Origin of the sequence: Gilvimarinus algae (genome assembly GCF_030518215.1) — a bacterium.
Taxonomy (GTDB): domain Bacteria; phylum Pseudomonadota; class Gammaproteobacteria; order Pseudomonadales; family Cellvibrionaceae; genus Gilvimarinus; species Gilvimarinus algae.
On record NZ_JAULRT010000062.1, the window covers coordinates 685,698 to 799,225 of the forward strand.

Annotated in this window: 105 protein-coding genes, 5 tRNA genes and 1 pseudogene (2 of these 111 cut by a window edge); 73 read left to right on the forward strand and 38 right to left on the reverse strand. The window is 57.3% G+C overall.

Annotated elements, in window-relative coordinates:
• Positions 1–47, reverse strand: the 5' portion of a protein-coding gene (locus QWI16_RS17820) for a hypothetical protein (protein ID WP_302715270.1). The gene continues 439 nt to the left of window position 1, outside the view; the window shows 47 of its 486 coding nt (coding positions 1–47); it begins with the start codon at positions 45–47; its stop codon lies beyond the left edge, outside the window.
• 506 nt (positions 48–553) lie between these two features.
• Between QWI16_RS17820 and QWI16_RS17825 the strand changes: the two genes are divergently transcribed.
• The gene (locus QWI16_RS17825) at positions 554–1,627 is read left to right on the forward strand and encodes a glycoside hydrolase family 18 protein (protein WP_302715272.1); all 1,074 of its coding nucleotides are present in this window, start codon (positions 554–556) and stop codon (positions 1,625–1,627) included.
• Between the two features lie 33 nt (positions 1,628–1,660).
• On the opposite strand, the gene map is transcribed toward QWI16_RS17825, so the two are convergent.
• From map to QWI16_RS17840, 3 genes are read right to left on the reverse strand one after another with little or no spacing between them, the layout of a single operon-like run.
• On the reverse strand, positions 1,661–2,473 hold the full coding sequence (gene map / locus QWI16_RS17830; RefSeq protein WP_302715273.1) for a type I methionyl aminopeptidase: 813 nt from the start codon (positions 2,471–2,473) through the stop codon (positions 1,661–1,663).
• Positions 2,466–2,654: a ParD-like family protein gene (locus QWI16_RS17835; RefSeq protein ID WP_302715275.1), complete on the reverse strand. Its 189-nt coding sequence runs from the start codon at positions 2,652–2,654 to the stop codon at positions 2,466–2,468. The genes map and QWI16_RS17835 overlap by 8 nt, the downstream gene beginning before the upstream one ends.
• A gap of 51 nt (positions 2,655–2,705) precedes the next feature.
• On the reverse strand, positions 2,706–3,212 hold the full coding sequence (locus tag QWI16_RS17840; protein WP_302715277.1) for a phosphate-starvation-inducible PsiE family protein: 507 nt from the start codon (positions 3,210–3,212) through the stop codon (positions 2,706–2,708).
• Between the two features lie 208 nt (positions 3,213–3,420).
• Here QWI16_RS17840 and QWI16_RS17845 point away from each other — a divergent pair, with 208 nt between their 5' ends.
• From QWI16_RS17845 to QWI16_RS17870, 6 genes are all read left to right on the forward strand, one after another.
• Positions 3,421–4,860 carry a Wadjet anti-phage system protein JetA family protein gene (locus tag QWI16_RS17845; protein ID WP_302715279.1) on the forward strand — a complete coding sequence of 480 codons (1,440 nt, stop codon included), beginning with the start codon at positions 3,421–3,423 and terminating at the stop codon, positions 4,858–4,860.
• On the forward strand, positions 4,857–5,528 hold the full coding sequence (locus QWI16_RS17850; RefSeq protein ID WP_302715281.1) for a DUF4194 domain-containing protein: 672 nt from the start codon (positions 4,857–4,859) through the stop codon (positions 5,526–5,528). Before QWI16_RS17845 ends, QWI16_RS17850 begins: the two co-directional genes overlap by 4 nt.
• A complete protein-coding gene (locus QWI16_RS17855) occupies positions 5,528–9,178 on the forward strand; it encodes an ATP-binding protein (protein WP_302715283.1) in 3,651 nt (1,216 codons plus the stop codon). The genes QWI16_RS17850 and QWI16_RS17855 overlap by 1 nt, the downstream gene beginning before the upstream one ends.
• Positions 9,178–10,314, forward strand: coding sequence for a Wadjet anti-phage system protein JetD domain-containing protein (locus tag QWI16_RS17860; protein ID WP_302715285.1), 1,137 nt, complete (start codon positions 9,178–9,180; stop codon positions 10,312–10,314). Before QWI16_RS17855 ends, QWI16_RS17860 begins: the two co-directional genes overlap by 1 nt.
• Positions 10,315–10,697: 383 nt before the next feature.
• A complete protein-coding gene (locus tag QWI16_RS17865) occupies positions 10,698–13,622 on the forward strand; it encodes a TonB-dependent receptor (protein WP_302715287.1) in 2,925 nt (974 codons plus the stop codon).
• A 235-nt stretch (positions 13,623–13,857) separates the two neighbouring features.
• Positions 13,858–15,054 carry a multidrug effflux MFS transporter gene (locus tag QWI16_RS17870; protein ID WP_302715288.1) on the forward strand — a complete coding sequence of 399 codons (1,197 nt, stop codon included), beginning with the start codon at positions 13,858–13,860 and terminating at the stop codon, positions 15,052–15,054.
• On the opposite strand, the gene QWI16_RS17875 is transcribed toward QWI16_RS17870, so the two are convergent.
• A complete protein-coding gene (locus QWI16_RS17875) occupies positions 15,049–15,546 on the reverse strand; it encodes a hypothetical protein (RefSeq protein WP_302715290.1) in 498 nt (165 codons plus the stop codon). The genes QWI16_RS17870 and QWI16_RS17875 overlap by 6 nt on opposite strands.
• A 468-nt stretch (positions 15,547–16,014) precedes the next feature.
• Here QWI16_RS17875 and QWI16_RS17880 point away from each other — a divergent pair, with 468 nt between their 5' ends.
• Both QWI16_RS17880 and QWI16_RS17885 read left to right on the forward strand, forming a co-directional pair.
• Positions 16,015–18,099, forward strand: coding sequence for a glycoside hydrolase family 9 protein (locus QWI16_RS17880; protein ID WP_302715292.1), 2,085 nt, complete (start codon positions 16,015–16,017; stop codon positions 18,097–18,099).
• Positions 18,100–18,139: 40 nt separating this feature from the next.
• Positions 18,140–18,850, forward strand: coding sequence for a hypothetical protein (locus QWI16_RS17885; protein ID WP_302715293.1), 711 nt, complete (start codon positions 18,140–18,142; stop codon positions 18,848–18,850).
• 180 nt (positions 18,851–19,030) lie between these two features.
• On the opposite strand, the gene QWI16_RS17890 is transcribed toward QWI16_RS17885, so the two are convergent.
• Entirely contained in the window at positions 19,031–19,612 is a 582-nt protein-coding gene (locus QWI16_RS17890; RefSeq protein ID WP_302715295.1) for an outer membrane beta-barrel protein, read from the reverse strand.
• A 478-nt stretch (positions 19,613–20,090) separates the two neighbouring features.
• Here QWI16_RS17890 and QWI16_RS17895 point away from each other — a divergent pair, with 478 nt between their 5' ends.
• Positions 20,091–20,750: a hypothetical protein gene (locus QWI16_RS17895; RefSeq protein WP_302715297.1), complete on the forward strand. Its 660-nt coding sequence runs from the start codon at positions 20,091–20,093 to the stop codon at positions 20,748–20,750.
• A gap of 22 nt (positions 20,751–20,772) precedes the next feature.
• On the opposite strand, the gene QWI16_RS17900 is transcribed toward QWI16_RS17895, so the two are convergent.
• Entirely contained in the window at positions 20,773–21,237 is a 465-nt protein-coding gene (locus QWI16_RS17900; protein ID WP_302715299.1) for a hypothetical protein, read from the reverse strand.
• Between the two features lie 160 nt (positions 21,238–21,397).
• A complete protein-coding gene (gcvP, locus tag QWI16_RS17905) occupies positions 21,398–24,304 on the reverse strand; it encodes an aminomethyl-transferring glycine dehydrogenase (protein WP_302715301.1) in 2,907 nt (968 codons plus the stop codon).
• A 395-nt stretch (positions 24,305–24,699) separates the two neighbouring features.
• Here gcvP and QWI16_RS17910 point away from each other — a divergent pair, with 395 nt between their 5' ends.
• Both QWI16_RS17910 and QWI16_RS17915 read left to right on the forward strand, forming a co-directional pair.
• Positions 24,700–27,216 carry a protein kinase domain-containing protein gene (locus tag QWI16_RS17910; protein ID WP_302715303.1) on the forward strand — a complete coding sequence of 839 codons (2,517 nt, stop codon included), beginning with the start codon at positions 24,700–24,702 and terminating at the stop codon, positions 27,214–27,216.
• A gap of 87 nt (positions 27,217–27,303) precedes the next feature.
• Positions 27,304–28,071 (forward strand): hypothetical protein, encoded by a 768-nt coding sequence (locus tag QWI16_RS17915; protein WP_302715609.1) that lies wholly within the window; start codon positions 27,304–27,306, stop codon positions 28,069–28,071.
• A gap of 137 nt (positions 28,072–28,208) precedes the next feature.
• Here QWI16_RS17915 and bfr read toward each other — a convergent pair whose 3' ends face one another.
• Together bfr and QWI16_RS17925 are read right to left on the reverse strand one after the other, a co-directional pair.
• Positions 28,209–28,685, reverse strand: coding sequence for a bacterioferritin (bfr, locus tag QWI16_RS17920; RefSeq protein ID WP_302715305.1), 477 nt, complete (start codon positions 28,683–28,685; stop codon positions 28,209–28,211).
• Positions 28,686–28,847: 162 nt separating this feature from the next.
• A complete protein-coding gene (locus QWI16_RS17925) occupies positions 28,848–29,057 on the reverse strand; it encodes a bacterioferritin-associated ferredoxin (protein ID WP_302715308.1) in 210 nt (69 codons plus the stop codon).
• Positions 29,058–29,426: 369 nt separating this feature from the next.
• Between QWI16_RS17925 and QWI16_RS17930 the strand changes: the two genes are divergently transcribed.
• From QWI16_RS17930 to ung, 3 genes are all read left to right on the forward strand, one after another.
• The gene (locus tag QWI16_RS17930; protein ID WP_302715310.1) at positions 29,427–30,029 is read left to right on the forward strand and encodes a peroxiredoxin; all 603 of its coding nucleotides are present in this window, start codon (positions 29,427–29,429) and stop codon (positions 30,027–30,029) included.
• Positions 30,030–30,319: 290 nt separating this feature from the next.
• A complete protein-coding gene (locus QWI16_RS17935; protein ID WP_302715313.1) occupies positions 30,320–31,510 on the forward strand; it encodes a type III PLP-dependent enzyme in 1,191 nt (396 codons plus the stop codon).
• Between the two features lie 38 nt (positions 31,511–31,548).
• Complete coding sequence (gene ung / locus QWI16_RS17940; RefSeq protein WP_302715315.1) at positions 31,549–32,232, forward strand: uracil-DNA glycosylase; 684 nt, start codon at positions 31,549–31,551, stop codon at positions 32,230–32,232.
• Positions 32,233–32,302: 70 nt separating this feature from the next.
• Here ung and QWI16_RS17945 read toward each other — a convergent pair whose 3' ends face one another.
• The 4 genes from QWI16_RS17945 to QWI16_RS17960 form a co-directional block, all read right to left on the reverse strand.
• Positions 32,303–33,139, reverse strand: coding sequence for an HDOD domain-containing protein (locus QWI16_RS17945; protein WP_302715317.1), 837 nt, complete (start codon positions 33,137–33,139; stop codon positions 32,303–32,305).
• Positions 33,140–33,162: 23 nt separating this feature from the next.
• On the reverse strand, positions 33,163–34,191 hold the full coding sequence (gene ygfZ, locus QWI16_RS17950; protein WP_302715319.1) for a CAF17-like 4Fe-4S cluster assembly/insertion protein YgfZ: 1,029 nt from the start codon (positions 34,189–34,191) through the stop codon (positions 33,163–33,165).
• Positions 34,192–34,264: 73 nt separating this feature from the next.
• On the reverse strand, positions 34,265–35,200 hold the full coding sequence (gene argF, locus QWI16_RS17955; protein WP_302715321.1) for an ornithine carbamoyltransferase: 936 nt from the start codon (positions 35,198–35,200) through the stop codon (positions 34,265–34,267).
• A gap of 16 nt (positions 35,201–35,216) precedes the next feature.
• Positions 35,217–36,395, reverse strand: coding sequence for an aspartate aminotransferase family protein (locus QWI16_RS17960; protein WP_302715323.1), 1,179 nt, complete (start codon positions 36,393–36,395; stop codon positions 35,217–35,219).
• 225 nt (positions 36,396–36,620) lie between these two features.
• On the opposite strand from QWI16_RS17960, the gene QWI16_RS17965 reads away from it, so the two are divergent.
• The 4 genes from QWI16_RS17965 (at position 36,621) to grxD (ending at position 43,424) form a co-directional block, all read left to right on the forward strand.
• Positions 36,621–38,189, forward strand: coding sequence for a hydantoinase B/oxoprolinase family protein (locus tag QWI16_RS17965; RefSeq protein WP_302715324.1), 1,569 nt, complete (start codon positions 36,621–36,623; stop codon positions 38,187–38,189).
• Positions 38,190–38,200: 11 nt separating this feature from the next.
• Complete coding sequence (hrpB, locus tag QWI16_RS17970) at positions 38,201–40,654, forward strand: ATP-dependent helicase HrpB (RefSeq protein WP_302715327.1); 2,454 nt, start codon at positions 38,201–38,203, stop codon at positions 40,652–40,654.
• A gap of 12 nt (positions 40,655–40,666) precedes the next feature.
• On the forward strand, positions 40,667–42,700 hold the full coding sequence (locus QWI16_RS17975) for a TonB-dependent receptor family protein (RefSeq protein WP_302715329.1): 2,034 nt from the start codon (positions 40,667–40,669) through the stop codon (positions 42,698–42,700).
• A gap of 394 nt (positions 42,701–43,094) precedes the next feature.
• A complete protein-coding gene (gene grxD / locus QWI16_RS17980; protein ID WP_302715331.1) occupies positions 43,095–43,424 on the forward strand; it encodes a Grx4 family monothiol glutaredoxin in 330 nt (109 codons plus the stop codon).
• 73 nt (positions 43,425–43,497) lie between these two features.
• Here the strand turns inward: grxD and QWI16_RS17985 are convergent, their stop codons facing one another.
• Complete coding sequence (locus QWI16_RS17985) at positions 43,498–43,836, reverse strand: hypothetical protein (protein WP_302715334.1); 339 nt, start codon at positions 43,834–43,836, stop codon at positions 43,498–43,500.
• 151 nt (positions 43,837–43,987) lie between these two features.
• On the opposite strand from QWI16_RS17985, the gene lpxL reads away from it, so the two are divergent.
• The 4 genes from lpxL to QWI16_RS18005 all read left to right on the forward strand — a co-directional run bounded on the left by lpxL (position 43,988) and on the right by QWI16_RS18005 (position 47,911).
• On the forward strand, positions 43,988–44,938 hold the full coding sequence (gene lpxL, locus QWI16_RS17990; protein WP_302715336.1) for an LpxL/LpxP family Kdo(2)-lipid IV(A) lauroyl/palmitoleoyl acyltransferase: 951 nt from the start codon (positions 43,988–43,990) through the stop codon (positions 44,936–44,938).
• A gap of 119 nt (positions 44,939–45,057) precedes the next feature.
• Complete coding sequence (corA, locus tag QWI16_RS17995; RefSeq protein WP_302715338.1) at positions 45,058–46,011, forward strand: magnesium/cobalt transporter CorA; 954 nt, start codon at positions 45,058–45,060, stop codon at positions 46,009–46,011.
• A 22-nt stretch (positions 46,012–46,033) separates the two neighbouring features.
• Positions 46,034–46,741 carry an SDR family NAD(P)-dependent oxidoreductase gene (locus QWI16_RS18000; RefSeq protein WP_302715340.1) on the forward strand — a complete coding sequence of 236 codons (708 nt, stop codon included), beginning with the start codon at positions 46,034–46,036 and terminating at the stop codon, positions 46,739–46,741.
• Positions 46,742–46,807: 66 nt separating this feature from the next.
• A complete protein-coding gene (locus tag QWI16_RS18005) occupies positions 46,808–47,911 on the forward strand; it encodes a phosphoribosylaminoimidazolesuccinocarboxamide synthase (RefSeq protein WP_302715342.1) in 1,104 nt (367 codons plus the stop codon).
• Positions 47,912–47,943: 32 nt separating this feature from the next.
• Here the strand turns inward: QWI16_RS18005 and QWI16_RS18010 are convergent, their stop codons facing one another.
• Positions 47,944–48,267, reverse strand: coding sequence for a hypothetical protein (locus QWI16_RS18010; protein ID WP_302715344.1), 324 nt, complete (start codon positions 48,265–48,267; stop codon positions 47,944–47,946).
• A gap of 85 nt (positions 48,268–48,352) precedes the next feature.
• Between QWI16_RS18010 and queE the strand changes: the two genes are divergently transcribed.
• The 8 genes from queE to QWI16_RS18050 all read left to right on the forward strand — a co-directional run bounded on the left by queE (position 48,353) and on the right by QWI16_RS18050 (position 54,731).
• Complete coding sequence (queE, locus tag QWI16_RS18015) at positions 48,353–49,003, forward strand: 7-carboxy-7-deazaguanine synthase QueE (RefSeq protein WP_302715346.1); 651 nt, start codon at positions 48,353–48,355, stop codon at positions 49,001–49,003.
• A 13-nt stretch (positions 49,004–49,016) separates the two neighbouring features.
• Entirely contained in the window at positions 49,017–49,691 is a 675-nt protein-coding gene (gene queC, locus QWI16_RS18020; protein ID WP_302715348.1) for a 7-cyano-7-deazaguanine synthase QueC, read from the forward strand.
• 356 nt (positions 49,692–50,047) lie between these two features.
• Positions 50,048–50,123 (forward strand) — tRNA-Lys (locus tag QWI16_RS18025).
• Between the two features lie 179 nt (positions 50,124–50,302).
• Positions 50,303–51,370, forward strand: coding sequence for a quinolinate synthase NadA (gene nadA / locus QWI16_RS18030; RefSeq protein WP_302715610.1), 1,068 nt, complete (start codon positions 50,303–50,305; stop codon positions 51,368–51,370).
• Positions 51,371–51,495: 125 nt separating this feature from the next.
• On the forward strand, positions 51,496–52,380 hold the full coding sequence (dapA, locus tag QWI16_RS18035; protein ID WP_302715351.1) for a 4-hydroxy-tetrahydrodipicolinate synthase: 885 nt from the start codon (positions 51,496–51,498) through the stop codon (positions 52,378–52,380).
• Between the two features lie 9 nt (positions 52,381–52,389).
• Positions 52,390–53,553, forward strand: a complete 1,164-nt coding sequence (locus tag QWI16_RS18040; protein ID WP_302715352.1) for an NlpB/DapX family lipoprotein — start codon at positions 52,390–52,392, stop codon at positions 53,551–53,553.
• Between the two features lie 53 nt (positions 53,554–53,606).
• On the forward strand, positions 53,607–54,392 hold the full coding sequence (locus QWI16_RS18045; protein WP_302715353.1) for an MBL fold metallo-hydrolase: 786 nt from the start codon (positions 53,607–53,609) through the stop codon (positions 54,390–54,392).
• Positions 54,393–54,467: 75 nt separating this feature from the next.
• Positions 54,468–54,731: a PilZ domain-containing protein gene (locus QWI16_RS18050; protein WP_302715354.1), complete on the forward strand. Its 264-nt coding sequence runs from the start codon at positions 54,468–54,470 to the stop codon at positions 54,729–54,731.
• 3 nt (positions 54,732–54,734) lie between these two features.
• On the opposite strand, the gene QWI16_RS18055 is transcribed toward QWI16_RS18050, so the two are convergent.
• The gene (locus QWI16_RS18055) at positions 54,735–55,238 is read right to left on the reverse strand and encodes a leucine-rich repeat domain-containing protein (protein ID WP_302715355.1); all 504 of its coding nucleotides are present in this window, start codon (positions 55,236–55,238) and stop codon (positions 54,735–54,737) included.
• 168 nt (positions 55,239–55,406) lie between these two features.
• Here QWI16_RS18055 and QWI16_RS18060 point away from each other — a divergent pair, with 168 nt between their 5' ends.
• Positions 55,407–56,054, forward strand: a complete 648-nt coding sequence (locus QWI16_RS18060; RefSeq protein ID WP_302715357.1) for a YiaD family glycine zipper/OmpA-like lipoprotein — start codon at positions 55,407–55,409, stop codon at positions 56,052–56,054.
• Between the two features lie 73 nt (positions 56,055–56,127).
• Positions 56,128–56,937, forward strand: coding sequence for a class I SAM-dependent methyltransferase (locus QWI16_RS18065; RefSeq protein WP_302715358.1), 810 nt, complete (start codon positions 56,128–56,130; stop codon positions 56,935–56,937).
• Positions 56,938–56,948: 11 nt separating this feature from the next.
• Here QWI16_RS18065 and QWI16_RS18070 read toward each other — a convergent pair whose 3' ends face one another.
• Positions 56,949–57,212 carry a hypothetical protein gene (locus QWI16_RS18070; protein WP_302715360.1) on the reverse strand — a complete coding sequence of 88 codons (264 nt, stop codon included), beginning with the start codon at positions 57,210–57,212 and terminating at the stop codon, positions 56,949–56,951.
• 125 nt (positions 57,213–57,337) lie between these two features.
• Between QWI16_RS18070 and QWI16_RS18075 the strand changes: the two genes are divergently transcribed.
• The 4 genes from QWI16_RS18075 (at position 57,338) to QWI16_RS18090 (ending at position 61,508) form a co-directional block, all read left to right on the forward strand.
• Positions 57,338–58,006, forward strand: a complete 669-nt coding sequence (locus tag QWI16_RS18075) for a 2OG-Fe(II) oxygenase (protein ID WP_302715361.1) — start codon at positions 57,338–57,340, stop codon at positions 58,004–58,006.
• Positions 58,007–58,093: 87 nt separating this feature from the next.
• Positions 58,094–59,542: a circularly permuted type 2 ATP-grasp protein gene (locus tag QWI16_RS18080; RefSeq protein WP_302715362.1), complete on the forward strand. Its 1,449-nt coding sequence runs from the start codon at positions 58,094–58,096 to the stop codon at positions 59,540–59,542.
• Positions 59,542–60,495 (forward strand): alpha-E domain-containing protein, encoded by a 954-nt coding sequence (locus tag QWI16_RS18085; RefSeq protein WP_302715364.1) that lies wholly within the window; start codon positions 59,542–59,544, stop codon positions 60,493–60,495. The genes QWI16_RS18080 and QWI16_RS18085 overlap by 1 nt, the downstream gene beginning before the upstream one ends.
• Entirely contained in the window at positions 60,492–61,508 is a 1,017-nt protein-coding gene (locus QWI16_RS18090) for a zinc-binding metallopeptidase family protein (protein WP_302715366.1), read from the forward strand. The genes QWI16_RS18085 and QWI16_RS18090 overlap by 4 nt, the downstream gene beginning before the upstream one ends.
• Here QWI16_RS18090 and QWI16_RS18095 read toward each other — a convergent pair.
• Positions 61,468–62,223: a proteasome-type protease gene (locus QWI16_RS18095; protein ID WP_302715368.1), complete on the reverse strand. Its 756-nt coding sequence runs from the start codon at positions 62,221–62,223 to the stop codon at positions 61,468–61,470. The two genes, QWI16_RS18090 and QWI16_RS18095, sit on opposite strands and share 41 nt — an antisense overlap.
• Before the next feature lie 443 nt (positions 62,224–62,666).
• Between QWI16_RS18095 and QWI16_RS18770 the strand changes: the two are divergent.
• Together QWI16_RS18770 and ybiA are read left to right on the forward strand one after the other, a co-directional pair.
• Positions 62,667–62,837: pseudogene (locus QWI16_RS18770) on the forward strand (protein adenylyltransferase SelO family protein); the annotation flags it as partial.
• A gap of 45 nt (positions 62,838–62,882) precedes the next feature.
• Entirely contained in the window at positions 62,883–63,359 is a 477-nt protein-coding gene (ybiA, locus tag QWI16_RS18100) for a riboflavin biosynthesis intermediates N-glycosidase (RefSeq protein ID WP_302715370.1), read from the forward strand.
• Positions 63,360–63,392: 33 nt separating this feature from the next.
• On the opposite strand, the gene QWI16_RS18105 is transcribed toward ybiA, so the two are convergent.
• The 3 genes from QWI16_RS18105 to QWI16_RS18115 are packed head-to-tail and all read right to left on the reverse strand — an operon-like array spanning position 63,393 to position 66,131.
• Positions 63,393–64,127 (reverse strand): dienelactone hydrolase family protein, encoded by a 735-nt coding sequence (locus QWI16_RS18105; protein ID WP_302715373.1) that lies wholly within the window; start codon positions 64,125–64,127, stop codon positions 63,393–63,395.
• Entirely contained in the window at positions 64,102–64,863 is a 762-nt protein-coding gene (locus tag QWI16_RS18110; RefSeq protein ID WP_302715375.1) for a lipoprotein intramolecular transacylase Lit, read from the reverse strand. The genes QWI16_RS18105 and QWI16_RS18110 overlap by 26 nt, the downstream gene beginning before the upstream one ends.
• 53 nt (positions 64,864–64,916) lie before the next feature.
• On the reverse strand, positions 64,917–66,131 hold the full coding sequence (locus QWI16_RS18115; protein WP_302715378.1) for an MFS transporter: 1,215 nt from the start codon (positions 66,129–66,131) through the stop codon (positions 64,917–64,919).
• A gap of 128 nt (positions 66,132–66,259) precedes the next feature.
• Here QWI16_RS18115 and QWI16_RS18120 point away from each other — a divergent pair, with 128 nt between their 5' ends.
• Positions 66,260–67,093 carry a substrate-binding periplasmic protein gene (locus tag QWI16_RS18120; protein WP_302715380.1) on the forward strand — a complete coding sequence of 278 codons (834 nt, stop codon included), beginning with the start codon at positions 66,260–66,262 and terminating at the stop codon, positions 67,091–67,093.
• A 2-nt stretch (positions 67,094–67,095) separates the two neighbouring features.
• Here QWI16_RS18120 and dapE read toward each other — a convergent pair whose 3' ends face one another.
• Positions 67,096–68,238, reverse strand: a complete 1,143-nt coding sequence (dapE, locus tag QWI16_RS18125) for a succinyl-diaminopimelate desuccinylase (protein WP_302715381.1) — start codon at positions 68,236–68,238, stop codon at positions 67,096–67,098.
• 206 nt (positions 68,239–68,444) lie between these two features.
• On the opposite strand from dapE, the gene lepA reads away from it, so the two are divergent.
• From lepA to recO, 6 genes are all read left to right on the forward strand, one after another.
• Positions 68,445–70,262 (forward strand): translation elongation factor 4, encoded by a 1,818-nt coding sequence (gene lepA, locus QWI16_RS18130; RefSeq protein WP_302715383.1) that lies wholly within the window; start codon positions 68,445–68,447, stop codon positions 70,260–70,262.
• 15 nt (positions 70,263–70,277) lie between these two features.
• On the forward strand, positions 70,278–71,138 hold the full coding sequence (gene lepB / locus QWI16_RS18135) for a signal peptidase I (protein ID WP_302715385.1): 861 nt from the start codon (positions 70,278–70,280) through the stop codon (positions 71,136–71,138).
• A 63-nt stretch (positions 71,139–71,201) separates the two neighbouring features.
• Positions 71,202–71,621, forward strand: coding sequence for a DUF4845 domain-containing protein (locus QWI16_RS18140; RefSeq protein WP_302715387.1), 420 nt, complete (start codon positions 71,202–71,204; stop codon positions 71,619–71,621).
• An 11-nt stretch (positions 71,622–71,632) separates the two neighbouring features.
• Positions 71,633–72,298, forward strand: coding sequence for a ribonuclease III (gene rnc / locus QWI16_RS18145; protein ID WP_302715611.1), 666 nt, complete (start codon positions 71,633–71,635; stop codon positions 72,296–72,298).
• A gap of 13 nt (positions 72,299–72,311) precedes the next feature.
• On the forward strand, positions 72,312–73,211 hold the full coding sequence (gene era, locus QWI16_RS18150) for a GTPase Era (RefSeq protein WP_302715389.1): 900 nt from the start codon (positions 72,312–72,314) through the stop codon (positions 73,209–73,211).
• Positions 73,212–73,228: 17 nt separating this feature from the next.
• Complete coding sequence (gene recO, locus QWI16_RS18155) at positions 73,229–73,933, forward strand: DNA repair protein RecO (protein WP_302715391.1); 705 nt, start codon at positions 73,229–73,231, stop codon at positions 73,931–73,933.
• On the opposite strand, the gene QWI16_RS18160 is transcribed toward recO, so the two are convergent.
• On the reverse strand, positions 73,930–76,737 hold the full coding sequence (locus tag QWI16_RS18160; protein WP_302715392.1) for a response regulator: 2,808 nt from the start codon (positions 76,735–76,737) through the stop codon (positions 73,930–73,932). The genes recO and QWI16_RS18160 overlap by 4 nt on opposite strands.
• A 368-nt stretch (positions 76,738–77,105) precedes the next feature.
• On the opposite strand from QWI16_RS18160, the gene cysM reads away from it, so the two are divergent.
• From cysM to QWI16_RS18180, 4 genes are read left to right on the forward strand one after another with little or no spacing between them, the layout of a single operon-like run.
• On the forward strand, positions 77,106–78,005 hold the full coding sequence (gene cysM / locus QWI16_RS18165; protein WP_302715393.1) for a cysteine synthase CysM: 900 nt from the start codon (positions 77,106–77,108) through the stop codon (positions 78,003–78,005).
• Positions 78,002–79,357 carry a 23S rRNA (uracil(1939)-C(5))-methyltransferase RlmD gene (gene rlmD, locus QWI16_RS18170; protein ID WP_302715394.1) on the forward strand — a complete coding sequence of 452 codons (1,356 nt, stop codon included), beginning with the start codon at positions 78,002–78,004 and terminating at the stop codon, positions 79,355–79,357. Before cysM ends, rlmD begins: the two co-directional genes overlap by 4 nt.
• A 44-nt stretch (positions 79,358–79,401) precedes the next feature.
• Positions 79,402–81,000 (forward strand): ExeA family protein, encoded by a 1,599-nt coding sequence (locus QWI16_RS18175; protein WP_302715396.1) that lies wholly within the window; start codon positions 79,402–79,404, stop codon positions 80,998–81,000.
• Positions 81,000–81,872: a general secretion pathway protein GspB gene (locus tag QWI16_RS18180; RefSeq protein WP_302715399.1), complete on the forward strand. Its 873-nt coding sequence runs from the start codon at positions 81,000–81,002 to the stop codon at positions 81,870–81,872. Before QWI16_RS18175 ends, QWI16_RS18180 begins: the two co-directional genes overlap by 1 nt.
• On the opposite strand, the gene QWI16_RS18185 is transcribed toward QWI16_RS18180, so the two are convergent.
• On the reverse strand, positions 81,873–82,469 hold the full coding sequence (locus tag QWI16_RS18185; protein ID WP_302715402.1) for an acyltransferase: 597 nt from the start codon (positions 82,467–82,469) through the stop codon (positions 81,873–81,875).
• Positions 82,470–82,983: 514 nt separating this feature from the next.
• Between QWI16_RS18185 and QWI16_RS18190 the strand changes: the two genes are divergently transcribed.
• Both QWI16_RS18190 and QWI16_RS18195 read left to right on the forward strand, forming a co-directional pair.
• Positions 82,984–83,655: a pseudouridine synthase gene (locus tag QWI16_RS18190; protein WP_302715404.1), complete on the forward strand. Its 672-nt coding sequence runs from the start codon at positions 82,984–82,986 to the stop codon at positions 83,653–83,655.
• Positions 83,652–85,148, forward strand: coding sequence for an alpha/beta hydrolase (locus QWI16_RS18195; RefSeq protein WP_302715406.1), 1,497 nt, complete (start codon positions 83,652–83,654; stop codon positions 85,146–85,148). The genes QWI16_RS18190 and QWI16_RS18195 overlap by 4 nt, the downstream gene beginning before the upstream one ends.
• Before the next feature lie 7 nt (positions 85,149–85,155).
• On the opposite strand, the gene ppnP is transcribed toward QWI16_RS18195, so the two are convergent.
• A complete protein-coding gene (ppnP, locus tag QWI16_RS18200) occupies positions 85,156–85,437 on the reverse strand; it encodes a pyrimidine/purine nucleoside phosphorylase (RefSeq protein WP_302715407.1) in 282 nt (93 codons plus the stop codon).
• Positions 85,438–85,545: 108 nt separating this feature from the next.
• Positions 85,546–85,621, reverse strand: a tRNA-Asn gene (locus QWI16_RS18205).
• 194 nt (positions 85,622–85,815) lie between these two features.
• Between QWI16_RS18205 and QWI16_RS18210 the strand changes: the two genes are divergently transcribed.
• Together QWI16_RS18210 and QWI16_RS18215 are read left to right on the forward strand one after the other, a co-directional pair.
• Positions 85,816–86,448, forward strand: a complete 633-nt coding sequence (locus tag QWI16_RS18210; protein WP_302715410.1) for a DNA-J related domain-containing protein — start codon at positions 85,816–85,818, stop codon at positions 86,446–86,448.
• On the forward strand, positions 86,448–87,179 hold the full coding sequence (locus QWI16_RS18215) for a spermidine synthase (protein WP_302715412.1): 732 nt from the start codon (positions 86,448–86,450) through the stop codon (positions 87,177–87,179). The genes QWI16_RS18210 and QWI16_RS18215 overlap by 1 nt, the downstream gene beginning before the upstream one ends.
• On the opposite strand, the gene QWI16_RS18220 is transcribed toward QWI16_RS18215, so the two are convergent.
• The 8 genes from QWI16_RS18220 to QWI16_RS18255 form a co-directional block, all read right to left on the reverse strand.
• Positions 87,156–88,205 carry a methyltransferase gene (locus QWI16_RS18220; protein WP_302715414.1) on the reverse strand — a complete coding sequence of 350 codons (1,050 nt, stop codon included), beginning with the start codon at positions 88,203–88,205 and terminating at the stop codon, positions 87,156–87,158. The genes QWI16_RS18215 and QWI16_RS18220 overlap by 24 nt on opposite strands.
• Positions 88,202–88,903 (reverse strand): 16S rRNA pseudouridine(516) synthase RsuA, encoded by a 702-nt coding sequence (rsuA, locus tag QWI16_RS18225; protein ID WP_302715415.1) that lies wholly within the window; start codon positions 88,901–88,903, stop codon positions 88,202–88,204. Before rsuA ends, QWI16_RS18220 begins: the two co-directional genes overlap by 4 nt.
• Positions 88,890–89,699 carry a pseudouridine synthase gene (locus QWI16_RS18230; RefSeq protein ID WP_302715416.1) on the reverse strand — a complete coding sequence of 270 codons (810 nt, stop codon included), beginning with the start codon at positions 89,697–89,699 and terminating at the stop codon, positions 88,890–88,892. Before QWI16_RS18230 ends, rsuA begins: the two co-directional genes overlap by 14 nt.
• Entirely contained in the window at positions 89,700–90,020 is a 321-nt protein-coding gene (locus tag QWI16_RS18235; protein WP_302715417.1) for a hypothetical protein, read from the reverse strand.
• Between the two features lie 26 nt (positions 90,021–90,046).
• Entirely contained in the window at positions 90,047–90,898 is an 852-nt protein-coding gene (folD, locus tag QWI16_RS18240) for a bifunctional methylenetetrahydrofolate dehydrogenase/methenyltetrahydrofolate cyclohydrolase FolD (RefSeq protein WP_302715418.1), read from the reverse strand.
• 168 nt (positions 90,899–91,066) lie between these two features.
• A tRNA-His gene (locus tag QWI16_RS18245) sits at positions 91,067–91,142 on the reverse strand.
• A gap of 106 nt (positions 91,143–91,248) precedes the next feature.
• Positions 91,249–91,325: transfer RNA gene (locus QWI16_RS18250), tRNA-Arg, on the reverse strand.
• A 35-nt stretch (positions 91,326–91,360) separates the two neighbouring features.
• A tRNA-Pro gene (locus QWI16_RS18255) sits at positions 91,361–91,437 on the reverse strand.
• 253 nt (positions 91,438–91,690) lie between these two features.
• Here QWI16_RS18255 and QWI16_RS18260 point away from each other — a divergent pair.
• From QWI16_RS18260 to QWI16_RS18285, 6 genes are all read left to right on the forward strand, one after another.
• Positions 91,691–92,191 (forward strand): flavin reductase family protein, encoded by a 501-nt coding sequence (locus QWI16_RS18260; protein ID WP_302715421.1) that lies wholly within the window; start codon positions 91,691–91,693, stop codon positions 92,189–92,191.
• A 579-nt stretch (positions 92,192–92,770) separates the two neighbouring features.
• On the forward strand, positions 92,771–93,799 hold the full coding sequence (locus tag QWI16_RS18265; RefSeq protein ID WP_302715422.1) for an NAD(P)H-dependent glycerol-3-phosphate dehydrogenase: 1,029 nt from the start codon (positions 92,771–92,773) through the stop codon (positions 93,797–93,799).
• A complete protein-coding gene (locus QWI16_RS18270) occupies positions 93,789–94,202 on the forward strand; it encodes a DUF4389 domain-containing protein (RefSeq protein ID WP_302715423.1) in 414 nt (137 codons plus the stop codon). The genes QWI16_RS18265 and QWI16_RS18270 overlap by 11 nt, the downstream gene beginning before the upstream one ends.
• Before the next feature lie 10 nt (positions 94,203–94,212).
• Positions 94,213–94,668, forward strand: a complete 456-nt coding sequence (locus tag QWI16_RS18275) for a SixA phosphatase family protein (RefSeq protein ID WP_302715426.1) — start codon at positions 94,213–94,215, stop codon at positions 94,666–94,668.
• A gap of 54 nt (positions 94,669–94,722) precedes the next feature.
• A complete protein-coding gene (locus QWI16_RS18280; protein ID WP_302715427.1) occupies positions 94,723–95,574 on the forward strand; it encodes an alpha/beta fold hydrolase in 852 nt (283 codons plus the stop codon).
• Positions 95,558–96,487, forward strand: a complete 930-nt coding sequence (locus QWI16_RS18285) for a DUF4892 domain-containing protein (protein WP_302715429.1) — start codon at positions 95,558–95,560, stop codon at positions 96,485–96,487. The genes QWI16_RS18280 and QWI16_RS18285 overlap by 17 nt, the downstream gene beginning before the upstream one ends.
• 56 nt (positions 96,488–96,543) lie before the next feature.
• Here QWI16_RS18285 and folE read toward each other — a convergent pair whose 3' ends face one another.
• The gene (gene folE / locus QWI16_RS18290; RefSeq protein WP_302715430.1) at positions 96,544–97,083 is read right to left on the reverse strand and encodes a GTP cyclohydrolase I FolE; all 540 of its coding nucleotides are present in this window, start codon (positions 97,081–97,083) and stop codon (positions 96,544–96,546) included.
• Positions 97,084–97,254: 171 nt separating this feature from the next.
• Between folE and prmB the strand changes: the two genes are divergently transcribed.
• The 8 genes from prmB to QWI16_RS18330 all read left to right on the forward strand — a co-directional run bounded on the left by prmB (position 97,255) and on the right by QWI16_RS18330 (position 104,565).
• Complete coding sequence (gene prmB / locus QWI16_RS18295; protein WP_302715432.1) at positions 97,255–98,160, forward strand: 50S ribosomal protein L3 N(5)-glutamine methyltransferase; 906 nt, start codon at positions 97,255–97,257, stop codon at positions 98,158–98,160.
• Positions 98,161–98,235: 75 nt separating this feature from the next.
• Complete coding sequence (gene aroC, locus QWI16_RS18300) at positions 98,236–99,333, forward strand: chorismate synthase (RefSeq protein WP_302715434.1); 1,098 nt, start codon at positions 98,236–98,238, stop codon at positions 99,331–99,333.
• Positions 99,334–99,348: 15 nt separating this feature from the next.
• The gene (locus tag QWI16_RS18305) at positions 99,349–100,143 is read left to right on the forward strand and encodes an amidohydrolase (RefSeq protein ID WP_302715435.1); all 795 of its coding nucleotides are present in this window, start codon (positions 99,349–99,351) and stop codon (positions 100,141–100,143) included.
• An 82-nt stretch (positions 100,144–100,225) separates the two neighbouring features.
• Positions 100,226–100,987, forward strand: a complete 762-nt coding sequence (locus QWI16_RS18310) for a rhamnogalacturonan acetylesterase (protein WP_302715436.1) — start codon at positions 100,226–100,228, stop codon at positions 100,985–100,987.
• Positions 100,988–101,088: 101 nt separating this feature from the next.
• On the forward strand, positions 101,089–102,096 hold the full coding sequence (locus QWI16_RS18315; RefSeq protein ID WP_302715437.1) for a MipA/OmpV family protein: 1,008 nt from the start codon (positions 101,089–101,091) through the stop codon (positions 102,094–102,096).
• 31 nt (positions 102,097–102,127) lie between these two features.
• Entirely contained in the window at positions 102,128–102,496 is a 369-nt protein-coding gene (locus QWI16_RS18320; protein ID WP_302715438.1) for a DUF3019 domain-containing protein, read from the forward strand.
• A complete protein-coding gene (locus QWI16_RS18325) occupies positions 102,496–103,182 on the forward strand; it encodes a winged helix-turn-helix domain-containing protein (RefSeq protein ID WP_302715439.1) in 687 nt (228 codons plus the stop codon). Before QWI16_RS18320 ends, QWI16_RS18325 begins: the two co-directional genes overlap by 1 nt.
• Positions 103,183–103,197: 15 nt before the next feature.
• Complete coding sequence (locus QWI16_RS18330) at positions 103,198–104,565, forward strand: ATP-binding protein (protein WP_302715441.1); 1,368 nt, start codon at positions 103,198–103,200, stop codon at positions 104,563–104,565.
• On the opposite strand, the gene QWI16_RS18335 is transcribed toward QWI16_RS18330, so the two are convergent.
• Together QWI16_RS18335 and QWI16_RS18340 are read right to left on the reverse strand one after the other, a co-directional pair.
• A complete protein-coding gene (locus QWI16_RS18335; RefSeq protein WP_302715442.1) occupies positions 104,530–105,225 on the reverse strand; it encodes a TIGR04219 family outer membrane beta-barrel protein in 696 nt (231 codons plus the stop codon). The two genes, QWI16_RS18330 and QWI16_RS18335, sit on opposite strands and share 36 nt — an antisense overlap.
• Positions 105,226–105,270: 45 nt before the next feature.
• The gene (locus QWI16_RS18340; protein WP_302715444.1) at positions 105,271–106,149 is read right to left on the reverse strand and encodes a LysR family transcriptional regulator; all 879 of its coding nucleotides are present in this window, start codon (positions 106,147–106,149) and stop codon (positions 105,271–105,273) included.
• A gap of 206 nt (positions 106,150–106,355) precedes the next feature.
• Here QWI16_RS18340 and leuC point away from each other — a divergent pair, with 206 nt between their 5' ends.
• The 5 genes from leuC to QWI16_RS18365 all read left to right on the forward strand — a co-directional run.
• Positions 106,356–107,780, forward strand: a complete 1,425-nt coding sequence (leuC, locus tag QWI16_RS18345) for a 3-isopropylmalate dehydratase large subunit (RefSeq protein WP_302715446.1) — start codon at positions 106,356–106,358, stop codon at positions 107,778–107,780.
• A 10-nt stretch (positions 107,781–107,790) separates the two neighbouring features.
• The gene (gene leuD / locus QWI16_RS18350; protein WP_302715448.1) at positions 107,791–108,441 is read left to right on the forward strand and encodes a 3-isopropylmalate dehydratase small subunit; all 651 of its coding nucleotides are present in this window, start codon (positions 107,791–107,793) and stop codon (positions 108,439–108,441) included.
• A 61-nt stretch (positions 108,442–108,502) separates the two neighbouring features.
• Positions 108,503–109,561, forward strand: a complete 1,059-nt coding sequence (gene leuB / locus QWI16_RS18355; RefSeq protein WP_370659944.1) for a 3-isopropylmalate dehydrogenase — start codon at positions 108,503–108,505, stop codon at positions 109,559–109,561.
• A gap of 133 nt (positions 109,562–109,694) precedes the next feature.
• Positions 109,695–110,804, forward strand: coding sequence for an aspartate-semialdehyde dehydrogenase (gene asd, locus QWI16_RS18360; protein ID WP_302715453.1), 1,110 nt, complete (start codon positions 109,695–109,697; stop codon positions 110,802–110,804).
• A gap of 316 nt (positions 110,805–111,120) precedes the next feature.
• A protein-coding gene (locus QWI16_RS18365) for a FimV/HubP family polar landmark protein (protein WP_302715455.1) crosses the window boundary here: on the forward strand, positions 111,121–113,528 show its 5' portion. It continues 700 nt past the right edge of the window; 2,408 of the gene's 3,108 nt are visible here — the first part of the coding sequence; it begins with the start codon at positions 111,121–111,123; its stop codon lies beyond the right edge, outside the window.

The window sequence follows — 113,528 nt, forward strand, 5'->3', positions numbered from 1 at the left end:
CCAGCGATTACCGTGGCCAGTTTCGAGCGAGAAGAAAGAGTAAACATAAGCCTATACCTCTAACAAAAAGTGCCAATTCAAGGGAGCCTTGTGGGCGGTCTTGCTTTCCCTTATCCAGTTCAACAAGCGGTTCGTGCTTGCTTGAAGCCTATTCTACGGATTTAGGTTACAGGTGTGTTACTTAAGGTTACGTATTTTAAGAATATTTTATTATTTTAGAATTAATTGTACTTCTTTTATTCTATAAGTGAATAAAAATGCAACTTTTCTGTGCCTTGCCAGAATTTTTTGGCTGTTCTGGTGCATTTTTTGTCACTATGGGTAACAGTAAAGTGGTGCAGGCTTAGTGTAGGTTGCACCATTACGGGGCTGGAGTGCATGCGCGTAAGTCTTTGATTTGTCAGCGTTCACCCTGCTGATGAAAATATTTACCTTTTTTGTGTTTTTATTGTGTTTGTCATTAACTAGCATTGAGCGCAAGCAGGCCGCCTGCAGCACCGCTTGAGTGCGACGCCGGCGCAGCAACACAGAAAAACATTGAGAGGGTAGAAAAATGATAAAAGCACTATGGATTACTTTGTTTGCTGCTGGCCTTGCCGCTTGCGGCAGCTCCGGTGGCTCGGGGACGTCGTCGGCCTCGTCGGTGGTATCGAGCTCGCCGAGCAGTGAGTCGCGCTCGAGCGCCTCGCAGTCTTCGGTGAGCTCCACGCCGGTAACCGACGAGTGTCCCCAAGGGCGGCATATAGTGGGCTACTTCCCGGACTGGCAGGGCGAGGTTGCCGACGTTCAATTTTCCTATCTAACACACATCAATTATTCCTTTTTACTGCCGAACGCCGACGGCGGGCTGCAACCGCTTGGGGTGGCCGGTGAAAACAGGTTGATGGCACTGGTGAGCATGGCGCGGCCCGCCGGGGTTAAGGTGGGGATTGCTCTGGGCGGCTGGAATGATGGTGACGACAGCGCCTTTGTGGCGCTGGCGCAAGAGGCACAAACACGCACCCGGTTTGTTCAGGCGGTAACGGATTTTGTCGTCGAGTACGAGCTTGATGGTGTCGATATGGACTGGGAATACCCAAGCAGCGACGAGGAAGCGGCGAATTACCTGTTGCTGATGCAACAAATGCGCGAGAGCCTGGACGCCTTACCCGGTGAACATTTTCTCACGGCAGCCGTGGTGGGGGCAGGGGACTGGGCCGGTCGCTACATTCTTCCCGAGGTTTTTGAGATAGTCGATTTTCTCAACCTGATGGCCTACGACAATACCAGTGAGCCTCACCACTCCAGCTTCAATTATGCCATTGCCGCACTCGACTATTGGTCAGCTCGCGGTTTGACCCGCGAGAAAACTGTTCTTGGCGTGCCCTTTTACGGGCGTCCAAGTTACACGGCATATCGGCAGTATGTCGCTAACAGTCTGGACAACGCCTGTGTGAGCGAAGTCGGTAACGATTTTTACAATGGCATCATCAGTGTTCGCGAGAAGGCGCAGCTGGTCCAAAGCCGCACCTGCGGGATAATGATGTGGGAACTGACTCAGGACACCACTGATGACACGTCCTTATTGCGTGCTATGTGGGAAGTGGTAGAGGGTGAGCCGGCGAGCTATTTCTGTCCTGAGTCCTGATCGGTTGCTATGGGGTTCGTCAGGCGGATATCGCTAACGATCGTGCGAGTCTGCCGGCTGGGGCAGGGCGTTCAGCTGCGCCGCCTCCTCCGCGCGTAGCGTGAGCACCTCGACCCCATGGGCGGTGACCAGTAGGGTGTGCTCCCACTGAGCCGACAGGGATTTGTCTTTGGTCACTACGGTCCACTGGTCTTTCAACGTTCGGGTTTTGGCGCTGCCCTGATTGATCATGGGTTCTATGGTAAAGGTCATGCCTTCGCGCAGCACCAGGCCATCGCCGGGACTGCCGTAGTGCAGGATATTCGGCGCCTCGTGCATCTGCTGGCCGATGCCGTGGCCGCAATAATCGCGCACCACACTGAATCCATGGCGCCGGGCGTGGCTGGCAATCGCATGGCCTATATCGCCCAGGGTGTTGCCGGGCCTGACGGCGCCAATACCCTGCCACAGCGCTTGATAGGTCTCATCCACCAACTGCCGTGCAAGGGGCGTCACCTCTCCTAAGGTGTACATTTTGCTGGAGTCGGCAATGTAACCGTCTTTCTCCAGCGTGATGTCAATATTAACAATGTCCCCGGCTTTCAGCGGCTTGTCGGTGGGAAAGCCGTGGCAAACGACATGGTTGGGAGAGGCGTTCAACACATAGGGGTAGCCGTATTGGCCGAGGCTTGCTGGGCGGGCCTTGAGCGTTTCGCGGATGTAGTTGTCCACCCACTGGTTGATCGCCATGGTGCTGATGCCGGGCTTGACCATGGCGTCCAGAGCCTGAAAAACCTGAGCCAGCAGGCGGCCGGCATGGCGCATTTTGTCGATGGCCTCCGGCGTTTTGATGACAACCTCAGTCAAGGTTGCGCGCCTCTTTTAAGGCGTGATGGATCAGCTCTTCAAAACACAAAGTCCGGTTAAGCTCAGCCATGCGGCCCACCTTCATCCAGAACTCTGCCTGGGCATTAATAGAGCGTTCCATAACCTGGCTCGCCAGGCGTAGCTCGTCGTGTAGTTCGTCGGAAATTTTTACGATACCCATAGAAGCCTGTCGTTGGATGCACGTGAAAAGTAGAGCCTTTGAGGCTTGCGATCACTCGGAGTGATCGTAGGTGGTGTCGCGGCGCAGCAGCCAGTAGGTAATGCCAAGTGCCAATGTGGTGGCCGCTATGCCCAGCAAATACATAGGGGTCAGTGCGTCAAAGTCCAGCACAATCACCTTGCGCGCTATCGCCATCAATGCCGTGGCTACCACCAGTTGTACCGGGAACACATTGGTGCCCAGATAAAGACGGATGTTGATAAAAATTTCGACCGCGATCAGCACGGCCATAAAAGCGCCAAAGGTGTAAAAAATATCGTTGATGTTCAGCAGCAGGACGGGGGCGGTAATCAGGCGCTCGTAAATGATGTACACCACGTCAACCACACCCCAGAGGATGACGAGCACCATTAAAAACGCCAGAACGCGAATCGCGAACCGTATCACGTGATGGAGCGTGCGAAAGTAAGTATCCGGGAAATCAACCGGCAGCTCCTGGTGTAACTCGTGGCGCTTCTCAGTGGTTTCGGAGCGGGGTTGCGGCTTGTCGGTCATCATGGGTGCCTGGGTTGAAAGGTGGTTGATGCGAAGTGCTGCGGCACTTCGTGCCCGGTTACTGGCTTTGATATATGATCTGTTACGAATCATATACTTTTGGCGTGGTTGCGGCAAGCGAGAGTTTTGATTGCATAGGCTCGATTCGGGTAGCACAATAGGCACCTGTCCGAGCCGGGCAGCTGGTCAATGATTAACCACAACGGTACCGATGTTCTTCACTCCCGAGCGTCAGGAATTCTTCAAGCCGCTAACGAGTAAATACCGGGAGCAGGTGGCCCAGTGCCTGAGCCTGCTGTACCGCAGGCTCTACGGCTCAAATGCCGATTACGGCCACTCCCTGTCGCGCGAGCAGCTACTGGAAATACTGGAAGAGGCACTGGCCCGCACGCCGCTCGCAGCTTTGGCAGCGGATGACGATGACGCGCCCCAGCGCTTTAAGTCCCACCGAGAGCAGGCGCTCTGGGTGCTGAAGCAGCTGCTCGAATGCGGCTGGCTGGAAAAGCAGGTGGACACCGCCACCTTGCAGTCGACCTATCCCTTTACGCGCCTCGGGCGGCTATTTACCCAGCCGTTGGTTGAGTCGGACAGTGCGCGCATCCGAACCCGCCATCGCAACACCCGCAATACCCTAAACGCGTTGGAGGCTTTTTATCATCGCGGTGAAATTCACGATCTGCTGGATGCCTACGAATACTCGGAGCGGATTGTCACCGACTTTACCGATGTCATCGCCGAGCTTGAGGAGCGCAAGCGCGAGCTGGTGCGGGAGGTGGAATCTCAGCAACTGGTGCAGCAGGCCACGGATCAGTTTTTTGAGTTTATGGAGAAGCGTTTTCAGCCGGATGTGGCGGTGCGTCTGTCGGCCGACAGCGTGGAAAAGCACCGCGATCAAATTGGTCGGGTAATCGCCAAGATTCGTCGCCGACCAAAAGACGATAAGGCCCAGATCGAAAAACAGCTGCGGCGGGTTATCCCCGAGCTGGCCCGACCCGACCAGTCCGTGCTCTGGAGCATTCTCGATACCATCGAGAGGCGAATGGGCAATGCCGCCGATATTATGCTGCCCGCTTTGCGCCGCGCGCTGCACAGTTTTACCAAGCGCGCCGACATTATTATTCGCCAGCTCAGCTATCTGAACAGCCAAAGCGAAAATGACTTGGTGGGCATTTGCCAATCGCTGAGCGAGCAGGACGATGCTGTTGTGGCTCAGCATCTGCAGCGAGCCGCCGAGCACATGGCCGGTATGCGCGTGCAGCTTATTGACCCGGCGCAGCTGCGCCTGCAAGAGCGTAAGCGCGCCTCGGTGGTCAGGACGGCTGTGACCGAGCAGCCACCGCTGGATGCCGAGGCCGAGCGCGAGTTGATGATTCAGCAAGTGCTCGACCAGGCCTTCGCTCTGGATAATAGCGGCCTGCGACAATACGTCGAAAAAGCCCTGCGCGATGGACGCCAGGTTTCTACAAGGCACTTGCCCGTGGATACCGCCCGTGACCTCCTGGCCATGGCCCATATTACCGAAGTAGCCTCTTACAACAATCTGTCCGGCGGCTGTCGATTTCTGGTCGAGCCGACCGGGCAAAGCCTGCGCCTTGATTATTTTCACTGCGCCGATGAATTTTTAATCTCGCTTCGCGAAGAAACCGAATGAGCCAATTTGACGACTTTTTAAACGATGCCTTGAGCTCGGCGAACGTGACACGCAATGAGTTTTCCGAGCTTGTGATTCGCCTGCTGGATTACGGGGTATTGAACCGGGATGAAAACCAGACCGAGGCCCAGCTCTACGATCGCTATTTGCAATGTGCTTCGCTGGTTGAGCAATACCTCGGGGTGCTCGGTGTGCGTATCCAGCACGACCGACAGTTCGCGTTTGTGCGTATTTATCCGCCGGGCGCCGAAGTCCCAGGTATTGCCGACGACGATAGCGGCCCGTTTAACACGGGCTTTCGTGTGCGTCCGAGTCAGCAGGAGGTTGCGGTGATTCTGGTGCTGCGCGCCGAATACCAGAAAAGTCTGCGCGAAGGGCAGGTGGACGAAAAAGGCCGGGCTATGCTGTCGCTGGAGGGCTTGGCAATCGCCATGAATAACCTGCTGAAGCGTGGCCTTCCCGAAGGGCTTGGCGAGCGCAAGCAGTTGTTTCGTCGGCTCAAGCAGTTGCGCCTGATTCAATACCACCTCGAAGATGAGCTCGATTCTGACGAGAGCTGGCTCAGTATCCAGCCATCAATTACCAGCTTTGTCAGTGACGATGTACTGCAGGCTCTGGCAACCGGTGATACCGAGCCGGCAGCAGCCGATGAGCCGGAGGGCGCCTGATGTTTTTAAAACGCGGTATCTTTGTTAACTGGGGCAATATTCCCCAGCTGGAATTTGAGTTTGGTCCTATTAATCTGTTTTCCGGCGGTAACGGCTCGGGCAAAACGACCGCGGCGGATGCCATTCAAACCCTCATGACGGCGGCCTACGAAAACCTGTTTAATTACAACCCAGGGCAGGATGAAACCACGCAGCGTGGACGTGGTGGCAAGCAGGTTCGTACTCTGGCCTCCTATGTACTGGGCTGCGACGACGGCAGCTACGCCCGCCCCTGGGCGGTGGATGGCTATGTGGCGGGCATTTTTCACCCCACGCAAGGTGAGAGCGGCGAGCCTTTTACCGCGGTCATGTGCGTGCGTGCGCGCCTCGACAGCGCCGGTGCCCAAAAGCAGGCGCGGCTAGACGAACTGCTGTTTCTGGTGATACCCGGCGAGCAGTTAAGCCTGTCCCATTTCGTGAAAAGCTATTCCGACGGCAAGCACGTCGTGCCCATCACCGACATTGTCACCTTGCTGAAAAAGCAGTACGGCAGCGCCTTGGTTGAGCAGTACGACAAAAAAGGCGCGTATTTACGCCGCCTGTATGGCGCTCTGCGCGGTCGGCGCGATGCAGTGTCCGACCGTGAAGCCAAGCACGCGGCCCGCACCTTTGCCAATTTTATGGCCTACAAACCGGTGAAGAGCATTACCGAGTTTGTCGCCAGAGAAATACTTGAGCCGCGGGATCTTGGCGATGCCATTCGCAATGTGTCGGACTTGATGAAAACCATTCATCAGATGGAGTCTGACACGCGTGCCATTCGCGAGGCGATTGGCACGCTTGAAGGGGCTCGCGAGAGTGCCGATCGCTACGTGACTACCTGGGCGGAGCGCCAGTTGGCCGAATACAGTGAGGCAACCCGGCTGTCGAAAGTCAATCAGCGTGGCTATTTGGCCGCCAAGACCGAGCAAAAAAATCTGCAGGATGCGCTGCAAAGCAACGAGCTGGCCCAGCGGGAGAGTGAAGAGCGACGTCGTCATACCCACGAGGCACAAGTGGCGCTGGAGGCCAAGCGCCAGGGCATCGGCGCTCTGAAAACCAAAGACGAACTCGAACAGAGCATCGCCGGGCATACTCGCGAACTGGCGGCCAAGGCGAGGCCGGTGCATGAGCAGAGCCTGCAATTGCAACGCAACGTGCAGGCAAGCGGCGCACTGCTGCAACAGCTGACGCAGAGCTCACTGGGCGCCAGTATTCCCGCCCTGGACAGCAAGGCGCTGCGCCAGTTGGGGCAAAAGGTCACTGCCACGGCCGAGCAGGTGGACATCGATCTGGGGCAGCTGGTCAACAAAGACTGGGTAGGCATAGAACGATTGGAAAACGATGTCGCCCAGATCAAAGCCGCTGAACAGGTGCATTTGCAGTGGGCAGAGCAGTGGCACAGCAAGGAGCAAGCAGCATCGGCCGTCAGTCTTCGTGATCAGCTGGCCCAACACTTGTCGCAGGCCGATCGGCGGCGACAGGATTTAAACGGTAAGCTCAAGCAAAAACAAAAAGATATCGCCCTTTTGCAGAGCCACAAGGTGAGTTACCCGCCGTATGTTGAAGCGGCGCTGCAGGCTATTGGCCAGGCGGTGCCCGGCGCTGATCCCTGTGTGCTCTGTGATTATGTGGATGTACTTGACGCGCACTGGCAAATGGCTATTGAAGGTTATTTGGGCGGTGCGCGCTTCTCCATTGTCGTTGAGCCGGAGTACGAGGCGGAGGCCATGCGAATCGTGCGCGCACTGCCTGGTGGCCGACGCAACAAGGCGAGGGTGATTCAGGGTGAAAAGGCCAGACGCGATGCAGAGCGTTTGAACCTGCCCGCCGGTTCGATCATTGGAGTGATGGGGTTTAGTCATAAAACGGCGGAGTACTACCTCAAGGCGTCTTACGGCAACGTATTGCGCGTTGAGGATGCCGAGGCCTTACGCACAACGGCCCGCGGCATTACCCCTGATGGGCTTGGTAGCGGCAACTACAGTATGTGGCGCTGTGACCTGGATGACGCCGAGCTGGTGTTCGGTCAAAGCGCCCGAGAGCGCGCGCGCAAGGCCAAAGAGCTCGAATGCGAGCAGTTGCTACAAGAGGCCAATGACGCCGAGCAGCACTATCAGCAGCTGGCCCGCATTCAAGAACTGGTAGATGCCATTAAGCCGGTTTACTGCGGCGACGCCATCGCCGCCATGATGGAGTGCCACCGTGCAATTCAAAAAGCGGAGACGGCACTTGCGCAGCTCGATCTGAGTGACTTTCACGAGCTGGAAGCCGAGTTGGCCCAACTTAAGCAAGCTTACCTTGATGAGGAGCAGCGTCACCGCGCTCTGGTTGAAGAGGCCGGCAAGTTCAAAGAGCGCGAGCGCACCATTAGTCGCCAAGTCACGCAATTGGCGGATGCCCAAGATGCCTTGGCCGAGGCCCAGGATGACGCTGAACAGGCGGTTTATCTGATGGCGGATCACTACCCGGAGTTGGACGTGGACGTGGACGTGGCCATTGAGCAGGCCACCAACCGCGCCGATCAAGCTGCTGATCACTTTACCTTTGCCGATGACATAGCATCGTTGAAGTCGCAGCTTGAAAGCATCGAGCGTCAACTGCACACCGCTATTTTGCACCATAACCAGCACTGCCATCGGCAGGATGCGATTGTCTATGATACGGGCATTGGTGAGGCTCATGGTATTGAGTGTTTCCGCCGCATACTGGCCATGGGGAAAGAGGTGGCCAGTCTGTACAACCGGCTTAAGAATAATGTGCTGGTCGATAAGCATGAACAGCTAGCGGAGCTACGAGACAGCTTTAACACCGCTTTTGTCACGAACCTGTGTCACTCCATTTACCAGGCAATTAAGGACGGCGAGCGGGTTCTTAAAGATCTGAATAAAGAGCTGGAACATCACCGCTTTGGCGCCGACCGTGAGCGCTTTTACTTCGGGTACGAGTGGGTGCCCGAGTTTCGCGATTACTGGCGCTTTTTTAACGAGGTGATTGAAGTGCCCAACCTGGGGGATGGCACCAGTTTGTTTGACGCACAATTGTCGTCCAAAGCCTGTGTGGTCAGAGACAAAATGCTCTCAATGCTGCTGGACAAGGACGAGCAAGTGGCGCTCAGGGAACTGACGCGCATCAGCGACTACCGTAACTACCGCTATTATGAAATCTACAAAGAGCCGGAAGGCAAGGCTGCCATCGCCCTGAGTCAGTACGGCACGGGGTCTGGTGGTCAGCTGGAGACCCCGGCTTATATTATCCGTTCTGCGGCTGTGACCTCAGCGTTTCGCTTTAACGATGGCGACAGTCATTTGCGCATGGTGCTGGTGGATGAGGCTTTCTCTAAAATGGATGAGAATCGCTCGCGAGAGGTGATTCACTATTTGACGGACACCCTGGGGCTGCAACTGCTGTTTATTATGCCAAGCAGCAAATCCGGCCCCTTTATGGATTTGATCAGTAATCAGTTTGTCTTTAGCAAATGCCCCACGGCCCAACCGGTTGGCGAACTGAATACCCGGGTTCTGGTGGATCGTAAGGCCTGCAATCAGGAAAAGATTCGCAAGCTTTGGGACAATCACCGAAAAACCGTGCGTCACCAGGCGATGCTGGATTTTATGGAAGACATTGTTTGATGAGTCATCGTCAGTCCGCGCCTCAATGGTTGAGCGAGGAGCCGCTGATTCTGCGGTTGCTCAACAGTTTTATCGACAAGCTCGAGCGCGGTGTCCGGCCCCAACTGAGAGTCAGCGCCAAAACCACGCCGGAGCTGTACGATTTTGAGGAGGATGTGGATTATTTGTGGGCGCTGCTCGACAGTCTGGATAAAGATCACCATCTGATTACGATCAAGAAAAGCCGAGTCAAGCCCTACCAGCCAACCTATGAAGGCGCACAGCTTTTATTTTTACCGGAACGGGAGGAGCAAGTCCGCCAATGGCTTGAGCGGCCCGCGATTGATCCCTATGCGTTGGTGTGGCAACACGAGCTGGAGAAGTTATCGGTTTTGCCGCCTGCCGCTCAGGGGCTTGCCCAGACCATTGTCCGCATCCCCGAGCTCGGCGCCGAAAAAACACTGCGCGGCTTTTTGCGCATAGACGAGGTTTTGCGCAAACCCATGACCCTCCGCGCGCTTTCGGCACGTTGTTTTCAGGGTGACTCAAAAGTGCTTGAGCGCTACGAGCCTTTGGTGCGTCAGTTGTACCCCGATCTTGCCTCTCACATTCTCCCGCGCCCATTGCTCTTGGCGGTGTACTTGCCGCAATCTTTTCAAAAGCTGCTGTTTGTCGAGAACCAAGACAGTTTTCTGGCACTCGCCCAGCGTCGCCCCCCTACAACGGCCTTGATTTACAGTGCTGGCTTTCGTGGCAGTGCGCTGCGCATGCGCGAGCCCGAGCAGGTCGTTTTTAGTTACCTCGATGCGACCGCTCCATCGTGCGTTGATTTTGAGCGCTTCTGGTTCAGCGATCGGCAAGATCGGTTGGTCCACTTTTGGGGGGATCTGGACTACGCCGCCATGGGCATACTCAAGGCCGTGCGCCAGTCCTTTACCGAGGCCAGTGCGTGGCTGCCCGGTTACGACCCCATGCTTGAGCAGTTGCGAGCGGGGGAGGGCCATAGCAGCACGAGCGCCAATAAAGGGCTACAAAAAGACCCGGGCCTGACGGGTTGCCAATGGGCAGACGACTGTCTTCTTCCCGCCATTCGTCAGACCAATGCTTTTGTTGACCAAGAGTTTGTCGACATTCCTCCGCTACGCCTGAACGGGTAAAACGACACTGCCGGGTATAACCTAAGCGCCTTGCTCGCGGACAGGGCCATAGCCTTTTGTTGATCTCAACGTCTTCTGGTTTAAGTTTTGTAAGCGCCTTACCTTTACCGGTGCCGCAATTATCCTTGCCTAATTTCTCAGTTCGATCCTGCCATTGATTCCGCCTCACCTTTGCTGGTCGTGGCGCCGACAATTTGTTCAATCTTTGATCGCCATTGTGGTATTTACTAACATTTTCTAATGAAAAATATTGTATTTAATCCCTAATCGGTATAGCCTGATATTTAGTAACACTAACTATAAGTGTAAATGATAGTAAATAACAAGGCGGTCGGGCGCCCTCAGCTCATCGCTAAATCAAACACGAGTGGGAGGTAGAATTCGTGAACCGTATTAGTTTTAAGCGCCATGCTCTGGCATCATCCATCGCACTGGTATCGGCCTTACCGGCTATTGCGCAGGAAAACAACCCAACCCAAACCATGGAGCCTCTCGAAGAGGTACGCGTTGTTGGTTTGGCGGCAAGCCAAGCGCGCAACTTGGATGAAAAGCGCATGAACGTGGGCGTCAGCGATACCATCACCGCCGAAGACATTGGCAAGCTGCCCGATACCACCATTGCTGACACCCTTCAGCGCATTCCCGGGGTACAGATTCGCCGCTCTGCAGGCGAGGGCTCTACCATCAACGTGCGCGGGATGCCGCAGGTGACCGCCTTGCTCAATGGCGAGCAATTTCTCAGCGCCGGCTCGATCACTACGGTACAACCCGATTTTACCGATGTTCCCTCGCCGCTGATCTCCGGCATTACGGTTCATAAGTCGCAGACCGCCTCGCTGTTGGCTGGTGGCATTTCCGGTACTCTGGATCTGACCACCGTTCGTCCGCTGGATTTGGATCAGGGTTGGACCTTTTCCGGCAACGCCGAGCTGGCCCAGGGCAGCGAATCAAAAGGCGATGACGGCAGATTATCAGGCTTCGCTGGTTTTAACGGTGAAGACTTTGGCGTTGTATTGACCGCGACCTACGATCAGAAAACTCTGGCAAATTACCGCAACGGCACGATTTTGAATGGCATGGAGTTGATCGGTGAAGACATTCGCGATCAGCGTGATTTCAATAACGACGGCGATAACAACGACACCTTTTTGGGACAGCGCTTTTACGGTGTGATGGACCGGGAAACCGAGCGTGATCGCTACGGTTTGAGTGCCAGCTTTCAAGCCAACCTAACGGACAGCCTGGAGTTTATCGGTGATGTGTTCTACACCGATATGGAAGACGCCGATCGCAAACAAGGCATGATGGTCGATAGCACCCGCGGCAACAACTGGGCCTACTCAGATAACTTTCAGCAGCGTCTCGATGGACCGCTGGGTGGCTCAATCTACACCATCAATACAGGCTCTCTGCTGGTCAACCGAGTAAGCTCCTACTCAGAATCACTGACCAACGATCGTCAGTCCACCAACGCCAACCTTGAGCTGAATTACGAGAACGGCGGCCCCTGGAAGGGATCACTGCGTTATCTACACGGTGATGCCGAGCGCGGACACACCGAAAACGTGGCCCACGGCTATGTCACCAGCGGTGCGCAGCACGGTTTGATGCGCAATGACGGCTCAGGCGCTGAACCGGTTAACCCCAACGGCTATGGGCCGGACCCAATTGACGTCGCCTTTGATCGCACCGGCGAATACATTTCTCTCGGCTTTGAAGAAGGTTTCGGCTCGGACATAAACCGCTATAACCTGGTGTCCACCTATTCGGAAAACAACTTTACCGAAGAGGCAACCCTGGATGTGCTGCGCCTGGACGGGGAGTACGATTTCTCGGGCTCACACCTGCGCTCTGTAGAGTTTGGTGTGCGCAGCGGTCAGCGCGACGTGACACGCGATACCTATATTCTGGTCGCACCTTTCACCACAGGTGATTATTCCGCCGATGTCATGTGGAAAGACTCGGGCGCTTCGCTGGGCGATACCAATGGCGATGGCGTCAACAGTGTCGCCGGCGGCGATCTGACCATCGGTAACCTCAATTATTACGCCGACATGCCCGAAGGCTGGGTGAATGAGGTCAGCGACTTTGGACCCGGCAGCATCGACGGCACTTTCTATTTTGTGAACCCAGAGGTGATGGACGACAATTTTGCTTTCCAGGAAGCACTCTACCCGGGCAACAAAGCTCTGACCATGCCGTCGCGCTCCTACACCGTGGATGAGCAAACCTATACGGCGTATCTGCAGGTCAATTTGGAGGGTGAAATTGGCGGCATGACCTATAACGGTAATATTGGTGGTCGCTATATTGAAACCGAGTTGGATATTCTGCAAAACATCATCGGTTCAGAGCGGCCCTGTTCGCTGTGTACCGCCGCTGACAAGATTGGTGAAGAAATCATTTCACGCAGCTACGATGATTTCTTGCCCTCGGTAAACTTTGCGCTGGATCTGACAGACGATCTGATTTTGCGTGCAGCTTACTCGAAAAACATGACCAGCCTGGATATCGATGACCTGGCCGGTGGCCTCAGTGTCGGCCGCTCGCGCGCCGGCGAGGTGCTGGGCGAGCAACTGGGTGTGAGCCCGGATCTGATGGTGGCGATTAACGGTACCCAGAACGGTAACCCACAGTTGGAACCCTGGCGCTCTGATAACTACGATCTCTCGCTTGAGTGGTATTTCAGCAACAGTGGCCTCTTGAGCGTGGCCGGTTTCTACATGGATATAGAGTCGTTTATCGAGCAAGGTGAAATCACCATGGGTCTGCCGGATGCCGATGGTGTTGTACGCCGCGAGCTTCCCGTTACCACCAACATCAACGGTGAGGGCGGCAGCATCAAAGGGGTTGAGCTTGCCTACCAACAGGCCTTTGACTTCCTGCCTGGCATCTGGGGTGGACTGGGTGCCAGCCTGAACTTTACCTACGCGCCCAGCGACAGCTCCAACGTGGATGTCTACGGCGAAACTCTGCCGATTCAGGACAACTCGGAGAAATCCGGTAACGCTGTGCTCTGGTACGACGATTACGGTTGGCAGTTCCGTATTGCTGCAAACTACCGTAGCGACCGGCTGGATCGCCTCGGTATGGGCATGGGTGAGGGTGTTATCCCCATCTGGACTGACTCAACAGTGTACGTGGATGTGTCGGCCAGCTACGACATCAACGATTACGTGAGCGTCTACGTTCAGGGCAGCAACGTCACCGATGAATTTGAAGACCAGTACGCCCAGTGGGATGACTACGTCATCACACAAAACGTCTTTGAAAGCCGCTGGGCGGCGGGGGTTCGTGCCCGCTTTTAAATGATTTGTTGTATCGCTTTACTGCTATTGCACGGAGCACACCACTGAGCTTTCGTTGCTAGATCCCATGGCAGTATCCTCTTGACCCCGGTATCGAAGATGCCGGGGTCTTTTTTATGCGCGGATTGTCAGCCGTGCAAGGTTGTGCAAAGTCTGCCACCAGGAAGAGGTCAGATGGCTGCAATCCGCTACACTGGAAGAGTCTGCTGACTGTCCCTTTGTGCGCTGTCTTACCATGCAAGAGCCTGCTACCACTATCCCATTTTCTCTGGTCGTAACCCTCGCGGCGGCCATGATGCTGGGGCCGTTTTCTCTGGATACCTACCTGCCGGCGTTTCCTGCTATCGCCGATGATCTGGGCGTTTCGTCCCAAGCCGTGGCCGTCAGTGTTTCTGTGTATATATTTGCGCTCGCCGCCGGTCAGTTGGTGGGTGGTCCGCTCTCTGACAGGGTAGGGCGCAAACAGGTACTGCTGGCGGGTTTGGTGATTTTCGCCGCCGCCAGTGCGCTCTTGGCCACATTACACACCTTGCCGCACTTTTTGGCGGCCCGTGCACTGCAGGCGGTGGGCGCCGGGTGGGTGCTGGTATCGGTACCGGCCATGGTGCGCGATCGCATCAGTGGTCAGGAGGCGGCAAAGCTTTTTTCACTGCTGGGGTTGGTATTGGTGGTTGCCCCCGCCATCGCCCCTAGCATTGGCAGCTTACTGCTGAAAATCGGTCCCTGGATGGGCATCTTTATCTTTATGGCAGTGTATGCGCTGATTATGATCCCGGTGCTGATCAAGGTGGTATTCAGTGAGCCTGTACAGCACCGGGCTCAGGAGCGTCCCAGGGGCCGTTTTCTCAGCCCCTATCTGACTGTGTTCAGGACCCGCCAGGCGCTACCGTATCTGGCCTGGCAGATCGGTGCCTTCTCCGTCATGATGGTGTTTATCACCCACGGTTCTTTTATTTACCAGGACCACTTCGGTCAGTCCGCCGATGGCTTCGCTCTGATGTTCGGCGCCAATATTGTCGCCATGTTTTGTTGCAACCTGATCAATCGCGCCCTATTGGCCCGCTGTGTCAGCTCGCTGCGCGTTTTGCAGCTGGCCACTGGTCTACAGGGCTTGGGCCTGTTCATGCTTTTATTGGCCGCGCTGTTGCAGTGGCCGGTATGGGCCTTTCTCCCGGCGATGATGCTTACCGTGGGTGCCCATGGCGCGCTCTCGCCCAACCTGCACGCCTGCTATATGGAACATTTCCCGCAAAACAGTGCCACCGCCGCGGCGTTGTTGGGGGCTTGTCAGTTTGGCGGCGCCGGTGTATTGAGCGCCTTGTCAGGCCTACTGCCACATACGTTGCCGGCCGTGATTCTGGCCATGGTGTGCTGTGGCCTGATCGCCCAGGGGTTTATGTGGCGCTCGTTAGTGACGAACCGGCCGCTATAAACGGTCTTCTAACGCCTCGCAGTAAATGGGAGGCGGCTTATTGAACATGTAACGACCGATTAAATACCTACGGTTGTTAACAATTATTAGATGGTAAAGAGCATCGCTGTTTCCGCCAATGTATTTTGAAAGAACACCTTGGATCTTTAGATAAACGTCAGGTGTGACAATGGTCTCCGCTGTTTCATTTATCGGCGTTGAAGAAACACCGACATACTCTTCACATATGTAGCCATCTAGATCACTTGTTTTTAACAGTTTGACGAGTGAGTGATCAGGTATGTCTTTGACGCCGAAAACGGCTAGGTTATCTTTCCCAGTGTCTTCAATTAAATTTTTCCAGTTAAGGTGTGTAATTTCTGTGCAATTTTGGTAGGAAACCAGATTCGATGAGAGCCCTCTTTGACATATGGATTCAATGCTTTTTGAAGCTGTAAATTGAGCCGGAAATGCCAGGATAAGGAAAATTTTTAGCCTGTCATTAATCCCCATCCTTTTCGCCTACCTGTTCTATTGAGATATTGACGTAGAAATAGCGACCGTGCCGGATCACATCTCCCCGGCGGTAAGAGTGGTTATCCTCCCAGGGCTCCATTTGCTGAAACGTTGTAGCACTGCTTGTGGCAGTGACTAATGAGCTGAGAAGTAAAAGGCTAAGCAATACGATTTTATACATTGCGTCCTCCATGACGATTTGACGGTTGGCAAAGACGTCCCGCCAGAGGGCGAGAGTGAACGGAGGGCTAACGGACGGATTGGGGCAGGGCGACAATCCATGTCGGTCGGCTATCTACTTGTCTTGTGGCAGGTCTAGTTGATGTGACAGTAAGATGGCAGCTTGTCCGCAAAAACTGTGATGCTCGTCTCATTTTGTTGCAAAGTGTTTTTATATTTACAATGAAACCGGTTTCATATAGCATCATGGCCGACAATCCGATAACAAAGATAAAGGGTAGCGGTATGCTTTTTAGGTCGATGACTTCTCTCACGCTAACGGCGGCAATTTTGGTTGGCTGCGGTGGTGGTTCGGGCGGAGGCGGCACAGGGCCGGTAACCTCCAGTGCCAGCAGTGAGTCAAGCGCACAGAGTTCGGTGGGAAGTTCATCCTCGAGTAGCAGCCAGTCTTCCAGTGCTCAATCTTCGGCGTCCAGCAGTCTCTCGTCTTCTGTGGCGGCCCTTGAGTTGTGCGGCGTAACGGCCCCTGCGACCATGCCCACTGACATTGACGCTCTGCCTTCGGCAAAGTGTATTGCCGTGGACCAGTTTGGCTATTTACCTGAGGCGTCAAAGATCGCTGTGGTGCGTAATCCGGTGGAGGGCTTTGATGCCGATTTGAGCTTTACCCCCGGCAGCAGCTATTCAGTGGTGAACACGGCAAATAATGAGGTGGTATTTACCGGCGCGCCCACAGCCTGGAAAGACGGTGCAGTGAACACCACCAGCGGTGATCAAATCTGGTGGTTTGATTTCAGTGCGCTGACCGAGCCCGGCAGCTATGTAGTGGTGGATGCTGAGAATAAACTTCGCTCCCCGGAGTTTGCTATCGCGGAGAATCTCTACCGGCCTATTTTGATTGAGGCGGTGCGCACCTTTTATTACCAGCGCGCCGGCTTTGCCAAGCAAACACCTTTTGCAGATGCCGGCTGGGCGGATACGGCCAGCCACCTCGGTGAAGGGCAGGATACTCAAGCGCGGCTATTCAGCGCCACGGGCGATGCGAGTACCGAGCGAGACCTGAGCGGCGGCTGGTATGACGCCGGCGACTACAACAAATACAGCAATTGGCACGCGGGCTATCTGGTGAGCCTGATGCACATTTACCAAAACCGCCCCTCGGTTTGGACGGATGATTTTAACCTGCCAGAGTCGGGCAACGGGGTGCCGGATCTGGTGGATGAAATAAGATGGGGTATGGATTGGCTGATAAAAATGCAGGAGGACAATGGCTCGGTCTTGTCGGTTATGGGCCTCGGGCACGCCAGTCCACCGTCAGCCGCCACTGCGCCCAGCGTCTACGGGCCCGCGACTACCAGTGCCAGCTTGTCTGCCGCGGCGGCGTTTGCCTTCGGCGCTGAGTTTTTTAGTCAATTTGACGAGACGTTTGACGATTACGCACAAAGCTTGCGCCAGCGCGCCGAAAGTGCCTGGAGTTGGGCTGATGCCAATCCATACGTTACCTTTTACAACGCTGCTAACGGCGTAGCCGCAGGCGAGCAGGAAGTTGACGTTAATGGCCGGGCCGAGAAAAAACTCATCGCGGCTGTCCACCTGTTTTCACTGACCGGGGAGTCCGAGTATCGCGATTTTGTCGATGCCCATACCCCCAATGTTGGTTGGGTAGGCCCTTGGAACGAGCCGCTGCTGAATGCGCTCTTACACTACGCGAAGCTTCCCGGTGCCACCGCCAATGTGGCCAGTGGGATTACCACCGGCTATGTTCAGGCCATGCAAAGCGATGAAAATTGGGCGGCGGTTGACAACCAAACTGACGCTTACCGCGCCTATCTGGGCGACGGTAATTTCACCTGGGGCAGCAGTCGCACCATGGCGGTCAAGGCAGCGACTTTTTACCACTTCAATACTTATGGGCTGGGTGGGAGAAGTACCCGCACTGTGGATGACGCGGCCCTCGGCTACCTCAATTACCTGCACGGCACCAACCCCATGGGGAAAGTCTATCTATCCAATATGAGCGAGTTTGGCGCTGAAGACTCAGTGGACAGCTTTTATCACAGCTGGTTTAGCGACGGCAGCGCCAATTGGGACTCGGCCAGCGCCTCCAGCTATGGCCCAGCGCCTGGTTTTGTCGTCGGTGGCCCCAACCCGCAATACAATTGGGATAGCTGTTGCCCTGACAGTTGCGGCGCTACCGACAACAACAACCGCTGCGGTATGGCGCCGCCTTCGCCGCCGCACAATCAGCCGCCGATGAAATCTTATCTCGACTTTAACACCAGCTGGCCCCTTAACTCTTGGGAGGTAACCGAAAACTCCAATGGGTATCAGGTGGCCTATATTCGCCTGTTGTCCAAATTTGTCGAGTGAGCAGCAAACAGGAACTGTCAATTTACAGCAGGGAGGATAAATGAATTTTAAGTCAGTGGGTTTTCTCGCCCTATTTTTAGCGGCGCCAGTGTTTGCAGGCAAGGTCGCTAACGATGACCTCTTTGACATCTACCGTTTGGCCGAAGATGGAGAGTATCAAGAGGCGCTTGCGGCTCATCAGGATTTTTTTGAGCAATCGCGTTCATCACCCGACATGGGTGCGGTGCGTCTGTCCTATGCGCTTAGCCACTGGGCGGATCTTGGGCGGGTTTACCCGCCGGCACAGCAGGCGCTTGTCGAGTTGGCCGAAACGCTAAAAGAGGATTTATTGACGGGTGACGCTGAGTTCGTGACCATGATGGAGTACTCATCCGTCAATCGTGTATTGGATGCTCGCACGGCGACGGCTGAACTGTTCAAGCAACTGAGCCAGCGCTACCCGGAACAGGCGAAAAGCTACTATTTCGCGGTAAGGGACGATTTGATCGCTGCGGGCGAGTACGAGCTGATTGGTAAGTACCTCGGTGACCCTATTCTCGCTTTCGAGGATATTCGCCATAGCCGGGAGCAAACCCTCAGCAGTATTCGCCAGGGAGACTACCCATTGACACCTGATGACGCGGACAACCGATACGATTCTGAGCTGAACACGCTCCTGAATATCACGCGTTACTTGAAAATGGACGAGCAAACGAAAGAAATAGAGCGGCGCGACGCGGCTTACAGAGGGAGCGGGAGACTCTCTGAATAACCCCGGGGCTTGTTCGGCCTGCTACGACCATTCACTGAATCAGGCTTTTGAAGCGGTGGTGAGCCTTACCTGCGGTGAATGGCAGGGGGCTTGAGCGTTTAGGTCAGGCCCCATTTCCAAATACGCAGTGCCAAGCGCTGTATCGCAACGACAATAGCGCTTGGCACATTTGAATAAACCTTAAAACCGGTACTTTATTCCCGCACTCAGCTGTTTAAGCTTTTCATCTTCTGTCTCGTAGTAAGTGCCTTCCAGCGTCATCGACAACTTGGGATGAAACCGGTACTCCAACCCTAGGCCGTAGAGCAGGTCTTCCCCCTTGCTGCTATCGGGCTCCAGGATGTCAGAATCGCTGCCAGTCGTGGAGAACTCTAGGTTGGTTTCCCACTGGTAGTAGCCAAGCTCTGCGTAGACTTTGAACGTCTCGCTCACCGGCAGCCCGAACAGCAACGAGGCCTCTATCCCCTCTGCTGAAACCGACGCACTGTGCAATTGCAGGTCCAGCCGGTCAGGAACGGATGCGTTGAGGTCGCCCCTTGCCTTGAATTCACCAAAATCGACATAGCCCGCCTGCAGCGCGATATAGTCAGTAAATTCATAACCGAGGTTCAGAGCGTAGCCCGTCGCGTCACTCTGATCTCCGCTGCTCCCGGATGATCGACTGATATTGGCGCTGCCGTACCACTGACCAAAGGCGGCCTGAGAGCAAAGCGAAAGGCCGATAATGGCCATGGTGGTACTGCGGATAAACTGCTTACGCATCAAAGAGTCCTTTTTATGTGTAAATAAACCGCGCAAGCCGATCTGCCGGCTCGCGAGAGGCGCGCACTCTATACAAAGGGGCGCGTGATGGCGTTCCAGTTCGCCATATTGCCCAAAGTGGTACGGCACACTTGGCTTGGTGAGCGAAGTGTTACCGCGGATGCAGGTTTGCAGGTGGTTGTCTTGGTTAATCGTTAACCGAAAAGGTGCCTTGGTGGTAACAGCAGAAAGTAGCTTTTCTAAACCGCCTTTCGTGGGTATGATCTGGTGTGTATATAAGCGCCAGGTAGAGCGGTACAACGGTGAGTTTTGGGGGCATGGATGGGTAATACAAAAGATCAAATATTGGTCAGCTGGGTCGGCAGCTATAACCTAAAGTCTCCGAGCCGGATGCAGGCAGCCTGTGCCTATCCCATCAGTATCGTTCGCTATGAGTGTTTTGCAATTAGAATGGAGTAAGCGTCCCTCGGAGTAAAAAATGCTTTGCCCAGTAGACAACCCCAAACAACTGGAAACAAAACTCGATAAGCTGGGCCGCGTGCGTCTGTCGAAAAGCTTTTTTATGCGCGATATGTTGTACTCAACCATCGCGCAGGCTTATGGCTTGGTGAATATACCTGACCACCCAGAAGTGGCGATTGAGGCGGGCAAAGGACTATGCGAAAACCTTCTTGAGCCGATGCAGCAACAACTTGGCCCCATTGCTATTCGCTCGGCCTACCGAAGCCCGGCGGTGAATGAGTTGGGCAATAGAGAGGGGCTCAACTGTGCGAGTAACGAGAAAAACTATGCCCACCATATTTGGGATTACAAAGACGCCGATGGCTATTTAGGCGCTACCGCCACCGTGGTCGTGCCCAGCTTTATTGATTACTTCGAGACAACGGGCGACTGGACGGCACTTGCCTGGTGGATTCACGACCACTTACCTAACTACGCAAGCCTATATTTCTTCCCCAAATACGCGGCCTTTAATATCCGCTGGAGCGAAAACCCTAACACCACGCAGTCAATTAAAAGCTACGTCACCAACCCACATACCGGCGATAAAAAAGCTTTGGTTCAAAACGGCGACGTCCAGCGGGACTTCAATCGTGAGCACGTGTATCGTCCCTGGCTGGACAGTCGTAATCGGTAAGGAAAAGGGTTGCTTTTTTAGCCTACCACTGAAATGCCACTTTGACGAAGATGCCGCTGGTGTTGTTATCGATATAGCTGTCGTCGTCTGAGGTGACGCCGCTGTACACCGAGCCGCCGAGTACCCATGAGCGCTCGGTGAAGCCGTTGAAGTAGAAGTTATAGGTTCCGGCTAAGCCGTGATAGATCACGGCCTCATCACGGTTTTCGTCCATGGAGACGGTTCCGGCAAACAGGCCGAGCGCGTGTTTGTCACTGGCTACTAATCTCTCCCAACCGATGCCGTAACCCACCTCGCCGCCGACGGCGCTGGAGTAGCCCAGTAGTGCGACTGAGGCATAGTACTTTGACTTGCCATGGTTCAGTGCGTACTTCACCCCGGCAACGCCGGCGTGATCGGTGCCGAGTCCTACGGAGAAGTTGTTGTTGTCTGCGCCATGGCTGAAAGCGGCGAGGCAAAGCGTCAGTGCGGGTATAAGTGCTTTCATAAAGTCCCTTTCGTCGCAAGAGGTATTGTTGCCATTGCGCCTGAATGGTCGGTTGCCACTCAGGCGCTGTTATAGAGCTCTGGTTTTTAAGAACGTTCGCTTAACGTTTACTCTGTGCGGTATGGCGTGTTTGCCGCGGAATAAACGTCAAGCGGTAGATTTAGCTCCGGTATTCATCCATGGTGGGGCAGGAACAAATCAGGTTGCGGTCCCCATAGACATTGTCGATACGGTTCACCGAGGGCCAGACTTTATGCTGTTTTAGCCAGGCGGCGGGGCGGCTGGCTTGTTCTCGGGTGTAGGGGCGTTGCCAGTCGCCGTCGAGTACATCGTCCTGAGTGTGGGGGGCGTTGTGTAAGGCGCTGGTTTGGTAGTCGACTTCACCGCTTTCGATCTGCGCAATTTCTTTGCGAATGGTGAGCATGGCCTCGATAAAGCGGTCGAGTTCTTCCTGGCTTTCGGACTCGGTGGGTTCAATCATTAGGGTGCCGGGCACCGGAAAGGACATGGTGGGGGCGTGAAAGCCAAAGTCCATCAGGCGCTTGGCGATGTCTTCTTCGGTCACGCCGCTGGCTTCTTTCAGGGGGCGCAAATCCAATAGACACTCGTGAGCGACAAAGCCCTCAGAGCCTTTGTACAAAATGGGGTAGTGGTCGCCGAGCTTTTTCGCCACGTAATTGGCGTTGAGTATGGCCATGTGGGTTGCGAGTGCCATGCCTTCGCGGCCCATCATTTTGATGTACATCCAGCTGATGGGCAGGATGCTGGCCGAGCCCCAGGGTGCGGCGGAAATGGTGCCGTTCGCCACATCGGTTTCGGGAACAGGCTGTACCGGGTGCGCGGGCAAAAAAGGTTTTAGGTGTTCCGCCACGCCAATGGGCCCCATGCCGGGGCCGCCACCACCGTGGGGAATGCAAAAGGTTTTGTGCAGGTTAAGGTGGGAGACATCGCCACCAAATTTCCCTGGCGCGGCGACGCCAACCAGCGCGTTCATGTTGGCGCCATCAATATATACCTGTCCGCCGACATTGTGTACGGCGGCGCACAGTTCGGTGATGCCTTCTTCAAACACGCCGTGGGTAGACGGGTAGGTCACCATAATGCAGGCGATGCGGCTGGTGTACTCGCTGATTTTTGCGTTCAAATCGGCGAGGTCGACGTTGCCTTTGCTGTCGCAGTTCACGACCACGACTTTCATGCCCACCATTTGCGCTGAGGCGGGGTTAGTGCCGTGGGCCGAGGCGGGAATCAGGCAGATGTCGCGCTCGAACTCGCCTTTGCTTTCAAAGTATTTTTTAATCGCGACCAAGCCCGCGTACTCACCCTGACTGCCGGCGTTGGGTTGCAGGCTGACGGCGTCGTAGCCGGTGCAGGCCTCGAGCATTTGCTCCAGCTGTTCAAACAACACCGCATAGCCTTGCGCTTGCTCGATGGGGGCGAAGGGGTGCAGCTTGCCAAACTCCGGCCAGGTGACGGGGATCATCTCGGCGGTGGCGTTGAGCTTCATGGTGCAGGAGCCGAGCGGAATCATGGAGTGATTCAGGGCGATGTCGCGGCTCTCAAGCTGCTTGAGGTAACGCAGCATTTCTGTCTCGGACTGGTAAGTATTGAACACCGGGTGCGTGAGTACGGCGTCGGTGCGGCGCTGTTCGCTTGGCAGGCCAGCGGGTAGGGCGCCTTCGGCCAGCTGGGCATCCAGCTGGCTCAGTTGTAGCCCGTGATCTCCGGCGCAGAAAACGTTCAGTAGCTGATTGACCTCGGCCTCAGTGGTGGTTTCATCGAGGCTGATGCCGAGGCAATCTTCGCCAACGAGGCGCAGGTTGAGCTGGTTGGCGAGAGCGGTATGGTAAAGAGGTTTTTGTGCTTCGCCGACTTTGACACACAGGGTGTCAAAGTAGCGCTCGTGTGCCAAGCTAAAGCCGCGCTCTGTGAGCCCGGCGGCGAGGGTGTCTGTTAGGCGCGCGACCCGTTCGGCGATGCGTTTTAGCCCTCCTGGGCCGTGATAAATCGCGTAGAAGACGCTCATTACGGCGAGTAACACTTGCGAGGTACAGATGTTGGAGTTGGCCTTCTCGCGGCGGATGTGCTGCTCGCGGGTCTGCATGGCCATGCGCAGTGCGGTTTTGCCGCGGCTATCGATGGACACGCCGATGATCCGCCCGGGGGCGTTGCGTTTAAAAGCTTCACGGAAGGCAAAGAAAGCGGCGTGGGGGCCACCAAAGCCTATGGGCACACCGAAGCGCTGGTTGGTGCCAATCACCACATCGGCGCCCATTTCGCCGGGCGACTTGAGCAGCATCAGGGCCAGCAGGTCTGAGGCGACGGTCACCAGTTTATTCTGCTCGTGAGCGGCGCTGATAATATCCGTTAAGTCCCGCACTTCGCCCGTGGTGCCCGGGTATTGCAGCAGGGCGCCGAAACACTCGGTGTTGGCCAGTGCCTCGGGCTCATCCACAACCACTTCAAAGCCGAAGTGCTCAGCTCGGGTTTTGACCACGGCGATGGTCTGCGGATGGGTGTCGGCGGCGACAAAAAAAGTGTCGGAGCGGTTTTTCTTGTTTTGACGCTTGCACATGGCCATGGCCTCGGCGGCGGCCGTGCCTTCATCGAGCATGGAGGCATTGGCCAGCTCCATACCGGTCAGGTCAATGATCATCTGCTGGAAGTTGAGCAGCCCTTCCAGGCGGCCCTGGGCAATCTCCGGCTGGTAGGGGGTGTAGGCGGTGTACCAGCCGGGGTTTTCCAGCACATTGCGCAAAATCACATGGGGTACATGGGTGTCGTAGTAACCCATACCGATAAAGCTCTTGTGCAGCTTGTTTTTACCTGCAATGGCTTTTAATTCGGCCAGGGCTTCTACCTCGGACTTTGCCGTCTCCAGAGCCAGTGGCTCACCCAGGCGAATTTTCGCCGGTACGGTTTTCTCGATCAGACTGTCGATGCTGCTGAGCCCCAGGCTGTTGAGCATGGCGGTGCACTGGGCGGCGTCCGGGCCGGTGTGGCGCTGGATAAAGGCGTCGTGATGGGCCAGCTCGGCCAGAGGGGCACGGCGAAAATCCTGGGTCATAGAGAATCTCTTGTCTGGAAATCAGTGTCGGGAAATGCCGCCCGGATACGGGCGTTTACACCACGCTGGGCGGTGCCGGTAAAGGGGCGCAATAGTAGCAATTGGTGGGCTTTTGAGCAATTGAGAATCCGCGCCTTTGGCCGATAAACTCTTGGCCTCTATTGCTATTGGGGCGTGTTGACACTAATCTGATCGCCCGGTGGCGGGGCCACACACGGTCAGGTCTTTATCAAAGTGGCGAGTTGAGGGCTGGCACCCATTTTCCGCTCGCCCCTACGTTCAGACCGCTGAGGATTAATAAGTCGTTTCCAATAGAATAAAAGGCGATATCACAGCGTATAATGCAGAACGTCAGCAATTACACATTTCTATATTAGGTTCTTTTGGCGCAGTGAATGGAAATACCCGGCTATAAGATCATTGACACCTTGGGCGAGGGCGGTATGGCGACCGTTTACCTCGCCATTCAGGAGAGCTTTGAGCGCGAGGTGGCGCTCAAGGTCATGTCCCAGCAGCTCTCCAAGGACCCGAGCTTTGGTGAGCGCTTCATCCGTGAGGCGCGCATTGTCTCGCGCCTGATGCACCCGAATATTGTCACCGTCTACGACGTGGGTGTGCACAATGGCAACCACTATTTGTCCATGGAGTATATCCCCGGTGAGGATCTCAAAGATCACCGCTATACCCTGGCACTGGACCAGTCGCTGCAGGTGGTGCGGGACGTGGCCAAGGCGCTGGACTACGCCGGACGCAAGGGCTACATCCACCGCGACGTAAAGCCCGAGAACATCATGATCCACGCCGAGGACGGCCGCGCGGTGCTGATGGATTTTGGCATTGCGCGCGCCTCAGACGTGGCCTCGGGTATGACCCAAACGGGCACCACCATGGGCACCCCCCACTATATGAGCCCGGAGCAGGCCAAAGGGGCCAAGGTGGATCCGCGCAGCGACATCTACAGCTTGGGTGTGGTGCTGTTTCAATTAATTTGCGGTTATGTCCCCTTTGATGCGGATTCGGCGGTGGCGGTGGGCATTATGCATGTGTCCGATCCCGTGCCCCAGTTACCGGAGCATCTGGCGGTTTTCCAGCCGATCATCAATCGCGCGCTGGCGAAAAAGCGCGACGAGCGCTACCAGAATGGCGGTGAGCTGATTGCCGACCTGGATGCCATACCCGCCAGCAAAATTGACGAGATCAAGGCGGCCATCGCCGCTCTGCCCAAGGTGGACGAGGTGGATGAGTCCGCCGCCACCGTGGTGTCAGCTCAGGTGGCCAATACCCGCGTGGATACTGAGGAAGTCGCGCGTGCCACCCGCAGTGCCAAAGTGGATGACGACCAGTTGGGAGGTGCCGATAGCTTTCGCGTCAGCTCTGAAGACAGCATAGGCTACGCGGCCTCCGAGCGAACGCCCAAAAGTGGCACTGGGAAGGCTTGGTTGCTGGGTTTGGTGGTGCTTCTCGCCGGCGGCGGTTGGTACGCCTGGCAATGGCTAGAGTCTGAGGCGCCTGCCGAGCGCTTACCCGAGCGTGAATTGACGCAGGCTCCGGCGATCCGCTCGGCCAGCAGCGCCTCAATGTCGAGCGCATCGAGCGCTTCAGTCATGGCTACCGAGCAAGAGGCCGCTGCGGTAGCCGGGCAGCAGGCGGCCGCCTCGGACATCATGACGCAGGCTGAGGCCTTGCGCATGGACTACGCCGAGGACGCCAGCATTGCCCCCGAGTTAGCGGCGCTGTATCGCAAGATGCAGGGCAATGCCGAGTTGGGTGAGCAGCAAGCCGGCGAGCTGGGCTTGCAAGAGCTGGCCGACTCTCTGGACGAGCGTATTGAAAAGGCACTGGCACAGGGGCAAGTGGACGAGGCGAAGCGCCTTGCTGCCATCCGGGCAGAGACCTATGCCGACGCCGGTCGCGACGAGGCCCTGGCGGCCACTATCGCCGAACGTGAAGCGCAGCTGTGGCTCGACGAGGCACTGACCCGCGCCGCCGAATACCTCGCGGCTGATGCCCTCAGTTCTCCCGCCGGCGCCAATGCGCTGGACACCTACGAGCAGGTGCTTGAGCGCTATCCAGGCAATACCGATGCCCAGGCGGGGCTGGCCCAGGTGGTACAGCGCTACGAAGCTCTGGCGCAGGCGCAATTGGATAACGGCGACTACACCCGAGCTGCCAGCCTGGTGGAACGCGGCCTGGGCGTTGACCCTGACAACCAGACACTGAAGGCGATGCAGACCCGGCTGGCGCAGCACACCGCTGAGCTCGAACGTCAGCGTCAGGCGCGTGAAGCGCTAGTGGCTAAGGCCGATGCCCAGTTGGCGGCGGACAAGTTGATTGCCCCCAAAGGCGATAACGCTTATGAAACCTACTCCGGTCTCGCCGAGCGCGAGCCGGGTAGTGATGTGGCTGCGCAGGGCCTGGCAAAGGTCGAACAGTCTTTGCTCGGTCGCATTGACAGTATGATTCGCGCCGGTGCCCTCGATGAAGCTTCCCTGCAGTTGGCCAGTGCCCGCGACCGTTTCCCTCAGTCTCAGGCACTGCTGACCCGGCGCTTGCAGCTCGATCAGCTCGCCGAGGCGCAAAGGCCGTCGGTCTCGCGTCTGGAAGTCTCTGCCAGCCCCATGGAGACGCTCGGTCAGCCGCAGCCGGACGAGCTTGCGCCCGACAGGATAATTTATCTCGGTTTTGAGTACCGCAATTTCGACAGCGAGGCGAGTGTTATTCAGGCGCTGCTGATGGATGGCTCTCGCAGTGTGCAAATTGCCCAGGTGCCGGTGATTGTCACCAGCCGAGAGGGCACCAAGTTTTTCCGCATCGAGCGCCCGGTGGCCGGGTTTGGCAAGGGCGGTTATCACGTCGACTTGCAGCTCGGCGATCAGCGCCTGGCGAGCGTATCCTTTAAAGTGGGTGAGTGATTGGCTTTGGCCGATACCACCCCGAGAAACTTGCTACACTTACTCTGTTTGGCAGTCCCTTTAAACAAGACTCGGGTGACGAATGTGATGAGCCTTAAATCCATGGGTGGCCTTGTGCTGGCGGTTGTGTTGCTGAGCGCTTGCCAGACCCAGCCCAACGTTAAAAAAATGCAGGATGAAAACCAACAGCTGCAGGCAGAGCTGGAACAGGCCCGCGCGAAGATAGCGTCGCTGCAGAGCCAGGAGCAACAGCTACAGGCACAGATTAACGAGCTCAACCGGGTGATGGCTGTTCTCGACACCGAAAAAACCGTCAGGGTGCAGGAGTCTTCCGAGCTGCGCGGGCAGGTGCGCCGCTTTGTCCAGAAAGAGATCGACGAATTTAAAGAGTTTATGGTTCAGAGCGACTTGCTGGACTATGTCGGCGGTGAACTGGTACAGCGCAGTAAGGTGGATAATGAACCGATGCTATTGGTGGATATGGCCAACCCCATGCCCGGTGATGGCACTCTCACTGGTGTAAGCGCCCATTTCATCAAGCCCGGCACTTTCACCGTGCAGGTGATGCGCCCGGTGGGTGATCAGTTGCTGGTGATTTGGCAAAGCGGCGTCTTGCAGGCGAGCCAGTCGGGCGTGGCGCGGGTAAATTTTCCGGTGAGTGTGGGGGTAGAAAAGGGCGATTTGGTGGGTTACTTCTTTAAAGAGCCCGGTGTGGTTAGCTTTGATGAAGGCACAGGCAACACGCTCTACACCGACGACCCGGTGGGCCTTGGCCAATCGGTTAAAGTTCGCTCGCTGGACGGCAGCCGCGACAAGCGTGCCTACTCGGTGGGGGTATACGGCCTGCTCAATTAGTGTTAGCAGGCCCTAGGCCCTGACTGATTTTGGGGTGCTCAGCTCGGTGGAGCACGCGGGTTGTTTTAGTCGCTATAACGCAAAAGGGCCGGGTAGTATCCGGCCCTTTTGCTTTTTGGCTGTCGAGTAACGCGCGGTTATTCGCCGCCGTCCATTTTCGATTGCAGGTAATTCTGAATACCCACTTTCTCGATCAGTGACAGCTGAGTTTCCAGCCAGTCCACATGCTCTTCTTCGGACTCCAGGATATGCTTTAGTAGATCCCGGCTGACGTAGTCCTGCACTTTCTCGCAATAGGCCATGCCCTCACGCAGATCGGGTATGGCTTTCATCTCGACCTTGAGATCGGACTCAAGCATCTCTTTGGTGTTCTCGCCAATCAGCAGCTTGCCCAAATCCTGCAGGTTGGGCAGGCCTTCGAGGAACAGAATACGCTCCACCAGCATGTCGGCGTGCTTCATTTCGTCAATGGACTCGTGGTACTCGTGGTCAGCCAGCTCTTTCAGGCCCCAGTCTTTGTACATGCGAGCGTGAAGAAAGTACTGGTTGATGGCAACCAGCTCATTGCCCAGCACTTTGTTGAGAATTTCGATAACTTTGGGATCGCCTTTCATGACCAACTCCTTACCTTGCGCGGTATGCACCGTGAATCAATCGGCGTAAGTGTGGGCCTGAAAGTGCGTCATGTCAAGCGTAAGTGCTTGATGTGAAAGGACTTTTAAACGATTAAGAAAGTTGTTCTCATTGCGTTTTGCGCCTGAGTTACTTTGCCAGGTTCAGGCGACAGCGTAAAACTGGGGCAGGCCGCCGATTTGAGGAATTTCCTGCAGCGTTTCATCCAGAATCTCGCGGGTCAGACTCGCGCACTTGCCGCACTGGCTGGCAACGCCGAGACTTTTGCGCAGTTTGCCCAGACTGTGGGCGCCATCGTGCACCGCGGCCTGGATTTGGCGATCGGTAATACCTTTGCAGAGACAAACGTACATGGTGGCAGGGCGATCTCATGTTAAGCCTTTGTGACAATGAGATAGTATTGGTAATGAGAATCCATGTCAATAATTTGTGAGAATAATTGTTGTTTGTGGTCCCACAAAAAGGCATAAGCCGGTGGTTGTCCGCTTGCCGCTTTTAGCGACACATTCCGCAACCTGCTAAAAATGCAATCGGAGTCATATAAAAAATCAATGTGACGGGAGAAACAGAGGGTGTAAGATAGTGGCTCTCTATCAGGGGGCAAGTGCCTGATTGTTAAAGCTTTGTCACATTCCCTAGCAGATCAGGGTTGTTTTTACCCAGAGCAACCCCACCTTTGCGGGGAGTTCAATTCTCAGTCCGTTAACTTAGGAGATTAAGACATGGGCGTATTAGTTGGAAAACAAGTACCGGATTTTACTGCAGCGGCTGTATTGGGCAACGGCGAGATCGTTGACGAGTACAAGCTGTCCGAAGCCATTAAAGGCAAAAAAGCGGTGATCTTTTTCTACCCGCTGGACTTCACCTTTGTATGCCCGTCTGAGCTGATTGCTTTTGACAACCGTTTTGACGCTTTCCAAAAGCGCGGTGTGGAAGTGATTGCCGTTTCCATCGACTCTCAGTTTACCCACAGCGCCTGGCGCAACACTCCGGTGAACGAGGGTGGTATTGGTCAGGTGAAATACACTATGGTTGCCGACACCAAGCACGAGATCTGCCAAGCGTTTGACGTTGAAGCCGACGCCGGTGTCGCTTACCGCGGTTCTTTCCTGATCGATGAAGACGGTGTTGTCCAGCACCAAGTGGTCAACAACCTGCCGCTGGGCCGCAACGTCGATGAGATGCTGCGTATGGTCGATGCCCTGGCGTTCCACCAGGAGCACGGTGAAGTTTGCCCGGCTGGCTGGCAGGAAGGTGACAAGGGTATGGACGCCTCTGCCAAGGGTGTTGCCTCTTACCTGGCCGAGAACTCTGGCAAGCTGTAAGACGCTTACCTGTAGTTGCCAAAAACCCGGCCCTCTGGCCGGGTTTTTTATATCTGCGCGACCTTGGTGGCAGCCACATGGCCGTTATAGCAAAGTTCAGAGAAAAGCTGGAAAAACAGGGCTAACCTATAAGAAAATAGCCTAAGAAAACGATTGCGTCGATCGAGCTTTAGCCTTTAAATGCGCGCCGATTTGATTCCAGTGTCCCTGGTATCTACGGTTTTAGGGGTGATTTGCTCTGGCGGATCGCCCCTTCTTTTTTACCGCGAACACTTGCCTTGGAGGCTGCCATGTCCATGAATGAATTTAACGGTGTCACCCAGTTGGCGGATTTCTATTCGTCTGAGACGTTTACCCGCATTAAGAACTTTGCCGACCAGCGTGAGACCCCATTCGTGGTGATTGACCTGCCGACCATTTCCGGCGCCTACGATGAGCTGGTGGGGCATTTTGACTACGCGGATATTTACTACGCGGTAAAAGCCAACCCTGCCGAGGCGATCCTTAAGTTATTGCGCGATCGCGGTGCCAACTTTGACATTGCCTCGCGCTACGAGCTGGACAAGGTCATGGGTCTGGACGTCGATGCCTCGCGTATCAGTTACGGCAACACCATCAAGAAAGCGCGCGATATCCGCTATTTTTACGAGCGCGGCGTGCGCCTGTTCGCCACCGATTCGGAGTCCGACCTGCAGACCATCGCCCGTGAAGCGCCCGGCTCGCAAGTGTACGTGCGCGTGCTGACCGACGGCTCGCAAACCGCCGATTGGCCTTTGTCGCGCAAGTTTGGCTGTGAAACCGAGATGGCCGTCGAGCTTTTGACAGAGGCCCGCGAACTTGGGCTCGAGCCCTATGGTGTATCTTTTCATGTGGGCTCACAACAGCGTGAAATCGGCAGCTGGGACGCCGCCTTGGCCAAGGTCAAGGTGATCTTTGACCGCCTGCGCGACGAGCAGGGCATTGAGCTGAAGATGATCAACATGGGCGGTGGCTTTCCGGCCAATTACATCAGTCGCACCAATGATCTGGCGACCTACGCCGAAGAGATCACCCGCTTTTTGCAAGAGGATTTTGGCGAGGAGTTTCCCCGCATCATTCTCGAGCCCGGCCGCTCACTGATTGCCAATGCCGGTATTCTGGTCAGTGAAGTGGTGCTGATTTCGCGCAAATCCCGCACCGCCTTGCATCGCTGGGTCTTTACCGATGTGGGTAAGTTTTCCGGCCTGATCGAAACGCTGGACGAGTCCATCAAGTACCCGGTGTATACGGAAAAAACCGGGGAACTGGAAGGTTCGGTGCTGGCGGGGCCAACTTGCGACAGCGCCGATATCATGTACGAGAACTTCAAGTACCCACTGCCGTTGACCCTGGAGCCAGGCGACAGGCTCTACTGGCTCTCCACCGGTGCCTACACCACCAGCTACAGTGCGGTGGAGTTTAACGGCTTTCCGCCGTTGGCCGAGTACTGCATCGGCGAGTAATCGGTGGTACATTGCCTCGCTTGCAAAAGGAGAAATCTGTGAGCGAGGCAAAACCCATTCAGCTCGAGCCCGGCTGGCTTCACGAGTTACAAGGCGAGTTCGACAAGCCCCATATGCAGGCGCTTAAAGCGTTTCTGCAAGCGGAAAAACAGGCGGGCAAAGAAATCTACCCGCCGTCCCCCCTGATGTTCAACGCTTTTAACAGCACGCCTTTTGCGCGGGTCAAAGTGGTGATCCTGGGGCAGGACCCCTACCACGGACCGGGTCAGGCACACGGGCTGTGTTTTTCGGTACCTGAGGGTGTGCCGCCACCGCCTTCTTTGCAAAACATGTTTAAGGAAATTGAGCGCGATCTCGGATTGGCGCGTCCCGCCCACGGCTGTCTGCAGCGCTGGGCAGAGCAGGGCGTTTTGTTGCTGAATGCGACCTTGAGCGTAGAGCGTGGTCGAGCCGGATCCCATCAAAACCGCGGCTGGGAAGCGTTTACCGATGCGGCTATAGACGCACTCAATCGCGACCGCGAAGGGCTGATCTTTTTACTCTGGGGTAGCTATGCGCAGAAAAAGGGTCGGTTGATCGATACCCGCCGGCATTTGGTTCTCACGTCGCCGCACCCCTCACCCCTGTCGGCGCATCGGGGTTTCATCGGCAATGGCCACTTTGGCAAGGCGAACGAGTATTTGCGCCGTCGGGGTGTGGAGCCCATAGACTGGCGAGTTTAGACGCGCTGGATGTCGGCTTATAAAAAAAGCAGCCCAAAGGCTGCTTTTTTTATGGTGCGCTTAGGCCACTTTACTGAAGCAGGGTCATGGCCGCTTCCATATCGGCCGATAGGTCTTCGGCCTCGGCCATCTGCATGTCCGGGTCCATGCCCAGGCGCGCGAAGGCGCTCACTTGGTGATAGTCCACCTGCCCCAGCGCAGAGTTGGTGCCCAGGTAGCTCTGAAGCATGGCGACGGTGACAATATCGACGTAATCGGCTTCGGCCACCTGGCGGTCAAACTTCATATGTTGTGAGGGAATGTGGGCCAGCTCGGCGGGAAAGTCCCAGGCCTTGAGAATCAGATCGCCGATCGGTCCCTGCAGCTGGTTGATCACAGTATCGAGCGTCAGGCTGTCTTTGAGGAGAGAGGGGTGCTCTTCGGCGTAGGTAAGAATCGGCAGAACCCCGATCTTGTGAATCAGTCCGGCTAGGGTGGCTTGGTCCGGCCGCAAGCGCGTGTAGTGGCGGCAGAGCACGTGGCTGATACCGGCAATTTCACTGGAGCGGGTCCAGACATCGCGCAAGCGCTTATCCACCAAGTCGGACGTGGCCTGAAACATCTGCTGCATCGCGAGGCCAGTCGCGATATTGCAGGTGTATTCGATCCCCAGGCGCATGACGGCGGTTTTTAAATCTTCAATGGCTTTGTTGGCCCGCAGTAGAGGGCTGTTGGCCACCCGCACGATGCGCGCCGACAGGGCAGCGTCGTTGCCAATGACCGCCGTCAGTTGGTCCATGTTGGCATCCGGGTCCTCTGCCACCTCTCTTACGCGCAGCGCCGCCTCTGGCAGTGTCGGCAGGACCAGCTTGTCGGATTTGATGGCGGAGATGATGTCCTGGCGGACGGTATCTACTACTTGACTCATTGGCAGTCCCGTTGGTTTTCTTGTCAGGTGTTATTGTCTGCTGTGGGCAGCGCATAGGGCAAGCTCAATCGCTCGACTGGCGTGCCCTCGGGGCCGAGTGGCGGCGCGGCGCTCTCCTTCTCGGGCAGCACGGCCAAGGCTTCGGCCCGGCCTTTGGCTGCCCAGGCCAGCTGCACCAGCTCGGCGCAGGCTTTGCCTTCGGCGTCGGCAAGCGTGGTGCCCGGTGTCGGCAACTCGCTGGCGTCAAAGCCAATACGATACAGATGCTTTTTCAGCTTGCCCTTGTAGTGTAGACGGGCGACGATCTCCTGGCCCGTGTAACAGCCTTTTTTAAAACTGACGGCGCCGGTCAATTGATAGTTAAGGTCCTGAGGAGTGAAACGCTCACTGGTAGCGGCGATCACTTTGCCGGCCCCGGCGCGAATATCCTCCAGCTGCCAGTGTCCGCTGCCCGCCAGCTGGCAGGCTTCGGCCAGGGAGAGCCAGAGTTTTTGCGCCTTGTCGGCGGCCACCCAGAGCTCATAACGCTCTTCCTCGTGCTTCAGGGCAATCACAGACTCAGAGGCGAGAGCCTCGCCGGGTTGCTGCGGGTCGAGTCCGGTCTGCTGGGCGACGAGTGCACCGGCATCCGGCCCTTGCAAGCCCATCAGCCGCCAGTCTTCGCTCACCGCGCTTAGCGTGACCTTAGAGAAGACTGCGTATTTGCCCAAAGACTGGTGCAGGGTTTCCAGTAAATCGGCGCTGGTGCGCAGCAAAAGCGTGTCGGGATTGGCGGCTGCGCAAGCAAAGCTGGCGATGATTCGCCCTTTGAGGTTGCACTGCGCGCCGGGCAGCCAGCGGCCTTTTTCTAGCTCGCGTAAATCGCAGGTCACCTGGCCCTGTAGAAATTTGCGGGCATCGGGGCCCTGAACCTGCAGCAGAGCCTCTTGACCGATAGCGGTCAACCAGGTGCTGGTGGTGCACGGCGGCGCCGGGTCGCCGGCAAACAGCACGCTGCCGTCGGTTAGCAGGCGTGCGCCTTGAGCTTCAAGAAACTCCAGCCAGTTACTCATAGGTGCCTCGCGTAGGGCAAAAGCGCCATGGTAAGCCCCCGCGCCTTTGCAAATAAAGGGGCGTCAGAGAGTTTTACTGTGTCAGCAAAAATTCGATCAGGGCCTTTTGGGCATGCAGGCGGTTTTCCGCCTCTTGCCAAACCGCAGAGTCCGGACCGTCAAGCATTTCGGCGCTGACTTCTTTGCCCCGATAGGCCGGCAAGCAGTGCATAAAAAGAGCGTCTTTGGCCGCGTGGCTCATCAGCTCGGCATTGACCTGGTAACTGGAGAAAACACGCTCGCGCTCTTTTTTCTCGTCTTCCTGGCCCATGGACGCCCAGGTGTCAGTCACCACCAGGTCGGCGCCGGCAACGGCTTGCTCTGGTGTGCTGCACAGCTTTACCCGATCGGTGTAGCCGTCAAGGCGCGTGGCTTCGGGGGCAAAGCCCTCCGGACAGGCGATGCGCAACTCGAAATCGCACAGCGCCGATGCGTTGATATAGGAGTTGCACATGTTGTTGCCGTCGCCGACCCAGGCCACGGTGCGACCCTGCAGCGAGCCTCTGAGCTCGACAAACGTCTGGATATCGGCCAGTAATTGGCAGGGGTGGTAGTCGTCGGTCAGGGCGTTGATCACCGGCACACGAGAGTACTCGGCAAAGCGTTCAATAATGTCGTGGCCGAAGGTGCGGATCATGACGATGTCCACCATGCGCGAGAGCACACGGGCCGAGTCTTCAATGGGTTCGCCGCGGCCGAGTTGGGTGTCGCGCGGTGACAGAAACAGGGCGTGACCGCCGAGCTGTGCCATGCCGGTCTCAAAAGACACACGTGTACGGGTGGAGGATTTTTCAAAAATCATCCCCATCACCTTGCGCTCCAGCAAGGGCTTGGCGCGGCCTTCGTACAGCTCTTTTTTCATCGCAATGGCGCGGTCGATGATCGCTTTGAGCTCGTCTTTGCTGATGTCGTTCAGCGTGAGAAAGTGCCGCACTTTTTTGCGTTGCTCTGGTGCTCTAGCTGCAACCATAGTTTTGCCTATTCAATCATTCAGTAATCGGTTCAAATTCTTCCACGAGCGACACAACGCCGTTGATCAGTTCGTTGGTCTCTTCGATGGTCATGATAAACGTCGGTAGCAGGCGAATGGTGTTGCCGGCGGTGACGTTGATCAGCAAGCCTTTCTCGCGGGCTTTACCCACCAGCTCCAGGCAGGGGTTTTCAAGCTCGATACCGATCATCAGACCGTGGCCGCGAATATCCACCACCTTGTCGTTGTCGGCGAGTTTGTCTTTAAGTGCGTTGAGCATTTGCTCGCCGCGCTCGGCAATCTGGGCGAGCAAGTTGCCGCCCAAGAGGGTGTCAACCACCGCCTCGGCGGCGTGGCAGGCCAGGGGGTTGCCGCCAAAAGTGGAGCCGTGATTGCCTGGGCCAAAAACGCTGGCGGCTTTGCCACGTGCCAGGCAGGCGCCAATCGGCACACCATTGCCGAGCCCCTTCGCGGTAGTGACCACATCGGGCAATATGTCCGTGTGTTGGTAGGCAAAGTATTTGCCGGTGCGGCCGTTGCCCGTTTGAATTTCATCGAGCATCAGCAGCCATTCGTGGCGATCACACAGCGCCCGTAGCTTCGCCAGATAGTCGCTGTCGGGCACGCGCACGCCGCCTTCGCCCTGAACGGGCTCCACCAGCACAGCGACAATGTTCTTGTGTTCGGCCGCGAGCACTTCGATAGCGGCGATGTCGTTGTAAAGGGCACGCACAAAACCCGGCAGCAGAGGCTCAAAACCTTGCTGAACTTTGGTGTTGCCGGTGGCGGTTAGGGTTGCCATAGTGCGCCCGTGAAACGCACTTTTCATGACCACGATGGTCGGTGTGTCTATGCCTTTGTCGTTGCCGTACTTGCGAGCCAGTTTAATGGCGGCTTCATTGGCTTCGGCGCCCGAGTTGGAGAAAAACACATTGTCCATCTGCGCAGCGGTGCAGAGTTTATTGGCCAGTGATTTCTGAGCCGGGATGTTGTAAAGGTTGGATACGTGCAGTAATTGATCCGCCTGCTCGGCAATAGCGCGGCTGACGGCGGCGTGGGCGTGACCGAGCCCGCACACAGCGATGCCGCTGATGCCGTCGAGGTAACTCTTGCCAGCATCGTCCCACACTCGGCTGCCCGCGCCCCGGGTAAGCGTGAGAGCCCGGTCGCCGTATGTGTTCATCAACGTTGACATTGTCTTTCTCCAAAAACAGTGTCACCCGAGCCTGGGCGCTGCCGACTCTGGGTGAGAAAATTCAGGGGATCGTTCTGGTTTGCAGCGCCTTGTTGGGCGCGGAACTGTACAAAAACCAAGCCGCCGATAGTATCTCGATTCCGCACACTTGGCAAATACCCGGGTGGGCGTGTGAAGGCCGGGCGGGGCAATGGTAAACTCGCGCTTTTGCGCGGTGACCGGACTATGAACGCGATTGAGCTCAGTGTGTTTGCCAGCCGTATGGCCGCCATCTGCGACGAGATGGGGGCCGTGCTCAAGTGCGCGGCTTTTTCCCCCAATATCAAGGATCGGTTGGATTTTTCCTGCGCGTTGTTTGATCGGCATGGCCAGCTCGCGGCACAGGCCGCCCATATCCCTGTGCATTTGGGCAGCATGGCCTACGCCATGGCCGACATCGTCGGCGAGATAGAGTGGCGGCCGGGGGATATGGTGGTACTCAACGATCCCTATCTCGGTGGCACGCACCTGCCGGATGTGACGGTCATCGCGCCGGTGTTTGTCGCTCAAACACTTGTTGGCTTTGTAGCCAATCGTGCACACCACGCTAATATCGGTGCTGACAGTCCCGGCTCTATGCCTATCTCCCGCTCTTTGGAAGAAGAGGGCGTAGTCATCGCCCCGACACTGTTGGTGAAACATGGGCAACCGGTAGAGGCCGTATTGAGAAAACTCTGCGGCACCGACACTAACGCCAATCATACCATCGCTGCACGCGGCGACTTTGCGGCTCAAATCAGCGCTTGCCGGCTGGGCGCCGAACGACTGGCGGCGCGCATAGAGAGCTTGGGGGCCAGCGCCTATGGGCTGGCGCTGGACTCGCTGAACGATTACGCCGAGCGGCTGGCGCGCGAGGCGCTCAGGGCTATACCCGATGGCGACTACTCGTTTACCGACTTTATGGATGACGACGGGCTGGGTCTCGAGGATATTCCCATCGCCGTCAGCCTCAGCGTCAGAGACGGGCAGGTAGTCGCGGACTTTTCCGGCACCGCGCGCCAAGTGCCAGGTAATATCAACTGCCCTTTATCGGTGGCGGCGGCCTCGGTTTTCTATGTATTGCGCTGCCTGATGCCGGAGCATACGCCGGCTTGCGCCGGCAGTTTTCGGCCCATCCAGCTGAGCGCTCCAGCCGGTTCTATGGTCAATGCCCGGCGCCCTGCCGCAGTGGCAGCGGGCAATGTGGAAACCTCTACGCGTATGGTCGACGCGCTGCTCGGTGCTCTGGCCTCGGCCCTCCCCGAGCGCATACCGGCGGCCAGCTCGGGGTCGATGAACAACTTGGCCATGGGCGCGGCAGCTACAGCGGCGCGCGGGCGCTGGGACTATTACGAAACCAACGGTGGGGGTATGGGGGCCGGACGCAACGGCGGGGGCCTCTCGGGTGTGCAGACGCATATGACCAATACGCTCAACACCCCCATTGAAAGCCTGGAGACTCACTACCCTCTACGCATAACGCGCTATGCCTTGCGCCGAGGCAGCGGAGGGGCGGGAGAGCGCTGCGGTGGGGATGGGCTGATTCGTGAGTATGAGTTTCTGGCGCCGGCGCAAGTCACCCTGCTCACCGAGCGGCGGCGCCACGCGCCCTGGCCGCTGGCCGGCGCAGAGCCGGGCCTGCGGGGAGAGAATCTGCTAAATGGTGATCCACTGCCGGCCAAAGTATCCCTGCACGTCGAGACGGGGGACCGCTTGACCCTAGCGACCGCAGGCGGCGGTGGATGGGGCCGGCCCCAACCCCAACGCAAGGATTGAGCGCGCCGCCTATGCCAGAAGCGTTACCTGACTTGCCCCTCAGTAACTTGCACAGTGCGTTTATGAACGCTCTCGGTGCCGGCAGTCTGTTGCTAGAGGCGGAGCCCGGTGCAGGAAAATCCACACTCGCGCCGCTTTGGGCACTTGATTGGGCGCGCGAGCGCGGCCAAGTCTGGCTGATTCAGCCTCGGGTGCTCCCGGCTGTGACCCTTGCGCACCGGCTGGCCAAGCTGTTGGATGAGCCGGTGGGCCAGTCCGTGGGCTATCAGGTGCCTTTTGATCGGCGCGCAGGCGCGAGCACCCGTTTGCTGGTGATGACTCCCGGGATTTTGCTCCAGCGCCTGTTGGCTGAGCCGGAAATGGGCGGTGTAGCGGTGGTGATGCTCGATGAAATTCACGAGCGTTCGGTCAACCAGGACACCGCCTGGGCATTGCTGCAAGAAGCCGCCGTGCTTAACGAAAATTTGCAGCTGGTGCTGATGTCGGCAACCCCCGATGAAGCTTTGCGCCGCCAGGTCGATCAGTCACTCTACAGTCCCGGGCGCTGTTTCGCCGTCAGTGTGGATTACTGCCCGTCCCGCGAGCTGCGCGCCCGCCCCGAGCCTATCGCTGAGCAACTACTCAGGGCGTTAAAGCAGGCGCCGCACTGGCAGGAGCAGACGGTGCTGGTGTTTCTGCCGGGTTGGCGCGAGATTGAGGCGTGCCGCGAGGCATTGAACCGGGAATGGGGCAATCTCGCGGTTTTCTGCCTGCACAGCCGGGTTGAGCGCGCCGAGCAGATGGCGGCCCTCGATCCCGCCCGCGGCCGTCGGGTGATTCTGGCCACCAATATTGCCGAGACCTCACTGACTATCGCCGATGTGACACTGGTGGTGGATTCCGGGCTGACGCGCGAGCCCGAGTACGAGCAGCGCACGGGGGTTACTCGATTGCGTACCCGGCGTATCAGTGCCGCCAGCGCCGAGCAGCGCCGAGGCCGCGCGGGGCGTGTGCAGGCAGGGCACTGCCTGCGTCTGTGGTCGGCATCTGAACCCCTGGCGCCTCAGGCTCTACCGGAAATACGCCGCACCGACTATTTGCCCATGGCTCTGCGTTTGGCGCATTGGGGAACGCCCAGTGAACACTTGCCCTGGCTGGAGGCGCCGGGGACGCTGGCTCTGTCTCATGCGCGGGCCCACCTTCGCCGCTGGCAGCTGCTGGATGAGCAAAATGCGATCACCCCGGCAGGACGCAAAGTCGCGCAGCTCGGCACCCATCCGCGTGTTGCCGCGCTCTTGTTGCACGGGCGCGATTACCTGATCGCCTCGCCCTGGCTATTGAGTCTGGCGCTGGCGCTGCACTTTGATCTGGCCGCCGAGGCGGATCTGGCGAGCTGGTTGTCTCTGGCGTGCGACACCTACCGACGAGAAAAGTCCTGGCGCCTACAGGCGCAGCGCTGGTGCCAGTGCCTTGCCGTGGAACTGTCGCCCGCGGCTTGCGATGATGCTGTCCCCGCGCCCCTGGCGGATAAGCTGGCTGAGGTGTTTGCCGACCGAATCGGGGTTTGCAGCGCCACTGGCCGTTACCGGCTCAATTCGGGTATCAGTGTTGAGATGGCTTGCCAGGCCGACTGGGCATTGGTGCTGCAGATTTCGGCCCGCGGTCAGGGGCACGGCGGTGTGGGGTTGCCAGTCAATTTGACCGAGGCGCGCAGGCGTGCGCTGGCCGAGAGTGAGGTTTCACTGGAGCAAGTCGGGCAGGGGCAGCGGCGGCGCTGGGTGCAGGTCACTCGCTATCGCATGGGCGGTGCAGTTGTCGATGAAAACAGGCGCAGCCTCGATGACGAGGAAGTACCCGCGGCGGTCATGGCGCATATTCGTCAGCAGGGTTTGACGCAGTTAAGCTGGAGCCGCTCGGCGCTGGCCCTACTGGTACGAGCGAGGCTTGCCCATCAACATGAGCTCCTGGCTATGCCGGCGCTGGACTTGGTGTCCCTGGCCGGCGCATTTGAAGACAATTTGTTGGCCTTCTTACACGCTGAGTCGGATGTGCAGTGCTTGCCGCTGCAGCAGGCGCTGGCCTTTTATATCGGTTATGACTTGATGGGGGAGCTCGATCGGTGGCTGCCCGATAGCCTGGTGCTACCCAGCGGACGCAGAATTGCCGTGGATTATTTGGGTGCGCATCCCGTCGCCGCTTTGGTGGCCGGCGAGCAGGTGCCAGCCCCCGTGGTGTCAGCCAAGTTGCAGGAGTTTTTTGGTGTCGACGCCTTTACCCTGCCGGCCAAGGGTGTTCCCCTGGCCCTGCAATTGTTGTCCCCGGCCGGGCGGCCGCTGGCGATAACCCGTGATCTTGGCTACTTCTGGCGGGAGGTGTACCCCGAGGTGCGCCGCGAGGTGCGTGGACGCTATGCCAAACACCCCTGGCCGGAAGACCCTCTGGATCACGCCGCGACCGGGCTGACCAAAAAACGTTTACACGATTGACGGAAGAGTTTGATGAATGTGGTTAAACGATGCACGGTATTGGTTGCATGGGTGCTAATGGCCAGTGTTTTGCCTGCGAAGGGGCAGAGTCTCGGTGCGATAGACGAGACGGTGATTGTAACGGCCAACCGTGAACCGCAGCCCTGGCGTCTCTCATCCGGCGCGGTGGATGTGGTATCCGAGACTGCGCAATTGCCTGGTTTTCGCTTTGACAGTGCAGAGCTCCTCGCCGGTCTCCCGGGTGTCCAGGCGGACTCGCGCTCCAATTTCGCTCAGGATACTCGCATCAGCTTGCGTGGTTTTGGCGCCCGCTCGGCCTTCGGGGTGAGGGGCATCAACATGCGAGTGGACGAGATCCCCCTGACCATGCCGGATGGGCAGAGCCAGACCTCCAGTATCGCGCTGGATACTGTGGCCAGTGCCGAAGTGTTACGCGGACCTCTCGCCGTGCTCTATGGTAACGGGGCCGGAGGGGTCATTGCCTTTCGCACCGAGGCGCCGAAGAGCTCGCGCTTGGGGCTGCTGGCCAGCGCCGGAGATGCCCGGCAGCGCCGCTACCGCGTGCGCGGCGAGTGGGCCGGTGAGCGGGCGGCGGCGCGGGTCCAGGCCAGTCAATTTACGACCGACGGCTTTCGTGATCACTCCAGTGCCGAGCGCAATCAGTTTACCGGCCAGTGGTTTTATCGCAGCGATACCGGCATGGCGCTGGTTGCCCGCGCCGATATCAGCCGCGATCCGCACACCGAAGATCCGCAGGGCCTGACCTACGAGCAGTGGTTGGCGGACGATACTCAGGTGCACCCGGTGGCCGAGCGGTTTGATCCGCGCAAATCCATTGATCATCGCCAGGTCTCTGTCAGTGCGTCTCAACCGACCGCTTGGGGCAGTTGGCAACTTGCCGGTTGGGCGGGTGAGAGGAGCATTGAGCAGTTTCTGAGTTTTCCCGGTGACGGGGAAAACGACAACGGCGCCGTGATCGATTTAGCTCGGGATTTTTCCGGCATCAACGGGCGCCTCTCCCGGCATTTTGGTTCCTTGGAGTGGTCAGCGGGCTTCGAGCTGGCGCAAATGCAGGACAGACGCCTGGGACTGGTCAACGATTTGGGCGAGCGTGGAGCACTCAAGCGCGATGAGCTCGGGGAGGTGAGCAACCGGGATGTTTACACGGGTCTTGCCTGGCAGCCCTTACCCGCTTGGCGCTTTCAGGCCGGGGCGCGCTTTAACAGTGTGCTTTTTGATGTGCGTGACGATTACATCACTGATACAAACCCGGATGACTCCGGCCGCCGGGAGTACTCTGAGCCGTCCTACGCGCTTGGCGCGAGCTATGGTAAGGGCGACTGGCGGCTCTATGCCAGTGCAGGGGAGGGGTTTGAGACCCCGACGCTCACAGAGCTGGCGTATCGCAACGAAGGGACCGGGCTCAATCTTGAGCTCGATAGCTCACGTAACCGCCAGGCTGAACTTGGCTGGCGCTCGGAGACTGAGGCGCTGGTGGCCAGCGTGACGGGATTTGTGGTCGCAAGCCGCGATGAGTTGGTCGTCGATCAATCCGAGGGTGGGCGCACGACCTACCGCAATGGTGCCGAGACCCGGCGGGAGGGGCTCGAGGTCCTGCTCGATTGGTCGCTGCACGAGCAGTGGAACTGGCGCCTGGGCGCCACCCTATTAAAGGCGCGATATACCGCTGGTCCCTACAGGGGTAACCGACTGCCGGGAGTCGCCCAGGAAACACTCTATAGTAAGCTGGATTGGTCGGTGGCGGGTGAGCGCCTGATGCTCACACTGGCGACACAGTATCGCGGCGATATCGCCAGTGGAGACGATAATCTGGAGGTCGTGCCGGGTGCCTTAACCTGGGATCTGGCGGCTCAGTCCCGTTACCGCTGGGGTGCCACCGGCCTATCCCTTTGGGCGAAGTTGGTCAACGTGACTGATAAAAAGTATGTTGGTTCGGTGATCGTCAATCAGAGCCGGGGTCGCACCATCGAGCCGGCTCCGGGCCGTCAAATCAATGTCGGGATAGAACTGATCCGCCAATGGTAACGCTGTCACAAGCCTGGCTTTAGCGACAAGGTGGTTCGAGGGCGGAGGTGATGGGTAAAAAAGCGCAAATTTTGAGCGAAAGTGGCAATTTCTTGCGTTTATAGAGTCCCAATTGTCAGCTTTATGGGTTATCATGACCCAACTGTCTGATGGGATTGATCCGCGCCGAGGGTGTTAATGTTCAATCCACCCTCCAAGACAGGTTGTCATTCCGGTGACAACCGCAGGGAATGCTGGCGACGAGTGATTTGGATCAGGTGCCGCGGTGCGGTAGAATAGAATACCTGAGTAAGCCGCTAGGTTATTCTGGTTTCTTATTCGACTCACCCCAGGCCGCTTCGGAGTGTTTACAGTCCGAGCGGTTGATCTGAAGCTACAGAGGTACGCAGTGTCTATGGACGTGATGGAAACCATCAAACAGCAGATTTCGGAGAACCCGGTCATTTTGTATATGAAGGGCTCTCCAAACGCCCCGCAATGCGGGTTTTCCCAGCGCACATCGCAGGCCGTGATGAGCTGCGGGAAACGATTTGCTTACGTGGATGTTCTGGCCAACCCAGAGATTCGCGAAGGCCTCAAGCAGTACGCCAATTGGCCGACTTATCCTCAGTTGTGGGTGGGCGGCGAGCTGGTAGGCGGTTGCGATATTGTGACCGAGATGTACGAGAATGGCGAGCTCAAGACGTTGATTGAGTCCGCTGTTCCCGCCGATTCTTCTGATTGATTCATGCTCCTGTTGGGGCGGCTCCCTTCACCGGGCGCTGCCCATTTCTTTTTCTGGGGTCCCGCTTTTTTACTTACCCGTATAGAGACCAGGCATAGAGCGCCAGCAAAATCAGTGAAACGCCGCTGAAAACCATCAGCGCGAGTCCGAGTTTTCGGTGTGGTCTTTCAACCACTTCTACTTCGCCGTCGCTTTTCAACCAGTGGGCCATCCAGGCTGCGTTCTTTGATTTCAGCAGTCGAATCTCCATTTCTTTTAGTTCCCGAATTTTCGCTTCGTACTCCTGCCTTTGGGCACCGCTAGCCTGTTCGCGAAGCTGGTAGAGCTGATCGAGCTTTGTGGTCAGTGCGGCATGGTTTTTATCCAGCCGGGCGCTCAGTTCCGTCAATCGCTTATCAGCTTTGTGAGTCACAGTAGCTTCTCTTGTCGTGGGTAGGCGTTAGCAACCCTAGCAGATAGCGCAGGCGTGTGGCTAGCACCACAACCGGGTGCAGCTCCTGCTATAATCGCGGCCATTTAAAGCGGTGTCGAGATGTCGACCGCTGGGACGAAGAAGGCAGGCAATGGCAAGTCGCAAGCAAAAGGTAAAACGCCCGTTAACTGGCTTTTGGCATCCGCGTTATTGGGGTACCTGGTGCGCCCTGGGTGTGTTTGTGTTGGTGGCCCATCTTCCCCTGTCGTTTACCCGGCGTCTCGGTGTTTTGCTGGGATCGTTGTTTTATCGCTACGCGAGCTCGCGCCGCAGAATCACCGAGGTGAATGTGGCCCTGTGCTTTCCTGAGCTGTCGGAAGCCGAGCGTCAGGAGCGGGTAAAGCACATTCTGCGCAACGTGGGGCTGAGCTTTATCGAAACGGCCGTTGCCTTATGGGCGCCCGAGCGCAAGTTTAAGGGCCTGTATACTCTTAAAGGGGTAGAGATTCTGCAGCGCCTTGAAGCTGAAGGGCGAGGCGTCCTGTTGCTCGGCGGTCACTACACCACCTTGGATATGGCGGGGCGGATCATGGGGCTGAATATTCAGTGCGATATGATCTATCGGGTGGACCGCAATCCTCTTCTTGCCGAGGCCATGGCCCGGGCGCGCGAGAGCTATTCGGGCAGTGCGATTCCCAGAGATGATGTTCGCCAACTGGTCAGAAATTTGCGCCGCGGTCATCGTATTTGGTATGCGCCGGACCAAGACTATGGTGTTGCCAATACGGTTTTTGCGCCGTTTTTTGGTATTGCTGCTGCTACCGTAACGGCAACGGCGCGCATGGCGCAAATGGGTCGCGCCGCGGTGGTGCCCTTCGAGCATTACCGCGACGAGCAGGGTATTTATCACGTGCAAATCAAAGAGCCCTTGGCGAATTTCCCCAGCGGAGATGACGAGACGGATGCCGCTCGCGCCAACGCTGTGGTCGAATCGGTGGTGCGCCGCTACCCCGAGCAGTACCTTTGGGTGCACCGGCGCTTTAAAACCCGGCCCGAGGGGGAGATTTCCCCCTATCCACCGAGAAAGAGGAAAGCACGTTAATAGCCGCAGGCCCCGGCGCTGGTTTGTTCTGCCGAAGTGATAGTTTTGCGGCGCTGTGAATTGACGCCCTTAACCGGGTACACTTAATGCGGTTCGTCGTTCGTTTGGGAGTGCGAAGCATGCTGAGAATGTTTGATATCCAGGGCGCCAAGTTGCGGGATCAGAATGTCGACCCTGACAATGTGCGATCCGCCATGAGTTCGGCCGTCTGGATTGATGCTCATGAGCCCACGGACGAAGAGCGCGAGCAGCTCAATACCTTTTTGCGGGCTGAGTTGCCGGAGTCTGACGATGTGGAGGAAATTGAATTCTCCGCCCGGTATTTTCTCGATTCGGCCGGCATACACGTCCACTCCTTGTTTCTCTCGCCCACAGAGGGTCGCCACAGCACAACCACCGTGGCTTTTATTCTGCAGGACAAGCGTTTGTTAACCCTGCGCGACGGTGAGCTGGCCGATTTTCGGCTGTTGCGTATGCGCGCCCGGCGCGGTCAGGTTCAGGCCCACTCGCCGCAAGACTTGCTGATTACCATGTTCGAGCAAAAGGTGGAGAATCTGGCCGATGTGCTGGAAGACATACACCGCAAGCTTGAGGATGTCAGCCATACCGTGCTGGAAGATGACGACGCGGATCTGGAGGATGCCATCGATCGGCTGGCGAAACTGGAGGACAGTAACGGTAAAATCCGCTTGTGTCTGATGGATACTCAACGTTCCATTTCCTTTTTGCAGCGCCATTTGCGCGAACACTTTGAGTTGCAGGAGACCGCCCGGGAAATTAAGCGTGATGTGGATACGCTTATGTCGCACACTGCCTTTTTGTTCGACAAAATTAACTTTTTGATGGACTCCACCCAAGGTTTTATCAACATTGAGCAGAACCAGATCATCAAGACCTTCTCCATTGCGGCAGTGATTTTCCTGCCGCCGACCGTGGTGGCCAGTTTTTACGGGATGAATTTTGAGTTTATTCCCGGTTTGCACTGGGAGTGGGGTTATCTGACGGGCACCCTGGTTATGGTCATTTCGGCTATTGCACCGCTTTGGTATTTCAAACGTAAAGACTGGTTGTAACGTTTGAAAACCGGAGGGACAAATGTCCGATGTACTGATTGCCGGCGCTGGCAGTACCCTGGCGCTGGCGCTGGCTGAACACTTCCAAAAGGCCGGCCACCGAGTGATAGGTGTGGGCAGAACCGCTACCGGTGCCGGCCCCTATGACCTGACGTTTTCCAGCGATTATTCCGAAACATCCCTGGCTGAGGTGGCCCTGCGGTGCCGTCGGGCCGGGGTGCGCCCGAACCTGATTCTGTGTTGCGTGGGGGTGTTGCACGATGATCTGGTGATCCCCGAGAAGCGGCTGGCGGATATTCAAAGCCAGCATCTGGCGCATTACTTTGCGGTTAACAGCATTCTCCCGGTGCTAATACTCAAGCACCTGGTGCCACTGCTGAACCGCGAGGCGGCGGTCAAGGTGGCGTTTCTCAGCGCCAAAGTGGGGAGTATTGGCGATAACCGTCTGGGCGGTTGGTATGGTTACCGAGCCAGTAAGGCGGCCTTAAATATGCTTATCCGCACGGCCGCGATTGAACTGGCGCGCCGCCACCGGGAGGTCTGCGTGGTCGCTCTGCATCCGGGGACAACGCACTCGCCCCTGTCTGAGCCCTTTACTGACCGAATTCCCAAGGGGCGCATTTACGCGCCGCAGCAGTCGGCCGAGCGCCTGGCTCGGGTGATCGAAGGGCTTACGCCGGAGGATAACGGCCAGTTCTTCCACTGGGATGGCACTCGTCTGCCCTGGTAAAACAGTGCCAGGGGCTGCATTTTCTGCTAATATCGCCGGTTTTTCCGTTCTGGAGTGACTGATCCTATGAATCTTGCTGACAGAGTTCTTGCTGTTAACAACGATCTTCCCATTCGCACCGAATTGCCGGTTCACAGCGGTAAAGTGCGTTCTGTCTACTGGCTGACGCCGGCCGATAGTCGCCGGCTGATTGCCGAGAAAGGCTACGATGTGGCCGCCGATGCGCCGCTGGCAATTATGGTCATCAGTGACCGTATCTCGGCGTTTGACTGCATTTGGCACGGCGAGGGCGGTATGAATGGGGTGCCCGGCAAGGGCGCTGCTTTGAATGCGATATCCAACCACTGGTTTCGACTTTTCCGGGAAAAGGGGCTGGCTGACAGCCATATTCTGGATATTCCGCACCCGCTGGTGTGGATTGTCCAGAAAGCGCGCCCGGTCATGATTGAGGCGATCTGTCGCCAGTACATTACCGGCTCCATGTGGCGCGCCTACACCAAGGGCGAGCGGGAGTTTTGCGGTATTGAAATACCAGACGGCCTGGAGAAAGACCAGAAGCTGCCTGAACTTTTGATCACCCCGTCAACCAAAGGCATCCTTAAGGGCATTCCCGGAGTGCCGGAAGTGGATGACGTCAATATCACCCGAGCGGATATCGAGGCCAATTTCGCTGCCTTTAACTTCCAGAATAAGGCGGACATCGATCTGTACGAAAAGCTGCTGAAAGAGGGCTTTGATGTGATCAGTGACGAGCTGGCCAAGCTCGACCAAATTTTTGTCGATACCAAGTTCGAGTTCGGTTATGTGACTGACGCCGCTGGTAACGACAAATTGATTTATATGGACGAGGTCGGCACGCCGGATTCGTCGCGTATCTGGGATGGCCCGAGCTATCGCGACGGCGAGGTCGTGGAAAAGTCCAAAGAAGAGTTTCGGCAGTTGCTGCTCAGCCACTTCGATGACCCGGACGTGTTGCTCAACAAGGATCGCATGGAAGAACGCAAGGCGCTGGCGCGCGACAATGCGTTGCCCGAGTCTGTATTGATGCAGGTTTCGCAAACCTACCGTGGTATCGCTGAGAAAATCACAGGTGAAGCCGTTGAGCTGTCGGACAACCCTAAGCAGGAAATCATTGATATTCTGCGTAACGACTACGGGCTGGTTGATTGATTGTCTGGGAGGCGGTGCCTGAGTCCTAAGGCTCAGGTATCCCACTCCCAGCGCAGGGGTTCACCGAACTCGTCGTAGATGATTTTTTTACGCGGTTTGCGGTTTGGACTGCGCACTTCACGAAGTGGCGGCTGGGGGCGGCGGCGCTGCTCAATCGCGGCGATGACCTCCGTCACTGGCGTGCGGGTATCGGGCTCGGCTTTTTTGTCGAATACGTGGGGCATGGGGTTGCGGGTGTCTTCACGCCCCGACAGCCCACGAGGTACCTGATTGACCTTGCCGCCCCGAGCTTCGTACTCGCGTATCTGTGCCTCCAGTTCCTGGCGCTGCTCCTTTTTGGATTTGACCGGTTTCATCTGTGGGCCCGTTGCCGTGGCAGTGACAAAGCCAACTAGAATAGCACTCGACGGCCCCAGGGTGAAGGCTGCTTGGTAGAGACTTATGAGTGACGCGAGCGTCAAGATAACCGAGATTTTTTATTCGCTGCAGGGCGAGTCGACCACCGTTGGCTTGCCTACCGTGTTTGTGCGCCTGACAGGCTGTCCCTTGCGTTGCGGCTATTGTGACAGCGAGTACGCCTTTTACGGCGGGGAGCGTATGTCGCTTGAACTGGTGCTGGAAAAAGTGGCCGCTTACCGCCCGCGCTATGTCTGTGTCACCGGTGGCGAGCCCCTGGCTCAGCGCGATACGCCCCGATTGCTGCGTGCGTTGTGCGATGCCGGCTATCAGGTGTCCCTTGAAACCAGTGGCGCCATGACGCTGGAGCAGGTCGACCCACGGGTGATTAAAGTCATGGACTTGAAAACGCCCGGCTCCGGAGAGTCGCAGCGCAACCTATGGGAAAACCTGGCCCTGCTCGGCGAAGCCGATCAAATCAAGTTTGTGATCTGCTCGCGTGAGGACTACCAGTGGGCCAAACTTAAAATCGACGAGCACCGGCTGGCCGAGCGAGTGGGCGATGTGCTCATCTCCCCGAGCTACGGGCAGATCCGCCCGCGGGATCTCGCTGACTGGGTGGTGGCGGATAACCTGCCGGTGCGCTTTCAGCTGCAGTTGCACAAATTGCTGTGGGACGATACCCCGGGCCATTAAAAGAGGACGAATCATGAGTCAGAAAAAAGCCGTGGTACTGGTCTCTGGAGGTTTGGATTCGACCACCGCGTTGGCCATTGCCCGTGCTGAGGGTTACCAGTGCTACACCATTAGCTTTGATTACGGCCAGCGGATGAGGGCCGAGTTGCATGCCGCCGAGCGCGCGGCGATTGCGCTTGGCAGCGTCGACCATAAAGTGATACGCCTGGATCTCGGTTCAATTGGCGGCTCGGCGCTCACCGATCAGGGCATTGCGGTACCCGAAGAGGAAACTCAGGGGGTGCCGGTGACCTATGTGCCGGCGCGCAACACGGTCTTTCTTTCGATTGCCCTCGGTTGGGCCGAGGTGTTGGGTGCGGATGACATTTTTATCGGCGTGAACGCTGTGGATTATTCGGGGTACCCCGATTGTCGGCCGGAGTACATCGCGGCCTATGAAAAAATGGCCAATTTGGCTACGCGCGCGGGCACGCAAGGGCATCGCCTGAAAATACGCACGCCGCTGATTGACATGACCAAAGCGCAGATTGTCCAGCGGGGTTTGGAGTTGGGCGTGGATTACAGCCTGACAGTTTCCTGTTACCAGGCCGATGACGAGGGTTTGGCGTGCGGGCGCTGCGACAGTTGCAGACTGCGTCGCGTGGGCTTCGAGCAAGCGGGAGTGAAGGATCCAACGCGGTATCGCTAGCAGCGGTAAGTGTTTGATCAATTGCCATTTATTACTGATTAATTGCAAAAAAGCGCTTGTTTTTTCTGACTAAATCATTATTATGTGCGCCTCTGATTTGGGAGCCCAAGACCACCGGCAGGCCGTTTGCCTGAGCGGGTTTTGGCAGAGATTGCTCTCAGTCGTCGGGTCGTTAGCTCAGTTGGTAGAGCAGTTGGCTTTTAACCAATTGGTCACTGGTTCGACCCATTCGCCGGGAGCGAATGGGAGTGCCGCGAAAGCGGCAGGGCGAAGCCCCCGAGCGCAGGATGCGCAAGGCTAATCCAGTACGACAGGAAGAGAGTGCGCTTTAGCGCGGCAATCTACAATCAGTTTATGGGTCGTTAGCTCAGTTGGTAGAGCAGTTGGCTTTTAACCAATTGGTCACTGGTTCGAATCCAGTACGACCCACCATACAAAAAGGCGCCAGGAAGTCTCCTGGCGCCTTTTTCTTTGGCTAGAAAAACATCAGCGAAGGAACCCTTGCACTCCTATCTGTCTGATTCCCTATCGGTTTTCGTCAGTATGGTAGAATGGCGTCAGAGAAAAGCGCCGCCCGAACACGGCCTGGCGCCAACCGTGGTATTCAAATTATGTCCAGCGAAGTGATTGAACATTCAGGGGCCGAGCCGCTGGCCTCTGACCGTCAAGTGGTCAAGCAGCACCTTGAGGGCATTGGCACGCACAGTGAACTGTCAGCCGAGCAAAGAGCTGAGTACATCACTAAAATCAAGGCCTTACTGGTGCGGCATAACGCTGTGCTGGTGGCCCACTACTATACCGACCCGGTGATTCAGGAGCTGGCCGAGCAAACCGGTGGCTGTGTGGCCGATTCACTGGAAATGGCACGCTTTGGCAAAGAGCACCCCGCCACGACCCTGGTGGTTGCCGGTGTAAAGTTTATGGGTGAAACGGCCAAGATCCTCACACCGCATAAACGCGTACTTATGCCGACGCTGGAGGCAACCTGTTCACTGGATATCGGCTGTCCTGCCGATGAGTTTTCTGCCTTTTGCGACGCGCACCCCGACCGTACTGTGGTGGTCTACGCCAATACCTCGGCGGCGGTGAAAGCACGGGCCGACTGGGTGGTTACCTCCAGTATTGCCCTGGATGTAGTGGATTATCTCGATAAGCGCGGCGAGAAAATCCTCTGGGCGCCTGACAAGCACCTTGGCAGCTATGTGCAAAAACAAACTGGCGCGGATGTCTTGCTGTGGGATGGCGCCTGCATCGTTCACGAGGAGTTCAAAGCCCGTGGCGTTGAAGATCTGAAAGCCTTGTATCCCGGCGCGGCGGTTTTGGTGCACCCGGAGTCGCCTCAGGCTGTGGTGGAGCTGGCTGATGTGGTGGGTTCCACGTCGCAGCTGATTAAGGCTGCCGAAACTCTGCCCAATCGTGAGTTTATCGTCGCCACGGATCAGGGTATTTTCTTTAAAATGCAGCAGCGCTGCCCCGACAAGACCTTTCACATCGCCCCCACGGCCGGTAGTGGGGCGAGCTGTCGCAGCTGCGCCAATTGCCCTTGGATGGCGATGAATGCGCTGGACAATTTAGCGGAGGTCTTTGAGCGCGACGACAACGAGATTTTTGTCGACGCGGCCTTGGCCGAGCAAGCCATGCGGCCTCTTCGCCGCATGCTTGACTTTAAAAAGAGCTGAGAGGCGCTTGTCTCGCTTCCCGGCGGTGCGTAACATGTCGCCAGATTTTGCGAATTGCCGATAACCCGCTGCAGCGGGTGTCGCAGGCGCTGTCGGCGACGGCTGAATCCCTGATTGGAGAGAGTATGATTCAAGGCAGTATGGTTGCCCTGGTAACCCCGATGAATGCCGATAATTCACTGGACTGGGCCGGTTTGGCGCGGTTGGTTGACTGGCATCTGGAAAAGGGCACTCACGGGATTGTCGCGGTGGGCACCACTGGTGAGTCCGCCACCTTGGATGTGGATGAGCATCTCGCGGTCATCAAGCGCGTCGTGGATCAGGTCAACGGGAAAGTCCCCGTGATTGCCGGCACTGGCGCCAACTCCACGTCCGAAGCCGTCGAATTGACTCAGGGCGCCAAAGAGGCGGGGGCCGATGCCTGTCTGCTGGTGGCACCTTATTACAACAAACCCACCCAGCGCGGCATGTACTTGCACCATGAGCACATCGCCAAAGCTGTCGATATTCCCCAGATTCTCTACAACGTCCCCGGTCGAACTGCGGTTGACCTGTTGCCGGAAACGGTACTGGAGCTGGCAAAATTGCCAAATATCATCGGTATCAAAGAAGCCACTGGTGACATGGCCAGGGCTAAGGCGATCATTGATGGCGCCCCCGATGGTTTCAAAGTTATCTCGGGCGACGACGAAACAGCGGTTGAATTGATGCTTCTCGGCGGTCATGGGGATATTTCTGTGACGGCGAATGTCATACCCGACAAGCTGGCGCAGATGTGCGAGTTTGCCATTGCCGGTGACGCAGAGCAGGCTCGGGCTATCAACGATTCGCTGATGTCGCTGCATCGGGCGCTGTTCCTCGAGGCAAATCCGATTCCGGTCAAGTGGGCGCTGGCGCAAATGGGGGTAATCGACACTGGCATACGCTTGCCGATGACGACCCTGTCCGAGGTGTATCACGAGCAAGTGCGCACAGCACTGCGCGATGCCGGATTGATTCAAGCGAGTTAAGAACCTCTTATGATAAAAACAATAGCCCTGCGGGGCCTGCTGTTACTAATGGTGGCTCAGATCGTCGGCTGCGGCGTTTTCTGGGGAGACGAGGCCTACTTTCGCAACCGCGAGGCCGACTACCAGAAAGCCGACAAAATAGAGCCGCTCAAAGTGCCCGAGGGCATGAGTGATCAGAGCCTTGGCAAACTCTACCCCATACCGCCTATCAAAGAGAGCGAGTTTGACGACCAGGCAGGCGAGCAGCAGTCCGAAGTGCCGCGCCCCTTGCCGCTGGCAACCAATCTGATGCAGGAAAACGTAAAGATTCAGCGGCTGGGCGATGAGCGCTGGATTTTGATGAACGTTTCTCCCGGTGAAGTGTGGCCCCGGGTGCGCAGTTTTCTCAATGACAATAACGTCGATGTTGCCAGTGCCGATATTGGCCGCGGCATCATCGAAAGCCACTGGCTGCAGTTCAAGACTGACCTGAGCACCACAGACCGCTATCGGGTGCAAATTGATCAGGGCGTTCAGCCAGAGACGAGTGAAATCCATATTGTGCACCAGTCGGTGCCGGGCTCAGAGCCGGGCGGTGATCTTCCCTGGCCGATGCAGTCTTCCTCAGCTGAGCGTGAGTCCTGGCTGTTGGACGAGCTGGCAGCGGCGCTGGCCCGCGATGAGACTATAGGCGGCACTTCACTGCTGGCACAAGCCATCGGCGGCGAGGCCAAGTCGGCGTTGGTGGTGGAAGAAAAAGAGCCAGTCATGAAGATTCGCCTCAACGAGGCGAGGGCCAAGGCGACCCTCTTTCATTCGATGAAAGAAGACGGTTTTGCTGTCTACGACAGTGCTCCCGACGACGGTGTCTACTATTTGGCTTACGAGCCTCTGGAGCCGGAAGACGACGGTTGGTTCAGTGGCTGGTTTGAGAGCGATCGCAAGGCCGTACATACCAGCCCCTACACGTTGGCCCAGCTATTGACAGTGGTGCCGCAAGGCGATGAGTTTGAACGTGCGCCTCTGTCGAACCGCAAAAACGAGAAAACCTTTTCCGATGCGCCCGGTTATCTGCTGTTCATTAAGGGCGAGTCCGGCGACTACACGGTGCACTTGCGCGATCCTTACGGTAAGCGCCTGGATCCGCGCAAGGCTCGCGAACTCTTGACCTTGCTGCGCACTAATCTGATTTAACGCCTGATCACGAGCGGAGCCCGGTGCGCTGGCTCCGAACCGGAGGGGGACATTTGCGTATTGCCTCACTGGGCAGCGGCAGCCAGGGTAATGCCACCTTGCTTGAGTGGCGCGGCGGTGCGCTGCTGATCGACTGCGGTTTCAGTGTCAAAGAAGCACTGGCTCGCCTCGAGCGCCTGGGGTACAGCGCGGGCGAGCTGAGTGCGGTTCTGGTAACCCATGAGCACTCCGATCATATCAAGGGAGTTGCCGCACTGGCGCGCCGCTTTACTTTGCCGGTGTACATGACCCCAGGCACCTATCACAGCCGAAACCACGGTATGCTTCCCCATCTCCAGCTGATTGAGGGCTATCAGCCTTTTGCCATTGGCGATCTTAAGGTCGAGCCCGTGGCTGTGCCTCACGATGCCCGCGAACCCGCCCAGTTTGTCTTTGAGGCCGATGGTTTGCGGGTCGGTGTGCTGACCGATCTCGGCAGTATTTCACCGCATGTTGAGCAAAGTTACCAAGGGTGCGATGCGCTGGTGTTAGAGGCCAATCACGATCCGCGTATGCTCGCCGGCGGACCTTACCCGCCGTCTTTAAAGCAGAGGGTCGGGGGCCCCTGGGGACACCTGAGTAACCAGCAGGCGGCCGGCTTTCTCAAGAGGCTGGATACCGCCCGGCTGCAACATCTGGTGATCGCCCATATCAGCCAGAAAAACAACACCTTGGAGCTGGCACGCGAGGCGATTGAGCCGGTTTCGGCGGAAGTCGCCAACGTCATTTATGCCTGTCAGAACGAGGGATTTGGCTGGCTGGATGTCAGTGTGCTTGGCGTCGAAAGTGCTTTGGCGTGAAACTATTTGCTATAGTGAGATACACAACACGATGGGAGCGAGACTCCCACAGCCTATAGAGGAGCCTTGGCTGCAATGGAACGTCGTCAGCACGAACGCACCAGTCGCAGTATCCGCGTCGAAATGACCCATCCGGGCATCGGCACCATCGTCGGCTTTACCACCGATATCTCCGACGGTGGTGCCCAGGTCGTCATTGACAACCAGCCCAACCCGCCAGTCGGCACCGTTGTCGATGTGCTGTTCCGCAAAGTGGTGGGGCCTATCAACTCAGAGCCTGTCAAAATGCGAGTGGTCCGCCAGTTTCGCAACATAGTGGGTCTGACCTTTGCTGTCTGATAGCTACTGACAATGCTCTGGCAAGCTTGTCTTGCCCCGGTTTTCGTCAATGGAAGTTTCGAGTTGCAGCAGGTCGGCACACCCGGCTGCCGGGTTCCCGGCAAGATTAAGATCCGTCAGATTGATCAAGTTCAGTAGCGGCGCCGTATTTTCAATAGCGTTGTTTTCGAGAATCAGTGTGCGCAGTTTACCCAGGTTGGCGACTGCGGTGATGTCGGTAATCTTGTTATCGGACAAGTCCAGCTCAGTCAGGGCGTAGAATTTTTGTAGCCCCGCCAGGGTCTCGATACCCGCGTGCGTGCAACGCAGGCGGGTGAGCTCTGCCACCTGGGTAACTTTGTGATCTTTGATGGTTTGCGCCAGACAGACATCCAGATTGCGATCCTCTACGGCATAGTCGCTTAAGAGGGGCTTGGGGGTATACACAACGCGGTCGTTGACGGAAACATCGTAGCCCTTGCAGCCGATTAAAAGGCAGGTAAGAAAGGTCCAGGGAGCTATTTTCATGAGGTGCGGTCTCAGTGCCGGGAGGCCTGACAGTCGCAATAAGTGTCAGGCTGAATTCAGTTTCGGTTAAGCCATTTCCTGTAATTTGTGACAGCAGGCGAAACACTTTGCCGCTCAATGGTATAGCATTACGGGCCGAGAATCATTGGCCAGTTGTCAGGAGTCAATATGAAACAGTTTGTTGCCATTTTTACTTTAGTTGCTTTAAGCGGTTGTGCGACCACCGATCCCTACACGGGTGAGAAGAAAACGTCCAATGCCACCACCGGCGCGGTGATCGGTGCCGTTGCCGGTGCAGCGGTTGGCGTTGCCTCGTCCAGCAAAAAAGATCGTGGCAAGGGCGCCCTCACCGGTGCCGTGGCGGGTGGCGCCATTGGCGGCGGTGTAGGGCATTATATGGATCGCCAGGAAACCGAGCTACGCAATAAATTGCAGGGCAGTGGTGTCCAGGTACGTCGCGAAGGCAATACCATTTCGCTGATTATGCCGGGCAACATCACCTTTGAAACCGACCAATACAGAATCCGCCCCGAGTTCCATGATGTGTTGGATTCAGTGGCACTGGTATTGGCAGAATACAAAGAAACCAACGTCAATATTGCCGGACATACCGACTCCACCGGCGCTGACAGTTACAACCAGCTTCTCAGCGAGCGCCGGGCCCAGAGCGTGCGCGATTATCTGGGCCAGCGCAAGGTCGATTATGGCCGTATGAACGCCGTTGGCTATGGCCCGCGCTACCCGGTTGCCAGCAATTCTTCCAGCGCCGGCCGGGCACAAAACCGCCGGGTGGAAATTGATCTGGTGCCGCGTTGATTCTGCTAAACTGGGCGGTTTTAAGCCGCCCCTGATTGCCCGGGCGGGCGATATTAGGCAGGACAATCGCTTTATGACTCCGCCCGTTGTTATTTGTAATCATCCCGAGCAGCGCTCAGCCGGCGCTCGGCTGGCGAGCGTTATGGGGGCCTCTCTTCTGTTTGACGTCAGCCCGGCTGATCTGGCCGAGCCTGAATTCGCCCTGCTGTTTGAGGCAACTGGCCTCAGTTTGATGGCCACAGGCCCCAAGGCCCCAGGCGCCGTGCGCGCCGATTTTGTCTCTGGTGCGGTCAATCACCGGCGACAGTTTGGCGGTGGCAAGGGTCAGATGATTGCCAAGGCTGTAGGGGTGCAGGCCCGCGTTAAACCCCTGGTGCTGGATGCGACGGCCGGACTTGGTCGCGATGCCTTTGTGCTGGCAACGCTCGGCTGCCAGGTTCGTCTCTTTGAGCGCTCACCTGCGGTATTTGCGCTCTTAGCCGATGGTCTGGACAGGGCCAGGCAGGCGCAGGACCCAGCAGTTGTCGCTATTGTGGCGCGCATGCAGCTCCTTGAGGTTGATTCCCGCCTGAGCATGGCAAGCGCTGAACACTCTGTCGATGTGGTGTATCTGGACCCTATGTTCCCCCAGCGGCAGAAGTCGGCCGAAGTGAAAAAGGAAATGAAAGCTTTTCACAGTTTGGTGGGGGCAGACGCTGACGCCGACGAGCTGCTGGCGAGTGCGCTGGTGGCCGCCCGCTACCGGGTGGTGGTCAAGAGGCCGCGCAAGGCACCCGATTTGGCCAATAGGGCGCCGAGCTACAGGCTCGAGGGAAAAACCAGCCGTTATGATATTTACACTCTGAAAAAACTTCCCGACAGCTTGAACGATACTCAGGAGTAAGGCCGTCGGCTTTACTCAGGCTTCTTCCAAAAACGCAACAGCCGGGCCAGTAGCATGCGCGCCTGGGCGAGTAGGGCAAGGCCGAAGCCAAGCCCCACCAACACTAGGCCAGCCAGGGTTACCCACTCTTGCGCAAGCGAGGGGGTCAGCACTTTGGCCGCCAGGTAAACCACCAACATGCCGCAAAAAAAAATGGCGGCGCCCAAGCGGAATTTTTTGAAGCTCTGCTCTAGAGGCTCCTGGCTTAGGTGTTCCAGTCGGTGCTTGAATGACATGGGTTTATTCGTTCTCTCACAGGGGGCCGTTGACGGCCATGGGTAAACTGTTAGCCTGAAAAAAGCGCTTGCCTTGCTGGCTGGCCGGCGGTATAAGCACGGCTGTCCAAGCCGAGGAGCGTTCAGTGAGACTGCCACAGATCGATCAACACCCACCAGACTCTACCGTTGCCGAGTCCGTGCTCGATCAGTTGGCCGATGCGCTTGTAAGCGAGGGCTACGCGGTCGTTGATGATCTGTTTGACCCGCTGCTGATACAGAGCCTGCGCACCGAGTTTGACCGCCCGGATTGCCAATTTAAGACCGCCGGTATCGGCCGCGACCAAGCCTTTACCGTAGCCAGAGACATTCGCGGAGACCGAATTTGCTGGCTAGAGGGGCAGTCTCTGGCGGCTACACGCTTTCTTGGCATCATGGGCCAGATTCAGATCGGACTCAACCAGAGATTGTTTATGGGGCTGTTTGACTATGAAAGTCATTTGGCTTTCTATCCCGTAGGCACTTTTTACAAAAAGCACCTGGACGCCTTCAAGGGTCGCTCGAACCGGGTGCTCTCCACCGTTCTCTACCTCAATACCCAGTGGGATTGCTACGCCGGTGGTGAGCTTGTGCTCTACACTAGGGCAGATGATGCGGTTTTGCAGCGGGTAGTGCCCCTTGCAGGGCGCCTGGTGGTGTTTCTCAGCGAGGATTTTCCGCACGAGGTCTTGCCCGCGACGCGGGAGCGATACAGTATCGCCGGCTGGTTCCGTGTCAACACCAATACCGCCGGCGTGGTTGACCCACCGGAATAGAATTCTCGTTTGGGGGATGTAATTGCGCTTCGATCTGGCCTGACTTATGCTGGAGCTTGAGAACGATCATCGCCAGAGGGAGAGTTCATGCAGATTGATTGGCGCGACTACGACAGTGGTGAATTTTACGACGAACTGATCAGCTCTCCGGGTCACCCGCGCAAAGTGTCCCGACAGCTGGCCAAGTACCTCGCCAGTTTGACCGGCGATGACATCGCCGAGCGCAAGCTCTCCGCCGAGCTTGCAATCAAGACCATGGGTATTTCCTTCACGGTCTACTCCGAGGCCGGCAATATTGACCGGGCGTGGCCCTTCGATATTATCCCGCGGGTTATTGCCCAGCGCGAATGGCTTCACACGGAAAAAGGGCTGATCCAACGCCTACAGGCGCTCAACTGCTTTATCAACGATATCTACAACGACCAAAAAATCGTTAGGGATAAAGTGCTGCCAGCGGAGTTGCTGGCAGACTCGGTAAACTTTCGCCCGGAATGTGTCGGCATGAAGCCCGCGTTTGGTGTCTGGGCTCATATTTGCGGCAGTGATCTGATTCGCGATAAAGACGGGCGCTTCTATGTGCTGGAGGACAATCTGCGGGTGCCCTCTGGCGTCTCCTACATGCTGGAAAATCGCAAAGTCACCAAGCGAATTTTCCCTGAGCTGTTTGAAAACCATAACATCCTGCCGGTTACCGAGTACCCGAATCAACTGTTCGACACTCTCGCCGCTATCTCACCGAGACCCTTAGAATTTCCGGAAGTGGTGGTGCTAACTCCGGGAATTTATAACTCCGCCTACTTTGAGCATTCCTATCTCGCCCAGCAGATGGGGGTAGAGCTGGTGGAGGGCAGCGATCTGGTGGTGGAAGACGATCATGTGTTTATGCGTACCATTGGCGGGCTGGCGCCGGTGGATGTGATCTACCGGCGCATTGATGATCTGTTTCTCGATCCGCAAATGTTTAACCCGGACTCGGTGCTTGGTGTCCCAGGTTTAATGCGCGCCTGGCTCAAAGGCAATGTCGCGATCGCTAATGCACCAGGTGCTGGAGTGGCCGACGACAAAGTCATCTATACCTTTGTCCCGCAAATGATCAAATACTACCTCGGGGAAGACCCCATACTGCCCAATGTGCCCAGTTATCTGTGTATCGACAAAAAGCAGCGCGATCACGTATTGGCCAACCTGGACAAGCTGGTGGTTAAACCCGCCAACGAATCCGGCGGTTACGGAATGCTGATCGGACCGCAGGCAAGCAAAAAAGAGCGCGAAGAATTCGCGGCCCGAATCAAGGCAGCACCGCGCAACTATATGGCGCAACCGCTTATTTCATTGTCGACAACGCCCATTATTGGTACCAAGAACGCCGAGCCCAGGCATATCGACTTGCGGCCTTTTGTTTTGCAGGGGCGCACCAGTTCTGTTACCGCAGGCGGCTTGACGCGCGTGGCTATGCGCAAAGGGTCTTACGTGGTTAACTCGTCGCAAGGCGGCGGTAGTCAGGATACCTGGGTCGTGGTAGAGGAGGGCAAATAATGCTGTCTCGTGTTGCGGAGCGAATTTACTGGATGAGCCGCTATATGGAGCGGTGCGAAAATGCCGCCCGGTTGATCAATGTCAACACCAAGCTGCTGCTCGACTTGCCGAGGGGGGTCAGCGTCGGCTGGGGCACTTTGGTGGACATCAGTGGCGGTGGCGATTTCTTTCAAAAAGACACTGACAACGCCGATGAGCGCGCTGTCATGCGGTTTATGCTGGCCGATACCAATAACCCCTGTTCTTTGATCAGCGCTATCACCTATGCGCGGGAAAATGCGCGGATTACGCGCGAGGTGATGCCCTCAGAAATTTACGAGTTGATCAACGATTTGTACTGGTATCTGAAAGAAAACCTTGCCAGAGGGACTGCCCGTCGGGAGCGACATATTTTGTTGGAGGCGGTGATCAGTCGTGTCCAGCAGTTTACCGGCATGTTGGCAGGTTGCATGAGCCAGAACGATGCCTACAGCTTTATTCGCCTGGGGCGCAATCTTGAGCGCGCCGATATGACCTCGCGCATTGTCGATGTGGGGGCGAGCCGTATTTTGCCGCGCGCTTATGAAGACAACAGCAGTAATGAGCCCTATGCCAATATTTTGTGGATGAGTGTGTTGCGCTCGCTCAGCGGTTATCAAATGTATCGCCAACATGTGCTCGATCGCGTCAATGCCGAGGATGTGGTGATGTACCTGTTTCAGGATCCGCTGTTTCCGCGGGCGGTCGAGCACTGCCTGGGCGAGTTGGCCGATTGCGTGGCCCGCCTGCCCAATAATGATGAGGTGCTCCGTGTGCTCGCCAGTGTCCGGCGGCAGCTGAAGACCGCCGACTTTACCGTGCTGATCGACGATGGATTGCACGACTATATCGATAACGTGCAAGCGGAGATCGCCTCCATTCACCAAGTCGTCGCTGCTACTTGGTTTTTGCCTGAGGTGCAGGTTGCCTCGTGAGGGATTTTCACTGTCAGTGCGGGGCCCGGGTTTTCTTTCACAATAGTCGCTGTTTGAACTGTGGACTCAGCCTTGGTTTTGACCCTCAGCGTCTTCAAATGCGGTCGCTTCGAGTCGAGGGCGCCTGGCGAGTGGATGACAGTGATGGTAAGCGGTTTCGCTACTGTCGCAACCAGCGCGACTATGGGGCCTGCAATTGGCTGTTGCCGGAAGGGGAGCACAAGCCTTACTGCATCTCCTGCCGTTTGAACCGTACGGTGCCGGATCTGAGCGGTGCTGAGAACATTGGCCGCTGGATCAAGCTGGAGGAGGCCAAGCGCCACCTGCTCTATTCGCTCTTGTCTCTTGGCTTGGCTTTGACCCCAGCCAATAATCGCGGCGTGAATCTGGCGTTTGCGTTTTTAGAGGATGCCCGCACTAATCCTGATATGGCTGAGAGTTTTATTGCCACTGGTCACAAAAGTGGATTGATTACCATCAATCTTGCTGAGGCTGATGACCTCTACCGTGAACGAGTGCGTGAAGAATTGGGTGAGCATTACCGCACCATACTCGGCCATTTTCGTCATGAAATTGGCCACTACTACTACGAAATTCTGGTGGCGGACAGCCAGTGGCGGGAATCCTTTGAAACCTTGTTCGGCGATCCACAAACCGATTACGGTGAGGCGTTGAATCGCTACTATGCACTGTCCCCGAGCGCCGATTGGCACAAGGCTTACATCAGTAACTATGCCCAGGCCCACCCGCTGGAAGACTGGGCGGAAACCTGGGCCCACTACCTGCATATTGTTGACACCCTGGAGACGGCGACAACCTTCGGCTTGATCAGCCGCGATGCTGAGCCGGGTGATATGGACGCGATTTTGTCTGAGTGGCTGGAGCTATCGGTGGGCCTGAATGCCTTGAATCGCAGTATGGGCCTGGCCGATGCCTACCCTTTTGTCATCACGCCGGCGGTTCGAGACAAGCTCAACCTTGTTCATCGTGTGATACGGAATCTGACCAGTTGAGAGAGGGCAGGCGGTCGAAGGCCTCAATCAGGTATTTGTCCCAGGCTTTTTTCAGCGCGCGCAAATAGTCGTCGTCATCGTCGAAGCGAAAACGGGTCAGCGCGAAGCTGTCGGCCGGGTAAATACCAAGTTCGATGGGCGGCCCCACGGTGAGATTACTGCGCATGGTGGAGTCCATGGACACCAGGGCGCAGCGTGCCGCATTTTCCAAGGTGGTACCTGCCGAGAGGATGCGATCGAGAATCGGCTTGCCGTATTTGCTCTCGCCAATTTGCAGGTAGGGAGTGTCCTTGGAGGTGGTGATATGGTTGCCTTGGGGATAGACCATCGCGAGGCGGGGTTTGTCGCCCGCCACCTGGCCACCGATGATAAAGCTAGCCTCAAAGCTGGTACCGCCGTTGGGGCCACCCACGCTGACGTGCTTGTCCTGCTCCTGTCGGCTGATTTCACCCAAGTAGCTGGCAGCCTCGGCAATATCAGGCAGGGTCTTTAGGCTGGTGGCTGCGTTGTCGCGGATATCACGCTTGATCTGCGATACCACCGCCTGGGTGGTCGCCAGGTTACCCGCCGAAAGAACGATGAAATCGCGCTCGCCGCGGACGCTGTAATGGTACATCTTGCCGTAGGTGCTGACTTGGTCCACTCCGGCATTGGTGCGGGAGTCGGAGCAGAACACCAAACCGGCGTCCATGGTGATGGCAACGCAATAGGTCATAGAGGGTACAGCTGAACCTTAAAATGGTGGCTTAGAGTAAGTTCGAACGTCCGGCGCGTCAAGCGCAGCTCGAAGAAATAGGCGACAGCCGGGTTTGGGCTGCCGACCCGCTCCCGCTCTAGGCCCCACAGGGCAAGGGGCTGGAAGCGAGAGTCGGGGTTTATGCAGCGAAACCGCTTGATGATGCCTGTTTTTAGCCAGCTCGACGCAAGACGAGTGCTCTATAACGGCTCTGGGCGCGAGCTCCCGGCCGATCGTAGTGAAGCTTCCCCGCCAGTCTTCGGCGCCTGCTATTCACCAGCGGCGGCTAAAGACCCTACGGCGGCCGCTGGCTGGCATGGCGCCGTACGCCATGTGCTAAGGTGGCCGCTAGTTTGGTCACCGGGCCCGCGAGCTGGGGGGCGGGCGATCAACATCGGTGAGCTTGCCAGGGGAAGCACTGGGCCCGGCAGTTGAGAGAGGCCGGCCGGACACCCTATCTCTTTCACGCCGACGGCCTGGTCGCACTGCGCTCCTCGGTTCGAGAGTTTCTCTGTCGCAAGGCGCTGCACCATGGGGGTACCCACCACCCAAGCACTGAGGCAAGATGGGGCCTTGCCTCAGAGACCTGTTAACAGGCCCAAACACGGCGCTTGCGCCACCTACCTCAAAGAGATTGTATGTTCAGCGTCGACATCACACCCAAATATGTGTTTTCCATGGACGATCCCACACACCCATTCAGCCGCCTGGCGGTGAAGCCTTTTGAGCTAGAGGGGCAACAGTGGCCGAGCGTTGAGCACTACTTTCAGGCCATGCAGCTGGCCAGTGCCAGTGAGCGGGATCGGGTTCGGCAATTGGCCGCCCCTGAGGACGCCAGAAGGGCGGGCAAAGGCTGGTTTAAAAAGCGGCGCAAGGACTGGAGGCAATTGCGCCCCACGCTGATGACTCGCGCGCTCTATATCCAAATGCGCACCTATCCGGAGCGGGCGAAAGCCCTACTGGAAACCGGCGATCTGTTGTTGGTCGAAGACAGCCAGTACGACTACTTCTGGGGCTGTGGCCGGGATAAGCGCGGCACCAACACTTACGGAAAAATTCTGATGGAAATCCGGCGAAAGCTGGCGGATATTGACGCCTCGCCCGAGACAGAGTAATGGTTGCTTAGTTGACGCTATTCACCGGGCGCGCTAAAGCGCGCGCCGAAACAAATCCACACTCAAACGATAGCAGTTCAAGGCGAGCTCTGGATCATAGCGCTCGCCCTCATCGCGCATAAAGGCGTGTTGGCCATTGAATTCGTGCCAGCTGAACAGGCAGTTAGCCTCGCGCAGATGGCGGTTGATCAAGGCGCGATCCTCGTCGGGGACGTGCGGGTCCTGGCGGCCCCAAATCATCAACAGCTCGCCTTTGACATCGCCGGCGCGTGCCAGAGTTTGATCACTTGGCGCTGCGGGCAGTGTGTTGGAGTGTAAATCCGTGGCGTAGAGGCAAGCGGCCGCGCCGATCCTGGGGTTCAGCGCTGCCCGGAAGGCCAGGTGGCCGCCGATACAGACACCCATGGCCCCCACCCGGCCGCTGCAATAGGGCGCTGCTTGGACGAAATCGATCATTGCCTGGGTATCGGCATCGTGGTCGACCAGTGGTTTGGTAAATTTATCCCGGTTGCCTTTGTCTTTGCCCTGATCGTCATAAGCTAGCACCGTACCTATGGGGTTCAGCTCGTGAAAAACTTCCGGCACCAGCACAACAAAGCCGTGTCCGGCCAGCATAGCGGCCGAACGGGCAATGGGCGCGGTTTGCTGGAAAATTTCCGAATAGAAGATCACCGTGGCGTAACTGCCCTCGGCTGCCGGGCGGTAGATATAGGTGCGCATCGGACCTTTTGCCGTGGCCAGATCAATCTGCTCTTGCTGAATAATCATTCGATTTTCTCGTGTGGTGGAAGGGGATGACGCGCCACAGACGCACGAACAGCCAGAGGCTGATGCTCCATAGCAAAAGCCAAAGGCTCAGAAGAATAATGGCGATAAAGCCAAACAGGTCGGGCGCTTTCATCAGGGTGGTCATCAGTGAGTCCTGGTAATAAAAAAACCAGGGGTGCTCAGGGGGGAAAACCCACGTATGTAGGGTGTAGAACACGCGCTTAGGCCCAATGACAAACACCGCGGCTATCAGCAAACTCAGCGCGCCGACTACGCCTGTCAGTACTCGCAAGGGCCTCGGCAGTGGGCCCCGACGCCAGAGTAATGCCCCCATCGTTAGTGCCGTGAGCCCGAGCGAAAACCAGCCTAGCGTATAGACTCCGTTGATCAATCTGGCTACGTCTTGCAAGTGGACCACTTCCGGTTCGCGCAGCAGTGTCTGGGTTTTGCCGCCGTCAGGGGCAAATCGGATATCGGCGAGAGCTTCGGGTTTGTGATGTATGGCGTCGTTAATTTGACCAAACAAGCTCAGATGCGCTTGCTTGTCAGTGTCGGCAAAGCCTCGGCGATAGCGATTTTGAGGACCAAACTCTTCGATGTGCCGGTCTATATTCAGCAATTCATAAGCCTGAGGGTAGGCGAAGTCTACCTGGGCCAAAAGGTGCCAGGCGAGAAAGCCGCAACTGAGAAACTGGCCGATAAAAAACGCGGGCCATAGCAGGTATCGGGCGTGCACAGCGGGCTCCTTGTGACAACAACTGCTCGATCATAGCAATGCCCCGATGGGTGTCAACCGCGGGACGTGCTCCTCGGATAGGAGAAACAAACCAGAACGGCCGCCAAGAAAGTACCGAGCGCGCTGTTGCCAAAGAGCGCGGGCAGGCTAGTGCCGCGATCGATGAGCGCGCCAAACAACACGGGCGAGGCGGCGGTAGAGAAGACCATAAACGCGGTCATTAACGAGCGGATCGAGCCGAGTTTGCCTGTGCCATAAACCTCAGCCCAGAGCGCGCCGATAATCGGGCTGGCTACGCCAATGGACGCGCCAAGCAGCGCCATAAACACTGGCGCTATCCAGTAGCCGTCCAGGTACGCGAGAACAGCCAGGGCGCCGATCAGCGGGGCGAGCATAAACGGCAGCAGTTTGCGAGCGCTGAACCAGTCCACCAAAACGCCGGCGAAAATCGAGCTCAGCCAGTGAGCAATGCCATAGACCACAAAACAGCTGGCCAGCCAGAGAGGGTCCCAGACTTTTTGCTCGAGGATAAAACCCTGCTGGATAAAAATTCCGGTTACCAAAAACGGTGCCGCGAGTACCGCCGGCAGCGCCAGCCAAAAGCGGTAATCGGTGAGCATATCGCGGCGCCCTTTGCTGATGGCCCCGGGTGCCTGAGCCGCCCCAGGTGTTGCCGCGGTATTGTGCGGTGAGCGGCGCAGCAGCCAGAGGCTGAGGGGCAGGTAGATAAGAGGCACGGTCACGGCGAGAATCATCCAGCTGCCGCGCCAGCCAATCAGCCCAATCAACGCCACAGCAATCAGCGGCAGCAGTATTTCTCCGACGGGCACGCCACTGGCTGACAGGCTCAATGCCTTGCCGCGGTGGTTATCAAAATAACGCGCCATGGTGGTTTGCGCCGCGTGGGGCAGGAGCCCTTGGCCGCACAGGCGCAACAGATAAAAGCCCAAGAGCAAGACAGCCGGGTGGATGCTCAGGGCCATCAGCAGGCAGGCGAGTGTCAGCCCAGCACCTACTGCCGCGGTAAAGCGCTCGAGCGGCCAGCGATCCACCAGCGCGCCCAGGGCAACAATGGTCAGAGCGCTCGCCAGGGTTGCGGCGGAGTAGAGGCTGCCATAGGCCGCTGCGCTTAAGCCGAGGGAAGCTTGAATGCTGGTGCCGTACCAGCTGATAAAAAATGACTGGCCAAAGTTGCCCCAGAAAATACTGATAAAACCAAACCCGAGCAGAGCCCAGTTTTGCCGAATAAAGTGAGTGTACTGTTTCAAGGAAGTCCTGCTTAGGCGAGAGGTGCGCGCAAAAGGTATAGTATAACAGTGGTGGTGATTGGCGGAAACGTGGCGCGCAGTCGCCTATACTGAAAGCGAAGTGACTGACAGTTACAGACGTGGCAATAATGAAAATAACAAAGTGGTGGGTAGGAATCATCTGTTGGCTGTGCCTAGCCGCACTTGCCAATGGTGCGCAGATTTTGACTGTGCCGTCCTACGACTCGGATAAGATCGATCACGACAGTTATTATTTTACCCGGCTGCTGACATTGGCATTGGACAAAACCCGCCCTGAATTTGGCGATTACGAGTTGCGCCAACCCGAAGTGGTCATGGTGGATGACCGGCTCAAGGCGGCACTGGTGCAGGGCGGTGTGGATCTGCTCTGGCATACATCGGTGAGCCTGGAGGACGCTCGTCTTCAGGCGGTGCCCGTCTCTCTGTTAGGGGAACTCAGTCAGTATCGTTTACTGCTGATTCGCAGCGGCGAACAGCAGCGGTTTTCCTCTATCAGCTCGCTCGCGCAGTTGCGTCAACTGACCGCCGGAGTGGGTGCCCAGTGGCCGGGAGTGCGGGTTCTTGAGAGCAACGAACTGCCCATGGTGACGGCCACTGGCTATCCACAATTGTTTCGCATGCTGGCTGCAGGGCGCTTTGACTATTTCCCGCGGGGCATCTACCAGATTATCTCTGAAGTGGGTATGTACCCAGAGCTCGATCTGGCCATCGAGAGTGACTTAATGCTGAGCTATCCCAACCACATTTACTTTTTTGTGCGCAAGGGGGACGATCGCATCGCCGAGCGAATTCTGCTCGGGCTTGAGCGGGCCCGCGCTGACGGGGAGGTGGACGCACTGATCGACAGTATTCCTAGATTCCGCTGGGCCCGGGAAGAGTTGCAGCGGGGCCAGCGGCGGGTGATTCCCTTGCAGTCTTCTCCTCAACCTGTAGCGCAATAGGTTTAGGTCAGCAGGTTCTCGAGCACTTTTTGATAGCACTGGGTCAGCAGCTCCAGATCCTGCGCGCTGATTCGCTCGTCCACCTTGTGGATAGTGGCATTGACCGGTCCAAGCTCAACCACCTGAGCGCCGGTTGGGGCGATAAAGCGTCCATCGGAGGTGCCGCCACTGGTGGACAGCTCAGGCAGAGTGCCCGTGGTCTCTTGCACAGCTTTGACCACCGCCTCTACCAGTGAGCCCTTGGCCGTGAGGAAGGGCTGGCCACTGAGCTTCCAGAGAATGTCGTACTTGAGCCGGTGGCGGGCGAAAATCGCCTCTGTGCGCTCGCGCAACTGCTGTTCAGTCACCTCGGTGGAAAAGCGGAAGTTGAACACCACATGGGCTTTGCCGGGTATGACATTGGTGGCCCCGGTTCCCGCCTGAATATTGGACACCTGAAAACTGGTCGCCGGGAAAAAGTCGTTACCCTGATCCCATTGTGTCGCTGCCAATTCAGCCAGAGCCGGGGCCAGGGCGTGTATCGGGTTATCGGCCAAGTGTGGGTAGGCCACATGCCCCTGCACCCCGTGCACAGTCAACTCAGCTCCCAGCGAACCCCGGCGGCCATTCTTAATCACATCCCCCAGTTTATTGGTGCTCGATGGCTCGCCGACAATACACCAGTCGATCGGCTCTCCCTGCGATTGCAGCCATTCAACGACTTTTACCGTGCCATTGTCGGCGGGGCCCTCTTCATCGCTGGTGATCAAAAAGCCAATACGGCCCGAGTGGTCGGGGTGTTGAGCGACGAATTGCTCGCAAGCGACCACCATGGCGGCAAGAGAGCCTTTCATGTCGGCGGCGCCGCGGCCACACAGCATGCCCTCGATAACCTGAGGTTCGAAAGGCGGGTGCTGCCACTGCGTTTCAGGCCCAGTGGGCACTACATCGGTATGGCCCGCGAACACAAGAATGGGGCCGGCATTGCCTCGCACCGCCCAGAAGTTATCAACCTCGCCAAACCGCAGATGTTCTACCCGAAAGCCAATGCGCTCCAGACGCTGGGTCATCAGTGCTTGGCAGCCGGCGTCTTCGGGAGTAACCGAGGCTCTGGCAATAAGGTCGCAAGCCAGAGAGAGTGTGGGGCTGCTGTTGGGGTCAGTCATGGTTTTTTACCTGAGTGCGTTGGGCGGGGTTACGGTGGCGGCGATTCTATCAAATACCGCCAGGCGGCGCGAAAGCCGGGCGCTGTGCATAGCATGGACCTTGCAAATAGGCTACACTTGCCCGCTTTGCAAGACGGTCGGTGCCGGCCTTGCGCCAGATGGTTTTCGCGATGTACACAGCCGGTGCATCCATGAGTTGAGACAGAATGTCAGATAGCATTAATCCTATAGAAATCAGTCATATACGAAACTTTTCCATTATCGCGCACATCGATCATGGCAAGTCCACTATTGCCGATCGCTTTATCCAGCTCTGCGGTGGTCTGACCGACCGCGAGATGGCCCAGCAGGTGCTCGACTCCATGGACATTGAGCGCGAGCGGGGCATCACCATCAAGGCTCAGAGTGTCACGCTCAAGTACAAGGCGCGCGATGGCGTCAACTACCAGCTGAATTTTATCGACACGCCCGGGCACGTGGACTTTTCCTACGAGGTCTCCCGCTCGCTGTCCGCCTGTGAGGGTGCCCTTTTGGTGGTTGATGCGGCTCAGGGCGTTGAGGCCCAGTCGGTAGCAAACTGTTACACCGCCATTGAGCAGGGTCTGGAAGTTATTCCGGTACTGAATAAAATGGACTTGCCCCAGGCAGAGCCCGATCGGGTCGCCCAGGAAATTGAAGATGTCATCGGCATTGACGCTACCGAAGCCGTGCGCTGCAGCGCGAAATCGGGGCTGGGTATCGAAGATGTGCTCGAAGAGTTGGTGCGCTTGGTGCCGCCGCCTGTGGGCGATATCAACGCGCCCTTGCAGGCGCTGATTATCGACTCCTGGTTTGATAACTACCTGGGGGTGGTCTCGCTGGTGCGGGTCAAACAGGGCACGCTGCGGGTGAAAGACAAAATTGTGACCAAGTCCATCGGCAAGGCCCACGTGGTGGATAACGTGGGTGTCTTTAACCCCAAACTGACTCAGCTCAAGGAGCTGCGTGCCGGTGAAGTGGGTTTTGTGGTTGCCGGAATCAAAGACATTCAAGGTGCACCTGTAGGCGATACGATTATCTCCAGTCAGTTCCCTGATACAGCGGCGTTACCCGGCTTTCAGAAAGTTAAGCCGCAGGTCTACGCCGGTATGTTCCCCGTCATCTCCGACGATTTTGAAAATTTCCGAGAGGCGCTGCAAAAGCTGACGCTGAACGACGCCTCGCTGTTTTTCGAACCTGAAAGTTCCGATGCGCTGGGATTTGGCTTTCGCTGCGGTTTTCTGGGTATGCTCCACATGGAAATTATTCAGGAGCGGCTAGAGCGGGAATACGACCTGGATTTGATTACCACGGCTCCGACGGTGGTGTACGAGGTGGTGACCACCAAAGGCGAGACCATCTACGTGGATAACCCTTCGTCCTTGCCAGAGCCCGGCCTGATCGAAGAGATGCGTGAGCCGATCGTCGAGGCCAATATTCTGGTGCCCCAGGAGCACCTTGGCGCTGTGATTACATTGTGTGTGGAAAAGCGTGGCGTTCAGCGCGACATGCACTACATGGGCTCGCAGGTGTCTGTGCGTTACGACATGCCCATGAACGAGGTGGTGCTGGACTTCTTCGACCGGCTCAAGTCGGTGAGCCGGGGCTTTGCGTCACTCGATTACAGCTTCTCCCGCTTTGAAGCGGCGAAGTTGGTACGCCTGGATGTGCTGATCAATGGCGACCGGGTCGATGCTCTGGCCCTGATTGTTCATCGCGACCACGCTCAGAGTATTGGCCGCAACCTGACCGAGAAAATGAAAGAGTTGATTCCCCGGCAGATGTTCGATGTGGCGATTCAGGCGGCTATTGGCGGCAGTATCATTGCCCGCACCACCGTTAAGGCGCTGCGCAAAAACGTTACGGCCAAGTGTTACGGTGGCGATGCTTCGCGTAAGAAAAAACTGCTGCAAAAGCAAAAAGAAGGTAAAAAGCGCATGAAACAGGTGGGCAATGTGGAAATTCCGCAATCCGCTTTCCTTGCCGTGCTTCAGGTGGACAACTAAACACAAGGCGTAGGCATGGGAAACATTAACCTGCCCCTGATTTTGACGATTGGGGTTTTTGTTACCGGACTCATCTGGTTATTTGATGCGCTGGTCTTGGCCGGTCCCCGGCGCCGGGCAGTGGCCAGTGCCAAAGCGCAGTTTGACGGTGTCGACCTCGGCGAGGAGCACAGCGAAAACCGCAAGCTTTATTTCCAGGCGGTCGCCGCAGCTGAGCGCGAGCCCGTGCTGGTCGAGTACAGCAAGTCTTTCTTTCCAGTGTTGCTGGTGGTGTTTGTGCTGCGCTCGTTTGTTGCCGAACCCTTTCAGATACCCTCGGGCTCTATGGAGCCGACCTTGGATATCGGTGATTTTATCCTGGTCAACAAATACACCTACGGTATACGCCTACCGGTGATCAACAAGAAAATTATTCCTATTAATGACCCCGAGCGCGGTGATGTGATGGTGTTTTTCCCGCCGCATCTGCCCGACACTTACTACATTAAGCGGGTAGTGGGGCTGCCCGGTGACGAGATTCGCTATGTTGATCACAGGCTCTATGTGAATGGAGAGCCTGTGCCAGAGACCTTGCAAGCCGTCTTGCCGCCGCAGGCGCCGCAATATCGCCTGACCGAGGAGCGCCTTGGCGAGCACGAGTTTACCGCCCGCAAGTATTTGCGCCCCGGTCAGTACAGCCGGCGAGGCGCCTGGCGTGTACCCGAGGGGCACTATTTTATGATGGGCGATAACCGCGATAACAGCTTTGACAGCCGTGGCTGGGATGATCCGTTTGTTCCCGAGGACCATATCGTTGGCAAAGCGGTGGCCGTCTGGATGCACTGGGACTCATTGTTCAGTCTGCCGAGCTTCGATCGGGCAGGGGCCATTGAGTAACCGGGTGCAACATCTATACTGATACCACTCTGATCAGAGCACTGAGGTGCTAAGGATTGCATTATGCGTACAGACTCTTCACAACGTGGGTTATCCTCTATTGGCTGGTTACTGGTGATTATCGTGGTGGTTTTTGCCTGTATGTGCGCTGCCAAACTCACCCCTGTGTATTTAGAAAACTATTACATAGTTAATGGGTTAAAAGCGCTTGCGGAAAACAATGAAGAGTCGCTAAAAAGGATGAGTCGAGCTGAGATAACTCGAAAACTCGAAAGCTACTTTTCAATTAACAGTGTGCGCAGTCCGGGCGCTAAAGAGCTTGAATTTATTCAAAACAGCAAGGGTATCGTCATTGTTAACCAATATGAAACCCGTGTTCCTCTGATCGCCAATATTGATGTTGTTATGAGCTTTCACAACGTGCTCGATAGCAGCAATCCCGATCAGTGTTGCGAACCGCCGCCCGAAGCGGAGAAGCCGTGAGCGAGATTTTAATGAAGCGGTTGCAGCGGCGTCTTGGGTATGAATTTGGACGCCCTGAAAGCCTTCAGCTTGCGCTCAGTCACCGCAGCGTAGGTGCCGACAATAACGAGCGTCTGGAGTTTCTTGGAGACTCCATTTTGAACTTTTTGATCGGCGAGGCACTGTTCGAGAAATTTGAAACCGCACGCGAGGGCCAGCTTAGCCGCTTGCGGGCGCAACTGGTCAAAGGTGACACCCTTGCGGAAATCGCCCGGGAATTCGAGCTGGGAGAGTGCCTTAAGCTCGGCGAGGGCGAGTTAAAAAGCGGTGGACAGAGGCGCGACTCGATTCTCGCCGATGCCGTGGAAGCGATTATCGGGGCGATTTATCTCGAGGCTGGGCTAGATACCTGCCGCGAGCGGGTGCTGCACTGGTACCGCGAGCGGCTTGCGAGCTTGACGCTGGATACTCCGGCCAAAGATGCCAAGACGCGTTTGCAGGAGTATCTGCAGTCGCGCCGCGAGCCGCTGCCGGAATACCGTGTGGCGGAGGTTGAAGGTGAGGCACACGCGCAGGTGTTTACTGTGGAGTGCCATGTGAGCTTGTTACCCACTCCTGAGCGAGCCCGCGCCAGCAGCCGACGAGTGGCAGAGAAAAAATCGGCCGCGCAGGTGCTCAAGCGCCTGGGTGTGGCGTAAGCGGGAGTAGAAAATGTCAGAACAGGTGAGTCGTTGCGGATTTGTGGCCATTGTCGGCCGGCCGAACGTGGGTAAATCCACACTGCTGAATCATATGCTCGGCCAGAAAGTCAGCATCACCTCCCGCAAGCCCCAGACCACCCGCAACAATGTGACCGGAATCAAAACCGAAGGGCGAGATCAAATTGTCTTCGTTGACACCCCTGGTCTGCACAAGCACGAGCCAAGAGCTATTAATCGCTATATGAACCGCGCGGCTGGCTCGGCCATGAAAGACGTGGATCTGGTTATTTTTGTGGTGGACCGTCTCGCCTGGACCGAAGAGGACGAGATGGTCGCCCGTCAGCTTGAACAAGCCGGCTCTCCGGTGATTCTGGCGGTGAACAAGGTCGATAAGATCGACGACAAAAATGCGCTCCTGCCGCATTTACAGTCACTTTCGGCGCGTCTGGGTGCCGATGAGATTATTCCCCTGTCGGCCCTGCGCGGTATTAATCTGGACAGGTTGCAAGACATAATCCTCAACTATCTGCCTGAAGGGCCGCACTTTTACGATGATGATCAGTTCACCGATCGCTCGGCGAGATTTATGGTGGCCGAGATTATCCGGGAAAAAATCACCCGGCAGCTCGGTGACGAATTGCCGCACCAAATGGCGGTGGAGATCGAAGAGTACAAGCACGACGGTAAAACCCTGCACATCGGCGCCTTGATTTTGGTGGAGCGCGACGGCCAAAAGCGGATTTTGATTGGCAATCAGGGCGATCGCATCAAGCAGATTGGTCAGCAGGCGCGCCTTGATATAGAAGCTTTGCTGGACGGCAAGGTCATGTTGCGACTCTGGGTCAAGGTAAAGTCAGGCTGGTCCGATGACGAACGGGCTCTGCGCAGCCTTGGTTATGACGACCTGTAATTGCCCGCGGCTGCGCCATGATTCAGCGACTCGAGTTACAGCCGGCCTATGTGATACACGCCAAACCCTACCGTGATACCAGCTTTATCGTTCGCTTTTTGACCCCAGATGCGGGTGTTGTTGCCGGCATCGCCCGAGGCCAGCGGCAAAAAAAAAGTTCGCAGCGCGCTTTGCTTAACCCCTTTATCCCGCTACTGATATCGCTGCAAGGAAAGCGCGATTTAAAGCTCGTCACTCATCTTGAAGCCTCGGGCGTGCGCCCCCAGCTATTGGGCCCATCGCTGTTTTCCGGGCTCTACTTGAATGAGTTGCTGGTGCGCCTTTTGCCTGAGGCCGACCCCCATCCCTCTGTCTACTCTGACTACTGCAACGCCCTTGAGGGGTTATCCGGCGGCGCAGTTGTTGAAGATGTGTTGCGCCACTTTGAAACTCGCCTGCTGGCCGAGCTCGGTTATGCCATCAGCTGGCGCGAAGAAGCCGGTTCGGATTCCCCCATTCGTCCTGATGCCTACTACCGGCTCGACTGCGAAGCCGGTTTTGTTCCCGTGGGCCTTGAGGCGCATGATTCCTTGTACTGCGGCGAGCAGATATTGGCTGTCGCCTCCGACGCCGCGCCTACTCCGCAAAGTCGACGCTTGGCGAAACGTGTGAACCGGGCGTTGTTGCAACCGCTGCTGGGCAGCCGACCTCTACAGTCGCGCGCGCTGTTCAAGTCTCCCTAAACATTTTCGGGCGCGGATTGCACAGCCTCGGCAAAGGCCTGGTCGATATCTGCTCGTTCAGCCCAAGCAAAAAGCTCATCGATAGCGCGGTTCAGGCTTTCTAGTATGGGCACGACAGATTCTGTTTGATCCGCTTGCAGGGCTTTATCCAGCAAGCCTGCCAGAGCCCGTAGATAGGGTACGCCGCAGTAGCAGCTGCTGCCATAAAGTTTATGAATGGGCTCGCGCAGCTCGCTCCAGTTTTGATCGGCGGCAAGCCCGTTGATGCGCTTTTGCTCTGCGGGTAGCGAATCAATCAACATCACCAACATGTCCCTTGCAAGGTCGACCTTTTGATTGGCCAGCGCAAGGCACTGGCTGATGTTAACCGGTCCGCTAGAGGCATGAACGCGTTGTGACGGGGTGGGCTCGGCGGGAGCTTGAGGTGCATATACAATGGCGTCCTGAGGGGTGTCTTTGCGTTTCGTCCAGCGATCGAGCATATGCGCCAGCTGCTCTTCGGTGACGGGCTTGCGAATGCAATCGTCCATGCCGGCAATCAGCAGGTCTGTTTTATGCTCAGTCATTGAGTGCGCGGTTAAAGCAACGATTGGGGTGCGTTTGCCCTCTTCAATTTCGAGCTGACGCAGATGGCCCGTGGTTTCCATGCCGTCCATTCCCGGCATTTGAATGTCCATAAAAACAATATCAAAACGATTTTGCTGAAACAGGGCAATGGCTTCATCGCCACTGTGTGCCTGGGTTACCTCAACATTGAGGTCGCGCAGGAACTCGGTGGTCAGCTGCAGGTTCGCTTCATTGTCATCCACCAACAGGACATGGCGCTCTGGGATGCTGCTGGCTAAAGGTTCCGGTTGCTCGCCGGTGGATAAGTCCACGCCGAGGCTGTCGCTGATGGCGTCGAGCAAGTGCTCATAGGTAATCGGCTTTTGCACGAAGGCAATTGTGCGACTGTTGGTGTGTTGTTCAAACATTTGCCGGTGGGCGGGCATACAGCAAACAATCACCTTGCAGGAAAATTCAAGCTCCAGCTGCTCGGCGAGGTTGCCGAGCAGTGCCGGTGGTAGCTTGCGTTCGTCGGGCGAGACGTCGAGAATCATCAGGTGGTAGGGAAAGCCCGCCGCCTGCTCCTTGCGCAGAGTGGGAAAAATATCGTGAATAGAATTGATCCACAGGGTCAAGGCTTGCCAGCAGTCGGCCAGGCTTTCGAGCTGGCGATACCCAAGCTCGCTGTCGCTGCAAATCAGTACCCGTTTGCCGCGCAGGCAGTTTTGCTCCGGTGCAGCGTAGTTGGGGTCGACACCAAGTTTGGCGGTAAACCAAAAGGTTGCGCCTTTTTCCGGTTCGCTGCGCACGCCAACGCTGCCGTGCATGCGATCCACCAACCCCTTGCAGATTGCCAAGCCAAGCCCGGTACCCCCGTACTCCCTGGATATGGATGCGTCAGCCTGGGCAAAGGCGGAAAACAGTTGTGCTTGCTGCTCTTGGGTTAGGCCGATACCCTCATCGGTAACCGCGACTTTGATGGTTATTTGGTTTTCCTCGAAATGCTCCAGGGTAATATCGATGCTGATGGTGCCGCGTTGACTGAACTTGATCGCATTGCCGAGTAAGTTGGAAATGATCTGCGTAAACCGCAGCGGGTCTCCCATCAGTTGCGGCGGAATGCTGTTGTCGATGACGGTGACTATCTGCAGGTTTTTCTCCAGTGCCTCGAAGGCCAGGGTGTCGACTGCCGACTCCACCACCTGACGCAGCGGCAGGGGGACATAATCGAGCACCAGTTTGCCCGACTCGATTTTGGAAAAATCCAGAATGTCGTTGATGATAGTCAGCAGGTTTTGCGCAGAGTCGTGAATGGTTTGCAGGTAACCGCGCTGCTTATCTTCCAGTGGCGTTTTTAGTGCCAGGTTGGTAAAGCCGATAATGCCATTCAAGGGTGTGCGGATCTCGTGGCTGGTGTTGGCGAGAAACTCCGACTTGATCTGGCTTGCGGCCAGCGCCTCTTTGCGCGCCATGTCCAGCTCAATATTTTGCACCTCAATGGTTTCCAGAGTCTCCCGCAGATCCTCCATGGATTGATCGATATGCAGTTGCATATCGTGCTGCGCCTGCTCCTGAGAGTCCGCCATGGTGTTGACCGCCTCGGCGAGCTTTTCAAACTCATAGGCGAACTGTCCTTTCACTCGGCTTTCGAGCTGGCCTTTGCTCAGCTGGTCGATAACAGTGCCGATCAGGTGCAAAGGATCGGTGATATTGGCGTGCAGCTTGACCGCCAGATAACCGGCCAGCAGCAGGCAGGCGGTGGTGGCGAGCACGACAATGAGCAACATCTGATAAACGGTTACCCAGTAGGGCGACAACACCAGCTCTATCTCAAGCCAGCCCAACGGCTTCTCGCCCTGACCATTCACGATAGGGTAGGCGAAGCGGGTCGAGTGCTCAGTCCGTGCTACCCGCGCGGCGCCATTGACCGGGCCGGCATCGGCGAGTGTCGGTTGAAACCGCGGCCCGGTGTGATGATTCTCGTTGTTGATCTCGTCAAAGACGTGTACCGCCCTTACCAGCGGTTCCTCCAGCGTGGACTTGATCAATTGCTGCAGCAGCTCAGGGCTGTCGCTACGCATGGCGATGTGCGCCAGATGCGCGGTTTTTTCGGCGAGCGTGCGCCCGCGCTGGTCAACAAAACTGTCGAGCTTGGTGATGTACAGAAACGTCAGGGTCGCGGACAACAGCAGGGTGATGCTGATGGCGGGCAGCAAGATAAGACGCCAGACTTCGGTTTTGACACTGCTTGTTTTCATGGGTTGTTATGATCAGCGATGGTCATGAGGCCCGAGTGGGTGGATACCCTACACTGGCTTGTAATGCCAGTAAATGTATGGGTCGTCTTGTGCTTGCGCCGCTGACTGTCCTGCGCGCGCTTATATTCTCATCGCGACCTTCAAATTAGGGTGAGCAGGGCCTAGAATAGTCGCCTTTTGCTGGCAGCTGCAAGCCTCACAGGGCGCGAACGGTAGGCGGATGTCTCCTTGCCCCGACTTGTGACGAACCTGTGCGTTATCAGCGGCGCTTGGCCAGGTAGGCTATCCAGCTAGGCCATGTGTACCCTGGTCGCTGCGGCCCATTGCGATGACAATTGCTTGCTACCCCTCAAAGCTCAGAGGTCCCTATGGATTTTCCAACCATTGAAGCCTGCGTAGGCAATACGCCTTTGGTCCGTGTGCAACGCCTGCTGCCCGCAGGCAGCAGCAATACGCTGTTATTAAAGCTCGAGGGCAATAATCCGGCAGGCTCGGTCAAAGACCGCCCGGCGCTGTCCATGATCAGCCGGGCCGAGCAGCGCGGCGACATTCGCCCAGGCGATGCGCTCATCGAAGCCACCAGTGGCAATACTGGGATTGCTCTGGCAATGGTGGCGGCGATCAAGGGGTATCCGCTGACCCTCATCATGCCCGATAACAGCACCGAAGAGCGCAAAGCCTCTATGGCGGCTTATGGGGCCAAGCTTATTTTGGTGAGCAAAGAGCAGGGCATGGAGGGCGCCCGCGACTTAGCCCTGAGGATGCAGGCCGAAGGCAAGGGCAAGGTTCTGGATCAGTTTGGCAACCTGGACAACCCAGAAGCTCACTACACGGGCACAGGGCCTGAAATCTGGCGTCAAACCCAGGGGCGTTTGACGCATTTTGTCAGCTCCATGGGGACCACAGGTACCATCATGGGCTGCTCACGCTACTTTAAAGAGCAAAACCCCGAGGTCCAGGTGATTGGTCTGCAGCCTGAAGACGGTGCCAGCATCCCGGGTATCCGCCGTTGGCCGCAGGCGTACCTGCCGGCGATTTACGATGAGCAGCGGGTGGACCGTATCGTCAGTATGTCCCAGGCGCGCGCCGAGCACACCATGCGCGAGCTCGCCCGGCGTGAGGGAGTGTTCTGCGGGGTCTCCTCCGGTGGCGCTGTGGCGGCGGCACTGGAGATGGCCGAAACACTGGAGAACGCGGTGATTGTCGCCATTGTGTGTGACCGTGGTGATCGCTACCTTTCATCCGGTTTGTTCAATACTCACTCATGAAATCGCGTCGCGGTAAACCGCGCTCTCGTCCGGCAACAAGGCCCTCTGCCGACCCCATTGAGCTGAGCGTTCACGGGACCATCCACGACGGCCGTGGCCTTGCCCATCACGGCGGCAAGGCTGTGTTTGTCAGCGGCGCTCTCGAAGGCGAAACAGTTCTGGCCAAGCTGGTTAACGAGCAATCGCGCTTTTGCGAGGCGCGCACGCTGGAGGTTATCGAACCCTCATCCCAACGCGTGGCGGCGCCCTGCGTGCATTTTGGACGCTGTGGTGGCTGCCAGCTGCAGCACATGGCAGAGCAGACTCAGCATGCGGTTAAGCAGGCCGGGCTTTTGGATCAATTGCGCCGCCGTGCGCTGGAGCTCCCGGCGCCACTTTTGCCTCCTCTGACCGGCGAGCCTTGGGGGTATCGTTCGCGTGCGCGTCTAGGGGTTCAATTTGATAAAACGGGCAGGGTTAGCCTCGGCTTTCGTCAGGCGCGCGACAAGGTGCTGGTCGATCTGCAGCAGTGCCCGGTGCTGGCACCGCCTTTGGCGGCGCTATTGGCGCCTTTGCGGGCATGGCTGCAAGAGCAGGTGCTAACACCGGTCACTCACGTGGATTTTATTCAAGCTGAAGCTTTGACCGCCCTGGTTATCCGCCATACCCAGGCACTTCCAGCCAGTGCCCTGAAAACCCTGACCGAGTGGTCTCATGCGCAGGGTGCGACTGTTTGGTTGCAGCCGGCCAAGGATCCCATGCAGCTGCTGAATTTGGCGGGTGAACCTGTCGATCCGCGCCTTCGCTATCGCGTGGCAGACGGCGCGTTGAGCCTTAGTTTTCACCCGAGCGACTTTACCCAGATCAACCCGGCGATCAATCGCGCCATGATCGATCAGGCCCTTGAGCTGTTGGCCCCACAGCCTCACGAGCACCTGCTTGATTTGTTTTGCGGTATCGGCAATTTTTCCCTGCCAATGGCGCGTTTGGCGGGGCGCGTGAGCGGCGTCGAGGCAGTCGAGGCCATGGTGGCCCGCGGCCGGGAAAATGCGGCCTATAACGGGCTTGGCAATCTTTCGTTTTTCGCCTGTGACCTGACCCGCGAGCCAATGGGCCGTTTGCTCGGCAGAACCGGCCAGATTGATACCTTGCTGCTCGACCCACCACGCGCCGGTGCGCGGGAGATTTGTGAGCAGCTTGGTGGTATCAAGAGTGTCGGGCGCATCCTCTATGTCTCCTGCGACAGTGCCACATTTGTCCGCGATACCGGTATTCTTACCCAGCAGGGCTACCGCCTGACGCAGCTAGGTACCATGGAAATGTTTCCCCAAACGTCTCACCTTGAAATCATGGCGCTGTTTACACGCCAATAAAAGCCGGTATGATCAGGCCAGAGAAATAAGGACGATACCTGCGCATGTACCATCAGTACTTTGGCCTGAGCGAGCCGGCGTTTTCCATCGCCGTCAATCCGCGCTACCTGTATATGAGCGACCAGCACAAAGAGGCGTTGGCGCATCTACTCTACGGGGTCGGTGGCGGAGGCTTTGTGCTATTGACCGGTGAGGTCGGCACGGGGAAGACCACCATCATCCGCTCCCTGCTTGAGCAGTTGCCGGAGAACACGGACATCGCCATGGTGTTCAATCCCATGGCGGAAGTGCCCGAAATGCTCGAAGTGATCTGCGATGAATTACATGTGGACTACGACCGCAACCGAACCAGTGTCAAGGCATTGACCGATGCGCTCTACCAATATCTTCTCGACAACCATCGTCGCGGCAGAAACACCGTGCTACTTATTGATGAGGCGCAGCTGCTCTCGCCCGAGGCGCTGGAGCAGATTCGGCTGCTGACTAACCTTGAGACCAACACCCAAAAATTACTGCAAATCATTCTGGTGGGCCAGCCGGAACTCAATCGGCTCTTGTCGCAGCCGCGTCTGCGCCAATTGGCCCAGCGCATCACCGCGCGCTTTCACCTAAACCCCCTGACGCTCGCCGAGACGCGTGCCTACATTGCCCATCGTCTGCAAGTGGCAGGGCTCACTGGCGATCGCAACCCGTTTCCGCCGGCCATTGTGCGCAAGATACACAAGTTTAGCGGCGGTATTCCCAGACGCATCAACATCCTTTGTGAGCGTGCTCTGGTGGGGCTCTACGGGCACAACAAACACAAAGTTGACAGCAGTATCTTTCGTCTTGCAAAGAAAGAGGTGGTCGGCAGTTTGCGAGAACCCGGCGCTCGCCGGACGCCGCCTGGGTGGGTTCTGGTGTTGGTCCCGGCGTTGCTACTGATCATTCTCGCCGCAGTGCTCTGGCCCCAGAGTCAGCGCGAACCGGCGTCGGTGCCACAGGCGCCTGTGGCCGACATCGCCGCCGAGCCGCAGGTGGCGCCTGAGGCGGACGTGGCGCCAGCGGTAAAAGCCTATGTGATTCAACGGCTGCCGGTGGCACAAACGCTGCTGCTGCGTGAGTTCGGCTTGCCTGAGAATAACGCCGGTTGCTGGCAGGGCCGCGGCAGTGACCTGCAGTGCGAGACCGAGCGTCTCGACACCTGGGAGTCACTGACGCAGCTGAATCGCCCGGTGGTGCTGACACTGACCACGGAGGAGCGCTTTACCGCCTATACCGTGCTTGTTGCGCTGGCGGGCAATCGCGCGCAAGTGCTCGACGAGAGTGGCGAACGGATTGAGGTGCCGCTCAAAGAGCTGGGCCCCCAATGGACGGGTCGGGTTGTCTACGCCTGGCATCGCCCGCCCGGATATTTTGGCCCCATCGGTGAGGGCGATCGCGGTCCGGCGGTAAACTGGCTGGCAAGTCAATTTGTCACCATTGATGGTCAGAACTCGCCCCTGACCGATGATCGCTACAACCGCGCGCTGGCTGAGCGGGTGAAAATTTTCCAGCGCCGCGCCGGGCTTGAGGTCGATGGTATTCTCGGCCAGAAAACCATTTTGCGTCTCAATGAAATGCTCGGGCTGGACCCGACGCTCCAGTGGCAGGAGCAGCCCTGATGTCATTGTTACTGGATGCCCTGAGAAAAGCGGATCGCGAGCGCAGCAATCAGCACCAGCCTGCGGGTATCGGGCCGTCAGTGACGGGCCAGACGAAGAGTGCAGCGGCGCCTTGGTTATTGCTGGGCCTGGCCGCACTGGTGTTGGCGTTGATCGCCCTGGTGATTTGGCTGCTGCTTGAGCGCGATCTGCCCGAGCCGGTGCCGCCTGCGGTGTCCACGGTTGTTACTGGTGGTGAAAGCGGCAGTACAGGGGTCGATAGCCTGCCGAGCAAGGGTGTGGCGCCAGCGCCGGTTGCTTTCAAGCCCGCTGATACTGCACCTGGCGCCGATGCTCCCGCCGAGACCGAGCAAACCCAAGCACCCGCGGAGCCGAGTATGATCGGTGAGGCCTATCCGCCAGTGGCTGTGAGTGCCGAGACTCAGGGCGCGTCAGAGTCGGTGCAAAGTGAGATAGCAGACGCGTCTTCCGCTTCTTCCACTTCGAGTAAACAGAGCTCGACAGGTGATGAAGTGGCGCAGCTCTATCAGCGTGCGCCTCAGACGCCTGAAAATGCCGGTGCAGCTGAAACCGCGAGCCGGGCAGCGGAGTCTGCAAGCGGCGGCCAGCGCCTTGAGGATTTTCCCGCAGTGGGGGGGATACGGGATTTGCCCCTGGCGGTGCAAAATGCTATTCCCTCGCTCATGTACGCGCTGCACGATTATCAAGCCGGAGGCAGTAGCCGCGTGGTGTTAAACGGTCAGGCCTGGGGCGAGGGCGACCGCTTGCCCGGTCAGCTGACGATTGAGGTGATCACTGAGGATGGCGTGGTCATGCGCCACGGGGATCACCACTTTAAGCTGGAGGCCCTGTCGAGTTGGGTGAATATGTAGCTAGCGCCGGCCGATGGGGCGTGCAGGGTTGCCGGCGACGATGGTCATCGGCTCCACGTTGCGGGTGACCACACTGTTCATACCGGCGATAGAGCCGTCGCCCATGATCACGCCATCGGTAACACCGCAGTGACTGCCCAACCAGACATCCCGCCCGAGCTCAATCCCCCGAGAGCTGACCGGCTGCTTGCGAATCAGCCGCCCGGGGTCAAGGCCGTGGTTAAACGCGTAGAGGTGGGCGTAGGCTGCCAGCCTGCAATCGTCGCCAATGCGCACGCCGGCCCCGCCGCCGTCGATCGACACATGGTGATTAATCGACACCCGCTCGCCAATGCGCGCAGGCCCGTGTATAACCGCATCAGCCGCCACATAGCTGTAATCGCCAATGATCACTTCGCGGCCGGGCTCGGCAAAAATGTGCGCCCCTGGTGCGATAAACACCTGTCGCCCGAGGCTGACGGTTTCGCATTCTTGCAGTGCTTGTTGGATCTCGGCTTGCCAAGGGGCGGCCCATTCGAGGTGTTTAGCTTTCAGGCGGTAAAACAGCCAGGGCATATAGCTGAGCCGTTGTTTGTGCTGGGCGGTGTAGTCAGGCATATCGACGTGCGGTCTGAAAAGAGCACAGTCTACACCAATCCTCACCGCTAGTTTTTGAAGGGATGAATGAGCATCGGACAGCCTGAGCGAGCTGTTCTATTCACCGCAAAGGAAAGCTACAGGCACAAGAGGGAAAACTAGAGGGAAAGAAGGTGTCCGCCGCTCGTTGCGCCATGAGAATCAGTGGTAGGATCACCGTAACACGCAGAACCAGGGCGTGGTTAAACAGTCGGTGGAGCATCGAGTGGACGCTCTCAGGTTGCCTCGGCGTTCTCGGCGCAGTCCCTGTGCTCAAATGAACGTGTCAGGCGTTTCCCGTTTTTACGTTCCGGTTGTTGCAGTAGCTCCTGAAGTGGCTTGCTCCGTCCTGTGGAGAGATTTCCCTTACACTTCAGCGGCGCTGATGGCGAACGGACACCTGGAATCAGTCTAGCACTTTGGCGATTTGAAACTACTGCCTGTTTAGTTTTTCTCGGTCTTAGCCGTTTTTTTTATACCAGCTTGCGTAATAACTATGTACAAACTTCTCTGGCAGTCTGACGCGGCCCTGGTGGTCCACAAATTCGCTGGCGTTGATTTTCACAATCACCAAGGCGAAGCGGGTCTGTTCACTGCGGTCAAGTGCGGTGAAGGGCTCGACAGTCTCTACCCTGTGCACCGGCTCGATAAAATGACCTCGGGCCTGGTGGTGATGGCGAAAACCGCTGAGGCCAATCGACAACTGTGTGACCAATTCGCCAGCGCTCAGGTAGAAAAATTCTATCTGGCGGTTTCTGCCAAAAAGCCCGCGAAAAAACAAGGCGGTATCATCGGCGATATGGTAAGCGCTCGTCGCGGCGCCTGGCGTTTGACGAAAACACGCGACAATCCGGCGAAGACGGCTTTTTTCTCCACGGCTCTGATACCGGGGCACCGCCTGTTTATGGTCAAACCTTTTACTGGTCGAACCCACCAGATACGGGTGGCGCTGAAAAGCGTTGGCGCCCCCATCCTGGGCGATACCCTCTATGGTGGCGCACCGGCCGATCGCGCCTATCTGCACGCTTACGAGTTGTCATTTACGCTAGCGGGTCAGCGCGAGCGCTTTCGGGCGTTACCCGAGACGGGCGAGCTGTTTGACGGTGACGCCTTTGCGACGGCCCTGGCGCGCCTCGACCCCGCTGCCTTGCAGTGGCCCCGGCTGTGAGTCAGCGAGCGGCGCTATGGGGCGCGGGTGTTTTGCTTGGTACACTGGTTGCGGTGCTTTTTCTCGCATTGCCCCGGTTTTCCGGGGAGGCAAAGCTTGAACAAAAGCCGCCGGCGCCAACCTATCGATTGGTGTGGTTGCCTTGCCGGGATACGGGCGACGTTTTGCCCGATGTGGATTGTGCGAGGCTGTTGACCTCTGGAGACACCTTTGAGCTTGATGTGGCGGTCTTGCGTTACACCGAGTCAGACAAGCAGGCCTCGCCGCTGGTTTATCTGCAGGGCGGGCCGGGTTTGCGCCTGGAAATGGATAAAGCTGCCTTGGTCTCTTGGGGCCACTTTCGCGATTACGCCGGGCTAAAGCGCGACCTGATACTGATCAACCGGCGCGGCACCGGCCCCCGCGCCCCGTGGCAGTGCCCGGCTTACGAATCCCTGGGCCGCGAGTTGCTGGAAGCCGACTTAACGTTAGCGCAGGAGTGGGCCCACGGTCGGAAGGCTCTGGACGATTGCCTGGCGGAGCTTGCGGGCTTTAACCCGCAGGCTCTGGGTACGCAACACAGTGTGCAGGATATCAAAGCCCTGGTATCGCTTTTGGGGCTGGATGCCTGGCATCTGCTCGGTGTGTCCTACGGCACTCGTCTAGGCCTGGCCCTGGCCGATGCTCCCGGGCTTCAATCCATCGTGCTCGATTCTGTCTACCCACCCGCAGAGGGGGGAGTGGCCGTCTGGCCGCAGACGCTTGCGGGCGCACTGGAGCAGTTCGCTGCTGCCTGCGCCAGCGAGTCCTCGTGTGCCGAGCAGTGGCATAGCCGTTTCCCTGATTTAGCGCTCGACAAAGACAGCTTCTTATCGCAATTGTACGATCTGCTCGACGAATTGGCCCGCATGCCCATGCGCGTCGATGTCAGGGTTGAGGGATTGCCTAAACGAGTTCTGGTGAACGATCACCGCTTTCTCGCGGCGGTTTTTGCGGCGAGTTATCATCACAGGCGTTGGTCGGCACTGGTGGCCGCGCTGGCCGATGGCCGGGCTCGCGAGCGCAAGGCAGTGGCGGCCCTGATGGACACTTTTGTTCAACAGGCGCTGTCGGATTCGGTCAATACCCTGACATTTTTGGCCGTGGACTGTCGAGACAATCCCGTGGGGCAGGAGGCTGCCTACAATCGGCAAGTGGCTCGCTACCCCGAGCTCGCCGCTTATACACAGACACTCTGGCGCGATCAGATCTGCCATCAGTGGCCGGCGGCCGAGCCGCCGGTGTTGCCGGACTTATCGCACAGTAGAGCGAGAGTTATGCTGCTCAGCGGTGAGTTTGATCCGATTACCCCACCTCAATGGTCGGCCAGCCTGCAGCGCGTTTATCCTCAGATACACCGCTCAGAGTTTCCGGCGACGGGTCACCATATTCTCGGTGCCAGGCCCTGCGCCTTGGCGCAGCTGGAGGATTTTATCAGTGCCCGGCGCGAGCGCATTGCGTCCTGCGCCGAATGAGAGAGACTTATTCGTAGAGGCACAGGTAGGCGGTGTCTGACTCGACCTTAACGCCGAATTTCTGGTTGGCTTCCACCTCAAAGGTCTCGCCCGCGCTGTAGGTCACCCATTCATCGGAGCCTGGCAGCTTAACCGTCAGTGCGCCGCTAATCACACTCATATACTCTTTTTGTCTGGTGCCAAACTCGTAGTCGCCGGGGGCCATCACACCGACGGTGGCGGGCAGCTTTTCACCCTTGAAGGCGATGGAGGCAACTTTGCCTTCAAAGTAGTTGTTGACGTTGAACATGGTCAATTCCTTTAGGGTTGGACATCTGGTGGTTGGCCGTGGATCTGTGAAAAACGGTTCTTTGGTCCACGAAAAAGGGCCGCACACTTCTGTGCGGCCCTTTTAATATGGCTCCGCCTGCTGGGCTCGAACCAGCGACCCAATGATTAACAGTCATTTGCTCTACCGACTGAGCTAAGGCGGATCGATGACTTCCTCGCTGGAAGTGGTGCGCATCTTATAGAGCCTCCATGGCGAGGTCAACCCCCTTTAGGGAAAAAATACCAGAATTCAAAGCCTTTGGGTATTTTCTCCCCAGTTTGCATTATTTCTAAGCAATTCAACGGCATAGCGCTGGGCCAATTCGTCAATAACGAGTGGCGTGGCTATAATCACGGCATGAACGATAAGCCAGCTTTCACCCCGTTAGGGGCCAATAAGGCGCCCGCCAACCCCATCTTGCCTGTGGTGCGTGAGCTGCTGTTTGAGCCTGGACAGTGTTACAGCGAGCATGCCTTGATCAAGATTCTGGTGGCCAGGGGGCTTTTACCCGAGGACTTTGCGGCCTGCCCCAAACAGTTGTTTCAAGCGCATTTTGCCCTGTTTAACGCGCTCTACCAGCTGCGTGATGAGCTGGGCCAAGAGGGTTTGGCGCTGGATATTGGCCTGCTGGAGGTGCGCGTTTACCGCGTGGCCGAGGCGGTGGGGCAGGCGATGGGTAGCGGCCGGGAGTCGAAACTCAGGGCTTATTACCTCGACTGGCAACACTTTGAACAGGCGACGGATGAGAGCGTCGGCCAGTTGCTGGACGATTTTTGGCGCACGCTCGGGCAGCGACCGGTGGCTGACAGCGATAGGCGTGAGGCCCTTGAGGTCATGGCGCTCAGCGAGCCAGTCAGCTATAGCGAGCTCAAACAGCGCTATCGTCGCCTGGCTATGGAGTCGCACCCCGATCGCGGCGGCGACACCGCCAAGCTGCAGCAGATTAACTGGGCGATGTCGGTGCTGGAGCAGTCGGTGGAGCGCCGCTGATGCAGGTGTACAGCGGGTTTGATGAATTTGGTCAGCGCTGTGAGGTGCGCCGCGCCGGCGCCAGCGTCCGGTTGTACACCGAGGGTATTTTTCACAGCCAGTACCATCCTCTGCGTCTGCTGGAGGGCAATTTATGGGACCTGTTGTGGCTGCCAGTATTGGCCCTGCCGTTTGAGCGGGTACGCCGGGTATTGGTGCTCGGGGTGGGCGGTGGGGCCGTGATTCGCAAACTCCACGCTCTCTATCCCGGGGCTTTGATCATCGGGGTGGACATCAGTCGCCGACACCTGGCCATTGCCCGGCGCTACTTCGGCGTCCGGGCGCAAAATACGCCGCTGTATTGCGCCGATGCTCTGGCTTTTGTCCGCCACTACCGTGGTCCCGTGTTTGATGTGATTGTGGACGATTTATTCAGCGGAGTGGCCGGAGAGCCCTCACGGGTCGTCGAGCTGAACGATCGCTGGTATCGTCAGCTCGCTCGCCTCTTGCACACGCAGGGTTTACTGGTTGCCAATTTTGCCGAGCAGGCCGAGGTTTTTTCCTGTGCGCCTTGCGCCGGTGCCGGCCGATTTGATTTTGCCAGCCGCTGGGTCTGGCAGCATCGTCTCTACGATAACGCCATAGGCGCATTTTACGGCTCGACGGTCAGTGATAAAGCGACAAGGGTGAAGCGCGCCCTTGCCGCAAGAGGCGAATCCTGGCCGGACTCACTGAGTCTGAGACAGTTGTAGCACTTTAAACTGGCGGTTGTTGGCGAGTGTGCGGACAGATTTAAAAAGGGGCCTGGCTTTTTCTTCTGCGGGAATAAACGCATTCACCACAAAGAAGGCGCTGCCGTTTTTGCGCAGGTGGCGTGCCGCGCTGGTGAGAAAGCGCCCGGTCAGATCCTCGCTCAAGGCGAAGCCCTGATGAAAGGGCGGGTTGCATAAAATGGTGTCGAACTCGCCCTGGACTTCTCTTCCCGCATCACTGGCGATAACGCTTGCGCTCAGTCCCAGGCGTTCGGCATTGGCCTTGGCGGCGAGCAGGGCGGCGGCGTTGTTATCGGTAAGTGCCAGGGTGCTCGGCGCTTTTTCGGCGAGCTCCCGGGCGGCGGCAAAGGCGAGGTAGCCGTAGCCGCAACCGAGATCGAGCAGCGATTCGGTTATCCAGGGGCGTGGTTGAGCTTTGAGTGTTGCAAGTAAAAAGGCGCTGCCGGCATCCACTTTTTGCCAGCCGAACACACCCGGTTTGCTCAGATAGGTTGCGTCGCTGTTCAGCGGGCGGAGCTGATGGTAGTTCTGATCATCCAGTTTGACGCTATTGCTGCTCTGCTTGGGCAAGCTGGCCACATAGGCCAGGCCATTTTTGCGCGTGGCTTTGGTCGTTCCCAGGCAGGCTGCCGCCTTTTCCAGCAGCGTTTTGGCACCTTCGTTTTTTAGCCCGGCAATGTGCAGCACGCCGCCTGGGCGCAACACCCGCGCGGCGGTGTTCATCAGGTGATGGACCACCGGCTTTTCTTTTGACAGCCGGTAGAACACTGTCTCCACCGATGCCTCGGGGATAGTTTCGGCATCAAAGTCATTGAAGCTGACCTGGCAGCCGGCTGCCCGCATTCGCTGGGCGATGTCATAGCGATTGCAGAGATAGCGGTGGTTTTCAGTCGCCGGCAACTGTTGCTCAAAACCGTAAAAATGCTCGTCGCACAGCCACAGGCTGTCACCCTTTGGACTTGCCTGCTGCAAAAGCCACTGCAGGGCCGGGTCGGTGCTCATCATTGTGGTTGATTTCCCCGCTCGATTTCTTCAGCCGTGAGTGCCCGGTACTCGCCGGGTTGCAGGTTTTCATCCAGTTCAATGCCGGCCACAGCGTCTCTGTGCAAGGCGGTTACCTTGTGGCTACAGGCGGCAAACATGCGTTTGACCTGATGGTACTTGCCTTCGCTGATCGCCAGCTGAGCTCGGTGTGTGTCTATCACCGAAAGCTCAGCCGGGCGACAGGCGTGGCGCTCGCCGTGCAGGGCAATGCCTTCGGCGAACCGCTCCGCCAGGCTCGCGTGTAGTGGATCTTCGGTGGTGACCGTGTAACGTTTTTGTTTGTCGTGTTGCGGCGAGGTGATTCGGTGGTTCCACTGGCCGTCATCGGTGAGTAACACCAGACCGGTGGTGTCAATGTCGAGACGGCCAGCGATCTGCAATGCCCGTGTGTCCAGATCTTTCAGGCAGTCAAAAACGGTCGGGTGCTCGGCGTCGGAATTGGCGCAGACAACACCGGCGGGTTTATGCAGCATATAGTAGCGCGGGCCGGGCAGCTGCAGCGTTTGACCATCGAGGGTGACCGAGTCGGTTAACGCAATGTGAGTTGCGCCTTTGCGCTCAATCAGGCCGTTGCAGGCAATGGCGCCGGCTTTCAAACGATGCTTGACGTCAGCGCGGCTGAGGCCCGTTGCGTGGGCGATAAACTTATCCAGCCGCATGAGATTGCTCTGCAAGCCATTGACGGGGCAGGGCGGCTTGCCAGCCGAGCGCTTCAATGACGCTGGCAAAGCGTCCGGTCAGCGGTGCGTTAATGGTCAGGGGCGAGCGGCGGACCGGGTGACTCAGCGTCAGTTGTACCGCCGCCAGGAGTAACCTGTCGGCACCGAAACGCCGGGCAAAGAAATGATTGTGGATGCTCTTGCCGTGTTTGGCGTCCCCGATGATTGGATGGCCGATGTGTTTCAGATGACGGCGCAGCTGATGTTTGCGCCCTGTTAACGGCTGGCAACTGACCAGAGAATAGCGGCTGCTGGGGTAGCGATCCACGGCTTCGGGCAACTCAACCTGAGCCAGGGTATGTACCTCGGTTATGGCCGATTGCAGCGGCGCGTGGCTTTTATCCGCATCGCCATAGTCGTCGCGCTTGTAGCGCAGGGCATGATCGATACGGGCGCTCGCCGGGGCGTGACCGCGGACAATGGCCAGATACTGTTTTTGCACCAAGCCCGCTTCCCACTGCTCGTTCAGCGCCCGCGCCGTGTCGGGGGACAGGGCAAACAACAACACCCCCGAAGTGGGCTTGTCCAGCCTGTGGGCCGGGTAGACGCGCTGGCCAATCTGGTCGCGCAGTAGCTGAATGGCAAATCGCGTTTCGTGCTTGTCGATAGGACTGCGGTGAACCAGCAGACCGCTGGGCTTATTGATGGCGATCAGCTGCTCGTCCTGAAAGACAATGTCTAGTGGCTTATCCGCGCGGGCATTCGCGTATTGCCCCGTGAGTGTGGCGCTGTTCATTCAGTAGCGCGACAAGCTGTTGGTGTGTTCGGGCAGGTTGTCGCTGGTGCAGGTAAATCCCCACGCCTGCTGCTGACGTACCAGCTGCTTTGCCTTGCTTTCGCAAAAACCTTCCTGGTTGTCGGCGCGCCAGAGAACGTCGCTGTCCTCATTGTCCTTTTGGTAGCGCACCTCGCACGGCACGGCTTGCTCCGGCACTAGGTAAGCGACCTCAATCACCCGGCGGCTGTCGCTCAGGGTGCAGACGTAGTGGTAGTTGGTGTCGGCGGCCGCGGCTTCGCAGAGCAACCCGGCTGCCAGGGCAATCTTAAGACGATCCATGGTCTTGCTGTTCTCGCAATGGGCCATTAAGCAGCGGCAATAGACTTCTCACCGGAGTCGACCGTTTGGTAAATCAGGGTGTTGATGGTCATGGGGCCGACGCCGCCGGGTACCGGCGTGTAGGCGGCGACTCTATCTACCAGCGGCGCCAGCTCGATATCGCCAACACCACCCGGGTGGTAACCGGCGTCGACCACGACCGCGCCGTCTTTAATCCACTCGGCTTTGATAAATTCTGGTCGACCGACCGCGCCGACCACGATGTCGGCCTGTTGGATGTGCGCCTCAAGGTTCTCGGTGCGAGAATGGCAAATGGTGACCGTGGCATTGGCGCCGAGCAGCATCATTGCCATGGGTTTACCCAGAATCGGACTGCGGCCTACCACCACCGCGTGCTTGCCCGACAGTTCAATATTGTAGGCTTCAAGCAGACGCATAATGCCCTTGGGCGTGGCGCAGCCGTAGGCGCTCTCGCCCATGCTCATGCGGCCAAAGCCGAGGCAGGTTACGCCATCGACATCTTTTTCGAGGGCGATGGCATCAAAACACAGACGCTCGTCGATCTGCTCGGGCACTGGGTGCTGCAGCAATATGCCATGGACATTGGGGTTGGCGTTAAGCTCTTCAATTTTTGCCAGCAGCTGCTCGGTGGTGGTGGCAGCGGGCAGTTCCACTTTTACCGACTCCATACCAATGCGCTCGCAGGCGTTGCCCTTCATGCGCACATAAGTGGCGGAGGCCGGGTCATCGCCCACCAAAATGGTGGCCAAAATGGGTGTCTGTCCGCCACTGCCGGCCTTGATGGCCTCGACGCGGGCAGAGAGTTCCTGTTCGGTTTTGGCGGCAAGTGCCTTGCCATCGAGTACAAGTGCGGACATGGGATGTGAGTACCTTTTTTAAAGAAAAATCCAGGCTGGTGACTGATGATTATTTTCCCACAGCCGATGCCCGCTCGCCAACCGCAAAAGCGACTGATCTATTGTGTACTGAAGGCGCGACAGCAGACGTAACACATAAGGTAGATGCAGGGCGGGCGGGATAAAAAATGGGGTGGCTGAGGGGACTCGAACCCCCGGCGACTGGAATCACAATCCAGGGCTCTACCAACTGAGCTACAGCCACCATTGCGGTGTGTGTCCCTGTCGGGCGGGACATTCAACAGATGTTGGGCGATACAGAAGCGTACAACCCATCTTGAAACGCTGCCTGATCCCGAGCGGGAGCCAGATGGCACGCCCGGCAGGACTCGAACCTGCGACCATCCGCTTAGAAGGCGGATGCTCTATCCAGCTGAGCTACGGGCGCATTGCTGGAATACTGAACCTGACAGGTTCGGTAGATGGTCGGAGTGGAGGGATTCGAACCCCCGACATTCTGCTCCCAAAGCAGACGCGCTACCAGGCTGCGCTACACTCCGTCCGTTACGTGGTACCCACGTTTCAAGAGGTGCGCATAATACCGATGCCCCGTGCCTTCGTCAACGAAAAAACCGCGGTTGCAGAAAGTTTGTCGAACCATCGTCTAAACGCAACCCAAACGGCCTAAACACTCGTCAATTTGGCCAGTAGCTGCACACCATGTGTTGTCCGCGGGCGCCGGGAATGTGCGCTGGGCTTGTGTCCGTGGGTGGGGGTCGTCAAAATAGCGCCCTTGTCTGTACTGGAGGTTCTATGCACAACACCGATCTGGCGCTGGCCATGAAACAGGGTATGCGGCGCCTGGCCTCAGGCGTCAGCGTTTTGTCCACCCGGGTGGATAGCGACGAGCGCTTTGCCATGACGGTCTCTTCGGTGACTTCGGTTTCCGATAATCCGCCGTCTCTGCTGGTTTGCATCAACAAGCAAATATCTCTGCAGGGGCATCTGGAGGCCGAGGGCTGTACCTTTGCGGTGAATGTGCTGGGCAGTGATCAACAGCAGGTTTCCAATGTTTGCGCCGGTTTCGAACCGGTGCACGACCGCTTTAGCGTGGGAAACTGGCTCGAGGGCCCGGATGCCATTCCCTACCTGACCGACTCGGAGGCGGTGTTCTTTTGCAAGACCGACAAGGTGGTGACCTACGGCACCCATCATATTGTCATCGGACGCATTGACGATGTACTGGTCAGCGAGCGACACAGTAATCCACTTTTGTACCACAATGGTGGTTACGGGGAATTGCACCGAGGGTAACTCTTGCGTTGAAATTAATGCCATTCTGGCTTCTTGGCACACCTCTGAAATCGCGACGACATTGGGGCAGTGCATCGGCTTGCGATTATTCCGCAGATGACACTTTCTTGTCATTTTTATGCTTGATTTGTGAAAGTTTTGTGTCTACGGCAAGTTTGCGGTTAAGGAGCACTAACTTTTTATGCACATCCGTGGCGCGCCCCGGCCCGAGATGAGGCAATACCGGCGAAAATGCCGCTAAAACACTGGTGCCATACCTTAAGTTATTGATATTTAAGTATTTATTTGGCAAGGTTAAATATTGTTCAATTTGTAGGTCGGCCAGTATTTACGGGGCTCCGGGTGATTTTCCCAAAAATAATCCACCAAGTTATCCACAGATTTTGTGGAAAAACTGGCTAATAGTCATTTGTGCAGTTTCGTTACAGTTTTCTTGGTTACGTAACATTCAGGTGGGGCGATTTTTTGCTCGAATCGAATGATCTAAGCGCATGTTGGTTAAATAAAAGTTTTATATATAAACCTTAGTCTGCAGCGGCAGTCTCAATTCCGGTTTTTGATCTGGAGAGTATCAATTAGATGGACAGTAAAATTCAGGTGGCAGTGCTCGGTGGCGGCAGTTTTGGCACGGCAATCGCCAATATCATCGCCGTCAACGGTCATCGCACCTTTTTGTGGATGCGCGATGGGCAAAACGCCGAACAGTGTCAGAGCAGCCGGGAAAACAGCAAGTATCTGCCAGGCTACCAACTGACCCAGTCTTTGCAGATAACGGCCGACCTGGCCGAGGCCGTCGCTGGTACCGACCTGGTTTTTGTCTCCATACCCAGCCACTCGTTTCGCCAGGTAACGCGGCAGGTGAGGACATTGCTGAAGCCCGATGCCATCGTGGTCAGTACGGCCAAAGGTATTGAGCCGGTGGGCTTTACCCTGATGAGTCAGATACTTGAGCAAGAGCTTCCCGAGCACGACATCGGGGTGCTCAGTGGGCCCAATTTTGCCAAGGAGATTGTCGCCGCCCAGCATACCGGAACCGTCATCGCCAGCGAGAGCGAGCGGGTGTTTGATTGCGTACAGCGCACTCTGCGCTCCGAGACCTTTCGGGTCTACGCCAATACCGACCGCGGTGGCGTCGAGCTCGGCGGTGCCCTGAAAAACATCTACGCGATTATCTGCGGTATGGCGGCGGCGCTGGGGGCCGGGAAGAACACTCAAGCGATGCTGCTAACGCGCTCGCTGGCCGAGATGGGACGCTTTGCTGGTGTCATGGGTGCCAACCCCATGACCTTTCTGGGCCTGGCCGGTGTGGGTGACTTGATTCTCACCTGCACGTCTGACTTGAGCCGCAACTACCGGGTCGGGTACTCTTTGGGGCAGGGACAGCCGCTCGATGAAGTCGTGTCGGGGCTTGGCCAAGTGGCCGAAGGCGTAAACACACTGCGCCAGGTAAAGCAAAAGGCCGATGATATGGGCGTTTACATGCCCTTGGTCAGTGGTTTGTACAGTGTACTATTTGAGCGTCGGGCCATTGCAGATGTTGTGCGTGAACTGATGTTGGGTGAACAAAGTTACGATGTGGAATACATAGGACAATCTCATGGACAATGAAAAACTGAAATCCAACTTGCTGTCTGCCGATCACTGGATGCGTCTGGTGTTTATGCTTCTGTTTTCGGTCATCTTGTACGTGGCCGGAATTGTCATGTCGATTCTGGTGATAGTGCAGTTTATCTTTGCGCTGATCACCGGCAAGGACAATCCCAACTTGCGTCAGCTGGGCGACTCTCTGTCGCAGTTTATCTACGCTGCACTGCGTTTTCTGACCTACAACACCGACGAAAAGCCGTTTCCTTTTGCCGATTGGCCCAAGCCTGCGCCTATTGTCGAGGAGCCCGAGGTGAAAGACGAGCCGCCGGTGGCCAAAGCCGAGCCTGCCCCAACCCCTGCGGAAGTCGTTGTCGACCCGGCATCAGAGTCGGACATGGACTCAGATCCGAAAGAACCAAAGTAGTGGCTTGAGTGTGAAGCTTTTTGTACTAAGGCACGGGCGCGCCGAGCCTCACCGCACGGATGACGCCAGCCGCGCTCTGCTTGATTCCGGCAGGGCTGATGTCCGCGCCATTGTCAGTCGGCAGGCGCCTCTTATGGGGCGCCCGCTTATCTGGTCGAGCCCCTATGTGCGGGCCCGGCAAACGGCCGAAATCGCCGCCGACGTCCTCGGTTTGCGTGGCCATACGATTTTCACCACCGAGAACCTTGTGCCCGAGGCACGCCTGAGCGCGCTGGTTGAAGAGATCTACCGGGCCGATGTGCCCTCTTTACTGCTAGCCAGCCATCAGCCCCTGGTCAGCGCTTTGCTCGATCACCTGTGTGGCCCGAGTGAGGCGCACGCTATGGAAACCTCGGCGCTCGCCTGCGTTAGTCTGGACGTCGTCGCGGCCGATCTTGGCCGGCTCGAGTGGCTGCTCGCCCCCTGAGCCCGGCAGCAGGCTACACTGTCACAGCGATTTTTGAATGGGCAGGGTTCTGATATGTCAACACCTCGCGAAATCTCTTTTGATATAGACGGTCTGCATTTTGCCGCCCAACAATGGGGCGATGAATCTGGCAAACCGGTACTGGCACTGCATGGCTGGCTGGACAACAGTGCGAGTTTTGCCAGGCTCGCCCCCAAGTTGCACGGCCTTAACCTGGTGGCTCTGGATATGGCCGGCCACGGTCAGAGTTGCCACCGCCCAGGTACCGCTCCTTACAATATATGGGAGGACGTGGCCGAAGTGCTGGCCATTGCCGATGCGCTCAACTGGCCGCGTTTTTCCCTTCTCGGGCACTCGCGCGGCGCTATCGTCGCCGCCATGGTGGGCAGTGCCTTTGCCGAGCGCATTGAGCGATTGGCGCTGATTGAAGGACTTTTCCCCGAGCCGATTGCCTCGTCCGATGCGCCCCGCCAATTGGCCAAGTCCATTATCGAGACCCGGCAGTTGGCAAAAAAACCACTGCGCTTGTTTGCCGATATTGACGCGGCTGTGAGCGCACGGACCAAAGGTATGTTTCCCCTGAGCGAGCAGGCCGCCCGCGCGCTTACCGAGCGCGGGGTACGCCAGCTTGAGGGTGGTTATCAATGGAGCACTGATCAGCGATTGCTGGCGCCGTCTTCTTTTAAGTTAACCAAGGGCCAGATACACGCGTTTATCTCCACAATAAGCTCGCCCACCCGTGTTATTCTCGCCGATCAGGGGATGCCCAAGCTGTTCCCGGGTTTCGCCGAGGCGGCCCGCGGTTATCCCAACCTGGAGTTGTGCGAACTTGCCGGTGGGCATCATTTGCATATGGAAGATCAAGTCGATGAGGTGGCCGCGCGCGTCAATGAGTTTTTTCGGTAAAGGTCTGATAGCGGTTTTGGTGCTTTGCGGTGTGCTCGGGGCCCAGGCGCGCGATACTCAAAACCCGCCCTTAGTGCTCGATGATTTTCCCGGCGCCCGCTTGGTGTTTTCCTCGCGAGAAAACACCAACGATTATGTGCTCGCCCTGGGTAACTACAAAAAAGTCCGCGGGCTCTGGCGGGTAGATGAGCAGCGCTTGAGTGGCGAGCTTATTCGCAAAACCTATCAATTGCCGGACAACCACTCAGCGCTGGATGGTTACCGATTCTTTGTCGATCAGCTGCAAAAATACCCTCTGCGCGAGCTTTATACCTGCGAAGCGCGCGAGTGCGGTGACTCTAACAGCTGGGCCATTAATCACTTTAATATTCTGCAGCTCTACGGGCTTGACCAGTACCAATACTTTGGCACCTATGAGCTTACCGCTCCCGAACACGCTGGCGTCTACGTGACGCTTTACAGTGTTTTGCGTGGCAATAAGCGGGTTTATGTGCAGCTCGAGATACTGCTCAGCGACAGTGCCAGCCGCTATCAGGTGGCCAGTAATCCGGCGACGCTGGTGCGCCAGTTAACCCGCGATGGTTTTACCGTCTTTGCCGGGCTTCGCTACGCAGGGCAGGGCCAAACCCTGTCGCTGGCTCCGAGCCACGTTAAAGCCCTTGCCGATGCCCTTGCACGTGAGTCTCAGCTCAAGGTGGCACTGGTGGGACACAACTACGAGCGCCAGCCGCTGGCAACACAGCGTCAGGTCTCGCTCGGTTACGCCGAATTGTTGCAAAAGGCGCTGGTGGAACAGGGTGTCTCTGCTGACAGGTTAGAGGTGGTCGGCCTCGGTGCCTTGGCGCCGGCCGGGCGGGGCGATGCGGAGGCCCGCCTGGATGTGGTGCTGCTACGCACAGAAAGCGCCCCATAGCACGCAAGCGTTTGTAACCGCTTGCGTGAGGCTAGATGGGCCCCGGTGGCTGTGTATTAGCGCAGCAGAGACAGAAATTCGGTGCGGGTGGCCTGGTTGGAGCGGAAGCTACCGAGCATGGCCGAGGTCTTCATCGCCGAGTTTTGCTTTTCCACGCCGCGCATCATCATGCACATGTGCTTGGCTTCAATAATGACCCCAACACCTGAGGCGCCGGTTATCTCCTGAACAGACTCGGCGATCTGCAGCGTCAGTTGCTCCTGGATTTGCAGGCGGCGGGCGTACATGTCGACAATACGGGCGATTTTTGACAAGCCCAGCACGTGCCCGGTGGGGATGTAGGCGACGTGGGCCTTACCGATAAACGGCAGCATATGGTGTTCGCACATAGAGTATAGCTCTATGTCCTTGACCATGATCATCTCGCTCGAATCCGACGGAAAGAGTGCACCGTTGACCACTTCGTCCAGCGACTGGTGATAGCCCTTGGTCAAGAACTGGAACGCCTTGGCGGCCCGTTTGGGCGTGTCTTTCAGGCCTGGGCGCTCCAGATCCTCGCCAATACCCTCGATGATTTTGGCAAAATACTCTTGCATGCGTGTGTTCCTGTGTCATCAGGGCGGCGGCCCGATGCTTGCCCCTGTGCCAATATTAGCCGTTTGTGAAAGGGCGGCAACATTACGGCAAGCCGCCCCCGAGGTAAAGACCTCAGGGGCATTTATACGCCTTTGCGGTACAATGCGTTCATTTTCGCAAGCGGGGTGATTGTGCAGCACTATCAACGGGCGCAGTTGTGCGCAGAATTGACAAGCATCAGGGACTTTATTCGCTTCGGCGCCAGTCGCTTCAATCAGGCGCAGCTGTATTTTGGTCACGGCACCGATAATGCCTGGGACGAGGCGGTTCAGCTGGTGCTTAGCGCTGTGCACCTGACGGGCTTTACTCATCCCGGCGTGCTCGATGCGCGTCTGACCCAGCCGGAAAAAGAGCGGGTGCTCGACAGCTTTGATCAGCGCATTGAGCAGCGCATTCCCGCCGCCTATATCACCCGGCACGCTCGCTTTTGCGATCTCGACTTCTACGTGGATGAGCGTGTGCTGGTGCCCCGCTCGCCCATCGCCGAGCTTATTGAGCAGGGTTTCGCGCCCTGGCTCAGTGAGGAGCCCGAGTATGTGCTGGATTTGTGCACCGGCAGCGGCTGTATTGGGATTGCCTGTGCCTACCGGTTCCCGGAAGCGCAGGTGGCCTTGAGTGACATCAGTGCTGATGCGCTGGAGGTGGCCCGGCGCAACATTGCCGATCACGATCTGGGGGAGCGGGTCATGGCCTACGAGTCGGATCTGTTCGCCGGGCTCGCCGGTCAGTGCTTTGACCTGATTGTTTCTAACCCCCCTTATGTGGACGCCGAGGATCTTGCCCAGATGCCGGCTGAGTACAGGGCCGAGCCGGAAATAGGCCTGGGCTCGGGCGCCGATGGTCTGGCGTTTACCCGGCAATTGCTGGCCGAGGCTGCCAATCACCTGAACGACGGTGGCCTGCTGGTGGTCGAGGTGGGAAACAGCGCCGGGGCGCTGGTGGAGTCCTACCCGCAGCTGCCGTTCACCTGGGTGGAGTTTGCGCGCGGTGGCCACGGGGTCTTCATCCTGACTCGCGAGCAGTTGGCAGGCGCTTGATTCGCCAGGGTGAGATACCGGCAAAATGGGCGTATAATCGCGTCCTTTTGACAGATTGAGTAAGGCGCAGAGGCTATGTCCGGCAACAGTTTTGGAAAACTTTTCACCGTTACCACGTTTGGCGAAAGTCACGGCCTTGCCCTGGGTTGTATCGTCGATGGCTGCCCGCCTGGACTGGCGCTGACCGAGGAAGACATTCAGGCCGATTTGGATCGCCGCAAGCCGGGGCAATCGCGTTTTACCACTCAGCGCCGCGAAGCCGATCAGGTGAAAATTCTCTCCGGGGTGTTTGAAGGTAAAACCACCGGCACACCGATTGGCCTTTTGATTGAGAACACCGACCAGCGCTCTAAAGACTACTCCAACATCAAGGATCAGTTTCGACCCGCCCACGCCGATTACAGCTACATGCAGAAATACGGGGTTCGCGACTACCGCGGCGGTGGCCGATCTTCGGCCCGCGAGACCGCCATGCGCGTCGCGGCAGGGGCGATCGCGAAAAAGTACCTGAAGGAATTTTTCGGGGTTGAGGTGCGTGGTTACCTCTCGCAGCTCGGGCCCATTGCGATTGAGTCGGTGGATTGGGATGAGATCGCCAATAACCCGTTTTTTTGTCCCGATGCCAGTAAAGTGCCGGCTATGGAAGAGTACATGAAGGCCCTCGGCAAAGAGGGAAACTCCATCGGCGCCAAGATCACCGTGGTGGCTTCCGATGTGGCGCCGGGCCTGGGAGAGCCGGTGTTTGATCGACTGGACGCGGACATCGCCCATGCGCTGATGAGCATCAATGCTGTCAAGGGGGTGGAGATTGGTGCGGGTTTTGACTGTGTGGCACAGAAGGGCACCGAGCACCGCGATGAAATCCTGCCCGAGGGTTTTGCCTCCAACAACGCCGGCGGCGTACTCGGTGGTATTTCCACCGGTCAGGATATTGTCGCGCACATCGCGTTAAAGCCTACTTCAAGCTTGCGTATCCCGGGGCGCAGTCTCGATGTGCACGGCAACGAGGTGGAGGTGGTCACCACCGGGCGCCACGATCCCTGTGTTGGTATCCGCGCGACGCCCATTGCCGAGGCCATGCTGGCGCTGGTGTTAATGGATCACACCCTGCGCCAGCGCGGTCAGAACGGCGGTGTTCAGCATTCGATTCCGGTGATTCCGAAGGGGCACTAGCCGCAGGGCCATGCAATGCGCGATCTGACAGTCACTCTCGTTCAAAGCGACATTGTCAGCGACAATCCGGCTGCCAATCTGGACAACTTGGCTACGCTAGCCGCCCAAGCAGAGCCTTCTGATTTACTGGTTTTGCCCGAGGTCTTTACTACGGGCTTTCACCCCAAAGCGCGCCAGCACGCAGAGATGGCTCAGGGGCCCGTGCACCAATGGCTGAGTTCACTCAGCGCCCGTTTGAACGCAGTGGTGACCGGCTCGGTGGTCATGCACGAGGCGGGGCGCTATACCAATCGCCTGCTTTGGGCCGCGCCGGAAGGGCAGCCTCTTCACTACGATAAGCGCCACTTGTTTCGCATGGCCGGCGAACACCAGCGCTATGCCCCGGGCGAGCGCCGGGTCATTGCCGAGCTTGAGGGCTGGCGCTTCTTATTGCAGGTTTGCTACGACCTGCGCTTTCCCGTGTTCAGCCGCAATCGCGGCGACTATGACGCGATTGTCTGTGTCGCCAACTGGCCAGCTGCCCGCCACGACCATTGGTGCGCCCTGCTCAAAGCCCGAGCCATTGAAAACCTCTGCTACGTGATCGGCGTGAATCGGGTAGGGCGAGATGCCTATGGCCAAGATTACGCTGGCGGCAGTGTGGTGATCTCGCCCAAGGGTGAGCTACTGGCCGATGCCGGCGACATTGAACAAGTTGTGAGTACACGCTTGAGTGCGCAGGCACTGCTAATCTACAGAGAACAATTCCCCGCCCACCTGGACGCCGACTCATTTACCCTGCATGAGGTCAGGCCCGCCGACGGCGATTAGTCCGTAGCCCGGCGACTCGACGCCAACGCAGAACCCAACGACAATCTGAAAAACAAAGACCAGCCCGCGACAGGAGTGACGAGTGAAACGAATAATGTCCATGCTAGCCATCATGCTCTGCTTACCGGTTTGGGCGGCAGAGCGGCCGACCCATGTGTTTATGGCCGGCGACTCCACCATGTCCATTAAAGAGGTCAAGGACTACCCGGAAACGGGTTGGGGGGTGCCTTTTAGTATTTTCTTCGATGAAACCGTCGTTGTGGACAACCGCGCAAAGAACGGTCGCAGCAGCCGCACCTTTATCGAAGAAGGTCGTTGGCAGGCCATTGTGGATGAGTTGCATAAGGGCGACTATGTGATTATTCAGTTCGGCCACAATGACCAGTCAAAACAGAAAAAAGATCGCTACACACCGCCTGCTGACTATCGGAGTAACCTCGAGCGTTTTATCACGCAAACTCGCCAGGCCGGCGCCGAGCCCATATTGATGACGCCGGTCACCCGGCGCTACTTTAGCGAGGAGGGGGTAATAGAGCCCACTCATGGTGTCTACCCGGATGTGGTGCGCGAACTGGCCAAAGCGCAAAAGGTCACGTTTATTGATATGGAAAAGGTCACTCGCGAGTACTTCACCGACATGGGAGACACTCAGTCACGCTTGCGCTTTATGCACATAGCGCCGCAGCTGCACCCCAACTACCCGATAGGTGTCTCGGATGATACCCACTTTACCCACTTGGGTGCCCGCGAAGTGGCTCAGCTGGTGCTCGCTGAGCTCAAGGCCCTTGAGCATCCGCTGGCGGGGCGCTTGCGAGTGCCCGATCCAAAGCACTTAAAGCCTTGAGCCTGTTACAAACTCTTACAAAAAGTCGGCGTAAAATCGTGGATTTGCAACCAGCAACCTTCTTATAGTGTTGGGGTTACTTTTCAGACTGGGTGAGTTCTTTGACGACGATTTATCAGCGATTAATGGCGGTGTTGGCAGGATGCCTGTTTTCGGTATCTTGCCTCGCGCAGGCTGATCAAGCCTATTGCGACTCGCACCCGGATGACTGCATGGCGGTGGGCCAGTGGCAGTTTTCTGTGGGCCTGGGCCTGGGAGGGCGCACCAACCCGCTGGTTGATGGCGACACCATACCGATTGTGCTCCTGCCCCAGGTGAGCTACTACGGTGAGCGCTTCTTTCTCGATACCACCTCCATTGGTTTCACCCTCCTGGAAAGTCGCCGGCACATGCTCAATGTGGTGGCGACCCTTGGACTCGACCAAATGTACTTTAACGATTTGAGTCTGGGCAATTTTGTGATCGAGGGCACTGGGGGTAGTTTCAATGCCGGAGGGCTTATTACCTCGGGTGCTGAAAATAACGACGGCGAATCGCTGGAGGTCAGAGTGCGGGACGAGACGACCACGCCCAATACCACCGATCGCGACGGCCCCAATGAGTTTTTCCACAAGACACTGGTGTCCGAAAACACCCCGCCGACTTACAGCCTCACGCTGGACGATATTGGCAAACGGCGCATGGCCGGCTTGGCGGGTGTCGAGTACAGCCTGTTTTTAGGTCAGACCGTTTTTAGTGTTCAGGCACTGCAGGATTTCACCGGGGTACACGAGGGGCAGGAGGTACGCGCCGGGGTCGATTACCGCACTTTTCATGGAATGAATCAGTTTACCTTGGCCGGCGGTATGGTCTGGCAGTCCGAAGAGGTAGTGGACTACTATTACGGCCTGGACGCCTCGGACGTGGGCAGTTTCCGCTCGCTGTATTATCAAGGCGAGGCGACGGCTACGCCCTATGTGCGCTTTGACTGGGTCAGACCGATTACCAAGAGCTGGACCTTCCAGGCCACCTTGCATCAAAAATGGTTTGGCAGCGGCATCAGTGACAGCCCACTACTGGAGAAAGACACCTCGACCACGGTGTTTGTCGGAGGGGTCTACCATTTTTAACGCGCGTTTACGGATAGCCGCGGCACTGTTTATGGGCAGTGCCAGTTGGGGGCAGGGAGCGGTTGCGGATGAGGCGGCCGATGTTGAGCTGATTGTCCACCCAAGCCTTTGCATACTCGAGCGCGGCGAGAGTCTGTGCCGAGATCAGGTAGAAGTGTCCTGGCGCGCCGGACAGCGCTATACCGTCTGCCTTTATGAACTCGGTGAGCCGGATCCGTTGCACTGCTGGGAGCAAAGCCGCTCTGGCGCACATACCTCGCTGCTCGAAGCGGCGGATGATGTACACTTTCAATTGATCGAAATGGCGGATCAGCGGGTTCTGGCCAGCCACGCCTTTGAGGTGGTGGCCGATGCTCAACGTTACCGCCGTCGCCGTCGTAACCCTTGGAGTTTTTTCTGATGAGCGTTGTGCTCCTGGCCGAAGATGATGAGCGCCTGGCGGCGCTGGTAAAAGACTACCTCGAGGCAAATCAGTTTACTGTGGTGGTGGAGTCTTACGGGCTCAACGTTCCGCGTCAGGTTCAGAGCCTGCAGCCCGACATTCTGATTTTGGATTTGAACCTGCCGGGCAAGGACGGCATTGCCATCTGCAAAGAAGTGCGCCCGTTGTATGAAGGGCCCATCTTGATGCTCACCGCGCGCGATGGCGACGCCGACCAGATTCTCGGTTTTGATGTGGGAGCCGATGACTATGTCGTCAAGCCAGCGGAGCCGCGGGTGTTGCTGGCACGCATCCACGCGCTGCTGCGACGTGCCAATCGTGAGCCTGTGGAAAATGGCGACGTGCAGGTCGGTGGTTTGCAGATCCGCGCCGCCTCGCGTGAGGTGGTGTTGGACGAGATCCCTGTGGCGTTATCGAGCCATGAATATGACTTACTGCTGACACTTGCGCGCCAGGCCGGCAAGGTGCTTAGCCGGGAATATTTGTTTACCACCATTTGCAACCGGCCCTACGATGGCCTGGACCGAACCGTCGATGTGCGAGTCTCGCATTTGCGCAAAAAGCTCGGTGACAACAGCGATAACCCGACCCGCATTAAAACCATTTGGGGGAGAGGTTACATGCTGGTGGCCGATGCCTGGTAAGCATGGGAGCCTGCCTTGTTAAAACGGGCGTTTTTCACTCTCTATTTGGTGGTGGTGTTGGCCATACTGGTGGCCGGCTGGGGGTTGGATCGCCTCTACCAGAGTGCGCAGGAGGCGGAGGCGGCCGACCCGCTCAATCGCGCTTTTTTTGCGTTGCTGGCGCAAAACGCCGAGTCTCTGTCAGAGGCCGCATACGCCGAGCGGCTCCGCCAGCAGCTTGCCGTTCTGGGTCTCAATGGCAGTGTCTACCGAGTCGAGGACTTTGCCGACTCTTCACTGTCTGAACAGCTGCTGGCCGGCGAGCCTGTCATGCTCAATGTGGGTGAGGGGCGTGAGGTCTACGACCGACTCGAAGGCTCGAACCTGGTTTTGCGCATCCAACTCCCCCCCGCCGATCAAAGCCATTGGTACGACGTCTACCTGGCGGTGTTTTACCTGATTCTCGCCGTGGTCATTTACCTTTGGGTCTGGCCACTGGTGCGCGATCTGCGCTCCCTTGAGCAGCAGGCGCGGCGCTTTGGCCGCTCCGGCGCGACGGGCAACCGGGTGAGTCTGAGTGTGCGTTCGCCAGTGTACATACTGTCGGCCGAGTTCAATCGCATGCAACAGCGCATTGATGAGTTATTGGCCAGCTACCGCGAAATGACCTACGCCGTGTCTCACGAACTGAGAACGCCCTTGGCGCGTATGAAGTTTGCGCTTGAGTTGGCGCAAACGAGCCGGGATCCGCAGGCGGTGGCGCGTCAACTCGACAGTGTGCGCAGCGATGTGGCGGACATGGATTCGCTGATCAATCAGCTGCTCAGTTACGCCGGTTTTGAGGCGCAGACCCAACACCTATCGCTGCAGGCCGGTTCGCCTGGCGCCCTTGCCGCCATGGTCAGTGACATGGCATCGCGACTGCAAGAGCGACGGCCCGATTTGCAGTTCGATATCAATGATCAGCTAGCCGAAGTGGCCGTGGCCTGCGAGTGGAATTTGTTTGAGCGGGTGCTACAGAATCTTCTGGGCAATGCGGCGCGCTACGCTGACCGGACGATTTTGGTGGAGCTCATAGCAGAACCCGGCCACTACTGTGTGGCAGTGGAAGACGATGGGCCAGGTATCGACGCCGCCGATCGCGAGCGGGTGTTCGATTCGTTTATCCGCCTAAAACAGCTGCCGGGAAAAGACACCAAGGGCTTTGGTCTGGGGCTTGCCATCGTCAAGCGCATTATGGGTTGGCATGGTGGCAAGGTGGCGGCAGTATCTCCCAAACGGTTGGGCGGTGCGAGGTTCGAGTGCCGCTGGCCCATTGCGGGACCCAGCGGCGATGATGCCAGTCGAGAGGCTTCTCAGGCTCGGAGTTCAGAACTGCGCGGCGAAGGCGGCGTAGGGCCCTGATAAATCCGTATCCGCCCCAAATCCCTTATCGAGATCGAGCGTAAACTCGCGGTAACCTACTTCAAAACCCACATCGAGCACGGCATCGAACAGGTAGCGCAATTTCACGGTGTAGTCGCTGATGGTGTAATCATCGTACTCGGTGTAATTGAGCTCAGCGCCAGCGGACCAGCCGGTAAACGGCAGCTCGGCTTCGGCCAGCAAATAGCCCATAGGTATGCCGTCATCCAGTTCGATTTTCTGGTCACCGGCGACTGAGTCGAAGGCGATCGCACCATCGAACAGTCGCACAGACAGGCCCAAATCCAGGTTGACCCAGTTATCGAGCAGCTCGTAGTAAGCGGTGGCATCGACATGGGACAAGTCAATGCGCGATTGGGCGAGCTGTTGGTTGGCCAGGGTTTCGCTGCGCTCGGCGCTGATGTCTGTGTAGCTTAGACGCGCGTTGGGCACCAGGGGGATGGGGTGCTCGACGTACAAATGGAAAAACTGACCATCTTCTTCTGAGAAGCCGAGCGTCGAGGCAGAAACGCCGCCAAGTTCACCGTCGAAGTCGGCGCGCCAGAGTCCGGCGTCACCCTTTACGCCGATCACGTCGGCCAGTAGGGTGGGAGAAAGAAAGGCAGAGCAGAGTGCGAGGATTACAGCAGGTTTTTTCATTCCATCATCCAGGGTCTGTGAAATCTCGGCCGATCATAGCATTCATCAGCGGCCGGCTAAACTGCTCTGGGTCAGGGTGTGCAGAAACATTTTGCTGGCATTGCTCTGACTGCGGCCCCGGTGATAAACCGCGCCCAGCGAGCGCTCCAGGGTGTCGATCTCAAGGTCGAGGCGGGTGAGGGAGTCATCGACCATAGGCTCGGGTAAAACGCCCCAGCCGAGTCCTACGGACACCATCATTTTGATGGTGTCCAGATGGTTGGTCACCATATTGATGGTCAGCGGTAAACGCTCGGCTTCAAACAGCTGCTGAATCAATCTCGTGGTATAGGTACCCGCATCCGGCAGGATCGCCTGGAAGGTGGTCAAATCTTTCAGGCTCTTGGCACTTCCGGCGAGCGGATGACTCGGCGCGGCCACAAAACACAACTCGTCGCGCCAGATGGGAAGGGCCTGCAGCGCTTTGGGGCGCTCGTCGGGCAGAGTGATTACCCCCAGATCAAAGTCCCCTCGCTCAACTGCTTCCAGGGCTTTTTCCGAATCGAGAAAGTGCAAATCCAGGGACACCTCGGGATGCGCCCGGGAAAACTGGCCGAGCACTGGCGGCAGGCGGTGCAGGCCGATGTGATGGCTGGTGGCGATGCTCAATCTGCCCGAAACGGTGCCACTGAGGTCTCCGATGGCGCGTTCAGCTTCGCCGATGGCCTGGACAATCGCCCGTGCCCGCGGTAGCAGAACTCTGCCGGCCTGGCTCAAGCTGATGTGCTTGCCCAGGCGATCGAACAGGCGGGTTCCAAGCTGCTCCTCCAGCAGCGCCATGCGCTTGCTCACAGCCGGTTGCGTCAGGTGCAAGCGCTCGGCGGCGGCAGAGAATGAGCCGGTTTCGGCAATAATGATAAAAGTGCTGAGTTGTAGGGAATCCATGGCCTGATTCTATGTAGTCCACATAGGAATGTAAAATATAAAAAATATGAATTTGTTTTATTGATTGCTGGGCGATACCATAACCCCGTAATGAAAACTGCCTGAAACTGGCAAAGGCGCCAATCGAGCGCTCCAGGGGTAAAGGTTGTTGACCGCCTTGGGTGCGGCAACGGCCGACGTGATTAGCCAAACCGCTAGAGGACACCATGGCCGCAAGAACACTTTATGACAAGCTCTGGGATGCCCACCTTGTGCAGCAGCGCGAGGACGGCTCGGCATTGATATACATCGATCGCCATATCGTTCACGAAGTCACTTCTCCCCAGGCGTTTGAGGGGCTTCGCCTGGCCGGGCGCAAACCTTGGCGCGTGGATTCTGTGCTGGCGACGCCGGATCACAATGTCCCGACAACGGTGAAAGAGCGCGCCTCTGGTGTGGCGGGTATTGAAGATCCGGTGTCTCTGATTCAGGTCAAAACCCTGGACGACAACTGCGACGAGTTCGGTATTGTCGAGTACAAAATCAATGACCGTCGCCAGGGCATCGTACATGTGGTGGGGCCGGAGTCCGGGGCCTGTCTGCCCGGTATGACCATTGTCTGCGGCGACTCGCACACTGCGACCAACGGCGCCCTGGGCGCCCTGGCGCACGGTATTGGTACCAGTGAGGTCGAGCATGTGCTCGCGACCCAGTGCCTGGTGGCCAAGAAAATGAAAAACATGCTGGTCGAGGTGACCGGCCGTTTGGGCGAAGGCGTCACGGCAAAGGATGTGGTTCTGGCCATCATCGGAAAAATTGGTACGGCCGGCGGTACCGGTTATGCCATTGAGTTTGCCGGCGAGGTGTTTCGTGCCATGAGTATGGAAGGGCGCATGACCGTCTGCAATATGGCCATCGAGGCTGGCGCGCGCGCGGGCATGGTGGCGGTGGATGACACCACCATTGACTATGTGAAAGGGCGCCTCTATGCGCCTCAAGGTGAGCTTTGGGACAGAGCCGTCGAGGCGTGGCGTGATTTAACCTCCGACGAGGGCGCCCACTTCGATACCGTGGTGACCTTAAAAGGCGAGGACATTTTGCCGCAAGTGAGCTGGGGCACATCGCCGGAAATGGTGGTGGGGGTGAACGATTGTGTGCCCGAGCCTGCGCTTGAGGTCGATGCTGTCAAACGTGAGGGCATGGAGCGCGCACTCGAGTATATGGGGCTCAAGGCCGGTCAACCCATCGGCGACATTAAACTCGACCGGGTGTTTATCGGCTCGTGCACCAACTCGCGCATCGAGGACATTCGCGCGGCAGCGGCGGTGGTAAAAGGCCGCAAAAAAGCCGAGAGCGTTAAGCAGGCGATGGTGGTGCCCGGTTCAGGGCTGGTTAAAGCTCAGGCCGAGGCTGAGGGACTGGATAAAATTTTTATCGAAGCGGGTTTTGAGTGGCGTGAGCCGGGCTGTTCTATGTGCCTGGCCATGAACGCCGATAAACTGGGTGCGGGTGAGCACTGTGCCTCGACGTCCAATCGCAACTTTGAAGGGCGCCAGGGCTACGGCGGCCGCACGCATTTGGTCAGTCCTGCCATGGCGGCGGCGGCGGGTATTGCCGGCCATTTTGTCGATGTTCGTGAGTTTGTGCGCTGAGGAGACTGCCATGAAAAGCTTTACCAAGATAACCGGCACAGTCGCGCCTATGGATCGCGCCAATGTCGATACCGATATGATTATTCCGAAACAGTTTTTAAAGTCCATCAAGCGCACGGGCTTTGGCAAAAACTTGTTTGATGAGTTGCGCTACCTGGATGAAGGTAAACCGGATCAGGATTGTACCGGCAGACCCTTAAATCCGGACTTTCCGCTGAATCAGGCGCGTTATCAGGGCGCCAGTGTTTTGCTGGCGCGTAAGAACTTTGGGTGTGGCTCATCGCGCGAACACGCGCCATGGGCGCTCGATGATTACGGTTTTCGCTGTGTGATCGCCCCGAGTTTCGCCGATATTTTTTACAACAACTGTTTTAAGAATGGCCTCCTGCCGCTGGTGCTGGAAGAGGCGGTTGTCGAGCAGCTGTTTGCCGAAATGTACGCAAGCGAAGGCTATCAGTTGACCGTGGATTTGCAGCGCCAGCAGGTAGAAACGCCCTCCGGGCAGGTGTTTGCTTTCGACATTGATGAGTTTCGCAAACACTGTCTGATCAACGGTCTCGACGACATCGGCTTGACCCTCGAGCAGGCAGACGCCATCCGGGCTTACGAGTCCGAGCGCCGCCAGTCAGCGCCCTGGTTGTTTGACGCGGTAAAACCCTAATAGTGTGCGGTGCTGATAAAGCGCCAATAAGAGAACAGGAGTGAGTGTGTCCAGAAATATTATGATTTTGCCGGGCGACGGGATCGGCCCTGAAATTGTGCGCGAAGCTTGCCGGGTGTTGGAGGCGGTCAATGATTCATTTGACCTGAAGCTGAATTTTGTCGACGAACTGATTGGTGGCGCGTCCATTGATGTGTATGGTGAGCCACTCACCGATGCCGCGGTGGAACGTGCCCGCGAATGCGATGCGATTTTGCTGGGTGCCGTGGGCGGCCCCAAGTGGGATACCATCGACCGCGCCATCCGCCCGGAACGGGGGCTGTTAAAAATCCGCTCATCTCTTGAGCTCTACGCCAATCTGCGCCCGGCGCTGCTGTATCCGCAACTGGTGGATGCATCGAGCCTGAAGCCTGAAGTGGTCTCCGGCCTCGACATTCTTATCGTTCGTGAGCTGACCGGCGGCATTTATTTTGGCGAGCCACGCGGGATTCGCACTCTGGAGAACGGCGAGCGCGAAGGCTATAACACCTATAAATACAGCGAGAGTGAAATCGAGCGTATCGGCCGAACGGCGTTTGAAATGGCGCGCAAGCGCAACAAGAAAGTGTGCTCGGTGGATAAGGCCAATGTGCTTGAGGCTACGATTCTCTGGCGCGAAGTGATGGACCGTCTGGCGCCGGAGTATCCGGATGTCGCCCTGTCACATATGTACGTCGACAATGCCGCCATGCAGCTGGTGCGTGCGCCCAAGCAGTTTGATGTTCTGGTCACCGGCAATATGTTTGGCGATATATTGTCCGATGCCGCGGCCATGCTCACCGGTTCCATCGGCATGTTGCCCTCCGCGTCCTTGAACAAACACGGGCGGGGTATGTACGAGCCCTGCCATGGCAGTGCGCCGGATATTGCCGGGCAGGGGATTGCAAACCCCTTGGCAACCATACTTTCGGCCTCAATGATGCTGCGCTACTCGCTGGGCGAGACTGCTGCCGCTGACGCCATTGAGACGGCGGTCGGCGAGGTTTTGGATCAGGGTTTACGCACCGCCGACATCTACACGTCGGGCACCGAAAAGGTGGGTACGGTCCAGATGGGCGATGCGGTTTTGGCGGCGCTTTAAGGCATACGGATGCACTTGGGCCCATTGGCTCGATTTGCAGCCCAGGGGGATTTCCGGCAAGATAAAAAGGCCTATGCGGCGCTCAAAAGGCGCCCGAAGAGGCTTTAATTCATTCAAACCAGAGAGTTAAACAATGAAAGTAGGTTTTGTAGGTTGGCGCGGAATGGTTGGCTCCGTACTCATGGAGCGCATGCAGGCCGAAAATGATTTCGACGGCATAGAGCCGGTATTTTTTACCACCTCCAATATTGGTGGCGAAGCCCCCAAGGTGGCCGAGGGGCTGCCGCCGCTGAAAGACGCCTACGCGATTGATGAGCTCAAACAACTGGATGCGATTATTTCTTGTCAGGGCGGTGACTACACCAAAGGAGTGTTCGCCGACCTGCGCAGTGCCGGCTGGAATGGCTACTGGATTGACGCGGCCTCCAGCCTGCGCATGGATAAGGATGCGATCATTGTTCTCGATCCGGTGAATCTCAGCGTGATTAAAGACGGTCTCGCCCGGGGTGTTAAAAACTACATCGGTGGTAACTGCACGGTGAGCTTGATGTTGATGGGCCTCGGTGGCCTGTTCGCCAATAACCTGGTGGAGTGGGCCAGCTCCATGACCTACCAGGCCGCATCGGGCGCCGGTGCTCGCAACATGCGCGAGTTAATTGAGCAAATGGGCAGTATTCGCGACGCCGTGTCGAGCGAGCTGTCCGATCCAGCATCGGCTATTTTGGATATCGACCGCAAGGTGGCCGAGACCATGCGCTCTGGCGATTTCCCGGTGGAGAACTTTGGTGCGCCTCTGGCCGGCAGTGTGCTGCCGTTTATCGACAGCCAGCTCGACAGTGGGCAGAGCCGTGAAGAGTGGAAGGCGCAGGCCGAGACCAACAAAATTCTCGGTAACGAAGGGGCGCCCATCCCGCTGGACGGCACCTGTGTGCGTATCGGTGCCATGCGCTGTCACGCCCAGGCTCTGACTATTAAACTGAAAAAGAATGTGCCGCTGGATGAGATTGAGCAGATGATTGCCGGTCACAACGACTGGGTGAAGGTGGTGCCCAACGACAAGCCTTCTACGCTGCGCGATCTGACACCCACGGCGGTCACCGGTACCCTGGGTATTCCGGTGGGGCGTCTGCGCAAGCTGAGCATGGGGGGCGAGTACCTCAATGCCTTTACCGTCGGTGATCAGCTGCTGTGGGGTGCGGCCGAGCCGCTGCGCCGGATGCTGCGCGTGCTGCGCGAGTCCTGATTGGCAGTGACCACGAGGCCCCGGTTCGTCCACCGAACCGGGGCTTTGTTGTATGTGAGCGGCGCATATTCTCGCATTTTTGTGGAGAAGGCCCTGTTTTCATCAAAAAAGCGGTGTTAAGCAAGGGCTAGGTCTGGCATAAGTATTGATAAAAAGCTATTTATAATGAATACTTACAGTCGATTGTGAAGAATTATTCGAGGTTTTGGGGCCTCTCAACAACAATTTTGGCTGGCCACTTCTGATTGAGTGGCTGACAGGATGTCGTAGGGCCGGGCTGTCGGATGGCCGGGGGAGACAATAAAAGGAAAGTGCTATGCATCTTCGTAAGCTGGTTTTACTGCTTGGGGTTCTATCGCTTGTCGTGTCGCGCTCGGTGCTGGCACTGGGGCTTGGCGATATAACGCTTAACTCATCTCTCAATCAGCCACTGGATGCGCACATCAGGTTGCTGGATGTCGGGGATCTGGGAGCAGACCAGATCGTTGTCAAACTCGGCTCTCAGGAAGACTTTGACCGCGTAGGTCTCGAGCGCTCTTTCTTCTATTCCCAGTTACGTTTTAACGTGATTACCGACTCGGCCAAGGGGCCTTTTATCGCGGTCACCAGTCGCGATCCTGTGCGTGAACCCTTTTTGAGCTTTATCGTGGAGGTGCGCTGGACCAGTGGTCGCCTGCTGCGTGAATACACCGTTCTGTTGGACTTGCCAACCTTTGCTGAAGACGGCGCTCAGCCCGTGCAGGCCACGGCAACCCCCGTCCGTTCCAGCACAACACCGGTAAAGAGTGAGCCGGTACGGCCAGCGCAGGAGCCCGGCGCCGTATCGGCACAAACCTCCGGCGGCGGTGAACAATACGGGCCCGTGAAAGCCAATGACACGCTTTGGGAGATAGCCCGCGATTATCGCCCCGGACGTGTTTCTATTCAGCAAACCATGCTGGCGATTCAGCGCGCCAACCCCGAGGCGTTTATCAATAACAACATCAACCTGCTGCGTAAAGGGCAGGTTTTGCGCATTCCTTCAGAGCAGGAAATTCGCTCCGTCACTACCCGCCAGGCCATCAGTGAGGTGGCGCAGCAGAACCGTGAGTGGTCCGGCAACGCCATGGGGGCTCAGTTGGATGCCTCTGGTCGTGGCGGCAGTGTCAATCGCTCCTCTGAGGGTGTCAGCGGCCGGGTCAAGCTGGCTGCACCGGGCACTACCGGTGATTCCGGCTCTGCGCAAGGTGGCGGCTATGGTAGTAGCAATGGCGGGGCGACCGCCCGCGAGTTGGCCGAAGCCGAAGAGGAGCTTGAGCGCACTAAAAGCGAAAACAGTGATTTGCGCTCGCGTGTGAGCGACCTTGAAGGTCAAATTGAAACCATGGAGCGGTTGCTGGAAGTGAGTAACGAGCAGCTGCGCGCCCTTGAGTTGGCCGCCAATGACCCCGAGGCCACAGCGGCTGACGGCGGTACGGATTCGGCACAACAAGACAGCCAGTCTGAAACAGGCGAGCAAGCGCCGGCTAGCCCGACCGCCGATGCAGAGACTGATCCGGTTGCCGAGGAAACCCAGGAGGCAGCCGAAGAGCCCGAGCCTGCTGAGCCGGCACGCGAAGTAAACCGGGTTGTGCGTTCGGCGCCAGAGCCGACCTTGATGGACAAGGTCATGGACAACATTCTCTGGATTGCCCTGGCCGTTATTGGTTTGATTGTTGCCGTATTTGTCGCCTTGCGCAGACGCAGTGGTTCACAAGAGCAGGAAGAATTCACTTCTGAGTTTGATGGTGATGTTTTTGCCGAGCCCGAGACCGACGACGCCAAAGAGGAAGAGGACACCACCGCGCTGGATCTGGATGACGACTTTGAGTCCGAGTTTGCCGACGCCGATGAAGGTCCTGCCGAGGCGGAAACCGGTGACGTGGTCAGCGAGGCGGATATTTACATTGCCTATGGTAAGTACGATCAGGCCGAGGAGATGCTCCTAAAAGGGTTGGAGAAGGAGCCCGGCTCCATGGCCATTAAGCTCAAACTGCTTGAGCTTTACGCCGAGAGCGGTGACCTGAGCGCCTTTGATGAACGCTATGGAGATGTCCTGGCAAGCGGTGACGAGAGCGCTATTGCGCGTGCTCGCGACCTGCGTGCGCAGTTCAGCGACGCGCCTGAATACGTTGCTGCCGCTGGTGCTGCAGCGGCCGCTGCCACGGTAGCAACTCAAAATCGTGCGCAGGATGACGAGGTATTTGAACTCGACCTAGAGCCCGCCTCTCAAGCGGACGATGAAGACTTTACTCTGGAGCTGGACGACGGTGGAGACGAGCTGACACTGGACGATCTGGATATCGAACCCGAGAGCTCGCAGCAATCCAATGACGCTGATGATGAGCTGACGCTTGAAGATGACTTTGATTTCGATTTGAGCGATGACGACGAATCGACGGAGTCCAGTGCGGCCACCGATGAAGTGGATCTTGAGGGTTCGCACTCGCGCTATGACCTCTCGTTTGATGAGCGCGCCGACAGTGGCGGCGAGGACGACGAACTGCTCGATTTCGACCTGGAGTTTGATGACGAAGAAACAGCGCCCAAAGCCGATGAGCCGAGTACCAGTGCCGACGACGAACTGTCCCTCGACGATCTCTCTTTGACTTTGGATGAGCCCGAAACCGCTGAGGCGCCCACTCTCGAACTCGAGCCGGAAAAAACCGACGAATCTTCTGAAGACGATTTTGATTTTGACCTCGA

Bases quoted from the DNA above. Each gene is read 5' to 3' on its own strand.
- QWI16_RS17825 (WP_302715272.1), top strand. From the start codon at position 554: ATGATAAAAGCACTATGGATTACTTTGTTTGCTGCTGGCCTTGCCGCT.
- QWI16_RS17835 (WP_302715275.1), bottom strand. From the start codon at position 2,654: ATGGGTATCGTAAAAATTTCCGACGAACTACACGACGAGCTACGCCTG.
- QWI16_RS17840 (WP_302715277.1), bottom strand. From the start codon at position 3,212: ATGATGACCGACAAGCCGCAACCCCGCTCCGAAACCACTGAGAAGCGC.
- QWI16_RS17845 (WP_302715279.1), top strand. From the start codon at position 3,421: ATGTTCTTCACTCCCGAGCGTCAGGAATTCTTCAAGCCGCTAACGAGT.
- QWI16_RS17850 (WP_302715281.1), top strand. From the start codon at position 4,857: ATGAGCCAATTTGACGACTTTTTAAACGATGCCTTGAGCTCGGCGAAC.
- QWI16_RS17855 (WP_302715283.1), top strand. From the start codon at position 5,528: ATGTTTTTAAAACGCGGTATCTTTGTTAACTGGGGCAATATTCCCCAG.
- QWI16_RS17860 (WP_302715285.1), top strand. From the start codon at position 9,178: ATGAGTCATCGTCAGTCCGCGCCTCAATGGTTGAGCGAGGAGCCGCTG.
- QWI16_RS17870 (WP_302715288.1), top strand. From the start codon at position 13,858: ATGCAAGAGCCTGCTACCACTATCCCATTTTCTCTGGTCGTAACCCTC.
- QWI16_RS17875 (WP_302715290.1), bottom strand. From the start codon at position 15,546: ATGGGGATTAATGACAGGCTAAAAATTTTCCTTATCCTGGCATTTCCG.
- QWI16_RS17880 (WP_302715292.1), top strand. From the start codon at position 16,015: ATGCTTTTTAGGTCGATGACTTCTCTCACGCTAACGGCGGCAATTTTG.
- QWI16_RS17885 (WP_302715293.1), top strand. From the start codon at position 18,140: ATGAATTTTAAGTCAGTGGGTTTTCTCGCCCTATTTTTAGCGGCGCCA.
- QWI16_RS17890 (WP_302715295.1), bottom strand. From the start codon at position 19,612: ATGCGTAAGCAGTTTATCCGCAGTACCACCATGGCCATTATCGGCCTT.
- QWI16_RS17895 (WP_302715297.1), top strand. From the start codon at position 20,091: ATGCTTTGCCCAGTAGACAACCCCAAACAACTGGAAACAAAACTCGAT.
- QWI16_RS17900 (WP_302715299.1), bottom strand. From the start codon at position 21,237: ATGAAAGCACTTATACCCGCACTGACGCTTTGCCTCGCCGCTTTCAGC.
- gcvP (WP_302715301.1), bottom strand. From the start codon at position 24,304: ATGACCCAGGATTTTCGCCGTGCCCCTCTGGCCGAGCTGGCCCATCAC.
- QWI16_RS17910 (WP_302715303.1), top strand. From the start codon at position 24,700: ATGGAAATACCCGGCTATAAGATCATTGACACCTTGGGCGAGGGCGGT.
- QWI16_RS17915 (WP_302715609.1), top strand. From the start codon at position 27,304: ATGAGCCTTAAATCCATGGGTGGCCTTGTGCTGGCGGTTGTGTTGCTG.
- bfr (WP_302715305.1), bottom strand. From the start codon at position 28,685: ATGAAAGGCGATCCCAAAGTTATCGAAATTCTCAACAAAGTGCTGGGC.
- QWI16_RS17925 (WP_302715308.1), bottom strand. From the start codon at position 29,057: ATGTACGTTTGTCTCTGCAAAGGTATTACCGATCGCCAAATCCAGGCC.
- QWI16_RS17930 (WP_302715310.1), top strand. From the start codon at position 29,427: ATGGGCGTATTAGTTGGAAAACAAGTACCGGATTTTACTGCAGCGGCT.
- QWI16_RS17935 (WP_302715313.1), top strand. From the start codon at position 30,320: ATGTCCATGAATGAATTTAACGGTGTCACCCAGTTGGCGGATTTCTAT.
- QWI16_RS17945 (WP_302715317.1), bottom strand. From the start codon at position 33,139: ATGAGTCAAGTAGTAGATACCGTCCGCCAGGACATCATCTCCGCCATC.
- ygfZ (WP_302715319.1), bottom strand. From the start codon at position 34,191: ATGAGTAACTGGCTGGAGTTTCTTGAAGCTCAAGGCGCACGCCTGCTA.
- argF (WP_302715321.1), bottom strand. From the start codon at position 35,200: ATGGTTGCAGCTAGAGCACCAGAGCAACGCAAAAAAGTGCGGCACTTT.
- QWI16_RS17960 (WP_302715323.1), bottom strand. From the start codon at position 36,395: ATGTCAACGTTGATGAACACATACGGCGACCGGGCTCTCACGCTTACC.
- QWI16_RS17965 (WP_302715324.1), top strand. From the start codon at position 36,621: ATGAACGCGATTGAGCTCAGTGTGTTTGCCAGCCGTATGGCCGCCATC.
- hrpB (WP_302715327.1), top strand. From the start codon at position 38,201: ATGCCAGAAGCGTTACCTGACTTGCCCCTCAGTAACTTGCACAGTGCG.
- QWI16_RS17975 (WP_302715329.1), top strand. From the start codon at position 40,667: ATGAATGTGGTTAAACGATGCACGGTATTGGTTGCATGGGTGCTAATG.
- grxD (WP_302715331.1), top strand. From the start codon at position 43,095: ATGGACGTGATGGAAACCATCAAACAGCAGATTTCGGAGAACCCGGTC.
- lpxL (WP_302715336.1), top strand. From the start codon at position 43,988: ATGGCAAGTCGCAAGCAAAAGGTAAAACGCCCGTTAACTGGCTTTTGG.
- corA (WP_302715338.1), top strand. From the start codon at position 45,058: ATGCTGAGAATGTTTGATATCCAGGGCGCCAAGTTGCGGGATCAGAAT.
- QWI16_RS18000 (WP_302715340.1), top strand. From the start codon at position 46,034: ATGTCCGATGTACTGATTGCCGGCGCTGGCAGTACCCTGGCGCTGGCG.
- QWI16_RS18005 (WP_302715342.1), top strand. From the start codon at position 46,808: ATGAATCTTGCTGACAGAGTTCTTGCTGTTAACAACGATCTTCCCATT.
- QWI16_RS18010 (WP_302715344.1), bottom strand. From the start codon at position 48,267: ATGAAACCGGTCAAATCCAAAAAGGAGCAGCGCCAGGAACTGGAGGCA.
- queE (WP_302715346.1), top strand. From the start codon at position 48,353: ATGAGTGACGCGAGCGTCAAGATAACCGAGATTTTTTATTCGCTGCAG.
- queC (WP_302715348.1), top strand. From the start codon at position 49,017: ATGAGTCAGAAAAAAGCCGTGGTACTGGTCTCTGGAGGTTTGGATTCG.
- nadA (WP_302715610.1), top strand. From the start codon at position 50,303: ATGTCCAGCGAAGTGATTGAACATTCAGGGGCCGAGCCGCTGGCCTCT.
- dapA (WP_302715351.1), top strand. From the start codon at position 51,496: ATGATTCAAGGCAGTATGGTTGCCCTGGTAACCCCGATGAATGCCGAT.
- QWI16_RS18040 (WP_302715352.1), top strand. From the start codon at position 52,390: ATGATAAAAACAATAGCCCTGCGGGGCCTGCTGTTACTAATGGTGGCT.
- QWI16_RS18050 (WP_302715354.1), top strand. From the start codon at position 54,468: ATGGAACGTCGTCAGCACGAACGCACCAGTCGCAGTATCCGCGTCGAA.
- QWI16_RS18055 (WP_302715355.1), bottom strand. From the start codon at position 55,238: ATGAAAATAGCTCCCTGGACCTTTCTTACCTGCCTTTTAATCGGCTGC.
- QWI16_RS18060 (WP_302715357.1), top strand. From the start codon at position 55,407: ATGAAACAGTTTGTTGCCATTTTTACTTTAGTTGCTTTAAGCGGTTGT.
- QWI16_RS18065 (WP_302715358.1), top strand. From the start codon at position 56,128: ATGACTCCGCCCGTTGTTATTTGTAATCATCCCGAGCAGCGCTCAGCC.
- QWI16_RS18070 (WP_302715360.1), bottom strand. From the start codon at position 57,212: ATGTCATTCAAGCACCGACTGGAACACCTAAGCCAGGAGCCTCTAGAG.
- QWI16_RS18080 (WP_302715362.1), top strand. From the start codon at position 58,094: ATGCAGATTGATTGGCGCGACTACGACAGTGGTGAATTTTACGACGAA.
- QWI16_RS18085 (WP_302715364.1), top strand. From the start codon at position 59,542: ATGCTGTCTCGTGTTGCGGAGCGAATTTACTGGATGAGCCGCTATATG.
- QWI16_RS18095 (WP_302715368.1), bottom strand. From the start codon at position 62,223: ATGACCTATTGCGTTGCCATCACCATGGACGCCGGTTTGGTGTTCTGC.
- ybiA (WP_302715370.1), top strand. From the start codon at position 62,883: ATGTTCAGCGTCGACATCACACCCAAATATGTGTTTTCCATGGACGAT.
- QWI16_RS18105 (WP_302715373.1), bottom strand. From the start codon at position 64,127: ATGATTATTCAGCAAGAGCAGATTGATCTGGCCACGGCAAAAGGTCCG.
- QWI16_RS18120 (WP_302715380.1), top strand. From the start codon at position 66,260: ATGAAAATAACAAAGTGGTGGGTAGGAATCATCTGTTGGCTGTGCCTA.
- dapE (WP_302715381.1), bottom strand. From the start codon at position 68,238: ATGACTGACCCCAACAGCAGCCCCACACTCTCTCTGGCTTGCGACCTT.
- lepA (WP_302715383.1), top strand. From the start codon at position 68,445: ATGTCAGATAGCATTAATCCTATAGAAATCAGTCATATACGAAACTTT.
- lepB (WP_302715385.1), top strand. From the start codon at position 70,278: ATGGGAAACATTAACCTGCCCCTGATTTTGACGATTGGGGTTTTTGTT.
- QWI16_RS18140 (WP_302715387.1), top strand. From the start codon at position 71,202: ATGCGTACAGACTCTTCACAACGTGGGTTATCCTCTATTGGCTGGTTA.
- rnc (WP_302715611.1), top strand. From the start codon at position 71,633: ATGAAGCGGTTGCAGCGGCGTCTTGGGTATGAATTTGGACGCCCTGAA.
- era (WP_302715389.1), top strand. From the start codon at position 72,312: ATGTCAGAACAGGTGAGTCGTTGCGGATTTGTGGCCATTGTCGGCCGG.
- recO (WP_302715391.1), top strand. From the start codon at position 73,229: ATGATTCAGCGACTCGAGTTACAGCCGGCCTATGTGATACACGCCAAA.
- QWI16_RS18160 (WP_302715392.1), bottom strand. From the start codon at position 76,737: ATGAAAACAAGCAGTGTCAAAACCGAAGTCTGGCGTCTTATCTTGCTG.
- cysM (WP_302715393.1), top strand. From the start codon at position 77,106: ATGGATTTTCCAACCATTGAAGCCTGCGTAGGCAATACGCCTTTGGTC.
- rlmD (WP_302715394.1), top strand. From the start codon at position 78,002: ATGAAATCGCGTCGCGGTAAACCGCGCTCTCGTCCGGCAACAAGGCCC.
- QWI16_RS18175 (WP_302715396.1), top strand. From the start codon at position 79,402: ATGTACCATCAGTACTTTGGCCTGAGCGAGCCGGCGTTTTCCATCGCC.
- QWI16_RS18180 (WP_302715399.1), top strand. From the start codon at position 81,000: ATGTCATTGTTACTGGATGCCCTGAGAAAAGCGGATCGCGAGCGCAGC.
- QWI16_RS18185 (WP_302715402.1), bottom strand. From the start codon at position 82,469: ATGCCTGACTACACCGCCCAGCACAAACAACGGCTCAGCTATATGCCC.
- QWI16_RS18190 (WP_302715404.1), top strand. From the start codon at position 82,984: ATGTACAAACTTCTCTGGCAGTCTGACGCGGCCCTGGTGGTCCACAAA.
- ppnP (WP_302715407.1), bottom strand. From the start codon at position 85,437: ATGTTCAACGTCAACAACTACTTTGAAGGCAAAGTTGCCTCCATCGCC.
- QWI16_RS18210 (WP_302715410.1), top strand. From the start codon at position 85,816: ATGAACGATAAGCCAGCTTTCACCCCGTTAGGGGCCAATAAGGCGCCC.
- QWI16_RS18215 (WP_302715412.1), top strand. From the start codon at position 86,448: ATGCAGGTGTACAGCGGGTTTGATGAATTTGGTCAGCGCTGTGAGGTG.
- QWI16_RS18220 (WP_302715414.1), bottom strand. From the start codon at position 88,205: ATGATGAGCACCGACCCGGCCCTGCAGTGGCTTTTGCAGCAGGCAAGT.
- rsuA (WP_302715415.1), bottom strand. From the start codon at position 88,903: ATGCGGCTGGATAAGTTTATCGCCCACGCAACGGGCCTCAGCCGCGCT.
- QWI16_RS18230 (WP_302715416.1), bottom strand. From the start codon at position 89,699: ATGAACAGCGCCACACTCACGGGGCAATACGCGAATGCCCGCGCGGAT.
- QWI16_RS18235 (WP_302715417.1), bottom strand. From the start codon at position 90,020: ATGGATCGTCTTAAGATTGCCCTGGCAGCCGGGTTGCTCTGCGAAGCC.
- folD (WP_302715418.1), bottom strand. From the start codon at position 90,898: ATGTCCGCACTTGTACTCGATGGCAAGGCACTTGCCGCCAAAACCGAA.
- QWI16_RS18260 (WP_302715421.1), top strand. From the start codon at position 91,691: ATGCACAACACCGATCTGGCGCTGGCCATGAAACAGGGTATGCGGCGC.
- QWI16_RS18265 (WP_302715422.1), top strand. From the start codon at position 92,771: ATGGACAGTAAAATTCAGGTGGCAGTGCTCGGTGGCGGCAGTTTTGGC.
- QWI16_RS18270 (WP_302715423.1), top strand. From the start codon at position 93,789: ATGGACAATGAAAAACTGAAATCCAACTTGCTGTCTGCCGATCACTGG.
- QWI16_RS18280 (WP_302715427.1), top strand. From the start codon at position 94,723: ATGTCAACACCTCGCGAAATCTCTTTTGATATAGACGGTCTGCATTTT.
- QWI16_RS18285 (WP_302715429.1), top strand. From the start codon at position 95,558: ATGAGTTTTTTCGGTAAAGGTCTGATAGCGGTTTTGGTGCTTTGCGGT.
- folE (WP_302715430.1), bottom strand. From the start codon at position 97,083: ATGCAAGAGTATTTTGCCAAAATCATCGAGGGTATTGGCGAGGATCTG.
- aroC (WP_302715434.1), top strand. From the start codon at position 98,236: ATGTCCGGCAACAGTTTTGGAAAACTTTTCACCGTTACCACGTTTGGC.
- QWI16_RS18305 (WP_302715435.1), top strand. From the start codon at position 99,349: ATGCGCGATCTGACAGTCACTCTCGTTCAAAGCGACATTGTCAGCGAC.
- QWI16_RS18320 (WP_302715438.1), top strand. From the start codon at position 102,128: ATGGGCAGTGCCAGTTGGGGGCAGGGAGCGGTTGCGGATGAGGCGGCC.
- QWI16_RS18325 (WP_302715439.1), top strand. From the start codon at position 102,496: ATGAGCGTTGTGCTCCTGGCCGAAGATGATGAGCGCCTGGCGGCGCTG.
- QWI16_RS18335 (WP_302715442.1), bottom strand. From the start codon at position 105,225: ATGAAAAAACCTGCTGTAATCCTCGCACTCTGCTCTGCCTTTCTTTCT.
- QWI16_RS18340 (WP_302715444.1), bottom strand. From the start codon at position 106,149: ATGGATTCCCTACAACTCAGCACTTTTATCATTATTGCCGAAACCGGC.
- leuC (WP_302715446.1), top strand. From the start codon at position 106,356: ATGGCCGCAAGAACACTTTATGACAAGCTCTGGGATGCCCACCTTGTG.
- leuD (WP_302715448.1), top strand. From the start codon at position 107,791: ATGAAAAGCTTTACCAAGATAACCGGCACAGTCGCGCCTATGGATCGC.
- leuB (WP_370659944.1), top strand. From the start codon at position 108,503: ATGATTTTGCCGGGCGACGGGATCGGCCCTGAAATTGTGCGCGAAGCT.
- asd (WP_302715453.1), top strand. From the start codon at position 109,695: ATGAAAGTAGGTTTTGTAGGTTGGCGCGGAATGGTTGGCTCCGTACTC.